A 114,437-nucleotide genomic window follows, 5' to 3' on the forward strand; every position below is an offset into this window, starting at 1 on the left:
CGTCGAACCGCTCCCGCATGCCCTGCTTGACCACGTCCTTGAGGTGGATCACCCCGAGCACCCGGGCCTTGCCGGCGCTCACCTCGCCGACGACGAGGGGCGTGCCGCCGGAGGCGGAGATCCCGTCCACCAGGTGCCCGACGTGCCCGGTCGGATGGCCGCCGTTGTCGCGCACCCACTTCATGACCGAGGTCGCGGCGCCCTTGCGGACCTGCCGCCCGTCCACGTTCACCCCGGACATGCGGGTCTGGGCGGTGAAGGCGATCCACTCCGCGTGGGCCAGCTCACCCGGCCGGCGTTCGCGCAGGTCGTAGGCGTGTTTGGCGTGAATGACGACCGAACGTCCCTCGGGGGTCTCGTCGGCGAGGCTCGCCAGCTGCGCCGCCTCGGCCAGGTCGAGCTCGGAGACGCCCTCGGCCGGCACGAACTGCGACGCCTGCCGGTTGCCCAGGGTGATCGTTCCGGTCTTGTCGAGGAGCAGGGTCGTGACGTCGCCCGCGGCCTCGACCGCCCGCCCGCTCATCGCCAGCACGTTGCGCTGCACCAGGCGGTCCATGCCCGCGATCCCGATGGCCGACAGCAGCGCCCCGATCGTGGTCGGGATCAGGCAGACCAGCAACGACACCAGCACCACCCCGCTCACCCCGTCGGCGCCGAGCGCGGGCGTGTCCGGTACGCCGGGATTTTGGGCCTTGGAGTAGACGGCCAGCGGCTGCATGGTGACGGTGGCGATCAGGAAGATCACCGTGAGCGCGGCCAGCAGGATGTTGAGGGCGATCTCGTTGGGCGTCTTCTGCCGGTCGGCGCCCTCGACCAAGGCGATCATGCGGTCGATGAAGCTCTCCCCCGGCTTCTGCGTGATCCGCACCACGATCCGGTCCGACAGGACCTTCGTGCCGCCCGTGACCGCCGACCGATCCCCGCCCGACTCGCGGATCACCGGCGCGGACTCCCCCGTGATCGCCGACTCGTCCACGCTGGCGATGCCCTCGACCACGTCGCCGTCGCCCGGGATGACCTCTCCGGCCTCGACGACGACGTGGTCGCCCTGTCGCAGCTCCTGGGCGCCGACGACCTCCCACAGGGCGGGGTCGCGCGGGTCCGCCAGCCGCCGGGCCATGGTGTCGCGCTTGGCCGCCCGCAGCGTGGCGGCCTGGGCCTTGCCGCGGCCCTCGGCCACGGCCTCGGCCAGGGTGGCGAACAGCGCGGTCAGCCACAGCCAGACCGCGATCGCCCAGGCGAACGCCGAAGGGGTCGCGACCGCCAGGCCCGTGGTGAGGAACGCGCCGATCTCGACGACGAACATGACCGGGTTGCGCCACAGCGTCGCCGGGTTCAGCTTGCGCACGGCGTCGGGCAGCGACCTCACGAGTTGCCGGGGATCGAGCAGGCCGCCGCCGATCCTGCCGCCTGTGCGGGGTGATGCCGTCGACGACATGGCTAGGAGAGTCCTTCCGCGAGCGGCGCGAGCGCGAGGGCCGGCAGGAACGTGAGGGCGACGAGGACGACCGTGACGCCGGCCACCATCCCGACGAACTGGGGGCGGTGGGTGGGCAGCGTCCCGGCGGAGGCCGGCACGGGCGCCTGCCGGGCCAGCGATCCGGCCAGGGCGAGGATGAAGACGATCGGCAGGAACCGCCCGAAGGCCATGCACAGGCCGAGCGCCACGCACCACCAGGGCGTGCCCGCCGAGATCCCGCCGAAGGCCGAGCCGTTGTTGTTGGCCGCGCTGGTGAACGCGTAGAGGATCTCCGAGAGCCCGTGCGGGCCGCCGTTCAGCATGGCCGCGAGACCCGCCCGGTTGCCCATCGCCGCGGCCGTGCCGGCGAGCACGAGGGCCGGGGTGACCAGGAAGTAGAGCGAGGCCAGCTTGATCTCGCGTGAGCCGATCTTCTTGCCCAGATACTCGGGCGTGCGGCCCACCATGAGACCGGCGACGAAGACGGTGATCACGGCCAGCACGAGGATGCCGTACAGGCCGGAACCGGCACCGCCGGGCGCGACCTCGCCGAGCATCATGTTCAGCATCGTCATCATGCCGCCCAGGGGCGTGAAGGAGTCGTGGGCGGAGTCGACGGCGCCGGTCGAGGTCAGCGTGGTGGCGGTGGCGAACGTCGCGGAGCCGGGCACGCCGAAGCGGATCTCCTTGCCCTCCAGGGCCGCCCCGGCGGCCCGGGGGACCGTCGCGCCGCCGGAGACCTCGAAGACGTTCGTCAGCAGCACGCTCGCCAGGGCGATCACCGCCATGACGGCGATGATCGCGTGTCCCTGCCGCACCTGGCCGACCATGCGGCCGAAGGTGCGCGGCAACGCGACCGGGATCGCCAGGAGCAGGACGATCTGCAGCCAGTTCGTCCATCCCGACGGATTCTCGAAGGGGTGGGCGGAGTTGGCGTTGTAGAAGCCGCCGCCGTTGGTGCCGAGCTCCTTGACGGCCTCCTGGCTCGCCACCGGACCCCCGGTGATCGCCTGGGTGCCGCCGGTCAACGTCGCCACCTCGTGCGGCGACGCGAGGTTCTGCACCACGCCCCCGGCGACCAGGACCAGCGCGGCGACGAACGCGATCGGCAGCAGGACCCGGAACGTGCCGCGCACGAGGTCCACCCAGAAGTTGCCGATGGTGTCGGCCTGCCTGCGGGCGAAGCCCCGCACGAGCGCGACCGCCACGGCCATGCCGACCGCCGCCGACACGAAGTTCTGCACCGCCAGGGCGGCCATCTGCACCAGGTGACCCATGACGGTCTCGCCCGGGTATGACTGCCAGTTGGTGTTCGTCACGAAGCTGACGGCCGTGTTCCAGGCGACGTGGGCGGGGACCGGGGGCCGCCCGAGGCCGAGGACCAGCTTGTCCTGCAGGCGCTGCATGCCGTACACGACCAGCACGGAGACCGCGGAGAAGGCCAGCAGGGCGCGTGCGTAGACCGCCCAGGGCTGCTCGGCGTCCGGCCGCACGCCGACGAGACGGTAGACGAGGCGCTCGGCCGCGCTGTGGCGGGTGCCGGTGTAGACCCGGTACAGGTAGTCGCCCAGCAGCAGGTGGACGACGGCGAGCACCGCGACGACGGACAGCACGAGCACGGCCCCTGCCGCTGCCGCGCCCATCAGAAGCGCTCCGGGAACAACAGGGCCGCGACCATGAAGACCAGCAGCGCCGCGGCCACGCCGAGACCGACGGCGTTGATCACGCTCACAGGCGCTCCACCGCCCTCACGACGAGCCCGAAAATCGTGAACACCGCGATCGTCAGAGCGACGAAGATGACGTCCGCCATCCCCACTCCTCGGTTGTGATTGCGTCCGCCGGACTACGGCGGTCTCAGCACAAGCAAAGTCCGAGATCGGTGGCATTTGGCCGCTCTTGACGGCTTCCATACGGGTTCGAACCGAGTATTGACGGGCTCTGTACGCGGCCCACGCCGGGGGTTTCGGGCGTACCCGTGCCGGAAATCAACGCGGTTCAACCGGCGAGCGGCGCCCCCCGAACATCTGTGTCGGCTTCGGGGAGGGGACGCGGCGTGGGCGAGGTGACCGACCAGATCGTGGAGGTCGTCCTGAAGGCGCTGGCCGGGGGCGTCTTCGTGCTGGCCTTCGCCGCGCTGGCCGAGATGCTGACGCCGAAACGACTCGCCGGGGTGTTCTGCGCCGGCCCCTCTGTGGCCCTGGCCAGCCTCATCGTCACCGCGGGCATCGCCGGCGTTCCCGACGTCCTCGCCTCGGCCCGGGGCATGCAGATCGGCGCGCTCGGTTTCACCCTCTACTGCCTGATCGCCGCTCCCCTGTTGCGCAGGTGGGGCGCCTGGCGGGGGGCGCTGGCCGCGCTCGCCGTCTGGGGCGTCGTCGCGGCCGCCGGCTACACACTGGCGCCGCAGGGCCTGCTCGGCGTCCGGCCCCCTGCGGTCCCCGCTCCGCTTCCCCAGCCGGCGGCCCTGGAGCTCCCCCCGCCACCGGCGCGCCTGTCGTGAGCGCCCGTCGTGACGACGGCCCGGCTCCCGACGGCGGCCGGGTTCCCGACGACGGCCGGAAGGTGCGGCTGCGGCTCAGTGAGCTGAGGCGACCGCCCATGCGCGACTGGGCGGTCCGGTTCGCGTTCGGCGCCGGAGTGTCGGCGCTCGCCGGGATGGTGTCCGTGCTGGCCGGCCCGCGCGCGGGCGGGCTCTTCCTCGCGTTCCCGGCGATCCTGCTGGCGAGCGTCACCCTCGTCGCCAAGGAGGAGGGCGTACGCCAGGCCGGGCAGGACGTGGCGGGGGCGACCTTCGGCACCGTCGGCCTGATCGGCTTCGCCGTCGTCGTGGCGCTCACGGTGACCGACTGGCCGCTGTGGCTGTCCCTCGCGATCGCCACCCTGACCTGGGCGGCCCTCTCCCTGGCCCTGTACGCCGCCGTGGCCCGGCTCCGCCTCTGAGCCCCATCGGCGGCGCCCGGTCACGACGGCGCTCGATCACCCTCCGGCGTTCGCCTCGGCCGCCCGGCGTGCGGCGGCCGGGTCGGCGAGGCCCTCACCGGTCGGCTCGTAGGTGAGCAGGACCACGCCGGAGGAGAACGCCTGCGTGCCGGCGAGCCGCAGCGTGGCGGGGTCCGCGGAACCGTCGTCGAACAGGCGGGCGCCGCGACCGGCGAGTACCGGGTAGACGGCCAGGCGCATCTCGTCGAGGAGGTTCTCCCTCAGCAGCCACCGCACCAGCGCCGCGCTGCCGAAGACGAGGATGTCGCCGTCCACCTCCTTCTTCAGGGCCTCGATCCGGGCCGCGGCGTCCGCGCCGATGATCGTGCTGTTGTTCCAGGTGGCCTCGGTCAGCGTGGTCGACACGACGTACTTCGGCAGGTTGTTCATCGCGTCGGCGTAGCCCACCTCGTCGGTCATCGACGGCCATGAGGCCGCGAAGCCCTCGTAGGTGACCCGTCCGAGGAGCAGTGCGCGCGCCGCGCGGATCTGGTCGAGGCCGGCCTGCATCGAGTCCTCGCCGACGAATCCGAAAGCCCACTCGTGCGGGTTCTCGATGACGCCGTCAAGAGTGGTGAAAACAGACAGAACTATGCGTCCCATGGTTCGTATCCCTCATGTCGAGTGAGATGCGGCGGCGGACGTGCGCCAGTCGCCCGCGGAGAATGCGTGCGCCGCCACCCGCTGCGGAGAAGGGCGGTCACGTCCGCCGCCACGGCCCGCCCCCGCGACGCCGCCCCCGAGCACCTGGGTGCTCCGGCGCCGCCGGGCCGTTGTGCAAGGCCACCGTGGCCCCGCACGCGGGCTCACGTCCACACGTGGGCGGTATCCCGGACGCTTCCGGACGATCTCGGACACCCCGGAGCGTGCATAGGCTGCCGTGGAAGCGCAGGGATCTACGGGACGGAGAGATCGGTGACCGACAGCCGGCCGCAGCCGCGGACCGCCACCACGCCCGCGGAGTTCGTCGCCCTGATGAGGCGCCTCCGGGCGTGGAGCGGATGCAGTTACCGGCAGCTCGAACGCCGCGCCGAAGCCGTGGGCGACGTCCTGCCGCGTGCCACTCTGGCCGACGCGCTCAGTCGCCGGGATCTGCCGCGCGAAGACCTCCTCGCCGCGTTCGTACGGGCCTGCGGGGCGGACGACGACACCGTCGCCGAGTGGGTGGACGCCCGCCGCCGCCTGGCCGTCGCCCGCGAGAAGACCACCCCGCCGCCCGGCGACACGCCTGCCGCGCCCGGGGGCGAAACGCGTGTCGTGGCCTCCGACGAGATGCCGGCGGCGCCGCCTCCCGTGAGCGAGGTCGCCGGACGGAAGGCTCCGGCCCGGAGACTGGTGGCGGGCGCCGCGGCCGCGACCCTGCTCTGCCTGGTCGGAGCCTGGCAGTTCGACCGCTTGTCGACCGGCGAGGCGGCCTCCCCGCCCTCCTCGCCGATCTCGGCCACCCCGGCACCGTCGGGCCTGGCCGCCGGGGCAAGCGGACCGGCGCCGGCCCGCAGGTGGGTCCGCGTGCGGCCGGCCGCCGACCCCTCCCTGTGCCTGACGGCGGGGCGGGCCAGGGACGTCTCGTACGGTCCCGAGGTCGCCGTCCTGGGTCCCTGCGCCACGGCGGTTCCGCCGCGGACCTTCCTCACCGCCGTGGGTGACGGACTGTTCCGCCTTCAATGGGATCACCCCGACCCCGCGAAGGGCGTCGGCTGCCTGACGGTGATCCCGGCGGGCCCCGCGGCGGGCATGCTGGAACCCTGGAGCGACTGCACCGGCGCCCGGCCCAACCAGCGCTTCCGGCTCGAACCGACAGGCGGGGACGGCTACCGCATCCGACCGGCGTCGAGCGGCCGGTGCCTCGCCGTCAACGGGGACGACGGCCGGCTGGGAGCGGAGGCCGTCGAACGGCCCTGCGCCTCCACGGCCGGGCAGACCTTCCTCATCGAGCCCGAATAGCCCGCCGCGCCCCAGCCCTCACGTTTCAGGCTCCCGCGTCAGGCCGTCGTGGGCGCGAGCCGCCCCTGGTGCACACCGGCGAAGAACGTGCGGCCCGCCATCGTCATTGCGGGCTGGAACTCGCTCATCAACCGGGTGCGGTGGGGCGCGTCGGCGAAGCGCGGATCCAGCTGGAACTCGGCGGCCAGCGACCACCAGGTGACCGGCACGACGCCCGACATCGCCATCCGCTGCACCGCCGCGTCGTGCGCCTCCCTGCTGAGGCCGGCCGTGGCGTCCACCACGACGTACGCCTCGTAGCCCTCGCGCAACGCGCCCAGTGCGGTCTGCAGCACGCAGCCGTCGGTGGCGATGCCGCCGATGACCAGCCTGCGGCGGCCGGTGGCGCGCACCGCCTCGGCGAAGGCCGGGTCGAGGAAGGAGTTGAACGCCGTCGTGCGCTCGATCACCGGCCGATCCCCGATGACCTCCAGCAGTTCCGGATAGAGCGGGCCCGAGGGCTTGGACGCCTCGCCGTTGGTCACCACGAGGCCGCTGCCGTACGACGTGGCGGTCTTGGCGAGGCCGACGACGTTGGCGAGGTGCTCGCGCAGGTCGTGCGAGCGCAGCAGGGTGGCGAAACCGACGGCGTAGTCGACCAGGACCACGGTGGTGTCGTCGGGGGAAAGCGGAGCGAGGTTCATCGCGATCACTCCTGGTGTGCGAGGTCTTTAATGACCATGTGGTCAGTAATGTACGCGCGCGTCGCCACTAATGTCCACGTGTACAGTAAGCGGCATGGTGTCTGACGCGTCACAGGCCAATGCCACGGAGCCCACGCCCGCGAGGAAGCGGGTGCGCGACCCCGAGGCACGACGAGCCGCCATCCTCGCCGCGGCACGCTCGGTCTTCGCCGAGCGGGGGTACGCCAAGGCGACCATCAGGGAGATCGCGCAGCGGGCCGGGGTGACCCACGGGCTTGTGGTCATGCACTTCTCGTCCAAGGAGCAGCTCTTCCTCGCCGCCGTGCCGGGGACGCGGGACCTCGCCGACAGCGTCCAGGGAGACGCCGAGGGATTGGCCGGGCGAGTCGCGCACGCCTACGTCGCCCGCATGGAGTCGGCCGACAGCGCCGATCCCTTCATCGCCCTCGTACGCAGCGCCGCCGGTGACCAGGAAGCCGCCAAGGCACTGCTGCGAGCCATGCGCGAGGAGAGCGTCTCCGCCTATCGCACCGTGCTCACCGGCCCGGACGTCGCGCTGCGGGTCGACCTGCTCGGCGCGCACCTCATCGGGGTCACGTTCAGCCGGTACGTCCTGGCCGACGGTCCGATCGCGGCCATGCCGGCCGACGAGCTGACCCGCTACCTCACCATGACGCTCGACGGCATCCTGTTCGGCTCCACCGGAACGGTGCGCTCATCCTCCTGATCGGGCCGGCGCCCCCGATCACCTGCCGCGAGACGCGTGAGGATATGATCCGTCCACTCTTGCGGGCTTTGCGAGGAAAGGGCTGATTTGTCGCTCCACCACACGCCCCCGACCTCTCCTCGCAGGGTGACGGGCGTACGTCGATGACGGACGAGACGCTGGCGCGCCTGCAGTTCGCGACGACGGCCGGCTTCCACTGGCTGTTCGTGATGCTCACCCTCGGCCTCGCCCCGCTGATCGCGGTGATGCACACCCGGCACGCCCTCGGCGGCGCACCGCTCATGGAGCGCATGACCCGGTTCTGGGGCCAGATCTACGTCGTGAACTACGTGCTGGGCATCGTCACCGGCCTGGTCATGGAGTTCCAGTTCGGGCTCGCCTGGAGCGGGCTGGCCGAGTACGCCGGCAACGTCTTCGGCGCCCCGCTCGCACTCGAGACGATCGTCGCCTTCTTCGCCGAGTCCACCTTCCTGGGCATGTGGATCTTCGGCTGGGGGAAGCTGCCCAAGGCGGTGCACGTCACGCTGATCTGGCTGGTCACCCTTACCGCGTACGCCTCGGCGTACTGGATCATGGTGGCCAACGGCTTCCTGCAGCACCCGGTGGGGCACGAGGTGCGCGGCGGCGTCGCCTACCTCACCGACTTCGGCGCCATGCTCACCAACCCCAACGCGATCAACGCGCTGGTGCACGCCGCCACCGCCGCGCTGATGACCGGTGGGGTGTTCGTGGCGGGGGTCAGCTCCTACCACTTCCTCAAGCGCACGGCGGAGCGGGAGTTCTTCCGCACGTCACTGCGGCTCGGCCTGTTCGTGGCCACGCCCGCGGCGTTCGTGGCGCTCTACTACGGGTTCGTGCAGATCCCGACGCTCGTGGACACCCAGCCGATGAAGGCGGCGACCCTGCGGGGCCACGTCGACGACGTCGGCTCCCTGCGGGTCGAGGACGTGCAGGCGCAACTGGCGCAGCGGTTCGGCGCGGGGGACTACCGGCCGCCCGCCTGGATCGCCACCGCCTTCGACGTCATGCAGGGCGTCGGCTATCTGATCTTCCTGCTGGTCGTCGTGGCCCTCGTCCTGCTCTACCGGGACTGGTATCTCCGGTTCCGCCCGGCGGCGTACCTGATGCTGGTCGCGGTTCCCCTGCCCTTCGCCGCCGCGCTCGGCGGATGGCTGCTGCGCGAGGTGGGACGCCAGCCGTGGGCGGTGTACGGCGAGCTCACGACGGCCGCCGCACGGTCGCCCGTCGGCTCGATGACGGCGTCCCTGGTCCTGTTCTGCGGGGTGTTCCTCGCGCTGACGGTCGCCGACCTGGCGCTGATCACCCGGTACGCCCGCCGCGGCCCGGCCGACACCGACCTCGGCGGCTCACCCGGCGACGGGCAGGCGGAGCGGGCCACCGCGTCGCTCGCCCTGTGAAAGAGGAGCCCTCGTGACTCTCGAACTCCTGTGGCCGGCCCTGCTCGGGCTGCTGCTCGCCGGCTACTTCGTCCTGGCCGGTTTCGACTACGGCGTGCAGATGCTCACCCCCCGGCTAGGCCGTGACGACCGCGAGCGGCGGGCGCTGCTCAACGCCTTCGGCCCGTTCTTCCTCGGCAACGAGGTCTGGCTGGTGGCCGCGGCCGGGGTGCTGTTCGGCGCCTTCCCCTTCCTGGAAGGGCGGCTGCTGTCCGGGATGTACTTCCTGTTCGCGGCGATCCTGGCCGGGATCGTCGTCGGCAACACCGCCGTTCAGTTGCGCAGCCGTCACCTGGGCGCCTCGGCACGCCGCCTCTGGGATGGGTTGATCTTCCTGGGCGGGCTGGTGCCCGCCGCGGGGTGGGGGCTCGTGGCCGGCCGCCTCCTCGCCGGGGTGCCGCTGAACGCCCGGAACGCCTTCTCGCTCGGACCGGCCGACCTCCTCCATCCCTTCGTGCTGCTGTGCGGCGCCACGACCACCGCGGTGTTCCTCGCGCACGGGGCATCCTTCCTGGCGTGGCGGACCGACGGCGAGCCGAGCGCGCGGGCGGCGGGGGCCGGTCGTCGGGCCCTGCTCGTGGCGGCCGTGGCGGCGACTGCCGTCCTCGTCACCGGCTTCCTCTCCTCGGCACGGCACGCCCTCGTCAACCCGTGGCCCGCCCTCGTGGCCGGCGCGGCCTTGGTGATCGTGCTCCTCGCGGGGGCGGCTCTGCTGCGCTCGGGCCGCACGGGCCGTGCTTTCGCCGCGACCTCGTGCGCGGCCGCCCTGCCCGTCGTCGCCCTCGGCGCGGGCCTGCACCCCTTCGTACTGGTCTCCTCCACCACCCCCGGCACCGGCCTGCGGCTGACCGAGGCGATGGCGGAGGCGGGCACCCTGCGACTGCTGGCGGGCTTCGCCGCGGTCATGGTGCCGCTGATGCTCCTTTCCCAGGTCTGGAACTGGTGGATGTTCCGCGACCGGGCCGGCCGTACGCCGACGTACCTGTAGCCGCTCCCACCAGCCGAGACCGATTCTTGACGAATGCCGGTCACTAGGATGGGTAGCCCGATGAGACGGTGGGCGGCCGGGACTGCCCGGGGATGGTGGCGCGGTGACCGTCAGTGCTGAGGTGCAGATCACGGATTTGGCGATCAACGATCACGCCTGCCTGACCTTCGGTGAGCCGGAAGAACTGCTCGACCTCACCGCGGCGTTCGTACGGGACGGACTGGCGGGAGGGCTGCGCGTCGTCTGGTTGTGCGAGGAGCCGCAGGGAGCGCTGGCCGAGCTGAACCGCCGCGGGATCGCCGTGCAGTCCGCCACCGCGAGCGGCCGGATGGACGTCGTCGCCTCTCAGGAGGGCCTGCTGTCCGGGCAGGTCTTCACGGTGGATCACGCGATGGGGTGGCTGAGCTCCCAGATGGAGCTGACCTCACACGAGGGCTACTCGGGGCTGCGGGTGGCCCTCGACATGGGCTGGGCGCTGCGGCCGGTCCACGGTGTGGAGCAGCTGCCCGCCTTCGAGGAGAAGATCGCGACGATCCTGTCGGACAGCAGCGTGTCGGTGTTGTGCCAGTACGACCGGGAACGCTTCGACCCGGTCACCCTCGCCTCGGTCTCCCCGTTTCACACCCGGGCGGTCGCCGCGGCCACCTATCACGACGACCCGTTGCTGCGGATCTGCCGCCAGTACGCGCCACCCGGCATCCGGATGGCGGGACAGATCGACCGGGCGGCCGAGGACGCCCTGGCCATGGCGCTGAGCGAGGCGATCAGGACGGACGGCCCCGTCACGATCAACATGGCCGAACTGTCCTTCATCGACCTCTCCTGCACCCGGACGATCATCGACGTGGCACGGAGCCTGGCCCCGGCCCGTACGGTCGTCCTGCGATGCAACCCCGCCATCGTGCCGCGGTTCGTGCTGCTCGGCGCTCAGGGCATTCCCGGGATCAGCCTGGTGACCGCGCATGAGCGATGACGCAACCGACCACGCCGCTCACGTCGCCTCGGGCTCCGGCAGTGGGAAGCGGAACGCCGGAACGCCGGTGCTGATCCTCGACCACTCGTTCGACCGCGGGTCGCTCTACCCCCTGAGGGAGACGCTGCAGGCACACGCCGTCCACGCCGGGCTTCCTCACGGACGGTCCGTGGACCTGGTCCTCACCGTCCACGAGCTCGCCACCAACGCGGTCTTCCACGGATCGGGAACCGGACAGGCGAGGATCTGGCAGCTCGACGGCGTGCTGCGGTGCGAGGTCGGCGACGCCGGCTCGTCCGGGCACGACGCCGCCGGATGGCCGGTCAGGCACGGGCACGGGCTGTGGCTCGCCCGCTACCTGTCGGACCGGTTCACGATCGACTCCGGCCCGGACGGCACCCTCGCCACGGCCGACTTCGCCCTCCCCGGGCCCGCGTCGCGCCGGTCCGCCACTCCACGGCTGCGCCGTCTCGAGTCGCACACCGTCCTGGAGCTGGACGGCGCTCTCGACGAGCAGGCGGCCCCCGAGATCACCGCGGCGGTCGGGGAGCTCGTCTCCGGCACACCGGCGCCGGGGCTGGTGATCGACCTTTCCGCGGTGACCTACTGGGACAGCACCGGCATCACCGCACTGATCGTGGCGCAGCAGCGCGTGTCGGAGACGGCGGCGGGGATGCTGGTCCTGACCGGTCTCGCGGCCGAGTTCGCCGAGCGCCTCGACGCGCTCAGCCCGGTTCCGTTCACGACCCGCGAGACACCCGCCAAGGCGGTCCCCCTGTTTCCGCCCTCCTGAAGCACCCGCATGTGCTGAGATGCCCGATGGGTCGGACGAGACAGTTGATGGGCGTCACAGCTCGATGACGACCTTGACGTCCTCCGGCCCGGCGGTGAAGGCGTCGCGGAACGACTCCAGCGGCACCCTGCGGGTGATCAGCCGGTTCAGCCAGGCGAGATCGGCCTTGGCCAGGGCGTCGGCCGCGGCGGCGTAGTGGGCGAGGTTGGCGTTGACCGAGCCGATGAGCACGTCGTTCTCCAGCACGATCTCGCGGTTGAGGCTGCCCGCGTCGAGCGTGATCCGGCGCCCGGCCGAGGAGACGCCGGTGAGGCAGACGATGCCGTACGGCGCGGTGTTCGCGGCCACGGCGAAGATGACCGGTCCCGCGCCGGTCGCCTCGATGACCACGTCGGGGCGCACCTTCGCGGCGACCTCCCCGGCGTCTTCGCAGTGGTAGACCGCGCCGAGGTCCCGCACGAGGGCCGGTTTGGGGCCCTCCGTGACCCGGTCGAGGACGTGGACCTCCAGCCCGCGCTGCACGCCGAGCAACGCCGCGAGCAGGCCGATCGGCCCGGCGCCGGTGACCAGCGCGGTCTTCGGCGCGAACCAGGCCCGGGCGCCGACCTTCTCCACCTCGTCCCAGGCCTTGGCGACGACGCTGGTGGGTTCGAGGAGCATTCCGACGTCGGCCAGTCCGGGGTCGAGTCTGACGGCGTAGCCGGGCTCGACCACCCAGCTCCGGCTCGCGTATCCGTCCAACTCCTTGATGCCGCGCTCGGTGTAGCGGCCGTTGCGGCACATGTCGAACTGCCCGTGCGCGCAGGCGCCGCACGGCACCGGGTCGGGCCGCCGGACCACTCCGACCACCAGGTCCCCCGGGGCGAAGCCGCTGCCGGAAGGCGCCTGCCGCACCCTGCCCAGCGATTCGTGACCGATGACCAGGCGGTCGCGGCCGGGCGGGGCCCAGCCGTACTCCCCGGCGGCGATCTCCTTGTCGGTGCCGCACACGCCGACGGCGAGACCCTCGACGAGCAGGTCCCCCTCGCCCGGCTCGGGATCGGGGACCTCGGTGACGGCCAGGGAGTCCTTCTGCAGCGGAATGACGGTGAGAGCGCGCATCAGCGCTCACCTCCAATGTGTTCGCGGCCGTGCGCGACGTGCTCAGCCGGCCGGGTGCCGGACAGGTGACGGGCGGCGTTCACGAGCCCGACGTGGCTGAACGCCTGCGGGGTGTTGCCGAGCTGCCGCCCGGTGACGGGGTCGTACTCCTCGCTCAGCAGGCCGAGGTCGTTACGGAGGCTCAGCAGGCGTTCGAACAGCTCGTACGCCTCCCGGTGGCGGCCGATGCCGTACAAGGCGTCGGTGAGCCAGAACGTGCAGGTGACGAACGCCCCCTCGGTGCCGGGAAGGCCGTCCACGTTGCCGTCGGCCTGCGGCTGGTAACGCAGCAGGAACCCGTCGGAGCACAGCTCGCGTCGCACTGCCTCGACGGTGCCGGCCACCCGCGGGTCGTCCCAGGGCAAGAACCCCACCCGGGGGATCAGCAGCAGGGCGGCGTCCAGCCCCTTGGAGCCGTAGAACTGGGTGAACGTGCCCCGCTCGGGATCGTAGCCGCGGTCGCAGACCTCGGCGTGGATCTTGTCGCGGGTGGCGCGCCACCGGTCCACCGGCCCGTCCAGGCCGAAGCGTTCGACGGCCTGCACGGCGCGGTCCAGGCCTGCCCACGCCATGACCTTGGAATGCACGAAGTGGCGGCGGTCACCGCGCACCTCCCACAGCCCGTTGTCAGGGTCGTCCCAGTGGCCTTCCAGGAAGTCCAGCAACGCCCGTTGCAGGTCCCACGCCTGCTCGTCGGCGTGGATGCCGGCCGTCCTGGCCAGGTGCAGCCCGTCGAGGACCTCGCCCCACACGTCGAGCTGGAACTGCCCGGACGCCGCGTTGCCCACCCGCACCGGAGCCGAGCCCTCGTAGCCGCCCAGCCAGTCGAGCCTGTATTCCGGCAGGCGGCGGGTGCCGTCGATGCCGTACATGATCTGCAGGTCGGCCGGGTCTCCCGCCGCGGCCCGCAGCAGCCACTCCCGCCAGGCCCTGGCCTCGGCGACGAAGCCGGTGCCCAGCAGCGCCTGCAGCGTGAACGTCGCGTCGCGCAGCCAGCAGAACCGGTAGTCCCAGTTGCGCGGCCCGCCCGGCTGTTCCGGCAGCGAAGTGGTGACCGCGGCCACGATGCCGCCGGTCGGCGCGTAGGTCAGCGCCTTCAGCACGACCAGCGATCGGCGCACGGCATCCTCCCACCGGCCCTCGTATCGGAAGCCGCGCATCCACGACGTCCAGATCGCCTCCGTGTCGGCGAGGGCCTTCTCCGCGTCAACCGGACGCGGCATGCGCTCGTGCGAGGGCCTATAGGTCAGCACGAACGGCACCCGCTGCCCGGCAACCACCTCGAATTCAGCGTAGGTGGTCATGTCCTCGCCGCGGAGCGGCACCGGTGTCTTCAGCCAGGCGGCGTCCGGCCCGGCGACCGCCGCGAGCCGTCCGTCCTGGTGCCGCACCCAGGGCACGATGTGCCCGTAGTCGAACCGCAGCCGCAGCGCCGACCGCATCGGCACCCGTCCGCTGACGCCTTCCACGACGCGCACCACGTCGGCTGCCTCACCACGTGGCGGCATCGCGTCGATCACGCGTACGGATCCCTCGGGGGTGTCCCACTCCGTCTCCAGGACGAGAGAGTCGCCGCGGTAGCGGCGGCGCGTGCAGAGCCCACCGGCCGCGGGGGCGAGGCGCCAGAACCCCGCCCGCTCGTCGCCCAGCAGGGCGGCGAAACAGGCGGGGGCGTCGAACCGGGGCAGGCACAACCAGTCGATCGACCCGTCGCGCCCCACCAACGCGGCCGTGTGCAGGTCGCCGAGCAGCCCGTAGTCCTCGATCCGCAATGCCACCGCGCCTCCCCCTCCGGGGGTCGATCTCGCGAACAAGGGCCGCGCTACCCGAGCAAACGGAACGTATGCACAGTGCAAAGAACCGTCGTGCAGGCTCCGCGGCCTACCCACCTTTTTGTGGGTACTTGTCGGCCGAGCCTGAGCGGCGTGAAGCTTGGTTCCGGGCGGCCGGAAGGCCGCCGGATTCCAGGGGGAACGGGGGTGACGGCGGTGTGTCAGGAGACAGAAAGGGGCCCTGCCTGCGCATCCCCGGCCGACGTCTCCTGGGCCGGTGTCTCCTGGGCCGGTGTCTCCTGGGCCAGCTTCTCCAGGCGGCGATGTCCCCAGTCGGACAGGGGCGCCAGCGCCTCGGACAGCTCACGGCCGAAATCGGTCAGTGAGTACACGGTCTTCAACGGACGGCCGTCGTGCACCTCACGGTGCACCAGCCCGTCGGCCTCCATCTCCCGGAGCGTCTGAGTCAGCACCTTCTCGGTGAGGCCCGGCAGCCGCCGGACCAGTTCGCCGGGACGACGCGGAGCGGTTTCCAGGAGCCAGAGCAGGATCGTCTTCCACTTGCCGTCGATCACGGCGATCGCGGCGGTGACCCCGCAGACGTTCAGGTCCCTGGCACGGCCACGCGTCATTTTTCCATCCCGTTCAGCGCCATCGCTGTCATGCACGAAGGAGTTGAGACATGAGCCGGCACACCCAACAGTCTGCCGTCACGGTGCTCGGCCTGGGCCCGATGGGCCGGGCCCTGGCCGGTGCCTTCCTGGACGCCGGGGTCCGGACCACGGTCTGGAACCGGACACCGGGCAGAGATCGAGAGTTGGCCGAGCGGGGCGCGTACGGCGCCCCCACGCCGGAAGCGGCGGTCGCCGCGAGCGAGCTGACCGTGATCTGCGTGGTGAACTACGACGCGGCGGACGCCGTCGTGCGGCGCGACGCGGTCGCCGACGCGCTCCGGGGACGCACGCTCGTGAACCTGACCGCCGACACGCCCGACCGTGCCCGGAGCACCGCGACCTGGGCGGCCGAGCACGGCATCGGATATCTCGACGGCGCGATCATGACACCGGCCACCACCATCGGCACGCCGGCCGCGGTGTTCCTGCACAGCGGCCCGGAGGAGCTCTACCGGCGGCACCGGCCGCTGCTGGACGCCCTCGGCGGCACGCACACCCACCTCGGCGAGGAGATCGGCCGGGCGGCTGCCTACGACATCGCGTTGCTCGACGTCTTCTGGACCGCGATGGCGGGCTACGCGCACGCGCTGGCGGTGGCGCGGGCCGAGGGGGTGACCGCGCGGGAGCTGGCGCCGTTCGCCAAGGGCATCGGCGCGATCCTGCCGCCCATCTTCGAGGAGGCGGCGGCGGAAGTGGACAGCGGCGGATTCTCGGGCGAGGGCAACCCGATCACCTCGGCGGCCTCGTCCATGGCCCACATCGTCCACACCTCCGAGGCCCACGGCATCGACGCCAGTGTGATGCGCGCGGCCGAGGGCTGGGCCCGCCGCGTCATCGCACAGGGCCACGGCGCCGACGGGTTCATCCGGATCACCGAGCTCCTCACTCCCCGCGCCCACGGTTGACCTGCCGAGATCGCCGCCGGTCAGGCGTTCTTCGTGACACCGCAGTCCGCGAGATCGGCCTCGACCACAGCGGTGAGCACGGCCGCGGTCGCAGCCGCCAGTTCGCCGAGCTCGGCATCGTGCGGTTCCGCGTCGCGCTCGAAGGCGCGTCTCACGGTGCGGGCGAGCAGGTCGGCTCGCTGCTCCCAGGCGTCGTCGGTGGCCCGGAGGAACCCCTCGAACGTGGCCTGGTAGGCGAAGGCGACCTCGTCGAGGTCGATGTCGTCACGGAGCAGGCCGTGCTCGGCCAGCAGCTCGAAGTACCTCCGGGCCATCGTGGCGTGCCGGTCGTCGAGCCCGGTGGTCAGCTTGCCCACCAGCTCCGCGTCCGCCAGCAGGAACCCGCGCAGCAGCGGGCGCCGGACGATCGCCAAGAAGTAGGCACGGGCGAAACGGTGGAGCAGGCACGTCCGCGGCTCCTCCGCAATAGCCTGCCGTAGCTCGTCGATGGCGAAGCAGACCTCGCGGGTGAAGACCGCGCCGAACAACTGCTCACGGGTCTTCCAGTGCAGGTAGACGGTGCCCTTGCCGATACCGGCCCCGGCGGCCACGTCGTCGATGGTCACCCGGCGGTAGCCGTGGCGCAGCAGCAGGCCGGCGGCCACGTCGAGGATGCGGGTGGCGCGTTCGGCCCGCTCACGAGGGTCACGGAGTCGTTCCATCCGGCCAACCGTATGACCGGATGCGAGGCTTGGTCAATCGATTCCTAGCTGTTGACCAAATTTCAAAATCAGTCATATCGTTGGCGGCGTCACGAAGGAGGACGCCATGAAGAAGACAGTTCTGATCTCCGGAGCCGGCATCGCCGGGACCACGCTGGCCTATTGGCTGGCCCGGAACGGCTTCCAGATCACGGTGGTGGAGCGGGCGGGCGGCCTGCGCACCAGCGGCAGCCCTGTGGACGTCCGCGGCCCGGCGGTGGAGGTGGCCGAACGCATGGGCGTGATGAAGGCCCTGCGCGCCGCGGCGACCACCGCGACCGGGATGAGCTTCGTCAACGACGTGGGCCGCCGGGTGGGCGGGGTGAACACCCGTGCCCTGCAAAGGGCCGCAGGCAGCCGCGAGGTGGAGGTCACCCGCACCGACCTGGCCGGAATCCTGTACGAGGCGAGCCGCGATTCGGCGGAGTACCTGTTCGGGGACAGCATGACCGCGGTCAACCAGAACCGGGACGGCGTGGAGGTCACCTTCGAAAAGGCCGAACCGCGCCGGTTCGACCTCGTGATCGGCGCGGACGGGCTGCACTCGGTGACGCGCCGACTGGCCTTCGGCCCGGAGTCGCGATACGTGCGGCACATGGGGCTGTACGTCGCGACGATGCCGCTGAACGGGCCGGCCGAGGACGAGCGCAATGTGGTCATCCACAACTCACCGGGCCGGATGGTCGCCGTCCACCCGGTGCGCGGGCGTGCCCTGGCCGCGTTCATCTTCCGCGGCCCGGAGATGGAAGGCTTCAACCACCGCGACCTGGACCAGCACAAGCAGATCTTGGCCGGGGCCTACACCGGAGCGGGCTGGCGCGTGCCCGAGCTGCTCGACGCGGCCATGGCCGCGGACGACCTGTGGCTGGACTCGGTCAGCCAGGTGCGCATCGACCGGTGGCACGACGGGCGGGTGGCGCTGCTGGGGGATGCGGCCTCGTCCGTCTCCCTGTTCGGCGACGGCTCCACGCTGGCCATGGCCGGCGCTCACACCCTCGCCCGGGAGCTGGCCGCCGGCCTCGACGGAGCCCTTTCCCGCTACCAGGCCGCCCACCGGGCACTGGTCGACCCCAAGCAGGCCAACGAGGCCGCGGCCGCCACGCTGATGGTTCCCGCCACACGCACCGGCATCACCGCGCGGAATATGGCCTCCCGGCTGTGGCCGGCCGCCGCGGCGGTCGGCTGGGCGCGGAACCTGCTCAGCCCGCGTCAGGCCGACGCGCGAGCAGTCGCCTGACCCGGCTTCCGGCCGTCACGCCCTGGGCATGACGCGGAAGGCGGAGTCCCCGGCCCACGCGCGCCCTCCCGACCGCGGCCGGCACTCGGAAAGCGCCGTCCTGCCGCCCTGGTCGGGAGGTGCGTCTGCTGCGCATGCCGGGGCGCCCGCCACAGCGGGCGCTCCGGTCGTGGTTGTCAGTCGGTGCCGAGCTCCATGGCGGCCTGGTCGAGGAGCTCCTCCTCGGTGGAGGCCTCGCCGCGAGAGGCGATCACCTCGGCCCCACCCTCGGGCATCGCGCCGATCAGCCCGGTCGAGGCCGCCTGGGCGGCTCCGATAAGCGCCGGCTGCTGGCTGCCGACCATGCCGAGCCTGGCGTACTGCTCCAGCTTGGCGCGAGAGTCGGCGATGTCGAGGTTGCGCATCGTCAGCTGCCCGATGCGGTCCACCGGGCCGAAGGCGGAGTCCTCGGTGCGCTCCATGGAGAGCTTGTCCGGGTGGTAGCTGAAAGCCGGTCCGGACGTGTCCAGCACGGAGTAGTCCTCACCGCGCCGCAACCGCAGGGTCACCTGCCCTGTCACCGCCATGCCGACCCAGCGCTGCAGCGACTCGCGCAGCATCAGCGCCTGCGGGTCCAGCCAGCGGCCCTCGTAGAGCAGCCGGCCCAGCCGCCGCCCCTCGATGTGGTAGCTGGCGAGGGTGTCCTCGTTGTGGATCGCGTTGACCAGCCGCTCGTAGGCCGCGTGCAGCAGCGCCATGCCCGGCGCCTCGTAGATGCCCCGGCTCTTGGCCTCGATGATCCGGTTCTCGATCTGGTCGGACATGCCCAGGCCGTGCCGGCCGCCGATGGCGTTGGCCTCCAGCACCAGATCGACGGCGGAGGGGAACTCCTTGCCGTTGATCGTCACTGGACGTCCCTGCTCGAAGCCGATCGTGACGTCCTCGGTGGCAATCTCGACGGCGGGGTCCCAGAAACGCACGCCCATGATGGGATCGACGATCTCGATGCCCGTGTCGAGGTGCTCAAGAGACTTGGCCTCGTGCGTCGCGCCCCAGATGTTCGCGTCGGTGGAGTAGGCCTTCTCCACGCTGTCCCGGTAGGGCAGCCCGTGGGCGAGCAGCCACTCGGACATCTCCTTGCGCCCGCCGAGCTCGTTGACGAAGTCGGCGTCCAGCCACGGCTTGTAGATCCGCAGGGAGGGGTTGGCGAGCAGACCGTAGCGGTAGAACCGCTCGATGTCGTTGCCCTTGAAGGTGGAGCCGTCTCCCCAGATCTGCACGCCGTCCTCGAGCATCGCGCGCACCAGCAGGGTGCCGGTGACGGCTCGCCCGAGCGGGGTGGTGTTGAAGTATGTGCGGCCGCCGGACCTGATGTGGAACGCCCCGCAGGCAAGGGCCGCGAGCCCCTCCTCGACCAGGGCCGCCCGGCAGTCGACCAGCCGGGAGATCTCCGCGCCGTACGCGGTGGCACGCCCCGGCACCGAGGCGATGTCAGGTTCGTCGTACTGGCCGATTTCGGCGGTGTAGGTGCACGGCACTGCACCCTTCTCCCGCATCCACGCGACCGCTACCGAAGTGTCGAGGCCGCCGGAGAAGGCGATCCCGACACGCTCGCCGACAGGCAGAGAAGTGAGCACCTTGGACACGAGTAGAATATATACACCGGAATGCATGATCATGCAATCCCGTGCGGCACGAATGTCGTCATCGGCGAACCGTCCGGGCGCGAGCGCCGATCACCGGGGAAAGGCGTAGACCTCCTCGCTCACGAGCCTGGCCGCGCCGATGACGCCGGCCTGCGGGCCGAGGTCGCTCATCATGATCGGTAGATTCCTGGTGGCGAGGGGCAGTGAGCGGCGGTAGATCGCGCCGCGGATCTCGGCGAGCAGGACGTGACCCAGCAGCGTGAGCCCACCGCCCAGCACGATGAGGCTCGGGTTGAAGAACGACACCAGGCCCGCGAGCACCTCGCCCATGCGCCGTCCGCCGTCGCGCACCAACTGGACGGACGTCGCGTCACCCGCGGCGACCGCCTCGCCCACCTGCGCGGCGGTCAGCGTGCCGTCGCGTGCGAGGAGTTCCCCGAGCAGGGGCGAGCGCCCGGACCGGGCCGCGGCGAGCGCGTCGCGAGCCAGCGCGTCGCCGCCGAAGGACGCCTCCAGGCATCCCGTGTTGCCGCAGGCGCAGATCTCGCCGGAATCGGCGACCGGTATGTGCCCGATATCCCCCGCGCACCCGTCCATGCCGCGATAGAGCTCACCCCTGGCCACGATTCCGCAGCCGATGCCCGTGCCGACCTTGACGAACAGGAAGTTCTCGGCGGTGCCGGCCGCACCGGCGTGTTGTTCGCCCAGGGCCATTACATTGACATCGTTGTCCAGTACGACCGGACAATCGAACTGCCTGCCGAAGACATCGCGGACCGGATAACCGTCCCACCCCGGCATGATCGGTGGCGAGACCGGGATACCGCGTGAGAAGTCCACCGGGCCGGGCATGCCGATGCCGGCTCCCATCGGCCGGTCCACTCCCAATTTCAGGAGCAGCCGGCGGCTCTGTTCCATGGCGAGTTCGAGCACGGGCTCGGGACCCTGGCGTACGTCGCATTCGGTCCGTTCGAATGCGAGGACGCGCAGCCTGCCGTCGGTGACCGCGGCGGACACCGAGGTCGCGCCGATCGCGACGCCGACGAACCGGACCCGGCCGGCCAGGTCGATGACGGTCGACCGGCGCCCTCCACGAGACGCGGCCGGCCCGATTTCCTCGACGAGTTGAAGCGCCGTAAGCCGGCCGAGTTCCGATCCGATCGTCGTACGTGACACTTCGAAGTGTTCCGACAGCTGAATGCGAGATTGCGGACCGGCGTCACGCAATCGCGTAAGTATTTTGGCCTGGAGCCGTGTTTCGGCTCGTCCTGGCACCGAAGTCTCCACCGCCCAAGTTTCTCACCGGGTGGTGCCTGAGCGGTCATCCGCGCACAGTCCGGCGTCGGCCGGAATTTCGTCGCGCCCACTCATCGGAGAAGGTTTTGTGAGGAAGTCCGGCCGGATCCGGAGACCCGCCCGGCAATGAAACTTTCATCGACAACTCGGCCGAACTCCGCGGCCCGCGGAAGACAGGGAAGGGCTGTGCCGGGTGCGTCTACCAACCGGCCTCGCCGCGTCCGGAGAGGACGGGGAAACGGTCGACGACGCCGTCCGGCCCCGGCTTCGGCCCTGGCCGGCCGTCCCGTCCACGCGGCCCGCCGTGCAGAGCCGGCGCCTCCACCGCACCCGCATGGCGCCTGCCGGCGACCACGTGCACGACCGGCGGAGTAGTCTCCGCCTCTTCGAACAAGGACTCCGTGTCGGCGCGGGACTCGTTGGTCGCGACGAGGCAGGCGGCCACGGCCACGATCAGCACTGCCGCCGTCAAGGGACGGCGGCGCGGCGGCGCGGTCAGCAGGTGGTTGACCCGGGGGAGCACGTCGCCGTGGCCGAAGGCGAGGGCGGCGAGGCCCGCCCGCCGCTGACGCTCCCCGCCGGCCAGCGCCGCCTTGACGATGGCGCGGGCCGCGACCTTCCGATCGCCCACTTCCTCGGCCGCCCGCTCGTCGGCCCAGCGCTCGGTGGTGTACTCCACCGCCCTCGGCAGGGACGCCAGCAGCGGGTTCAGCGCGGCGGCCACCGCGGCCACCGTCCGGTAGAGGTGATGGCGGTGGCGGAGATGAGCGCGCTCGTGGGCGAGCAGGACCCTTCGCTCCTCCGCACCGAGGGCACGCAGAATCCCGGTCGTCACCACGACACGGCCGGGATCGCCGAAGCCTCCTGGCACCGCGTACGCGTGCGGAACCGGATCGTCGACGACCACCAGGCCGCCGGATGCGGCGGACGCGCGGCGGCAGGTCCGCGACACGCGCCGCAACGCGAGAGCCTGCCGCGCCGCGGTCCTGACCGCCAGAGCCCCGACAACCGCGAGCGCCAGCAGCGCGAGCTGCGCGGCCGGCCGCGGCACCGGGTCGAGCGCCTCGAACAGCCCCACGGACCAGTCGCCGAAGGACGCGACCAGCGGCACCTGACCCAGATAGGTGCTGGCCAGGAAGACGAGTGCGAGGACCGAGCTGGCCGCGCACGCCGCGCCGGCCCCGACCAGGAGCCGAGTGGCGGTGGCCGGCGCGAGCCGGCGCCCGAATCGCGGAATCGCGAGACCCAGCAGCGCCGACACGACGAACGGCAGGTAGACGATGATCCGCATATCAGTCGTCCATCTCCCGGAGCAACCGCTGCAGGATCTGCTCGTCGTCCGCGCTGAGCCGTGACACGAACTGGGCGAGCACCGCCGCTCTGTCGCTTCTGCGGGCGAGCAGCTCGTTCATCGCCTCTGCGGTGTGCGACGCCTCGTCCACCGCGGGGGCGTAGACGAACCCTCGGCCCGAGCGCTGCCGGGTGGCCAGGCCCTTGCGCTCCAGGCGCGCGAGCGTGGTCATGATCGTGGTGTACGCCAGGGAGCCGCCGAGCTCGGCCTGCACCTCAGCCGGGCTCACGGGCGCCGTCCTCGACCACAACACCGCGAGCACCTCGTCCTCCAGCATGCCCGCCGGACGTCTGTCGCCATGTCCCGTGTCGGTCAACCCGACCTCCCTGAGCACGAATTACTATCACAGTAGTAGCTACTATCAAGCTAGTAGGTCGAGGCTACCCCGCGAAAGCGGAACGCACAGGAAGCAGGGCCGATGACATCAAGGCACGCCGAGGTGGAGCAGGTCTGGCCGCGAGACGGAAGAGTCCTGGTGATCGGCCGCATCGTCGGCACGGCTCCCACTCCGCCGGCGCGGACGACCGCGATCCTCACCCTCACCAACCGGGACCGCCCCGATCTCGTGCTGAACTGCCCGGCGACGGTGGACGGCGGTCGGTTCCAGGCGGCCTTCGCTGTCGAACTGGTCGTCTCGGCCGTGGCAACCCGCCGGATCGACGGCCGTCAGGTCTGGGACCTCCATCTCCGGCTACCCGGCGAGCCGGAGCCGCTTCGGCTGGGGCGCCACCTGGACGACATCCCGGACAAGAAGACGGTCATGACCTTCCCGGCGCAGACGGGCGAGGCCCGGGCGGGCGCCGTCAGCGTCAAGCCGTACTACACGGTGATGCAGAACCTGTCGCTGATCTCCAGGCCGGTCCAGGCATGAAGCTCCGCTACCTCATCATGAACGCCTACGGGGTCGGCGGCACCATCCGCACCGTGATCAACCAGGCCAACGTCATGGCCGCCGCCGACCACGACGTGGAACTGGTCAGCGTCTTCCAGACCAGGGACCGGCCCAGGTTCTCCCTCGATCCCCGGGTCCGCCTGCGCTCCCTGGCGGACCTGCGGGGCCCGCGCCGGCGGCATCCCGTCCGCGAGTGGCTCCGGCGCCGGCCGAGCCTGCTGGTGCCTCCTTCCGAGGTGCGCTACGCCGCCTTCAACCGGCTGAGCGACCAGAAGATCGTGAGATATCTGCGGTCGCTCGACGGCGGCGTCCTGGTCACCACCCGCCCCGCACTCAACCTGCTCTCCGCCCGCTACGCCCCGCGGAATGTCGTACGGGTTGCCCAGGAACACATGTATCTGCGCTCCCACAAGCCCGAACTCGTCGCCGAGATCGCCCGCTGGTACCCGCGGCTGGACGCCGTGGTCAGCCTCACCGACGCCGACCTGGCCGAGTACGCGGCGCTGCTCGACGGCTCGCGGACCCGTCTGGCGACCATCCCCAACGGCCTGACGCCCGCCGAACGGGCTCCCGCCGCGCTCGACGGCAGGATCATCGTGGCCGCGGGGCGACTCACCCGCCAGAAGGGGTTCGACCTGCTGATCAAGGCGTTCGCCGAGGTCGTCGCCGAACACCCCGACTGGCGACTGCGCATCTACGGCGACGGCAGGGAGCACGGCAGCCTACGGCGTCTGATCCACCGCCTGCATCTCTACAACCACGCCTTCCTGATGGGCGGCACGACCACGCTCGAGCAGGAACTGGCCAAGGGGGCGATGTTCGTCCTCAGCTCACGATACGAGGGCTTCGGCATGGTGCTCATCGAGGCGATGGCCCACGGGCTGCCCGTCGTGAGCTTCGACTGCCCCCACGGGCCCGCGGACATCGTCGCCCACGGCCGGGACGGGCTGCTGGTTCCTCCCGAAGACGCCGGCGCGCTCGCCGCCGCCATGAAGGCGCTGATCGGCGACCCGTCGCTACGGCACGCGCTGGGCGACGCGGCCAGGACGTCGGTCATGCGGTACGACATGGACGGGATACGTCAGGCGTGGGAACGGTTGTTCGCCGAGCTGCTCACCGGAGCGGCCAGAGTCGGGTAGGCGCCGGCTCAGGGGTCCTCCCGGCGATCCTCTCGGCGGCGTACCGTGATCGCGAGCAGCACCGGGCCGTCACGCCGCGTGCCGCAGCCCGGCTTCCCGTCGTCGCCCAGCGCGCAGGTGCCGCAGCCGCCGCTCGGGCAGGCGGCCGCGATGTCGTCGGACGACAGGCGCCCTTTGCGGACCCAGTACTCGACCATCGCGTCGACCTCGTCACGGCCGAGGCCCAGCCGCCGGGCGATGTCGTCCAGGCTGACCCCGCCGCGGGCGGCGGTGATCTCTTCGAGGACCCTGCGCAGCGCACTCATAGGAACAGGCTCCCTACGCGGAAGACCGCCACCGCGAGCAGCCAGGCCAGCGTGAGCTGCATCCCGATGCCGAACAGGGTCAGCCGCCCGCCGATCTCCACGCGTTGGGCGGCCACGGTCGTCATGCACGGTGTGTAGGCGAGCAGGAACACCAGGAACGCCAGCACCGCCGGCACCGGGTGGCCGTGCGAGGTCTGCTCGATCGTGGCCCGCAGGGCGCCGCCGAGCCCGCCCGGCTGGTGCCCGTCGGCCGGCTCGCCCATGCTGTACGTCTGGGCCATCGTGGAGACGACGGCCTCCTTCGCCACGAATCCGGTGATCAGGGCGGCCGAGGCATGCCAGTCGCCGAACCCGGACGGGGCGAAGGCGGGGGCGACGGCGTGCGAGGCGGCGCCGAAGACGCTGTGCTCGATCGGAGTGCGGCCGAACGACCCCTGGCCGCCGAACGGGATCGACGACAGCAGCCACACGAGCGTGACCGTGGCCACGATGATCCCGCTCGCCGTCTTCAGGAACGCCTGCAGCTTCACCCACGACTGCGCCCCGATCACCCGTACGGCGGGCAGCCGGTAGGGCGGGAGGTCGAGGACGAGCGGCTCCTCCGCCATGCCGCGGAACAGGGTGCCGCGCAGCAGCAGGCCCATCCCGATGACCAGGGCGATCGACAGCACGTACATCGCGAAGACGACCGTGCCCGCGGCGCTGCCGAAGAACGCGGTCGCCACGAGCACGTACACCGTGAGCCGGGCACTGCAGGTCACGAACGGGATCAGCAGTCCGGTCAGCAGGCGGTGCCGCCGGTCGGACAGGATGCGGGTGCCGGCCAGGGCGGGCACGTTGCAGCCGAAACCGACGATCAACGGCAGGAACGCGCGGCCGGGCAGGCCGATGACCCGCATGAGCCGGTCGACGACGAACGCCGCCCGCGCCAGATAGCCGGAGTCCTCGAGCACGGACAGCAGCACGAACATGATGGCCATCAGCGGGACGAACGAGAGCACCTGCCCGACGCCCGCGATGAGGCCGTTGAGCACCAGGCCGCGGATCGCGCCGCCCGCCCCCAGCGCGTCGAGCAGGCGGCCCGCGCCGGTGGAGACCGGGCCGTCCACGAGTCCCTGGAAACCGGCCATGAGCGGCGCGGCGGCCTTCGTGGTGAGCGCGAACACCGCCCACATGACCGCGAGGAAGATCGGCGGCCCGGACCACCGGGAGGTCAGCACCCGGTCGACGCGGTCCGACCAGGTGGCCCGCCCGGCCCCGCGGCGGGTCACGACCTCCGCGATCACCTCGTGCACCCACGCGTACCGCTGCTCGGCGACCAGCAGCTCCGGGTCGTCCGGCTCGTCGTCGCCGGCCGGCTCGCCGCCGGACAGCGCGGCGCCGGCGGCCCGTGCCGCGGCCGCGGTCTCCTCCGGTACGCCGGGCACGTCCTCCCCGGTGAGCAGCGCGATCGACAGCCAGCGCGCCGGGTAGCGTACGGCGGTCTCGGCGGGCACCTCGGCGGTGATCGACGCCAGCGCGGCCTCCATGTCCTCGCCCAGGACGGGCAGGGCCGGTCTGCGGGGAGCGGCCAGTGCCCTCGCGACGACACGGTCGAACTCGGCCACGCCCTCACCCCGGCGCGGCACGAGGGGTACGACGGGGGCGCCGATCAGCTCGGACAGCCGCCCGGCGTCGACGCGGATGCCCCGGCTCTCGGCGATGTCGACCATGGTGAGTGCGACGACCAGCGGCACGCCCGTCTCCATGACCTGGGCGAGCAGGTAGAGGTTGCGTGCGAGGTTCGCGGCGTCGACGGTGATGACCACGAGGTCGGGGCGGCCCCCCATGCCCCGGTCGACGAGCAGGTCCCTGGTCAGCGCCTCGTCGGGCGAGCCCGGCACCAGGCTGTAGGTGCCCGGCAGGTCGATGAGGGTGATCTCGCCGTTGGGTGAGCGCCAGGTGCCCTGCGCCACGCTCACCGTCTTGCCGGGCCAGTTGCCGATCCGCTGCCGCGCCCCGGTCAGCATGTTGAACAACGTGGACTTGCCCACGTTGGGATTGCCGACGAGGGCGACCCGCGGATCACCGGCGTTGACGCCGCCCGGGACGTCGTCGTCGCAGCAGGGCTTGGTGAGGAGGGCCTTGGCGACCGGTCCCTTGGCGACCGGTCCCTTGGCGACCGGTCCCTTGGTGATCGGCCGCTCACTCATCGGCCGGCTCCACCACCAGCGTCGCCGCCGTCAGGGCGTCGACGGCCACCCGGCCGTCGCCCAGGGCCAGGACGAGGCCGCCGTGCATGCCCCGTCCCAGCACCGAGAGCGACGCGCCCGGCACGAACCCCAGCTCGGCCAGCCGTCTGCGATGCCGCCGGTCGCCGGTCACGCGGCGCAGCCGCATAACGGCGCCTCTCGCGAAGTCACCCGGTCTCATAGGCACCTCCCGACTCAGCGTACCTAAGGTTAGGTTTACCTAAGATCGGTGGGGCGCGCCAGTCCCGCCGGGTCAGCCGTCGGCGGATTCGGAGAGGGAGCGCCACTCCCGCCAGGTGTCCAGGCGTTCGGTGTAGACCCGCTCCGCGATCGGCAGGCAGTAACTCCCCAGGAACAGGCGCAGCGGGGGCCGTTCCGCGTCCACGACCGCGAGGACCGCCTCGGCCGTGACCTCGGGGTCGATCGGGACCCTGCCCGCCGCGGCGGCGCGGCGGGCCTCCCGGACGGGCTCGTACGCGCGGAGCGGCTCGGCGTGGACGGCCGACGATCCGCTCCAGTCGGTGCCGTACGGGCCGGGCTCGATGATCGTCACCTTGATCCCGTGCGGGGCGACCTCCTGTGCGAGCGACTCGCTGAACGCCTCCAGGCCCCACTTCGACGCGTTGTAGAGCCCGAGCATGGGGAACGCGGCGACGCCGCCGATGCTCGACACCTGCAGGATGTGGCCCCGGCCGCGCTCCCGCATCCCGGGCAGCACGGCCTGGGTGACCCAGAGCGCGCCGAGCAGGTTCGTCTCCAGCTGTTCTCTCGCCTGGGCCTCGGTGATCTCCTCCACCGCTCCGAAAAGGCCGTACCCGGCGTTGTTGACGGCGACGTCGATCCCGCCGAAGCGTTCGGTCGCCCGGGCCGCCGCGGCGAAGGCGGCCTCCCGGTCGGTGACGTCGAGCGTCAGCGGGAGGACCGAGTCACCGAACTCGTCGGTGAGCGGCTTCAGCGCGGAAACGTCGCGGGCCGTCGCGACGACCAGGTCGCCCCGCCGCAGCGCCGCCCGCGTCCACACGTGCCCGAAGCCGCGGGATGCTCCCGTGATGAACCAGGTAAGTGTGTGTTCGGTACTCATACCGGTCACTCTGCCCGGCGCGGGACGGCACAGCCATCACCGTGACAGGGTCACCATCGCCCACGGGCCCTGCGTACAGTGGCGGGTGACATGCCCGGCAACAACGCTCTCGGCAGCTTCCTCAAGGCCCGCCGCGCGCTCGTACGCCCGGAGGACGTCGGGCTGCGTTCGTCCGGGCGGCGCCGGGTCGCGGGGCTGCGCCGCGACGAACTTGCCGCGCTCGCGGGCGTCAGCCTCGCCTACCTGACGCGGCTCGAGCAGGGCCGCGACCGCAACCCCTCCGAGCAGGTGCTCGACGCGCTCGGTGCCGCCCTGCGCCTCGACGCCGACCTCACGGCCCACCTGCACGCCCTGGCCCGCGACGCGCCGAGACGGAACGGCGGCCGGCCCCGCCGGCCGCGGGAGCGACCGGCCCCGGGGACGCGGCTCCTCCTCGACGCGTGGGTGGACACGCCTGCCTACCTGCGAGGACGGCGGTTCGACGTGCTGGCGGCCAACGCGACGGCGATCGCCCTGGCGCCCATGTATCGGCCCGGCCGCAACCTCGTCCGAGACGTCTTCCTCGACCCCGGCGCGCGGGCCCTGTTCCCCAGGTGGGACACCGTCGCGGCCGACTCGGTCGCCGCGCTGCGGGCCGTGGCCGGCACCGACCTCGACGACCCGGCCCTGCGCGAGCTGGTCGAGGAGCTGTCGGCGGCCTCCGAGGACTTCCGCCGCCTGTGGGAACGCCACGACGTCCGCCCGACGCGCGACGAGACGAAGGAGTTCGCCCATCCCGTCGTCGGGCCGCTCGTCCTGCGGCGTCACAGCCTGACGGTCGGCGGGACGGACGGTCAGGTCGTCATCGCCTACCAGGCCGAGCCCGGAACGCCCTCGGCCGCCGCCCTCGCCAGGCTCACGGCCCCCGCGCGTCACACGGGCCAGCCGCCCCGCTTGCGCGGCGACCTGAGCGGCACGGCGGCCGACAGCGGGGAGGCCGCGTCGGGAGACAGGGCGTCGAGGACGAGCGCGAGGTAGCGCCGCCAGCCGTCGCTGCCGGGATCCATCGTCCACAGCACGCCCATCAGCATGACCATGATCCTGGGCAGGTCGTCGGGGACGAGGTCGGCACGGATGAGACCGGCCTGCTGCCCGCGCCGGGCCAGCAGGGTCAGCGACTCGATGAACGTGCTGCTGGCCTCCGCGGTGATGGCGCCGGAGTTCCGGGCGGCGGCCAGGGTGTTGAGTTCACGGGCCGCCGTGGACATCGCCGCCTCGAGCACGGCTGTCAGACCGCGCCGGGGGTCGTCGTCGCCGAGCGCCCGTTCGATGGCGGGGGCGATGTCCTCGGCGAAGCTCTGGTCGAGGGCCGCCCGGACCAGGCCCGCCTTGTCCGGGAAGTGGCGATAGAGCGTCGCGATGCCGACCCCGGCGCGGCGGGCGATGTCTTCGAGCAGCGCGTCGGGGCCCTGCTCGGCCCATACCTCCCGGGCCGCGCGCACAATCCTGCCGGAGTTGCGTGCGGCGTCGGCGCGCAGCCGCCGTGAGGTCTCGGTGGTCACCTCGACAGGATAACCAACCGATAGGCGACTATCGATTAGCTCCGCACGCTCGTCAGAGCTCGTCCCAGGTGACAAGCATGTGCTCGGGCCCTCGGGTGGACAACCCCGTCTTCCACGCGACGTCGTCCTCGGGGCCGGCGAAGCGGAGTCCCGGCAGCCGTGTGAGCAGCGTACGCAGGGCGACCTGTAGCTCCATCCGGGCGAGCGGGGCGCCGAGGCAGTGGTGCGCCCCGTGCCCGAACCCCACGTGCGAGGCCTGCTGACGGTCGAACGCGAGTTCGTCGGGGTTCGTGTAGACCGACTCGTCGCGGTTGGCCGACACCAGGCTCACGACCACCGGCTCTCCGGCGCGCACCGTGACGCCGCCCAGCTCGACGTCCTCCAGCGCGTAGCGGGCGATGGAAGCGCCGTTCCCGAGCGGGACGAAGCGCATCAGCTCCTCGACCGCCCTGGGTATCAGGTCGAGGTCCGCGCGCAGCGCCGCGAGCTGCTCGGGGTGGGTGAGCAGCACGTAGACGAAGTTCGGGATCTGCGTGGCCGTGGTCTCGTGACCGGCGACCAGCAGCGCCTCGGCCAGCGACAGCATCTCCTCCTCCGACAGCCGCTCCTCGTTGTCGCGGGCCGCGACGAGCGCGCTGAGCAGGTCGTCCTTCGGGGTCTGCCGGCGCTCGGCGATCAGACCGGCCATGTACTCCCGTAGCAGGCCCATGCAGCGCACCACCTGATCGGGGGTGAACCGCGTGGTGGACAGGAGCGCGTCCGACCAGGTCCGGAAGTCGACCCGGTCCTCGACGGGAACGCCCAGCAACTCGCAGATGACCGTGATCGGCAGCGGCAGCCCGAAGTCCTCGACGAGGTCGGCCGGGGCGCCCTTGGCCAGCATCGCGCCGACGAGTTCGTCGGCGATCTCCTGGGTCCGTGGCCGCAGCAGCTCGATCCGCCGTACGGTGAACGCCTTCGACACCAGCCTGCGCAGTCTGCTGTGCTCGGGCGGGTCGAAACTGAGGATGCTGCCGGGGCGGGACTGGTGGGGCCGCATCCGCGGCTCGTCGCGGCCGATCGCCGCGGCCCGGCTGAACCGCGCGTCGCCGAGCACGACCTTGACGTCCTCATAGCGGGTCGCGAGCCACGCGGGTTCACCGTAGGGCAGCCGGACCCGGCACAGCGGTTCCTCCTGCCGCAGCCGGGAGAAAAGGGGGTCCACCTCCAGCCGGTCCACCTGGCCGAAGGGGAAGGTCCGGGGTTCGACAGTGGTCATGATGCCTCCAGAGCGGATCGTCGTTCACCACGAGCCGTCGAGTCGCCACTTGATAGTCAACTATCACATGACTCGTGTAAAGAGATCAACGCAACCGAGAGCAAAATCTCACTTGAGGCGATGTGACCGCAGGAGGACCGGAAATCCCGCCCTATCGGGCGTCGAGGTCGCCGTCGTGGACGGTGGCGATGTCCGCCAGCCCGGAGATGGTCAGGACGGGAGTGAGCAGCGGGTTGGCGATGAGGGTGATGTGGTCGGCGTGGGCGAACAGGACGCTCAGGCCCGCACTGTCGAGGTATTCGACGGAGGTCAGGTCGAGGACGACGGGCCCCGGGGTGCTCTCGAGAGCGGCCTCGAGGGCGGCGGTGTTGCTCATGTCGATCTCACCGGCCGCGGTCAGGAGAGCGGCGCCGTCCGGGCGAACCCCAGGAGTGAGGGTCAGGGGCGTGGTCATCAGGCGATCCTCATCTGCATGTCGACGGTGGTCCCGTACGGGCCGGGGGTGATGGTGACCTGCTGCATCATGGCGCGCATGAGCGCGACACCGCGGCCGCGGTGGGCGTTGGCCTCGGGCTCGGGGGACTTCCAGCGGCCGGTGTCGGCGACGGTGAGGCGCAGGTTGTCGACCGACGCCTCGGCCCGCAGGCGGACGATGTCGCCGGGGGTGTGCCGGTGGCCGTGTTCGATGGCGTTCGCGCACGCCTCACCGGCGGCGACCAGGATGTTCTGGACGATCTGGGCCGGTAGGTCACACTGGCCGAGCCAGCTCCGCAGCGCCTTGCGGACGGGCGCCAGCTGGGACGACTCGGCGGGGAAGGTCATCTCCAGCGGGGCCGGGTGCCGGTAGAGGAGCAGAGCGACGTCATCGTCGTAGCCGCCTGCGGGCGCCAGGCGGATCATCACCTGAGTGGCGAGGTCGTCGACGGCGACGTTCCTGCCGTCCTGTACGGCCTGGCTGGCCTGGTCGATGCCCGAATACAGCGGACGGCGGCGGCGTTCGACCAGGCCGTCCGTGTACAGCATGAGCGTGGCACGCGCGGGGATGATCGTCTCGCTCTCCGGACGGGTCGCGCCCGGGCGTACGGCCAGGGGGACGGAACGCCCGCCGTCGAGCAGGCCCGTGCTGCCGTCGGGGAGGGCGAGGATTCCCGGCGGATGTCCGGCACTGGAGTAGGACAGGCGCCCGGTTTCCGGGTCGAGGACGGCGCAGAAGACGGTGGTGCACCTGGCGCCGGGAACGCCGGCCGCGAACTGATCCAGGGCCATGAGCACGCGGGCCGGGCTGTCGTCCTGCAGCAGCAGCGCGCGGCAGGCGCTGCGCAGCTGTCCCATGACGGCGGCGGCCTCCACCCCGCGCCCGACGCAGTCGCCGACCACGATGCCGATGCGTCCGCCGGGCAGTGCGATGGTGTCGTACCAGTCGCCGCCGACCTCCAGGGGCCTGGTGGCGGGCTCGTAGCGTACGGCGAACCCTTCGGGAAGCTGGGCGGGGCCGAGGATGGCACGCTGCAGCGCGATGGCGGTCTCGCGTTGCTGGTCGATCTGGTGGGCGCGCACCAGCCCCTGGGCGAGACGCCCGGCCAGCAGCGACAGCAGCACCTGGTCCTCGCCGGTGAAAGGCCGGTGGTCGCCCAGGTCGACCCACAGGGCCAGCTGGCCCTCGGGGTGCTCAAGCAGGATGCCGACCCCGTCGCGGTCGGCGACCGGGGTGAGCAGCGGCCGCCGCAGCAGATCGGTGAGCGCCCGGCGGCGATCGCCCGGCAGCCCGTGCCAGTCCACCGATTCGCCGGCGGCGGTCAGGGTCGGTTCCTCGCCGTGGTCGAAGACGGCGGCCAGAACCGACCGGGCGCGCCACAGACTCCGCAGCTCCCGCAGGGCGCCGGTCAGCGCGTCGGAGAGGCTCCCGGCCTGGGACAGGCTGGTGCTCAGCGAGGCGAGGGCGCTCTCGCGCTGGATGGCGTAGTGCTCGGCGGTGACGTCGCGGAAGGTGCCGACGACGACATGCCGCCCGGTGTCGGGATCCTGCGCCTGGTTGAAGGTGACGCTCACCCACAGCCGGTGCCCGTCACGGTGGGTGACCGGGATGGTGTAGCTGCCCTGGCCCGGGCCGAGAAGGCCGCTGAAGGCGTCGGCGACCTGCTGGTGGGCAGCGGGATCGGTGGCGGCGTCCGGCCACCACGGATGGATCGGCGTGTAGGGGAGGTCCTCGGGGCCGTAGCCGAGGATGTCGGTGAAGGCGCTGTTGATCTCGACGACGGCGCCCTGCTCGTCGCAGACGAAGAACGCCTCCTGCAGCGAGTCCACCAGCGCGCTGCGCCAGCGCGCCTGGTGCTGGCGCAGCCGCGCCATGTCCATGTTCGCCCTCACCCGCGCGAGCAGCTCCGCGGCGGCGAAGGGCTTGACGAGGTAGTCGTCGGCTCCGGCCTGCAGGCCCTCGATGGACGCCTCCTGACCCGCCCTGGCCGACAGCAGCACCACGGGCACGGCGGCGGTGCGTGGGTCGGACCGCAGCGCCGCGACCAGGGACAGGCCGTCCAGGCGCGGCATCATCACGTCGCTGACCACGAGGTCGGGGGCGTCCGCGCGGACGGCGTCCAGCGCCTCCATCCCGTCGCCTGCGGTGCTGACGACGTAGCCGGCGCCCTGGAGGAGACGGACGAGATACTCGCGCATGTCGGCGTTGTCGTCGGCGACCAGCACACGCGCCGGGGCGGTCGAGCCGTCATGGGACGGCATCCGCATCGTGTCCCCGGTGGGCTCGCCGGTGTCGTCCACGGGCAGCCAGCGCAGCGCCTCTTCGACGTATGGATCCGCGGTGGTGGCGCCTGCGCCGGTGCCGGCCGTCGTGATCGCCTCGGCGGGCAGGTGCGCGGAGCCGTACGGCAGGCGGATGGTGAAGCGGGTGCCCGCGCCCTCGGCGCTGTCGGCGCTGATGGTGCCGCCGTGCAGGCCGACCAGCTCCTGCACGAGGGCCAGCCCGATGCCGCTGCCCTCGTTGGACCTCGATCGCGCGTTCTCGATGCGGTGGAACCGCTCGAACAGCCGCGGCACCTCCTCGGCCGGGACGCCGATGCCCGTGTCGATGACGGTCACCACCGCGTGGTCGTCCTCCCTGCGCGCGGTGACGCCGATCGCGCCCTCGAAGGTGAACTTCAGCGCGTTGCTGAGCAGGTTGAGCATCACCTTCTCCCACATGCCGCGGTCGATGTAGACCGGCTCGTCCATGGGAGGGCAGTCGACCCGGAAGTCCAGGCCCGCCTTGTCGACGGCGGAGCGGAAGAGGCTGGCCAGCTCGGCGGTGACCGCGGCCAGGTCGACCGGCTCGTAGCTGGCCTGCATCCGGCCGGCCTCGATGCGGGAGAAGTCCAGCAGGGTGTTGACCAGCTTGCCCAGCCGCAACCCGTTGCGGCGGATGACCTCGAGCTCCTCGCGCACCTGCGCGTCGGCTCCCTGCAGGCGGCCGCGCAGTTCCTCCACCGGCCCCATGATCAGCGTCAGCGGTGTGCGGAACTCGTGACTGATGTTGGAGAAGAAGACGGTCTTCGCGCGGTCGAGCTCGGCCAGCTCCTCCGCCCGCCGCTGCTGGGCCTGGTAGCTGCGGGCGCTCGCGACGCCCGCCGCGACATGCCCCGCGGCCAGCTCGATGAACCCGCGGTACGCCTCGTCCAGGGGGCGGTATCGGTTCAGCGCGGCCACCACGAACCCGTACGGCGCACTGCCCTGCTGGAGCAGCGGCACCACCAGCGCCTGCGTGGGCGGCTCCGGCCAGCCTCCGGCCGGGAGACCGGCGAACGGGGCCCGATCGAGTGAGGCAGGGTCGAGTGGGGCAGGGTCGAGTGAGGCAGGGTCGAGTGGGGCAGGGTCGAGTGGGGCAGGGTCGAGTGAGGCAGGGTCGAGCGGCACGATCACCGACTCTCCCCGGGCCAGCGCCGTCGCGGGCCACACCGCGTCCGGGGCGTCGGCCGGCAGCGTGAGAGGGGCGGCCGGGTGCCCGGCGGAAATTCCGGTCACCCCTGCCAGTCGTGCCCCGCCGCCGTCCTGGAACAGGTAGGTCAAGGTGAACGGAAGGTCGTGCGGGTTGCGGCCGAGCTGCCGGCAGGCGAAAGCCAGCATCTCCTGCTCGGTGCGGACCACACTGGGATCGGAGCCGAGATCCCGCAGGGTCGCCATGCGCCGCTCGCCGATGACCCGCTCGGTCTCCTCGCTGACGACGCACAACATGCCGACCACGGTGCCGGAGTCGTCCCGGAGGGGGCTGTAGGAGAACGTGTGGTAGCTCTCCTCCGGATAGCCGGCCCGCTCCAGGAACAGCAGCAGCGCCTCGTCCCAGGTCGCCTTCCCCGTGGCCAGGACGGTGTCGATCCGCGGGCCGATGTCGTCCCAGATCTCCGCCCAGACCTCGCTGGCGGGCCGGCCCAGCGCCCACGGATATTTCCGGCCCAGGGTGTCACGGCGGTAGGCGGCGTTGCAGAAGAAGGTCAGCTCCGGCCCCCACGCCATCCACATGGAGAACCGGGACGACAGCAGGATGCTCACCGCCGTCTGCAGGCTCTGCGGCCACTCCTCCGGCGGCCCGAGCGGGGTCGCCCGCCAGTCCACCAACGCCAGATCCCGGCCGACCTCGTCTTCGGCGGCGAACACCCCGGCTCCGGCCGCTGTCGGCGGCCCCTGCTCAGCGTCCTCACAGCGCGCCACTTGACACCCTTTCGTTCACGCCGAGCCCAGCCCACCCACGCCGGACTCCGTACCGTGCCGTTGCCACACGGCGGGCCCCGTTGAGCTGTGGGGGAAGGTCGGTGACACGTGCGCAGCAGGATACTCCCGCCAGTCGAACCCGGATGAACCGTACGAAGTGCGCGTCAGGGCCTATTCGTGTGACCTTGCGTCGGATGGCGCGATCACCCTGGTGAAGGGCGGCACCGCCTGGAGGTGACCGGTGAGATGGGGTGCGGCCTGCGGGTTCTACCCTGAGGCAGGGGCCGTCCTGGCGGTGTTCCCCCGTGCCGCTGTGACGGATTTCGTCCGTCCGGGCTCACGCGGTGCTGTCGGCCGTGGTTCGTCACCATGCGCCGACGAGACCCCGGCATGTGGAGAGCGGAACAGTGAAAGGATTGCGAGGGTGACGGCAAGAACCAGTGACATCGAGAAGGCGGCCGGTGTGCTGCGCGCCGGAGGTTTGGTGGCCTTCCCGACCGAAACCGTCTACGGTCTGGGCGCCAACGCCGAGGACCCCGCCGCCGTCGCGCGCGTCTTCCAGGTGAAGGGGCGCCCGCCCTCCCACCCGCTGATCGTCCACATCTGCGGCGCGGAGCACCTGGGCGACTGGGTCGAGGACGTGCCCGCGGCGGCGCGCCTGCTGGCCGAACGCTTCTGGCCGGGGCCACTCACCCTGGTCCTGCGGCGTGGTCGCCGGGTGTCCCTCGAAGCGACCGGTGGCCTTGAGACGGTGGCCGTGCGCGTGCCCGATCACCCTGTCGCGCTCGCGCTGCTGTCGGCCTTCGGCGGAGGTGTCGCGGCCCCGTCCGCCAACCGCTTCGGCTCGGTCAGCCCCACGACGGCGGACCACGTCCGGGCGGAGCTTGGTGACGCCGTCGACTTCGTGCTGGACGGCGGCTCCTGCGAGGTCGGCGTCGAGTCCACCATCGTCGACGCCACGGGCGACACTCCGAGCGTCCTTCGGCCCGGCGGGGTGACGCGCGAGGACCTCGAGGCGGTGCTGGGACGCCCGCTCGCGGTTCACTCCACGAGCCGCGTCCGGGTGCCGGGCCAGCATCCGTCACACTACGCGCCGCGTGCGCGGGTCGTCCTCGTCGAGCCCGAGAAGGTCGTCGCCGAAGCGGAGCTCGCGCAGGAGCTAGGGCACCAGGTGGGCGTCTTTCTTCCCCCCTCCTTCGCGGGCGCCCAGGTGAAGGCGCACGCCGTGGTGGCGGTCCCCGATTCGATGGCCGCCTACGCGCGCGGGCTGTACGGGTTCCTGCGCGAGCTCGACCAGCGGGGGTGCGACCTCATCGTCGCCTCCTTGCCGGTGGAGGAGGGGCTGGGACTCGCGATCGCCAACCGGCTGCGCCGCGCCGCGGGGCCCCGGCCCTCCGAGTGACCAGCGACTCTCCTCACTGATCGCAGTTCCCCACGGCCGGGACCAAGCCTCCCGACAGCGTTCACGACGGCGTATGGCACAGCCGGAGGGGAGAAGAACCATGACGATCGACCAGATGTGTGCCTGAGGACAGCGTCCGCCGGGTGTGGACGGCGATCGCCCTGCACACCACCCCAGGCATCCCCGAGTTCATGGAACCGGAGGTGGCGCTGGTCACCGCGGGTGTGGAGTACGACGTGCTCGGCATCGGCTATCACGATCTCGACGACGCCCAGCGGGCCGAGATCACCGCCCTGCATCCCCGGCCGGGTTTCAAGGAGGCGATCCTGCGGGCGTTCACCGAGGGCGTCGCGCCCAAGCCGGGGACCACGTTCGGCAACGTCAAGGCCGACGTTCTCGAGCGCTACGTGCCCGGCTACCGACGGGGGAACTTCGTCGACACGATCCTCGGCTCCCCCTGGCCGGAGTAGGTCACCGTGAGTCGTGGTCGAGGACGATGCGGAGCTTGCAAGGCGTGCCACACGTGTGTGCTGACGATGTGTGGTGAGAGGAAGAGCTGATCGGCGACCTCGCGGCGCACAGGGCGCCGCGAGCGCGGCCCTCCCCGGCGGACCGCACTTGTCCCCCGCACGAGCTACCGGCGAATGTCCACCGTGAGGTGACGATCCCGGACCGCCGGATCCGTAGCGTTACGACGCAGCCACGGCGCTCCGTCGCTTTCCCGCTACACCGCCGTGCGCATCACCCCGGCGTCGACTCCCTCATCGGAGGACCTCATGCTCCCCAAGATCAAGACATCCGTTGTGGCCGCGCTGTGCTGCACCGTGCTCGGCGCGGGGGTCGCCGGCTGCGACGGCGAATCGCTGGAGCACTGGGACCCCCTCGCCCCCGCCACCCGCACAGCCGATGCCGCCCCGATCTCCGGGACCAAGAAGATCGACGTCGCGGGCCGGTCGGTGAACGTGTCCTGTTCGGGAGACCCGGAGAAAGGCAGGCCGGTCATCATCCTGATGCACGGGGGAGGCGATGGGCTGGACAAGCTGGCCGCCATCCAGAAGACGCTGAGCAAGAAGAACCGGGTCTGTTCCTACGACCGGCTCGGCGCGGGCGCGAGCGACAAGCCGGACGGTCCGCAGAGCTTCTCCAGCACCGGGAAGATCCTGACCGGGGTGCTCGACCGCGTCGCAGGTGACAGCCCGGTCGTCCTGGCCGGGCACTCGCTGGGCGGACTGATCGCCGCCAGGTACGCCCCCGACCACCAGGACAGGGTCAAGGGGCTGGTCCTGATGGACGCCACCCCACCCACCATGGCGGACGACATCACGAAGGCGATCCCCAAGTCCGCCACCGGCCCGGCGGCCGAGTTGCGCGCACAGAACCTCGCGATGTTCCAGGGCGAGAACCCGGAGAAACTCGTCATCACCGACGGCAAGGTCCGTTCCGCCGGGGACATCCCGGTGGAGGTGATCCAGCACGGGAAGCAGTACCTCGCGGCCGTCCCCACGTATGGGCCGCGCCTGGAGCAGGCGTGGGCCGAGGGCCAGCGCAAGTGGCTCGCGCTGTCCAGCGGCAGCAAGCTGAGCACGGCCAAGAACAGCGGCCACTACATCTACGTCGACCAGCCCGATGTCGCCGTCCAGGCCATCGAACGCGTCACCGCACAGGCCGCACGTCAAGCTCATGGTGAGTGACCACAGGTCCAGGATCAGTGGCCAGTGCGTCACGTTCTGCCTGGCAGCCCTCGTCGTCTCCATCGTGCCCGGCAGCCGGCTGACGTCGGCGAGGAGCATTCCCGGGACGAGCGGAAACGCCGACTGCCGAGGTCCGCTGCGAAGCGAACGAAGTCAGCCGGCGTTCACCTGCGCCCGATGTCCTGACCGGTCGCGATTCCGGCAGAAGCGCCGCTCACAGCCGGAAGCTCACCCCGTCGAGCCCGGACGATCGCCGGCTCACCCTGCCGAACCCGTGTAGCTGTACGTCGCGTTGCCGTGAACGGTGATACGCGACCACGGCTTCATGCTGGCATAGCATCCGTACTTCGCCACGCAGTACTCCAGATGGCGTTGCAGATGCGACCATGCCGATGTTGTCCCGACCCCGCCTGCTTGGTTGACCTGCAGCTCTCGCATGTAAACAATGCTCTGAGCATCGCTCAGGTAGTCGTAGCGATTCTGCCAGGAGGTCACCCGGGAGCCGTCGCGGCAGTAGACGACCCGGTGATGCCATACGTATATGGTCGACCCGAGCAGGCTCCGCTTGCGGAACCAGACGTCCGCGTACGCACCGCAAATGGCGTGCGTGCTCGCGTCGTCGTTCGTGGACGTACTGGACTCGTCGGGTTTCGTGGGGTCCGGGACCTGCGCGGCGATCTCCGGATCGGATTTGAGCAACTCCAGATCCTCGTTCGTGTAGGTCCCGTCCGCGACTCGGGCGAGCGCATCCGCGATCGGGTCGCCCTGCGCCGCGGCAGCGGGAGGGCCGCTGAGGAGCACGGCCAGTCCCAGCGCGGCGGCCGCACTCGAACGAAGAGCGCGGCGTGCGGATCCAGCCCTTTTGTGGAATCGTGGCTCGGCTGACATTTCGGTCCTTTCTCGGAGGGTTTTGGAATATCTCATTCCGTAGACCCGGCAGCAGGGCGCGTATTGAGCTCCGTCCGAGGCCTGGCTCAACTGTCCCGGCGGCTTGAGAAAGCGCCAATGAGGGGACCCGAAACAGGTCCGGGAATCTTGGCTGTGTGTCTTTCCGACGTAGAGTCGTGCCATGACTCAACGACGTGTGGTCGTGCTCGGGTACCACGCGGCGGAGTTGCTGGACATCTCATGCGTGACGTCCAGCCTGATAATGGCGAACCTGCACGGCGCCGTGCCGCTCTACGACGTGTGCCTGGCCACCCCGTCAGGCCTGCCCATCACGTGCGCGAGCGGGTTGACGCTGCAGGGGCAGCAGGCCCTCGAGCACGTCACCGGACCGCTGGACACACTCGTGGTGTCGGGGGGAATCGGGCACGAAGACGCCGCGGCCAGCCAAGTGATCGTCGGCCACGTCCGCCGCCTGGCCCGGGAGAGTCGCCGCGTCGCCTCGGTGTGCACGGGCGCGGCGGTGCTGGCCGCGGCCGGCCTGCTCGCCGGGCGTCGGGCCACCACCCACTGGAAGTACGGGTACGTACTCGCCACCCGTCACCCGGAAATCACCGTCGACGCCGAGCCGATCTTCATCCGCGACGGCAACGTCGCCACGGCCGCCGGGGTCACGAGCGCCCTCGACCTCACCCTCGCCTTCATCGAAGAGGATCACGGGGCCCCGCTCGCCCGGGAGGTGGCCCGCTACCTGGTGGCCTACCTGCAGCGACCCGGCAACCAGGCGCAGATGAGCATGTTCACAGAAAGCCCGCCGCCCAGCGACAGCCTGGTCAAGCGCGTCGTCGACCACATCACGGGCCACCTGGACGGCGACCTGACCACGGCCTCCCTGGCGGCCGACGCGGGCGTGAGCGAGCGGCATCTCACCCGCCTGTTCCTCAGGCACCTGGGTCAGAGCCCGGGCCGCTTCGTACGCCGGGCCCGCACCGAGGCCGCCGCCCATCTCCTCGTGTCCACATCCCTGCCCATGGCCGCCATCGCGTCCCGTTGCGGCTTCGGCACGACTGAAAGCCTCCGTCAGAACTTCCTCAATCGATACGGCATCCCGCCCTCGCGCTACCGCCTGACCAAGACCATGCGGTAGCCGCGAAGGGCAGGCTGCTGACCAGCCCTGCATCTGCCGAAAGGTGGCCGGCCAGGAGGATCTCCTCGGTCCGGCGATGTCGCGACCCGGACTCGGGGACGAAATCCCCACCCTTGCGCTAGTTGTACGCCATCCTTCGCCCCGTATCGTCCCCATCAGTGATCCCATCTGTGTGAGAAGGGACCGGCATGTCCGACGATGCGGTGCGACGCGTTTTCCGATCAGTCGATTCGTTCGATCCTGAGGAGTTTGGGCGACTGCTGGCCGAGGATGCCACGCTGGTGTTCGGCAATGCCGAGCCGCTTGCGGGACGTGGGGCCATCGTCGCCGGTCTCCGGGACTTCTACTCCACCATCGGCGGCCTGCGGCACCGGGTCGTCCGGAACTGGCGGTTGGATGCCGACATCATCGCCGAGACCGAGGTGACCTACCGGAGGCTTGATGGCAAGGACGCAAGCGCCGTAGCCGTATCGATCTGGCGCACCCGCGACGACGGCCTGATCTCGGACTACCGCATATTCGTCGATCTCGCCCCCGTCTACGCGACTTAGTGCTCCAGTGACACCTGGGCGGCCATACATCCACCGCCCACACATTTGCTCGTGGCGCGGACCGAGAAGGTTCGATGCCGAGTGCGGCTCCGGCGAGCCGTGGCTCGCCGGAGCCCTCCTTCACCTTCAGGGCAGCCTCTCGCCCCCATGCGCAAGGGCTATCTGAAGGTCACCCAGCGGCGCCGAGTCAGTCGTCGCACTCGCAACCGTCGCAGCAGCAATCGGCACATCGGCAGCTACCGGACTGACTGCCGCTGCACTGACAGCTTCCGGCGCTGTGTACGGTCATGGCACTGGCGGGACTGGCGTAGGTGAGAGCGCCCAGACAGACAGCACTGCCGGCCAGAGCGGTGCTGGCCGCGATGCCGGCGATAGTGTTACGGAGTACAAGCATCTCATTGTCTCCTTGATGGATTACCGAGAATTAGATGCGCACCGAAATGCCACTCGTAGACGTGAAGTGACCACTCCAGACGACTTATTGATTACCTCTCCGAAAATCCACAAACGGACATTCCGGCTATTTAGTAATCAATTGAACCTACTATTATTCTTAGTGGGCCTGTCCTGGCTCGGGTCGCTTTACGAGGGAGAGGAACCGTCGCCAGACACAAGGGGCGCTACTATCGGCGATAGAAGGTATCGACCCTGGAGGACACGATGGCGGCCCGGGGACCAGTAGCGGCGCTTCTCCGCGCGATGCTGCTGATGATCCTCGTGACAGGCGTGGCCGCCATGCACACGCTCGGGCATGAGCACGATGGCCCCGGCGCGATGTCGATGTCAGCGGCCATGACGACGCATACGGCCGACGTCGGGCTTGCTACCCCGCATCACAGTTCCTCCGGCAGCGACTCGTCCACGCACAACGCCGGCTCCCACTCGCCGTTCGATCCGAGCACGGTGTGTCTTGCGATCCTGTCGGCTCTGGGCCTGGCCTTGGGACTGCCGCTGTTCCTGACCCGTATGGGAGCGGAGGAAGCGGCCAGGCCCGGCCGGCTGTCGATCGGCCGATTCTCCGTTCCCGACCTGCCGCCGTTATCCGTCGTCCTCACGCGTGTGGTGGTGCTTCGGAACTGATGGATGCCACGCGGGTGCCCGGCACCCCGCGTTTCCGGCGTCATCCATCGGCACGACCCACGTGAGGTTTCGCATGTCTTCGTTCGATCGGCGTTCCTTCCTGCGCGGCGGCCTGCTGGTCGCCGCCGGCGCCGCTGTTTCCGCCTGCAGTGGCACGGCGGTGAGCACGGCCGGCGTCCCGGCCTTCGTCGGGCCCTCGGCCGAGCAGGTGCGGGCCGCGGAAGCGGCACGCCACCCCGGCGCGGTCCGTGACGTCGTCCTGACCGCTCAGCGAGCACTGGTGGACCTGGGCGGGAAGGTGGTCGACACCTGGTCCTACGACGGCCGCGTTCCCGGTGCTCAGATCCGCGTCAAAGCGGGGGAGGTCGTCAGGGCCCGGATGGTCAACCGGCTTCCGGCCGACACCAGCGTGCACTGGCATGGCCTGGCTCTGCGCAACGACGCCGACGGCGTCCCCGGCGTCACGCAGCCGCCCATCGGGGCCGGTGCGGAGTTCACCTATGAATTCACCGCGCCCACCCCCGGGACCTACTGGTTCCACCCGCACTCCGGCCCGCAGCTCGACCGCGGTCTGTACGCGCCGCTGATCGTCGAGGATCCCCACGAGCCGCTGTCGACACCGCCTTCCGCGTCGCGCTCGGCGGCCATCGGATGAGCGTCACCCACACCGACGGCTTCCCCATCCAACCTGCGCCGACCGACGCGCTGCTGATCGGCATGGGGGAGCGCTACGACGTGCTGGTGACCCTCAAGGACGGCGTGTTCCCGCTGGTCGCCGCCGCCGAGGGTAAGAACGGCGCCGCCCGCGCGCTGGTCCGAACCTCCACAACGGGCCGGGCTCCTGACATCGACGTGCGGCCGCGAGAGCTGAAGGGCGGGATCCTCCGCTATGACGAGCTCCGTCCCGCGCAGAGTGTGAGGTTGCCGTCGAAGGCCGTCGACCGGACCATCCGATTGGAGCTGACCGGCAGCATGATGGCCTACGACTGGGCCATCAACGGCAAGCCGTACGACCCGAAGACCGTCCTCCCCGTCCGCGCCGGGGAACGGGTCCGGCTGCAGTTCGTCAACCGGTCCCTGATGTGGCATCCCATGCACCTGCACGGCCACACCTTCGCCCTGACCGCCAGCGGGATCCGCAAGGACACCGCCATTGTGCTGCCGAACAGCACTGTCGAGGCGGACTTCGACGCCGACAATCCCGGCTTGTGGATGATCCACTGCCACAACGTCTACCACGCCGAGGTCGGCATGATGACCACCCTCGGCTACCTCCAGGCCTGATCATCTGGGGTGGCGCGTATCCGCCCTTGCCCAGCATCGTGACCATCGACGGCCGGCGATCTCTCAGGTGCCCGCTGCGGCGGTGGTCTCACGCAGAGCACGGGTGAGGGCGGGCAGCGCCACGGCCAGAGCGGAGCGTTCGGCGCCCGAAAGCCTCGTGAGCACCTGGCCGTGACGCTCGTGCAGGTGCGTTGACATTCGTGCCACGACTGCACGACCGGCGTCACTCAGCATGAGGCGGTAGTAGCGACGGTTGGCCTGATCGCGTTCCCGGACGAGCCAGCCCTTGCGCTCCAGCCCCGCGATAAGGCGGCTGACGCTGCTCTTCTCCAGGCGTAGACGGTCGGCGATGTGCTGCTGCGGCACCGGGCCGGTGTGCCAGATCTCCAGGAGGGCCAGTCCTTCGGAGAGAGTCATCGTCAGATCCGGCACCAGTGCGTCGCCCCGCTGAAGGCCCATCTCGATGACGAGCTCCATCAGGAGCGCTTCGAGGCCGTCGGGCGTCGGTTCCTGCTGCACAGATCCTCCACAGTTGCAAGATACAACTCTGCTCGCTACCCTCTCTTAAGAGTTGCATCATACAACTTTCACGAGGGGGTGGGACCGTGGCAGTTACGCAGATACCGCAGGACATGCGGGATCGCTGCACGTCGTGCCCACGTCGGCCGACCTCGAGCCGGGAGTCGCCATGGTTGCCCTGCCCGCCCCCGTGATTGAGCCGCGCCAACCCGTACCTGGCTGTTGGACTTATCCGCTGCGCTTGGGTTCGTCGTGCAGCCTTCAAATCCCCTTCCGGAGGTCCCTCGTGAGCCATCCCGTCTCTGCTCACCATCCGCATGCCGTGCAGGCACATCCCGAGACCCCACCTGACCGGCGCCGCTGGGCGGCCCTCGCGTTGGTGTGCCTGGCCCAGTTCATGCTGATCCTCGACGTCACCGTCGTGAACGTCGCGCTGCCCAGCATGAGCGCCGACCTTCACTTGGACCGCGAAACGCTCACGTGGGTGGTCACCGCCTACACCCTCTGCTTCGGAGGGCTGATGCTGCTGGGCGGCCGGCTCGCGGACGGGCTCGGCGCGCGACGGACCCTGCTGGCCGGTCTCGCCGTCTTCACCCTCGCGTCGCTTGGAACGGGCCTGGCCCCAAGCGGATCCGTGCTGATCGCCGGTCGTGTCGCGCAGGGAGTCGGAGCGGCCCTGCTCTCGCCGGCGGCGCTGTCCATCGTCACGACCGCCTTCCACGGCGCTGAGCGCAACAAAGCGCTGGGCGTCTGGGCCGCTCTGGGCGGCATCGGATCGGCGGCGGGAGTCATCCTGGGCGGCGCGATCACGGCCGGCCCCGGCTGGGAATGGGTGTTCTTCATCAACGTCCCTGTCGGCGTCGTGGTGCTGGTCGCCCTGCCGTTCACCGTCCCGGCCCCAGCACGCCAGGCTCAGCGGGGTCGGATCGATCTACTCGGGGCGCCGCTGGTCACCGGGGCGACCGCCTCCCTCATCTACGGCCTGGTCAAAGCGGGCGACGCCGGCTGGGGCGGGACGGCGACGCTCGTGGCACTGATCGCCGCCCTGGCGCTGTACGCCGGGTTCGCCATCGTGGAAGGGCGGGTTCGTGCGCCGCTCATGGACGTTCGCATGCTCTCCCGGCGTCCCGTCCTCGCGGGTGCCTTCCTCATGCTGGTCGCCAGCGCGTTGCTGATCGGATTCTTCTTCCTCGGTTCCGTCTACCTTCAGCACGCCCGCGGTTACACCGCCCTCGGCACCGGCCTCATGTTCCTGCCCGTCGCGGTGGCCACCGGAATCGGTGCGCACGTCGGCAGTCGTCTCGTCGGGCGCACAGGCAGCCGTCCGATCGCCGCCGCGGGGTTGGCGCTCGCCGCCGCCGGTTCCTGGCTGCTCACCGGCCTGTCTGCGGAGGCCGACGTCTGGGCGGTCCTGGTCCCCGGTTTCGCCGTGGCAGCCGCCGGCCTCGGCGCCGTGTTCGTCGCAGCCACCACCTCCGCACTCGGCTACATCTCTCATCAGGAGGCCGGCCTTGCATCCGGCGTGGTCAACACGTTCCACGAGGTCGGCGGGTCGGTCGGCGTCGCCGTCGTCTCCACCGTCGCGGCCGGCGGTATCGAGACCGGCACGATCACCGGCTTCGGAACGGCCTTCACGGTGTGCGCCGTCAGCGCCGCCCTCGGCGCCCTCGTCGCCCTGACTCTGGTCCCAGGCGGCAGACCACAGCACGTCGCGGGGCCGCACGCACACTGAGGGACCCGGACTTCAGGCTCCCCGCCTGTTGACTCCGACGTTGCCGGCCATGCTTCGGCCGCTATCCCCCGCACAGTGAAATCGGCCGGCAGGGCGCACTAAGCCGTCCCTCACAACCCTGCATCTACTATCGACGATAGGACTTTGGCTGACTCGCAGGTGCTGGAGATGACGCGGTGGTGAATGAGCTGGGTGCGTGGGATAGCGGTAAGGACCGGAGCACGGCGGTTCTCGACGTCAGCGGACTGCACTGGGCCACGGAGCAGAACATCGTCGCCTCGCGGCTGGGCCGACGGCCGGGTGTTCTGGAGGTCGAGGTCAATCCGGTGGCCCAAACGGCCACAGTGGTGTTCGACCCCTCTCGAACGTCCCTGGCTGAGTTGCGAGACTGGATCCGCGAATGCGGATACCACTGTGCCGGCCAGTCTGTTCCCTCCCATATTTGTGACCCCATGGCTGAGCCTGATCCACCCGCATCAGGTGGGACGAGCACTTCTGCCATCGACGACGTCGCCAAGCGGGTCGCGAGTCCGGGGCGCGATCACGCGACCATGGCCGGGCACGGCGCACACATGCACGCAGGCATGGGCGAATCCACGGCGTCGGGACACGAGGCGATTGCGCATGGCGGATACGTGAAGCACGGCTCCGCAGGTCACGCCGAGGCGGCGATGTCCCCGCACGAGATGATGGGCCACGGCGGGCACGCCGGCATGTCGATGGCGGCGATGGTGGCCGACATGCGCAACCGCTTCCTTGTCGCACTGCTGTTCTCGATCCCGATCCTGATGTGGTCGCCGATCGGCACCGAGGTGTTCGGCCTGCACGTCCCGGTTCCGTTCGGGCTGCGGCAAGACGTGTGGGCGCTGCTGCTCAGCCTCCCCGTGATCTTCTACTCCTGCTGGATCTTCTTCGACGGGGCCGTGCGGGCCCTGCGGGCGCGCACGCTCGACATGATGGTGCTGGTCGCCGTCGCGGTCGGAGCGGGCTGGCTCTATTCGGTGGTCGTGACGCTGACCGGCGGCGGTGAGGTCTTCTACGAGGCGGCCACCGTGCTGGCGGCCTTCGTGCTGCTGGGGCACTGGTTCGAGATGCGGGCCCGAGGCGGGGCCAACGACGCCATCCGTACTCTGCTCGATCTGGCGCCCCCGATGGCGATGGTCGTGCGCGACGGGACGCCGGTCGAAGTACCCACGGCCGAGGTGGTCGCCGGTGACCTGCTGCTGGTCCGTCCTGGAGCCAAGATTCCGGTCGACGGAGCCGTCGAGGAGGGCGAGAGCGAGGTCGACGAGTCCATGGTCACCGGCGAGAGCCTGCCGGTGCACAAGGAACCGGGCTCGGCCGTGGTCGGGGCGACGATCAACCGCAACGGCACCCTGCGCGTGCGGGCGACCAAGGTGGGCGCCGAAACCGCCCTCGCACAGATCGTGAAGCTCGTGCAGCAGGCGCAGAACTCCAAGGCGCCGGGCCAGCGGCTGGCCGACCGGGCCGCGTTCTGGCTGGTCCTCGTCGCGCTGATCGGCGGCGCGCTCACCTTCGCCGTATGGTTCCTGCTGGCCGGACGGCCGTTCGGAGTGGCGATCCTGTTCGCCATCACCGTCGTGGTCATCACCTGCCCGGACGCGCTCGGTCTCGCCACGCCCACGGCGATCATGGTGGGTACGGGTCTCGGTGCGAAGCGCGGCGTGCTGTTCAAGAACGCGATGGCTCTGGAGACCTCTGCACGCGTCCAGGTCGTGGTGCTGGACAAGACCGGCACGCTGACCAAGGGCGAGCCGGAGGTCACCGAAGTGATCGCGGATGGCGTGCCGGGGGATGAGCTGCTGCGGTTGGTGGCCGCGGTGGAGCGGGAGTCGGAGCATCCCTTGGCCCAGGCCGTCGTCCGGTACGCCGACGAGCAAGGTCTGGACGCCGTACGAGCGGAGCGGTTCGAAAACATACCCGGCCACGGTGCCGTCGCCCAGGTGGCAGGACGCCGGGTGATGGTGGGCAACCGGAGACTGCTCGACCGTGAGGGCATCGCGCTGGGCGAACTGACACCGCAGCGCGACCAAGTTGCCTCAGGAGGTCGCACGGCCGTACTCGTGGCGATCGACGGCAGAGCGGCCGGAGTGATCGGGATCGCCGACGCTCCCCGGGAGACCTCCGCGGCGGCGGTGTCCGCGCTGCACGACCTCGGCGTCGAGGTGGTCATGCTCACCGGGGACAACGCCGCCACCGCTGAGCGGATCGCACGCGCTCTGGGCATCGATACCGTGATCGCCGAAGTGCGGCCCGGGGACAAGGCGGCAAAGATCGCCGAACTGCAGGCCGACGGACGTACGGTGGCGATGGTCGGCGACGGCGTCAACGACGCCCCCGCACTCGCCCAGGCCGACCTCGGCATCGCGATCGGCGCGGGCACCGATGTGGCGATCGAGACCGCCGACCTCGTGCTGATGCGGTCCGATCCGCTGGACGTGCCGACCGCCCTGCGGATCGGCCGCGGAACGGTGCGCAAGATGCGGCAGAACCTGGGCTGGGCGATCGGCTACAACACCTTGGCCCTGCCCATCGCTGCGGGTGTGTTCGAACCCGCCCTCGGCCTGGTGCTGCGCCCCGAGATCGCGGCGCTGTCGATGTCAGGCTCCAGCTTCATCGTGGCCATGAACGCCCTCGCGCTCAAGGGACTCAGGCTGCCCGCCGTGCAAGAGCGCAGTCACTGACGCGATTGGGAAGGTCATGGCATGTCCGCCGAAGACGCTCAGCAAGGAAGCGGCAGCATCATCACGCCCAGGGTCACCAGTACGGCGGGGACGCCGACCGCGGCGGCGACGGCGAACCACGACAGGGATCTGACGTGAGGCAGCCGTGGGGGCGTGTCTGGAGAGGTCAACCGGGCGATTCTCAGCCTGGCGATGTGCGTGGTGGCGGGGTTGACGGCCAGGGCACCCACTGAGCACGACGCGACTGAGAGCTTCTGTAGCGCACCGATGAGCGGAGCCCTTCCATGGTGATGCGCCGCGTGGTCGTCGGCGGCCAGTTCCAGCAGGCCGGGCAGGGTGGTGTGCGCGAGCCGTAGCGTGCCGAGCCAGGGAACCGCGGCGCGCAGTGCGTCGGCCAGCATCAGGACCAGGTGGTGCCGCTGCCGCAGGTGCGCGCGCTCGTGGGCCAGCACCGCCTCCATCTCGGCCGGGCCGAGCCGGTCGAGTGCGCCTGTGGTCACGACGATGGGCCGTTCTCGCGCCGGCAGGCAGTAGATCATCGGCATGGGGTGCTCGAGCACGCGGACGTCCGGTGTCCCGGCGAGATCCCCCGCGACCACGTCGAGCATCTGCCGGTGCTCGCGGCGTTCCCGAACGGTCCGGACCACTCTGGGCACGGCCAGGCTAAGGGACGTGATCCCCGCCGCGAGAAGCAGAACTGTCCCGAGTGCCGCCGCCGGGGATATGGCATGGCCGTCCTTCGGCAGGCAGTCGGCAAGCCAGTCGACGAGCCGGTGACCGGGAGTGGAGGGCCAGACGAGTGCGATAGCGGTCAGCCCGGTCAGGGCCAACATGGTGCCGGTGAGGGCGGCGGTCCACAGTGCTACGGCGGTGCCGGGCAACCCTGCCGACCATCGCGCGCGCAGCAGCATGGGGCCCGCGAGGTGCCCGAGCAGGAACACGCATCCGGCCAAGGCGATGATTGCGGCGATCATTCCCAGTTCTCACCTTCTCGCGCCTGGGATTCGAGGAACGGGTGGGCGACGACCACCGTCGCCCACCCGCCGGGAGTCCTACCGCAGGAGCTTCTTCATGGTGGCGATCTCCGCGGACTGGCTGGTGATGATGGAGTCGGCCATCTGCTTGGCCGGTTCGTAGACGCCGGCTCCCTGCTCCTCCTTGGCCATGGTGACGGCGCCCTCATGGTGCTGGATCATCATCGTCAGGAACGCCTTGTCGAATGCGGCGCCCTTGAGGCCTTCGAGCTTCTTCATGTCCTCGCCGGACATCATGCCGGGCATGCCGTGGTCCATATGGTCCATCGGCATGCCGTCCTCGCCGGGGGCCTGAACGCCCCAGCTTCGGAGCCAGCCGGTCATCGTCTGGATCTCGGGATCCTGGGCGGCCTCGATCTGCTTGGCCAGCTCCTTGACCTTGCTGCTGCCGGCGCGATCCTCGGCCAGCTTCGCCATCTCAAGGGCCTGGCGGTGGTGCGGGATCATCATCTGCGCGAACCAGATGTCCCGGTCGTTGTGGTCCGCGGCCGGGCTGGTGGCAGGAGCCGGTGATTCGGCAGGCATCGCGGACATCGACGACGTGGCGGACATGTCGTGGGCCGCGGTGTCCGTGGAGCCGCAGGCACTGACGAGCAGACCGGCTCCGAGCAGGACGGCGGGAATGGCAAGTCGCTTCATGGATGAACACTCTCCGTGTGTAGGTGCAGGCAGGTCGCTGAAGCTCGACGGCGAGGCAGGCCGTCGAGCGCGCCTTCTACACCCGGATCACACAGAGTTGCGCGAGGGTCGGCCCTCTGGGACGGGCGGTGGGCCCGCGGGGGAGGAACGACTGCAGGAACAGCCGGATCGGCGGGGCACCGAAGCGGCCTGCACCCACTATGACGAGGAGAAGTAGTAGGACCGACCCGGCCAGGAGGAGGGCGAGACAGACCTGGCCGCCGCCGTGACCCTGGTGGGGAGAGCTGGGTTCGTCACCGTGCCGGTCGTGGGGCCCCGCCATCGGCATCGCCGAGTGATCGCTTTCAGCGGAGTGCAGGGCCAGGACGCTAGGAGTGGGAAGAGGTCCAGGTGAGGGCTGCAGCCCGTGCATGGCGAGCAGGCCGCACAGGACGGCGGCGAGCAGGAGCAGTCCGCTCAAGGAAGCGAGCCTGCGCGCCACACCGTCCGTAGTCACAGTGGACACATTACCCATGGATCCAGGCCCTTCCCGCATCACCTGGCAATGCCTTCCTAAGCACTCACTACTACCCGCACTAGTGACCGTGATGGCCTCCGGCGATGACCGAGACCGGAGGCAAAAGAAGCGAGCGATGGTGCCGTCTGGAGGACAGGAGATCGGGAGACATCCGATAGCGCGATTGCCACGTACGCCTTGAACCACCACCTCGCTCTGCAGCGGGCTCGGCCATGTGGCGGCAGGTCGACGGTTGTGGGGCAAAACAGGGATACTGTGATCGTCAGCGCCGGAGGAGACACCGCGGATCCCGTCGCGGCATCCCGAGGGCAGTGGTTGATCGACTGTCACTGCCTACGACAGGAGTCCGGAGTTGGTGACCGCTTTGTCGCGTCAGGCCTGATCTACTACCTTACCTAGGAAGGACGAAGGCGGAGGAGACGTGCGCGAGTTCGGCAAGCTCGAGGCAGCGGTGATGGACCGCGTCTGGGCTCTCGGCCGGCCCGTGTCCGTACGCGAGGTGCTCACCGAGCTCCAGAAGAGCCGCGACATCGCCTACACCACGGTGATGACGGTGATGGACACCCTGCACGGCAAGGGCTGGCTACGCCGCCGGTTGGAGGGCCGCGCCTACAGTTACGAGGCTGTGGCCTCGCGCGAGGCGTACACGGCTCGTCTGATGCGCGGAGCGCTGGCGACGAGCAACAACCAGGCGGCGGCGTTCGTCCACTTCCTCGCCGAGCTCACCCCTACGGAGGCGGAGGCGCTTCGGCAGGCGTTGAAGATCGTGCCCCCGAGCTGACCTCCGCCCACCCAACAGGTTCCGGTTCGATTCAGCGCACTCAGACAGGGACATGCGGCCGCGCTTCCCGCCCGATCCTCTCCGTCACCATTTCTTGGAAGTGCGCGCATGAGGTGAAGTCCTCATGGTCGCAGTCCAGCGCACATCGGATGAGCTCCAGCGAGGCCTCCGCCTGGGCGATGCGCCGCCTCAAATCGTTCTCGAGACGCCGCAGAATGACACGCCGTTCCGCCGGTTCCCTGGCTGCGATCATCTCCCGGATGTCGTCGAGCCCGAACCCGGCTTCCTTCGCCCGCAGGATGACCGCGATTCGGTAGAGATCATCGGGACCGTACCGGCGGCGGTCGCCTCCGATCCGCGCCGGCTCCAGCAGGCCGACGGACTCCCAGTGGCGTAGGACGTGCGTGGCCAGGCCGAAGTGTTCCGCCACCTGTCCGATGCTCATCGCCGGAGGGTTCGAGTTTGCCTTCATGTCGACATTAAGTCGCATGGTGGGGCACATGTACAACGACGAGATACCCCCTGTGCCAGCCGAAGATGTCAACCCGCTCATCCGGCTGCTCGACGCGGCCGACGCATCCCCCGGCGCGCTCGACCGGGAGCAGGCCGACATGTGGATCGCCGAGCAGGCTACGCGGGCCAAGGCGGGGCGGCTCTTCCTTGAGATACCGCTGTTCCTCGCCTCGGCAGGCCGACCCTGACGAGAACGGCTACCGGTGACGTTCAAGAGACCAGCCGTGCGCCGCCCATGAAGGGGCGCGTCCTGATGCTGACGATCTTCACCACGTCTCCCGTCTGCGGGGCGTGGACCATCATGCCGTCGCCGACGTACATGCCGTTGTGGTGAAGGTCGGAATAGAAGAAGACGATGTCCCCTACCTGAAGCTGGTCCATGCTGGGAACTCGTGTCCCCAGCTGCCATTGGGCTCCCGTGTAGTGGGGCAGGTTGATCCCGACCTTCGAGTACGCCCACAACATCAGGCCTGAACAGTCGAAGCTGTTCGGGTCGGCGGCTCCCCACACCGGTGCCATCTAGCAGAGCCAGCGGACAGCTGAGCGGCGCGACAAGAAGACTCGAACGACTCCACCCCAAGCCTTCCCCATCCACCTGTCGGGACCGCAGCTAATGCCCCTTCCGTCAACTCCAAAGGGAGGGGGCAGTGCCGATGCGTGTCGCATGCGTAGGCCAAACCACCGGTCAGGTAGTCCTCCAGGACGGCAGCGATCGGCGGGACGAGCGGGGTAAGCGCGGCGTAGTCACACGGGTATCGAGCGAGGAACCGGACGCCGGAGTGCACAGCAATCATGGGGACTGCCCACTGGGACAGCGGGGCAGTCCGAACCAGGGCGGACCCGCGATGTCCGGCCGGGTACCTTCTTGGGGCTGGTGATCGAAGGCTTTACCCTTGGGCGGTTCGAAGACCTGTCGAGGGTCGTGGCCGGAATGCGGTGGGAGTGGGCGGATGAGCGGCGCGGGTGAGTTCGTCGTTCCGGCGGTGGTCGAAACTCCGGTGCGTGCGCCCGAGCCGACCGGGCGGGTGGGGCGGTGGCTGCTGGAGCACCGGGTCCAGCCGGTCGGGCCGGAGACGGCCGAAGGGCACGCCAAGCCTCAGACCTGGTGGAAGGTGATGTGCTTAACGGGGGTGGACTACTTCTCCACGCTGGCCTACCTGCCCGGTATCGCTGCGCTGGCGGCCGGTGCGCTGTCCCCGCTGGCCACGCTGCTCATCGTGGCGCTGACGCTGCTGGGCATGCTACCGATGTATCGGCGCGTGGCCAGGGAAAGCCCGCACGGTCAGGGCTCGGTGGCGATGCTGGAGCGGCTACTGCCGTTCTGGCGAGGCAAGCTGTTCGTGCTGGTCCTGCTGGGGTTCGTGGCCACGTCGTGGATCATCACGATCACGCTGTCGGCGGCCGACGCGTCCGTGCACGTGATGGAGAACCCGTTCTTCCCGAGCTTTCTGCACGGCCACGAGGTCGTGCTGACCGTGGTGCTGCTGGCGGTGCTCGGCGGGGTGTTCCTGCTCGGCTTCAGTGAGGCGGTCGGCGTGGCCATCCCACTGGTGGCGCTGTTCCTGCTGCTGAACGCCGTCGTCGTCGCCGTCGGGATCGCCAGGGTGGTGGCCGAGCCCGAGGCGCTGTCGCGATGGACGGACGAGCTGCTGAGTGGGGGCGGCGGCTTCACCGGGCTCCTCGGCCCGGCCGTGCTGGCCTTTCCGCTGCTGGTGCTCGGCCTGTCCGGGTTCGAGACGGGGGTCAGCATGATGCCGCTGGTGGCCGCGGAGGGCAAGGATGCCGAGCAGCGGCTTACCGCGCGCGTCCACAACACCCGCAAGCTGCTCACCGCGGCAGCGCTCATCATGAGCGTCTACTTGATCGCCACCAGCTTTGTGACCACAGTCCTCATCCCGGCCGAGCAGTTCCGCTCGGGCGGGCAGGCCAACGGCCGCGCGATGGCCTACCTAGCCCACGAATACCTGGGTGAGACCTTCGGCACCGCCTACGACATCAGCACCATCCTCATCTTGTGGTTCGCCGGCGCCTCCGCGATGGCCGGGCTGATCAACATCGTGCCGCGTTACCTGCCCGGCTACGGCATGGCACCCGAATGGGGGCGGGCCGTACGCCCAGTCGTCGTTGTCTACACGCTCATCTGCATCGTGCTCACCATCGCCTTCGACGCCGACGTCGACGCCCAAGCCGGCGCGTACGCGACCGGCATCTTGGCGATGATGGTCTCCGGTGCGGTCGCGGTCACCATCTCCGCCATCGGCAAGCGGCAGCGCCCGGCCGCCTTCGGCTTCACCGTGCTGACCTTGATGCTGCTGTACGCGTTGGTGGAGAACATCCGGGAGAAGCCGGACGGCATCGCCATCTCCGCTCTGTTCATCCTGGCCATCATCGCCATCTCTCTGGTGTCGCGGATCTCACGCACCACCGAGTTGCGCGCCGACCGAATCGAGTTCGATGAGGCCGCCCGCCGCTTCGTCACCGATTCGATCGCCCACGACGGCGCGCTGAACCTCATCGCCAACCGCCGCCAGAGCGGAGATACGGCCGAGTACGCCGCCAAGGAGAGCGAGCAGCGCGGCATGAACCCCGTCCCGGGAGCAGCCGACGTGCTGTTCCTGGAGATCGACGTCATCGACCCGTCGGAGTTCAGCAACGTGCTGCAGGTCCATGGTGTCCAGGTCGACGGCCACCGGGTGCTGCGCGCGGCCAGCCCCGCTGCCCCCAACGCCATCGCCGCGATCCTGCTCGCCCTACGTGACGTCACCGGCGTGCGACCGCACTGCTACTTCGAATGGTCGGAGGGCAACCCACTCACGCATCTGTTCCGTTATCTCCTGCTCGGCCGGGGAGACACACCGCCGGTCGTCCGGGAGATCATCCGCAAAAGCGAACCCCAGCCCGCCCGCCGCCCAGGCATCCATGTCGGCGGGTGAGTGAACGGCTGTAGGGCCGGGTTTCGTCGCGGCGACCGCCGTCCAGCCAGCGGGGGTGAGCCCTATCTTTTGCTCGGGACGAACCAAGCGTCGTCGTTGTCAGCCCTCCACGAACCACCCGTTGAAGAGTCCGCCCACGCATTGGGCCCGATCGAGGCCGGTGACGCGACCGCCCCCGGTAAGGCACACGGCCCCTGGGATGGAGGCGCGTGCAGCGCTGGCCGCCGGGTGAGTTCGATGATGGTGCCGCCGAGGACTATGTGCGGGCTGTGGAATGGATCAGGTCTGACTCCTGGGCGTGCCCGCGTTGCAGGGCTGGGTGCCGGGATTGCGGTAGAGGGCCAGCAGGCAGCGGCCGAGCGCCTGCTGGCCGAACGCGTTGGGGTGCATGGCCTCCTGCTGGTGTCCCTGGCTGATCTTCGCGCCGGCGGTGCCGTACCGTACCCATTCCATCGTGTCGCCCAGTTTGGCGGCGTCGTCCAGCGGGCCGGCTTGGCTTGTGCCCTGCTCGCACAACGCGTGGCCCTCCACGGCGCCCAGCATGCTCAGGAACTCCGCACCGGTCGCAGTGGCGACCCGTCGCAGCATGGCGTCGATCGCGGGTGCCAGGGTGTCGTGCATCAGGTCGAAGTCGGCGTCCCACAGCGGGCAGCCGCCCACGAGCGTACGCTTGGTGGCCTTGCCGCCGCCGCCCTCGCCGTAGCGCACCCGGGCCGAGGAGGGCACCGGAGAGGGATAGGACTGCAGGATCAGCCGGTATCCGGCGGAACGGGCCGACGCCTGGCTCATCACCTGGCGGATCTTCTGAACCGCCAGGGTCACCTGCTGCTCCACCGCCGGTAGCGCAGCGAGAAACCGATCGCCCTCGCCCGTTGAGGCGCAGGAGCGCTTGTCGCCCGCCATGTACATCGCGGCGCAGCGGCGCAGCATTCCGGACAAGTTCAGGTCGTTGCCGCCGATCGACAGCACGACCACCTTGACCTGCCGGGTGGCGGCAACCTGCGCAAGCAGTTCGGCTTGAGAGGCGGTGTTCTCCTTGAACGCCTCGTCGATGACGTGCCGGGTCTCCGCCCCTGAACAGGCCAGGTTGACCGGGGTGAGCCCGGCCTGGCCCAGCCCGGTGATCTCGGCCACGTCGGAGCGGTAACGTCCGGTGCCCTCTCCGTGCACGGCCGTGCCGTCATACACCCGCTGGGGGTCGTAGTAACAGATCAAACGCTTGCGATAAGCGGCCCGGTCGGTTCCGCCGCGGGTGCAGCCCGCAGCGGCGGACACCGTACTGTTGCCCCACCACCGGCCTGCCTCGCCGGAGATGAAGCTGTCCCCCAAGGACACCGCCACCTGCTCGTCTGCCTGGGCCTGGGCGGGTGCGGGAACGGCCAGGGCCGTGGCGCTCAGCGCCAGGATTGCCAGAACCCGACCGGCATGCCCGGCACGGCGCACGTGGCGGGGGCGGCGGGGGACGGCGGGAACGCTGCGGGGATGCTGCGGGACGGTAGCGCTCACTGCTGTTCCTTTCACGGTGCGTAGGAGACGCCTTTTGAGCCGCCCTTCGGGGTGTGGAAGAACGGAAACGTATGCCTGACCTCGGTGTTCGGGGGAATGCGGGCACATTCGTGACCGCACCCTGGAAGGCCACGAGTCCGCGCGCAGCCGCGGCAAGACCATCGGCGGCGCCGCCGTCACTGACGACGCCACGCTCCCCATGGCCTTGCACTTGCGCGCGCAGAACCTCAGCCTGGGCGACTGCTCGGGAGGGCGAGATGAACGACAAGACGGCGGCCTGCTCGACGACGTTGTCTCTCGGCTGGAGAAGAGCATCGTCGGCCGCGACTGCCCCGCCATCGTCGTCCTGGACGGGGATCGCAGGCTCGTGCTCAGCGACTATGACGATCTGCGCGACGATGCGACGGCCGCCGCATTTGAAACACGAGCCGCCGCCAAGGCCCACGAGATCGACGCGACGCGGTGGGTGCTCGCCGTACCGCAGGTGTGGGTGTTGATCCCGCCGAGCACCGTGGCCATGCGCGCTGTGTCGAACCATCCCCTGCACGAAGGCGAGCAGGAAGCCATCACCTGGATGAGCTGTGACAAGGACGACGGCGTCGACTGCGGCCGCGTCCCCTGCGCCCGGCGCCCCAATGGAGAGCCGATCTTCGGTGATCCAGAGGTGTTTACAGTGGGCGTCCGCCCCCACGACACCACGCCAGGCTTCGCCCTGCTTCAGGCCTATGTTGAGGGATAAGTCGAGCGGCTCTGTCTCGGCGGGCCAGGAAGGTGTGGGCGAGAGCTCGCACGTGATCGACCACGACGCCCAGCGTCGGGACGCGAGGGATGAAAGTTTCATGACATCTCACCACAACGGTGCGAACGCATCGCGTTAAGAGCCCAGGCGGGGTGCCGACGGCACCCCGGGCGTCCGAGAGATGTGATCCACATGCTTGACGCCGGAACCTTCGTTGAATTGACTCCGACTACCGTTGACCGTCGAATCGATTCGGCAGCCCTTAAATGTTAGCGCTAACATCAAAACTAGCAAGGCCTGCCGCATTGGTGCCGTCCGGTCATGATTCCTGTTGAGAGAAGAAGGCATGATGCTTTCCGGGTACCTGAGAAGGTCGCTCGCGGCCGGGGCGAGCGCGTTGCTCGCCACCGCCTGCCTGATCGGCGGTGGTACGGCCCAGGCCGCGACGTCGCAGCCGTGTGACATCTACGCCGCGGGCGGTACGCCGTGTGTCGCGGCGCACAGCACCACGCGTGCCCTGTACGCGGCCTACAATGGCCCGCTCTACCAAGTCAGGCGCTCGTCCGACAACACCACCCGCGACATCGGCGTTCTGAGCGCGGGCGGTGTCGTCAACGCCGCCACGCAGGACTCTTTCTGTGCTGGCACGACCTGTGTGATCACGATCATCTACGACCAGTCCGGCCGCAACAACCGCCTCACCCAGGCGCCGCCCGGCTACTGGAAGGGCCCTGCCCCTGGCGGATACGACAACCTCGCCGACGCGACCGCGGCCCCGATCACCATCGGCGGCCAGAAGGCGTACGGTGTCCGCGTGGAGCCCGGCACCGGCTACCGCAACAACAACACCAACGGTGTGGCGACCGGCGACCAGTCCGAGGGCATCTACGCCGTCGTCGACGGCACGCACTACAACCAGTGGTGTTGCTTCGACTACGGCAACGCGCAGACGGACGGCCAGGCCGACTCTCCCGCCATCATGGAGACCGTCTACTTCGGCGCCAACAAGCAGTGGGGCTACGGGGACGGAGCCGGGCCCTGGATCATGGCCGACCTGGAGTGGGGACTCTTCTCCGGGGTGAACGCGGGCTACAACAACCTCGCGCCGATCAACCACCGTTTCGTCACGGCCATGGTCAAGGGCGAGCCGAACCACTGGGCGATCCGGGGCGGGAACGCTCAGTCGGGCGGCCTGACGAACTACTTCGACGGACGGCGCCCCAACGGCTACAACCCGATGAAGAAGGAAGGCGCCATCCTGCTCGGCATCGGCGGCGACAACAGCGTCTCCGGCCGCGGCACCTTCTTCGAGGGCGTGTTGACCTCCGGCTATCCGAGCGCCGCCACCGAGGACGCCGTACAGGCCAACATCGCCGCCGCAGGCTACGCGCCGGCGGGCGGCGGCAACCCGCAGCAGGGCGTCCAAATCGTGGGCGGCCAGTCCGGCCGGTGCGTCGACGTGCCGAACTCCAGCACCACCAACGGCACCCAGGTGCAGATCTGGGACTGCGGGAGCGGCACCAACCAGCGGTTCACCTACACCTCGGGCAAGCAGTTGCAGGTGTACGGCAACAAGTGCCTGGACGCCTACGGGCAGGGCACCGCTAACGGCACTCAGGTGATCATCTGGGACTGCAACGGCCAGGCCAACCAGCAGTGGAACGTCAACTCCAACGGCACTATCACCGGCGTGCAGTCAGGGCTGTGCCTGGACGCCAACGCGGCCGGTACCGCCAACGGCACGAAACTTATCCTGTGGTCCTGCAACGGACAGGCCAACCAGCGGTGGTCCCTGCGCAGCTGATTCTGACCATCTGGTTCGACGCATGAGGGCGATCGGGTGAAACGCCTTGGGCGGAGGTCCGGACACTGGATGGCCACGGCTCCCCGGACCGGGCTTCTGCCCTCAGGCGCGACGCTGTCGTATGCGGCGTCGATGCCAGACCGCCCATAAATCGTCACTGACCTCCCACGGCTTCAGCCGCGCCATGTCTGCCCTCCCGCGATCGCTACAGGGAGAGATCAATGCAGAAAGAGCTCGGCGTCGACCTCGCTGATGACGCCCTTGGCGACGGCGTCCAGGAGGACGAGGTCCGGGTGCCCCCAAGGGACGGCAGGGGGTGAGGATTCCTGGAACGGAAAGCGCCGGGCCGCTCCGGCCTCCGCGTTCTCCCGGGCGCGCTCGCCGGCCCGCTTGGCCGCGGCGCACATCTTGGGGAAGACGCTCGGGGTGGCGAGGTCCACCGTACGGATCGCCTCGATGAACGCGGTCAGGACCTCGGTGTCGATGTCTTCCGGGTCTCCGGCAACGTAGCCGCGGCAGATCCTGCCGCTGATGCCGCGCAGTGCCGGTACGGCAACGCCGACGGTGCTCACCATCCACTGCGGCCCGTCCTGCCGGGCCCGCGTCACCAGCAACCGCCAGACCGCGTCGCGGGCGGCGTTCGAGCAGGAGGGGTGGATCAGCACATCCCGCAGCTCGATCAGTGACATTGGCCGGCGGGGGAGGCCGTGCCCGACGTCCCTGCCGTCGATGGCGAGGCTGCTGGGCACGCAGGCGAGCATTTGGAAGGCGCGCTCGGCGATGTCCAGGGGTGACCGGTCCTGGATTGGCGCCGGAGCCGTGCCAGCTCGTCAAGCAGCGCTTCTACTGGTTCGACCTCGACGCCATCCGCGAGCAGTACACCGGCGACCGCTCCCTGTCCCGCCGGGCACGACGCGGCGGAATCAAGGCCAACGCCATCCAGACGACCTGGCCGCCGACCGGCATGCCGGAGTCAGCCGGTGCATCGCACGGCACCGCCAGCCGCCCGAACGGCCGTGCCACTGACGCGGCCAACCCGGACGGCCGCAACCCCGGCGACGTCTGGACCATCTCGACCAGGCCCTACCGTGGCGCCCACTTCGCCCCGTTCCCGATCGACATCCCGCTCCGCGCCATTGCCGCCGGCTGCCGCCCCGGCGGCACCGTCCTGGACCCCTTGTCCGGAGCGGCAACAACCGCCCTTGCCGCCCGGCAACTCGACCGGCAGTTCATCGGCATCGAACTCAACGCGGACTACTGCAAGCTCGCGGTAGCGCGGATCCGTGAGGCATCGGCAGGAGGCATCGGATGAAGGACATCACCCTCCGGGACCTTCAGGACCTGCCACCCACGCTGGACCTCATGACCGCCGCCCGCATCCTCGGCATCGGCCGCACCAAGGCCTACGAGCTGGCTAAGAAGAACGAGTTCCCCGTTCAGACCATCCGCATAGGTGACCTCTACCGGATCTCTACGCCAGACCTGCTGAAACTTCTTGGCGGTGACATCCGGTGAAAATGCCGAGGCCGGATTCCACTCTGGCCTGGAGTCGCGCTCACCGGGCTCTCCAGCTCGTTCACGGTCGCGTTCATCGAGGCGTCCGCCGCTTGCAACGCCACGTCCGCCGACCTTCCCGCGCCCAGGCCTCGTCAGTGCGCCACGCCCGTCTTGAGTCCCCCTCGGGCGCGGGGCAGAGGCGTTGGCGGCTCCCGTCAGCATCACTCGCCGATCGCGGCGGCGCCTACGAGTTGAGCAGCTCGGCCCGTTGTCTCGGCTCGAGTCCGAGTGAATCAGCTGCACCGCCGTCGCCCCGCGTCGCCGACAGACCCAGGAACGGTGAGATCACTCGCGGGACCGCGCTGCTGGAGGGCACAGACGACGAGATCAAGACCAAAGCGCACAAGCGGCTCATGCTGTGACTCGCTGGTGAGGTGCTGTCAGAGGCGGCCCGGCGCTTGAAGGCCATGATCTCCTGGAGCTTCGCCGAGGCGGCGATCAGGGGAGAGTGCGTGGTCATCACCACCTGCACGCGCCCGGCGAAAGTGCCGGGCGCAGCCGACTCGGCGGACAGTGCTGACGTTACCGCAGCCTCCCGCAGGTACTCCAACAGCAGCGTCTGCAACTGCGGATGCAGGTGCGCCTCCGGCTCCTCCACCAGAAAAACGGTCAGGTCCTGGTCGCGGGCGGCACGCAACTCGGCGAGCACGGTGGCGATGAAGAGCAGGTTGGCGTAACCGAGGCCGAAGTCGGCGATATTCACCGGCCGGGTCGGGTCGTCTTTCGGGTGCTCCGGGTCGGCGACAGCGCCTCTGACTCGGCGTAGGGCCACCTAGCCCCTTCATCACTTACTCCGCCTGGCCGGACCGCGCGGAGGTCCGTTCACAGCGCAAGGATAACCCGTCCGCCCGCGACGGCATTTGTACCTCCTCATCAAGGATCCATCAGCGGCCGGACCGGCCTGGGGATGTGCTGGGACGCGTGGCCGTCGCCGTACGCCGAATCCGCTCTGAAAGATTCAGGAAAGTTTGCCTGGAAAGTTTCTCTGCTTGCGGGCGTTTCAGATCGGCGTCGACGACAAAGGCGGTGGTCATAGGGGCAGCAGACCAGTCGGTGAGAGGGCGAGGCCGCCCGCATAGGCTGACGGTGCCGAGGGCGGGTGGACCGAGACGCGCCTCATCTCTAGTTTATATTTCTAGCTGATTAGGTAGAAAGTTTCTGTTCTGAGATGGTTCGACGGGTCGGGCGAACCGCTCCTCATCAAGGGAGAGTCCATGGTGCGCACGAGGCCCAGTACGCGCCGATCGTCTCCATATACCTGTCCACATACCTGGTCGTCCGATGCCGGTTCAGCAAGGAAGTACTGATCTGCGCCGTCAAGGTCGACATCGAGGGAGAGCGATCGTGAAACCGCCTAGCTTACGAAAAGTCCGCCTGCGGATCGGCGCGGTCCTCGCCACGCTGACCGCGCTTGTGCCGACGGGGATGAGCTCGTCTTCAGCGAGTTAGAGGACATGTGGGGCATGGATTTCATCCTCGGTGTCGAACGGGTGGCCCGTGAGCAACGCGTCGGAGTCATGCTGACGGAGTTCGAGCCGCGGCACGATCCGGTCGGACATCCGATCGGCGACACACTGGCCCGTCGCCCGGCCTGCGTCGTCACGGTCGCCCAACTCTCGCAGGAACAGCGTGACGAGTTGCAGGCCAGGGACATCCCGTTCGTGGTCTTCGACCCCACCACCGAACTGCCGGACGACGTCCCGTATGTCGGCGCCACCAACTGGGCGGGCGGCCGGTCGGCCCCCCGACATCTGATCGAACTGGGACACCATCGCATTGCCGTGATCGCCCGGCCACGACCGGATTCTGTGCTGCCGGGCCAGACTGGACGGCTACCGCACGGCCCTGGAAGTCGCGGGCCTTCAGTGGACACCGACCTCGTCGTACATGCCGAGCTGACCAGACATGACGGACGAGTGGCCGCGCTCCGCCTGCTGCGCGCCCGGAACGACCCACGGCGATCTTTGAAGCCGGTGCCGTGTCGCCCACGTTCGTGGGTGGCGTCGCCGTCGCCGATGTCCTCCTCGCTGCCTTCGTCACCGCGCTGATCGCTACAACGACATGATCGCCCTCGGCCTGATCAGCTACATGACCGGGCGCGGCGTCCGCGCGCCAGGGAAACGCACGTCTTCACACCGCTGATCCGCTGGGATCAGCCCCTTTCGAGAGGAGGTGATCGGCTACCGGTCGTGATGCGAGTCGCTCAGCACTCCATGCCCTCCCACAACAAGGAATCCCCGTGAAGATCAAACCTCTGGCGAAGCTACTTATCAGCACACTGCTTGCCGTTGGCGTTGGCGTCGGGACGACCGCCCTGGTGACGCCGGAGTACGGCGCGATTGCGGCGACCGGCCCGGCCGGCAACGACTCGGCCGGCCTGGCAGCCGGCGGCTGCGTCGCCGATCCCACGCTGCCGGGCGCCACGAAGAGTTCTCTCTACACCGTCACGGCGGACGGCTCCCCGCTGTTCGTCGAGAAGATGACTAAGTTCGCTCCCGAGATGCAGGTGCACTACGCGCACTGCTCGATGGCGGCAGCGGGCACCGCCAGGTTCTCCGTCACCGTCGCCCAAAGCTTCAACTCGTACACCGTCAGCCCCAAGAGCCGGAAGCTGGCGGTCACCAGAAGCGGCAACACCATCACCTTTGACAGCGGCCCGAACTATTTGGTCGTCCAGTTCGACTCCGCAGAGCTGCTGTTCATCCTCATTGACGCACCCGAGTCCGATACGCCGCACCTGGGGGACGCCAACGTCAAGAGCCTGGCTGACTACGGGGTCGACAACACCGGGGGGACACTCGTCACGGCCAAGATCCAAAGTGCCATCAACGCCGCGTCAGGAGCGACCCGCAATATCCTGTACGTGCCGGCGGGCAAGTACCTGGTCGGCGAGCTCTGGCTGAAAAGCAACATGACGTTGTATCTGGCCGCCGGTGCGGTCCTCTACGGCTCGAACAACAAGGCGGACTTCAACACCGGCAGCGGCGGGGTGAACATCGAGGGCATGCAGCACGCCTCCCTGCGGGTGTACCAGGTCAGCAACGCGAAGCTGCTGGGCCGCGGTGTCATCGACGGTAACGGGAAGTCGCTGCGGGCGCAGGGCCTGAATCTGGCGTTGCTGAAGATCGAGCAGAGCTCGAACATCCAGGTCGACGGCCCGATTGTCCGTGACTCCAGCTACTGGAACACGCTCATCTACCGCAGCGACAAGGTCACCATCAAGAACTACAAGCTGATCAACTGTCGGCCCACGACGGGTTACAACAACACCGACGGTGTGGATTTCGACGAGTCGACCAACGGCCTGTTGTCCAACGCCTTCCTCTACACCGGTGACGACAACATGGCGACCAAGAACGAGGACACCACCGCCGGTGCGATCGACACCAAGAACGTCGTCCACGAGCATGTCGTCTGCTACAGCAATTCTGGCTGCGCGAAGATCGGGACCAAGACGGAAGGGCGGTCGATGGACGGGGTCGCGTTCCGTGACATCGACGTGGTGAAGGCGGGACGCTCCATGGTGATCGACGCGGTCGACACGGCCGTTGTTTCGAACACCCGGTGGGAGAACATCAGGGTGGAGAACACCGACAGCCTGATCGACCTGCAGGAGGACCGGCCGCCTTCCTGGCGGACCGTGAAGAACACCGCGACGATCCGCGACGCCTACTTCACCAACGTCTCCTCCGACGTGAAGAAGGTCGTCAACCTGCACGGTCGTTCGTCGACCGTGAACATCAACGGCGTACATTTCACCAACTTCACCGTCCAGGGCAAACCCGTCACCAGTTCGACCGACGCGGACGCGAGCTGGAACATCAACCCCTACGTCTCCAACATCACCTTCTCCACGGCCCCGACCGCCTCGCCCTCGCCCTCGCCCTCGCCGACCCCCTCGCCCTCGCCCTCGCCCACCGCCACGCCCTCGCCCACCGCCACGCCCTCGCCGACCGCCACGCCCTCGCCGAGCCCCACGCCGTCGCCGAGCCAGTCCGGCGCCTGCGAGGTGGGCTACACGATGAACTCCTGGAACGACGGGTTCACCGCCAGCATCCACATCACCAACCGTGGCACATCAACGATCAACGGTTGGACCTTGGCGTTCACACTTCCTGGCGGGCAGACCATCACCAACGGCTGGAACGCCACCTACACCGGCTCCAGCGGTCAGATCTCCGCGCGCAACGTCTCGTACAACGAGACGCTGGCAGCAGGCGGATCCACCGACATCGGCTTCCAGGCCACCCATACCGGCAATACCGGCAAGCCTGACCAGTTCGCCCTGAACGGCGTCAGCTGCGCCATCTCCTAACGGGAACGTCGGGTCACTGGTGGGACCTCGGCCTGCCCTGCGGCAGGCCGAGGTCTCACCGGCTCACCACGCAAGCTCCGGCCTACAGCCCTTGGTTGACGGCAGAATGCCGATAAACGTCCGGGGGAACTCCCCCGGGGGAGTCCGAGCGGCGCCGTCCGGCAGTAGTTCACCCGCGTACTGCTGGTGAGCGCGGCAGATGGTCGAGTCGATGCTGAAGGTCCACTCCACCTGGCCGACCGAGTCGTCCTTGACTTGCATCTCCTCCAGCAGGCGGGCCCAAGTTCCGTCAGAGGCCCAGCGCTTGAACCGCTCGTAACAGGTCTGCCACGGCCCATACCGTTCGGGGATGTCCCACTTCCTCTTCTGCCGAGATCCGTGCGCCAATCCGCCCATGGCATGGGGCGAGCCTTTGACCGTCGCCCAGCCGCGGGGCTGATGAGCCGCTGCCTCGACGCCTGCGAACCGTTCGACCCGTCGCAACACGGGGGCCACGCGCCGTTCGGGCCGGGATCTTGGCGGGAGATCCCTCATCACCACACCTACGGGGCCCCCCGACGTGACAACTTGTCCAGGTCGCGCACGCAGAAACCGTGGTGTTGCCATTCCTCGTTGAGCACAGTGCCGAGGCATTGCCGCACGCGCCGGCCCTTGGCATACGGGGGCCATCTGTCGTCGTCCGGCACCGGGGCGGGCTTTGCGAGCTGCTCGGGTGTGACCTCGGCCAGCCACGCCTCAATCTCCGACGCCTGCCGATCGCGTACGGCTAGCACTTCGTCGAGACGCGGCCGGGCGGACCTGTCCAGCCCCAGCCCCTCCTGATCCGGCACGAACGGAGATGCCAGTCCCATCGCCGTGAACGGCTCGGTCAGCCCGAGTATGCAGCGCCGAAACCACGAGTCGTGCACAAAGACGAGATGACGCAGAGTCTCGACCATCGACCACTCGCCGTCGACGCCGAGATCCTCACTGCCCTCGGCCATCGACCCGGCCCGCTCGGTAGTCGTCGCCCACGCCTTCCGCAGCTGTCGCCAGGCCTCTCGCAGGTCGGCCGGTTCATCGGAACGGATCAGCAGCCGCACCGGGTGCCGGCGGTCGAGCTCCGCCTCGACGTACGACATCACCTCCACGCCGTTGACCACCAGGTTGGTGACCAAACCGTCGATCTCGACGTCCTGCATGACCACACCGACCAGCCGCGCCCTACTCAGGTCGCACTCGCGGAACTCCGCGCCCGTGAGGTCTTCGTCGTTGAAGCGTCGCATGCGGACAGACTAAGCCGCACCGCACGCACACAGACGAATAGGCCATCGCCCGGCGGGCTCGTGGACGGACCGGTTCTGACGGTGGAAGAGGCCGCCCGCCGGCAACCGGTCGTACTCCTCGGCGTCGTGCGGGAGGCGTTGGAGATCCAGCGGGACGGCCAGAAGATCCTCCGCGACGAGGCGGGGAAGGGCTGGACGGACACCGGGCTCGTCTTCACCACCAGATCGGGCAAGCCGATCGAGCCGCGCAACCTCGCCCGGATCGCGGAGACGCACAAGCTCCGGCCGATCCGCGTGCACGACCTCCGGCACACCGCCGCGTCCTTGCTCAAGAAGCTCGGCGTCGCTCCGCGTGACGCGATGGAAATCCTCGGGCACAGCCGGATCTCGGTGACGATGAAGATCTACACGTACGGGGACGGCGAGAGCCGCGAGAATGCCCTCAAGAGGGTGACGGGACTATTCGAGTGAGTCTGTTGCAGTACCCGTTGCAGCAAAATGCCCCGGAGCTTGATCGCTTCGGGGCGTTTATCGAGGTGGGGCTACCAGGACTTGAACCTGGGACCTCTTCCTTATCAGGGAAGCGCTCTAACCGACTGAGCTATAGCCCCGCACCGCGCAACGAACGTTACCGCATCCCGTTTCCGGTGGCGAATCCGTCGTTCCGAACGAGGAAAAGCTTACCGTGTCCGGGCCGTGGTCGTGCCATCGAGGCGCATCCGTACGGCGGGCCGCTCGTGTGGGCGGCCTGCCGTACCGGTAGGGTCACTCGGCTTCGCTGAAGGTGACTTCGACACCGCCCACGAGGTCCGCGGAGATGTTGTAGATCACTGCGCCGAGGGTGGACAGCGCGGTGATGAGCACGACGTTCAGCGCGCCCAGCAGGGCCGCGTACCCGAGGATGCGGACCGGCTCGAACCAGCTCGCGATGTCGATGGTGCCGGCCCCGGCGCCACCGGCACCGCTGGTGAGCTGGTTGACGGTGTCGGTGATCGAGGAGAAGACGCCGAGCGCCGACAGCACGCCGTACAGCACGGCGACGGCCACGAACAGCACGACGAAGCACACCAGCGACACGACGAAGCTGAACTTCATCGCCGACCACGGCTCGATCCTGCGCAGGACCAGGTGGGCCTTGCGCGGCGGGCGCACGCCGAGCTTCTTGTCCTTGTCCTTCTTGGAGGACTCGGCTCGGTCTCCGGCAGGGCCGAAGTTCAGGCCGCGTACGGAGCCGCCGTCCGCCGAGGGACGACCGTTGTCCACAGACGGACGGCCGTTGTCCACAGGGGGTGTGGACGTACCGAGGCCGGCGGGCCGGGGGTACTGCGCGGTCGCTCCGCCGCCGTCGGACCTGCCGTTGTCGGACGCGCCGTCCGTGGCCGTCTGCCGCTTCCATGGCTGGTCGCCGGCCGAGGTCCGGATGCGCATGGTGTCGTCGGCCTTCGCCTTGTCGGCGGCGGTCACGTCATCTCCTTCGGAAGCCACCTTGGCGACGCTACCGCCATCGTGCGCCCGCGCGGTAACGCCGTTCGAAGACGACGCCGGGCGGGCGCCCGTGGGTCTCTGCTTGCCGCCGGGTGTCCGCGGCCCACCGGTGTCGCTCATGCCACGCCCTCACCTGGTGCGCATTCGCGGATGACGATTCGCTCGCTCATGCCTCGCCTCCTGCCCCGTTCTCCTCGGTCTCCAACGACTCGGCGTTGCGAGCGAGGGCCACAACGCTGTCACCCTCGGCCAGGTTCATCAAGCGGACGCCCATGGTCTGGCGGCCCGACTGCTTGATCTCGCCGGCGCTGGTACGGATCACCCCGCCGGCAGAGGTGATCGCGAAGACCTCGTCCTCGGGACGCACCATGACGGCTCCGACCAGCTTGCCACGAGCGCTGACGATCTTGGCCGTCAGTACGCCCTTGCCGCCCCGGCCCTGGACCGGGTACTGGTCGGCGGGTGTCCGCTTCGCATACCCACCCTCGGTCGCGATCAACACGTCATCGCCGTCGCTCATGACGTTCATCGCGAGAAGTTCGTCACCGTCGATGAACCGCATGCCGATCACACCGCTGGTGGCACGGCCCATCGGGCGCAGCGCCTCGTCCGAGGCGGTGAACCTGATCGACTGCGCGTTCTTGGACACGAGCAGCAGGTCATCACCCTCGGAGACGAGACGGGCGGCGATCACCTCGTCATCCTCGCGCAGATTGATCGCGATCAGGCCACCGGATCGCGGCGAATCGTATTCGGAAAGCCGCGTCTTCTTCACCAGACCGCTGCGGGTCGCCAGCACCAGGTAGGGCGCCACGTTGTAGTCCCGCAGGTCGAGGATCTCCATCACGTGCTCGTCGGGCTGCATGGCGAGCAGGTTGGCCAGGTGCTGGCCGCGGGCATCCCGGCCCGAGTCGGGCAGCTCGTACGCCTTGAAGCGGTAGACCCGGCCCTTGTTGGTGAAGGCCAGCAGCCAGTGGTGCGTCGTGGTGACGAAGAAGTGCTCCACGATGTCGTCCTGGCGGAGCTGCGCGCCCCTGACCCCCTTGCCGCCGCGTCGCTGCGCCCGGTAGAGGTCGGTGCTCGTCCGCTTGGCGTAGCCGCCGCGCGTGATCGTGACGACCACGTCCTCCTCGGCGATCAGGTCCTCGATGGACATGTCGCCCTCGTAGGCGATGATCTCGGTCTTGCGTTCGTCGCCATACCTGGCGACGATCTCGCCGAGCTCCTCCGACACGAGCCGGCGCTGCCGAGGCTCGGAGGCCAGGATGTCCTGGTAGTCGGCGATCTGCGCCATCAGGCCGTCGTACTCATCCTGGATCTGCTGCCGCTCCAGCGCGGCCAGCTTGCGCAGCTGCATGTCCAGGATGGCCTGCGCCTGGACCTGGTCGATGTCCAGCAGCGTCATCAGGCCGCCCTGCGCCTCGGCCGCCGACGGCGACCGCCTGATCAGGGCGATGACGTCGTCGAGCCGGTCGAGCGCCTTGAGCAGGCCGCGCAGGATGTGGGCCCGTTCCTCCGCCTTGCGCAGCAGGAACCGGGTCCGCCGGACCACGACCTCGATCTGGTGGGTGATGTAATGCCGGACGAACTGGTCGAGCCGGAGCGTCCGCGGCACCCCGTCCACCAGCGCGATCATGTTCGCGCCGAACGTGGTCTGGAGCTGGGTGTGCTTGTAGAGGTTGTTCAGCACGACCTTCGCGACGGCGTCGCGCTTGAGCACGATCACCAGCCGCTGGCCGGTACGCGAGGAGGTCTCGTCGCGGACGTCGGCGATGCCGGTGACCTTGCCGTCCCTGACCAGCTCGGCGATCGTGAGCGCCAGGTTGTCCGGGTTCACCTGGTAGGGCAGGGCCGTGACCACCAGGCACTGCCGTCCCTTGGGGTCCTCCTCGACCTCGACCACGGCCCGCATGATGATCGAGCCGCGGCCGGTGCGGTAGGCGTCCTCGATGCCGCGGCGGCCGACGATCAGCGCGCCGGTCGGGAAGTCGGGACCCTTGACCCGCGCGAGCACCCCGTCGAGCAGCTCCTCGTCGGACGCCTCGGGGTTGTCGAGCGCCCACATGACGGCGCTGCCGACCTCGCGGAGGTTGTGCGGCGGGATGTTGGTCGCCATGCCGACCGCGATGCCGGCCGACCCGTTGACCAGCAGGTTCGGGAACCGCGACGGGAGGACGACCGGCTCCTGCGACCGCCCGTCGTAGTTGGGCTGGAAGTCGACGGTCTCCTTGTCGATGTCCCGGAGCATCTCCATGGCGATCGGCGCGAGACGGCACTCGGTGTACCGCATCGCCGCGGCCGGGTCGTTGCCCGGCGAGCCGAAGTTGCCCTGCCCGTCGACGAGCGGGTAGCGCAGCGACCACGGCTGCGCGAGCCGTACGACGGTGTCGTAGATCGACGTGTCGCCGTGGGGGTGATAGGAGCCCATGACGTCGCCGACGACCCTGGAGCACTTGAAGTAGCCGCGGTCGGGCCGGTAGCCGCCGTCGAACATCGCGTACAGCACGCGGCGGTGCACGGGCTTGAGGCCGTCGCGGACGTCCGGCAGCGCGCGGGACACGATGACGGACATCGCGTAGTCCATGTAGCTGCGCTGCATCTCGGCCTGGATGTCGACCGGCTCGATCCGATCGGCGGGGGGCCCAGGCGGCGTGTTCACTTCCGTCACGAAAAGTCCTTCTGGTTATCCGCGCCGCTCAGACGTCAAGGAAGCGGACGTCACGGGCATTGGTGATGATGAAGTTCCTGCGGGCCTCGACGTCCTCGCCCATCAGCACGCTGAACAGGTCGTCGGCCTGGGCGGCGTCGTCGAGGGTGACCTGCCGGAGCACGCGGGTGTCGGGGTTCATCGTGGTCTCCCACAGCTGGGAGGCGTTCATCTCGCCCAGACCCTTGAACCGCTGCACGCCGTCGTGGAGCCGGGGGTCGCGCCGGCCGCGGCCGACGCCCTCCTCGAGGATCGCGTCCCGTTCCCGGTCCGAGTACGCGTACGACGCGTCCTCGCCCTTGCGGTCCCACTTGATCTTGTAGAGCGGCGGCTGGGACAGGTAGACGTGACCCGCCTCGATCAGCGGCCGCATGAAGCGGAACAGCAGCGTCAGCAGCAGCGTGGTGATGTGCTGGCCGTCCACGTCGGCGTCCGCCATGAGGATCAGCTTGTGGTAGCGCAGCTTGGCGATGTCGAACTCGTCGTGCACACCGGTGCCGAGGGCCGTGATGAGCGCCTGGACCTCGTTGTTCTTGAGGACCTTGTCGATCCGGGCCTTCTCGACGTTCAGGATCTTGCCGCGGAGCGGGAGGATCGCCTGGAACTTGGGGTCGCGCCCGCCCTTGGCCGAGCCGCCGGCCGAGTCGCCCTCGACGATGAACAGCTCGCACTTCTCCGGCTCCGACCACTGGCAGTCGGCCAGCTTGCCCGGCAGGCCGCTGCCGCTTTCCAGCAGCGACTTGCGGCGGGTGAGGTCGCGCGCCTGGCGGGCCGCGATGCGGGCCCTGGAGGCCTGCAGCGACTTGTTGATGATCTCCTTGGCCTCGCCCGGGTTGCGCTCGAACCAGTCGCGCAGGTGGTCGTTGCAGGCCTTCTGGACGAACGACTTCGCCTCGGTGTTGCCCAGCTTGGTCTTGGTCTGGCCCTCGAACTGCGGGTCGGCCAGCTTCACCGAGATGATCGCGGCGAGCCCCTCGCGGACGTCGTCGCCGCTGAGGTTGTCGTCCTTGCCCTCCTTGAGGAACTTCTGCTCGCGCGCGTACCGGTTGACGATGGTCGTCAGCGCGGCGCGGAAGCCCTCCTCGTGGGTGCCGCCCTCGGCGGTGTTGATCGTGTTGGCGAAGGTGTAGACCGACTCGCTGTAGGAGGCGTTCCACTGCATGGCGATCTCGACCGAGATGCCGTCGCCGTGCTCCTCGAAGTCGATGACCGAGTTGTGGATCGGGTCCTTCTTCGAGTTCAGATGGGTGACGAAGTCGGACAGGCCGCCCTCGTAGTGGTAGGTGACCACCTTGGACGCGCCGTCGATGATGTGGTCGGGCCGCTCGTCGGTCAGCTTGATCATGAGGCCCTTGTTGAGGAAGGCCATCTCCTGGAATCGGCGCGCCAGCGTCTCGAAGTTCCAGGCGGTCGTCTCGAAGATGTCCGAGTCGGGCCAGAAGCTGATCGTCGTGCCGTGCTCGTCGGTCGGCTCGCCCTTCTCCAGCGGGGCCGTCGGCTTGGCCGTCACGTACTTCTGCCGCCACACGTGGCCGTCGGTGCGGACCTCGACCTCCAGGCGCGTCGACAGCGCGTTGACGACCGAGGCGCCCACGCCGTGCAGGCCGCCCGAGACGGCGTACGACTTGCTGTCGAACTTGCCGCCGGCGTGCAGCACGGTGAAGACGACCTCGACGGCGGGCCTGCCCTCGGCGGCGACGATGCCCACGGGAATGCCGCGTCCGTGGTCCATCACGCGCACGCCGCCGTCGGCGAGCAGGGTGACCTCGATCAGGTCGTTGTAGCCGGCCAACGCCTCGTCGACCGCGTTGTCGACGATCTCGTAGACGAGGTGGTGCAGCCCGCGCTCACCGGTGGAACCGATGTACATGCCGGGGCGCTTGCGGACCGCTTCCAGCCCTTCGAGAACGGTGATAGAGCTAGCGTCGTAGGACAAGTGCGAAATCCTCCTGCCGCGGACACGCGGCGGGCGACACCGTGGATTGGCTGCCCCTGCCGTGCCCGTCACCGTCGTGAGTGCCCCGATGCGCACACCCAGGGGAAATCGGCCCATGGGACCGGGGTGACGCAAACCGGACGTGTCCTTGAGTCCGTTTACATTCTACCGGTCCGGCGGACATCAGGTGGCATTCACGGGGGCTGTGATGCCCTGTCGCTTGACGATCATGTTTCCGAGCACCCCCTACACGGAACGGGGGTCGGAGCCGCAGACGCGATTTTGGGCCGGTTCGGGCTCTCCTCGGGCCGGTTTTCAGATCGTCGCGCGCCGGCGCGGGCCACGGACGGCGCTCGCCGCCTCGCTCTCAGCCGTATGTATCGCCCGGCCCACGGCTCCCGCGTACGCGCAGGCCGCCCTCGGGGCGGTGACCCACGCCGGGGCCGTGCACCTTGACGCGGGTAACGACGCCGTCGCCGAGCTCCTCGTTCAACCGCCTGACCAGGGTGGACGCGAGCAGCCGGACCTGGGTCGCCCAGGCGGTCGAGTCGGCGGCGACCACCACCTCGCCGTCCTCGAAGGTCTCCGGCCTGGTGTGGGCGGCCAGCTCGGGGCCGACGATCTCCGCCCAGCGGCCGAACACCCCGCCCACCGCGACCGGCTGCTCCCATCCCCGGGCGGCGAGCAGGTCGCGGATCGCCCGGCCGAACGGCAGCGGGTCGCCGGCGTCCCGTCGTTGGGCGCCCGAGCCGGAGCGGCGGCGCGGCTCGGTGCGCGGGAGCTGCCCCCGTTTCAGCGCGTCGGACTTCGCCTGGGCCAGCTTCTCCCGCGCCGCCGCGGCACCCCGCGCGGCCGCGCCCCGCGGGGACTGTCCACCGCCTGTGGATATCTCATCGGACACGGGTCACGCTCCCTTCCACCACGTCGAACCGGGCGCCGGCCAGCTCGGGCGGCACGTCGTCCGGCACCGCCGCCGTGATGAGCACCTGCTCGGCCGGGGCGACGATCTCGGTGAGCCGCCTGCGCCGCTGACCGTCCAGCTCCGCGAAGACGTCGTCCAGGATCAGCACGGGGTCGCCGCCGTCGGCTCTCAGCAGGTCATAGGCGGCCAGCCGCAACGCGAGGGCGAACGACCACGACTCGCCGTGGCTCGCGTAGCCCCGGGCCGGCAGCTCGCCCAGCCGCAGCAGCAGGTCGTCGCGGTGCGGGCCGACGAGGGTCACGCCGCGTTCGAGCTCCGCCTGACGAGCCTCCGCGAGACCCGTCCGCAGGTGTTCGGCCAGTAGTTCCCGGTTTGTCCCCAGGGTGGGGATATCTGTGGATAACCCCGACGGCCGGTATTCGAGATCGGCGAGTCCCGACGACGGGGCGAGAGTGGCGTACGCCTTCGCCACGAGCGGACGCAGCGCGTCCACAAGGCGCAGCCGCGCCGCCAGCAGTTCCGCGCCGTGGCGCACCAGGTGGGAGTCCCAGACCTCGAGCGTGCTCAGGACGTCTCCCGCGCCGGCGGCGGCGAAGGCCGCGTCGTCCTCCTGCCTGCGGCCGCCGCGCCGCCGTCCCACCCGCGTCGCCGCGGCGGTACGCAGGAGCGCGTTGCGCTGCTTGAGCACGCGCTCGTAGTCGGCGCGCACGCCCGCGAACCTGGGGACGCGGGCGACGAGCAGGTCGTCCATGAAACGGCGGCGCTCGGACGGGTCGCCCTTGACCAGTGCGAGGTCCTCCGGGGCGAACAGCACGGTCCGCAGCAGGCCGAGGGCGTCGCGCGGCCGGGGGACGGGCGAGCGGTTCACCCTGGCGCGGTTGGCCCGGCCCGGGTTGATCTCGATCTCGATCAGCGCGCGGCGGTCGTCCCTGACCACCGCGGCGCGCACGATCGCCCGCTGCGCGCCGTGCCGTACGAGCGGCGCGTCGGTGGCCACGCGGTGGCTCGAATGGGTCGCGATGTAGCCGAGCGCCTCGACCAGGTTGGTCTTGCCCTGCCCGTTCGGCCCGACGAACGCCGTCGCCCCCGGTTCCAGCACGAGTTCGACCTCCGGGTAGGACCGGAAGTCGGTGAGGGACAGGCTCGCCACGTGCACCCCGCCAGGCTAGTGCCGGTGCCCGGCCTTCGTGTCCCGGCCACGATGCGCTGTGGAGAAACGGCGCACTGTGGAGAAGCGAGTGGGTGCGGGATGGTTCGTCCACAGCCTGTGGAAGATCGGCGCCGCCGGGCCGCGAACCCGGCCAACCCCGGAATTCACACCCTTGTGGACGAACCGAAGGCCTGCGGCGCGGAGTTCGCCCGGCCGCAGCACATGGACGACGAGGTCCGACCGCGCGTCAGCCCTCGGCCTCCACCGGCGGGGTGACGTCGGCGCCGGGGGCGTCGGCGCCCTTGCCGGTCTGGCCCTCGGCCGAGGCGACCGCGTGCCCGCCGAACTGGTTGCGCAGCGCCGCGACCATTTTCATCGCCGGGGAGTCGGCCTGGCGCGAGGCGAAGCGGGCGTACAGCGCGGCCGTGATGGCCGGCAGGGGCACGGCGTGGTCCACGGCGGCCTGGACCGTCCACCGGCCCTCGCCGGAGTCCTCCGCGTAGCCCTTGAGCTCGGCGAGGTCGGGGTCCTCCTCCAGCGCCCGCACCAGCAGGTCGAGCAGCCAGGACCGGATGACCGTGCCGTGCCGCCAGCTTTTGAACGTCTCGGGGACGTTGGTGACGGCGTCGCTGGCCTCCAGCAGCTCCCAGCCCTCGGCGAAGGCCTGCATCATGCCGTACTCGATGCCGTTGTGGACCATCTTCGCGAAGTGGCCGGCGCCCACGCTGCCCGCGTGGACGAAGCCGTCCTCGCCCTCCGGCTTGAGCGTCTCGAAGATCGGCATGAGCCGGCGGACGTGCTCCTCGTCGCCGCCGGTCATCAGGGCGTAGCCGTACTCCAGACCCCAGACGCCGCCGCTGACGCCCACGTCGACGAAGCCGATGCCGTGGGTGCGGAGGTCGGCCGCGTGACGCTGGTCGTCCAGATAGTGCGAGTTGCCGCCGTCGATGACGATGTCACCGTCCGACAGCAGGTCGCGCAGGTGCTCGACGGTGCTCCGCGTCGGCGCCCCGGCGGGGACCATGACCCAGACCGCGCGCGGCGCCTGAAGCCTCTCGACGAGATCCTTCAGGCTGCCGACGTCGCTGATGGAGGGATCGCGGTCGTAGCCGACGACCTCGTGGCCGCCGCGCCGCAGCCGCTCGGCCATGTTCCCGCCCATCTTGCCGAGCCCGATCATGCCGATCTGCATCTGAGCCACCCCTCCACATCTGCGTCGTCCACCGAGGCACGCGTACCCATGCATCAGGGGTCCATGCCCGCAGGAGATCGTACGCCCGGGGTGCTCGGGCCGCGTCAGCTGGACAGGCGGATGGGCATGATGAGGTAGCGGTAGTCCTCGCTCCCCCCGTCGTCCACAGGCTTGCCCCCGGTGAGGATGGCGGGCTTGGTCGGCGTGGTGAACTGGAGCCGCGCGACGTCGGAGTCGATCGCCCCGAGGCCCTCCAGCAGGAACTGGTGGTTGAAGGCGATGTTGATCTCGTCGCCGTCGAACTCGACCGGCAGCGCCTCCACGGCCTGCGCCTCGTCGCCGCTGCCGGCCTCCAGGACGACCTCTCCGCCGCGGAAGGCCAGCCGCACGGGGGTGTTGCGCTCGGCGACGAGCGCGACGCGCTTGACGGCCTCGACGAACGAGGCTGTGGACAGGTCGGCGCGCGCGGAGAACTCGGTGGGCAGCAGCGAGCGGTACTTGGGGAACTCGGGGTCGAGCAGCCGGGTCGTCGTCCGCCGTCCGGAGCTGGAGAACCCGATCATGCCCTCGCCGGTGCCGCCGGCCGAGCTCAGCGCGATCTCGACCTCCGCGCCGGTGCCGCCCAGCGCCTTGGCCGTGTCCGCCAGCGTACGGCCGGGGATCATCGCCACGGCCTGGAAGTCGGGCTGCTCGGGCTGCCACTTCAGCTCGCGTACGGCGAGGCGGTAGCGGTCGGTGGCGGCGAGGGTCACGGTGTCGCCCTCGATCTCCATCCGTACGCCGGTGAGCATCGGGAGGGTGTCGTCCTTGCCCGCGGCGACGGCCACCTGGCCGACGGCGGAGGCGAACACGTCACTGCCGACCCGTCCGGCGGCGGGCGGCATGGCCGGGAGGGAGGGGTAGTCCTCCACAGGCATGGTGAGAAGTGTGAACCGGGCGCTGCCGCAGGTGACGACGGCCTTGGCTCCGTCCACAACCAGTTCGACCGGCTGTGCGGGGAGCGCGCGGGTGATCTCGGCGAGGAGCTTGCCCGAGACGAGCACCACGCCCGGCTCTCCGGTCTGCAGGTCGAGGGTCACCTCGGCGGAGACCTCGTAGTCGAAGCCGGAGAGCTTCAACCGCTGCTCGTCGGTCACCTCCAGCCGCATGCCGGCGAGCACCGGCACCGAGGGACGGGCCGGAAGGCTCCGTGCCGTCCACGCCACGGCCTCGGCGAGCACGTCGCGATCGATCCGGAACATCACGTGGATCAGCCTCCTGGGTGTCGCTGCTTCGTCAAGTCTTCACTCTCCCGCACCTGTGTGCCTCCAGAACCCCTTCTATGGTTCTTGAGTTCCTTAGAGAGAGAGATACAAGTCGTCTCATTAGGCAGTGTGGATATGTGGATGTCGAGCATTTTCGCAGCTCAGCGGAGCTGATTCATCCACTGCCGGTGTGGGGGACACGTGGACGGACCCCCTGTGGACTGTGGGTGGCCCCGCTGTCCCCACACCCGTTCCCCAGGCGGAGGGCCCTCTGTCCACGAGTAATCCACGAGGTTTCCACCGGTTGTCCACGGGGTAAAAGGGACAGCTGAGCTGTGTGTGACGAGTACGCACAGGGCGTCCCCAACTCGTCCACGGGTATTCCCCAAGCCATCCCCAGGTTCTCCCCAAAGTTGTCCCCAAGTGGGGACGGCGCCTTGGCGGGCCGGAGAGGGTGGAGGTAACGCACGGAGCCGCCGCCGAGGGCGGCATTTTTGATCCACAGAGTTATCCACAGCTGTGTACTAAGCGTTGCGTGCGCGCTGCTTGATCCGTGTCGTCAGCTCGTTGACCTGGTTGTACATCGAGCGCCGCTCGGCCATGAGCGACCGGATTTTACGCTCCGCGTGCATCACGGTCGTGTGGTCGCGCCCGCCGAACTGCTGGCCGATCTTGGGCAGGGACAGGTCGGTCAGCTCGCGGGCCAGGTACATGGCGATCTGGCGGGCGGTGACCAGGGCACGCGAGCGTGAGCTTCCACACAGGTCGTCGAGGGAGACACCGAAGTACTCGGCGGTTGTGGACATGATGAGGGAGATGGTGATCTCCGGGCTCGCGTCCTCGCTGATGAGGTCCTTGAGGACGATCTCGGCGAGCTGGATGTCCACAGACTGCCGGTTGAGGCTGGCGAACGCGGTGACCCGGATCAGTGCGCCCTCGAGCTCCCGGATGTTGGTCGCGATGCGGCTGGCGATGTACTCCAGCACGTCGGGCGGCGCGGCCAGGCCCTCCTGGATCGCCTTCTTGCGCAGGATCGCGATGCGGGTCTCCAGCTCGGGCGGCTGGACATCGGTGATCAGCCCCCACTCGAACCGGTTGCGCAGCCGGTCCTCCAGCGTCACGAGCTGCTTCGGCGCCCGGTCGCTGGAGATGACGATCTGCTTGCTGGCGTTGTGGAGGGTGTTGAAGGTGTGGAAGAACTCCTCCTGTGTCTGCTCCTTGCCCTCGAGGAACTGGATGTCGTCCACGAGGAGGATGTCCACAGCCCGGAAGCGGGAGCGGAACCCGTCGGCCTTGTGGTCGCGGATGGAGTTGATGAAGTCGTTGGTGAACTCCTCGGAGCTCACGTACCGCACCCGGGCGCCGTCGTACAGGCTCTGCGCGTAGTGGCCGATCGCGTGCAGCAGGTGGGTCTTCCCTAGTCCCGAGTCGCCGTAGATGAACAGCGGGTTGTACGCCTTGGCGGGGGCCTCGGCGACCGCGACGGCGGCGGCGTGCGCGAAGCGGTTGCTGGCGCCGATGACGAACGTCTCGAACGTGTACTTGGCGTTCAGCCTGGCCGGCTCGCCGGAGGTGCGGCCGCCGCGGGCGTCCCAGCGGTTCTGCCCGGGGCCGCCGGGCACAGGACCGGACACGGGGCCCGGCACCGGCTCGGGCTTGGGCGCGGCGGGCGGCTCGGGGGAGTAGCCGCCGGGCCGCTGCTGGTGGTCCGGAGGGGACATGTGCTGCGGCGGCTGTGGATACTGCTGGCCCTGTGGATAGTGCGGCCCGTGCGGCTCGGCGTCGCGCCGGATCGGGCCGTCCTCGGCTAAGGGGAAGCGCGGAGCCTGGGGACGGGGCTGTGGATAATCTGTGGACGGCGCCTGTGGACGATGGTCGGCCGGCGGCGCCACGGCGGGGTCCGAGGCGGTCGTCAGGCCGGCGCCGGGATCCACCATCACGGCGATCCGCACGGGCCGGCCGAGCTCCTGCGACAACGCGTGCACGATCAGCGGGCGCAGCCTTACCTCGATGACCTCCTTGGCGAAGTCGTTGGGGGCCGCCAGGAGAATCGTGTCGTTGATGAGTCCGGAGGGCTGCGTCATCTGGAGGAACGCCCGCTGCTGCCCCGAGACGCCCTCGTCGAGCAGGGTCCTGAGCGCCCGAGCCCATACAGCGTTGAGATCGACGCCTTCCATGGCTCGGCCCCTCCTCTCGTTACGCGGCCCCGCTCGCCCGCCGCGATCCGTGTCGTTTCTCAGTCCTGTACGCCTCGCCGCACCGGCCCTCGTCCGGCTGCCATCCACATATGATCCACATGATGTGCACAGCCCGTGCATCCTCCCCGGGCACATTCACGCTGGTGGGGGGAAGGGCCGGACGGCCGACGGTAGCGGTGTGCGCAACCTGCGTTCAAGGCGTTGTCCACAGCCTAACGGGCCATGGTCGCTCGCCGTACTCGCTTGGCGTCACGGGTGCCGGTTTGACCTGACGTACGGTGGGCCCGTAACGTATCCCGGTCGGCTAATCACGCGACGGCTATTTCGCATGCCCGCGCATATGACGAGCCGTGACCATGGAATGTACCGCGCCCGCGGAACGCCGCGGACGTACCTGAAGCCTGGAGCCCACCCGTGAGCAAGCGTACTTACCAGCCGAACAACCGTCGCCGCGCGAAGACCCACGGCTTCCGGCTGCGCATGCGCACCCGGGCCGGCCGCGCCATCCTGGCCGCGCGCCGCCGCAAGGGCCGCGCCGAGCTGACGGTCTGACGATCAGACGCCGCCCGCCCGTGCCGAGCGGAGCGGGCGGCCATACGTCGAGGAAGGCCCGGTGCTGCCGTCCGCGTCCCGCATGCGGCGGGGTGACGAGTTCGCCGACGCGATTCGCCGTGGGCGGCGCGCCGGGCGTCCCACCCTGGTCGCACACCTGAACCTGCGTGATGCCGACGAGCCACCGCTGGTCGGCTTCGTCGTGAGCAAGGCGGTCGGTGGCGCCGTGGTGCGGAACCAGGTCAGGCGCAGGTTGAGACACCTCGTGCGGAGCCGCCTGCCACTGCTGCCGAGAGGTAGCCTTCTGGTGGTACGCGCCAATCCACCGGCCGCGTCCGCGCGCAGCGAGCACCTGGCCGCCGAACTCGACGTCGCGCTGAGTCGTTTACTCCGGCGGCGCGGGTCCGATTCCCGGACCCCGACGGATGGACGGTCATGACAGCGCAGCAACCGACCCCGGCCGTGGTGCCCGGGGAGGCCGATCGGCCCGCGACCGGGCCGGTCGCCCGCGTGCTGCTCGCGATCATCCGGTTCTACCGCGCCTTCATCAGCCCGATGCTGGGGCCGAGGTGCCGGTTCGAGCCGTCCTGCAGTGCCTATGGTCTGGAAGCCGTCGCCGTTCATGGAGCGGCGCGCGGGGTATGGCTGACCGTCAGGCGTATCGGACGGTGTCACCCGTTCCACCCCGGAGGTTTCGACCCGGTGCCCCCACGCCGAGTCCGGTCTCACGACGAAACGCAAGGGAGCTAGCTCGGTGGAGCTGCCATTCCTGAACTGGCTGTACACGGCCGTGGCACAGGTGATCACCTGGATCCACGCCGGGTACAGCACTTTCATCCCCTCCAGCAGCGGTCTCAACTGGGCGCTGACCATCATCACGCTGACCGTGCTGATGCGTCTGCTGATCTTCCCGCTCTTCATGAAGCAGATGCGCTCGTCGCGCAAGATGCAGGAGCTGGCGCCCAAGGTCCAGGAGCTGCGCAAGAAGTACAAGAACGACAAGCAGCGCATGAACCAGGAGGTCATGCGGCTGTACCAGGAGGGCGGCGCCAACCCACTCGGGGGCTGCCTCCCGATCGTCGCGCAGTTCCCGATCTTCATCTCGATGTTCACCGTGCTGCGGGCCATCGCCGAGGACCGGGTCGCGTTCGGAATGGACAAGGCGCTCGTGGACAGCGCGCGCGCCGCGCACGTCATCGGCGCGCCGCTGGCGGCGAAGTTCTTCGACAGCTCCGAGGTCATCCAGAGTCTCGGCGCCCAGCCGCTGATGACGAAGATCGTGCTCGCCTGCTTCGTGGCCGTCAGCTCGTGCACCACGTTCCTCACCGTCCGGCAGAGCGTGAAGCGCTCGATGGCGCAGATGCCGGACAACCCCATGGCGCAGCAGCAGAAGCTCCTCATGTACATCTCGCCGCTGTTCGCCGTCTTCAGCCTGAACTTCCAGCTCGGTCTGATCCTCTACTGGGTGACCACCAACCTGTGGACGCTCGGCCAGCAGCACTGGTTCTACAGCCGTCACCCGATGCCGGTCGTGGACGAGAAGGGCAACGTCACCACTCCCGAGCCGACGAACGGCATCTTCACCAAGCTGGTGGGAAAGCCCAAGGCGGCGGCGCAGCCTGAGCCCGAACCCGCCCCCAAGATCGTCCGTCAGCAGCCGGCGCGCCAGCCTCGCAGCAAGCGCACCGGCAGCAAGAAGTCGTAGGAGAAGGAGAGTCCGGACGTGACCGAAGCTGAGGAGACCCTCAAGCCTGCTCCCGACGTCGAAGCCCTGGAACAGGAGGGCGAGATCGCGGCGGACTACCTGGAGGGCCTGCTCGACATCGCCGACCTCGACGGCGACATCGACATGGACGTCGAGGGGGACCGTGCGGTGGTCTCGATCGTGGGCGTCAAGGGCGACGAGCTCGTGGGCCCCGGCGGGGAGGTGCTGGAGGCGCTGCAGGAGCTGACGCGCCTGGCCGTGCATCGCCAGACGGGGGAGCGTTCGCGACTCATGCTCGACGTGGGCGGCTATCGGGAGCGCCGCCGGGCCGAGCTCACCAAGGTGGGCGCCGCGGCGGCCGACGACGTCAAGCGCACCGGCGAGCCGAAGCCGCTCAAGCCGATGACGCCGTTCGAGCGCAAGATCGTTCACGACGCGGTCGCCGCTGCGGGCCTGCGCAGCGAGTCCGAGGGTGAGGAACCCCGCCGCTTCGTGGTGGTCCTGCCCGCCTGACCGCTTTTCACAGTTCCGACGCGGGGAAGCCGCCGGTCCCACATCCGGGACCGGCGGCTTTTCCGTCCTGTACGTCCCTTCCTCGCCCTGCCCCTTCGGCCGGCATCGCACGGTCGGCGGCCGCCGGATGTACGGCTCGCCGTCGCCGAGGGGAAAGGACGGTTACCCTTGGCCGAGAGCGTTCCTGGATGAGTGAGTGATGACGGAGAGCAACGAGCTGCCCGAGGCGCCCCCGGTGGCCCGGGAGATTTTCACCGGTGAGGCGTTGGAGCGGGCCCGGGTGTTCGCCGAGTTGCTCGCCGGGCCGGGCGTGGTGCGGGGACTGCTGGGGCCGCGCGAGGTGCCCCGCATCTGGGACCGGCACCTGCTGAACTGCGCGGTCGTGGAGGAGGCGGTCCCGCCGGATTCGACTCTGATCGACATCGGCTCGGGCGCCGGCCTGCCCGGCCTCGTGCTCGCGATCGTCCGCCCCGATGTGACGGTGACCCTGCTGGAGCCGCTGCTGCGCCGCACCGTGTTCCTGTCCGAGTGCGTCGAGACGCTCAAGCTCGACAACGTGGAGGTGCTGCGCGGGCGGGCCGAGGAACTCGCCCACAAGCGTGTCTTCGACGTGGCGACGGCGCGGGCGGTCGCGCCGCTCGACCGGCTGCTGTCGTGGTCGATGCCGCTGCTGCACGAGGGCGGGGAGTTGCTCGCGATGAAGGGGGAGCGGGCACAGGAGGAACTGGACGCGGCTCGCCCCCAGTTGGAGTCGTATGGCGTGAGGCACGTCGAGCTGGTCACGGTGGGTCGCGGTAAGGTCGAGCCGCCCGCGACCCTCGTTCGCGTCGTCGCCGGACGGTCTCCGCGAACGGACACGCGGAGGCGACGAAAGAGGTGAGCCGGTGGCGGATGCCGGATCAGGCGGTGTGACAGCGGGTCTGGGTTGGCCGGAGACTCGGCTCCCCCTACGCTGGGAGATCGCGACAGCAGGCCGGTCCTCCGGGGTGGGCTGGCCTCGTCCCCCTGTCTCGCCGGTCGAAAGGACGACGACCGTGTCCCAGACCCCCCTTAACCCTGGCGATTCGCCGCTGGTACGAGAGGCACTGAGTTCTGTGGTTTCACGTGAAACAGCCGCCACGCCCCCGCAGGCGGCTGCGCCTTCCGTCGGTTACTCGACGCGCGACGAGGGGGCCTGGCCCCGGCCTACCCGGTGTCGCGTGATGACGGTGGCCAACCAGAAGGGCGGCGTGGGGAAGACCACCACGGCCGTCAACCTCGCGGCCGCGCTGTCCATGCACGATCAGCGCGTTCTCGTGGTCGATCTCGACCCGCAGGGCAACGCGTCCACGGCGTTGGCGACGGAACACCGGTCGGGGATGCCGTCGGTGTACCAGGTCCTCGTGGACGACATGCCGCTGTCGCAGATCGTGAATCCGGTCCCCGACATGCCCAATCTGTACTGCGCTCCGGCCACGCTCGACCTCGCGGGAGCGGAGATCGAGCTGGTTCCGATGGTCGGCCGGGAGACCCGTCTGCGGCGGGCGCTCGCCTCGTTCGACGCGATGGAGTTCGACTACATCCTCATCGACTGCCCGCCGTCGCTGGGCCTGCTGACCGTGAACGCCATGGCGGCGGCCCAGGAGGTGCTGATTCCCATCCAGTGCGAGTACTACGCCCTGGAGGGGCTCACCCAGCTCATGCAGAATGTGGAACTGGTCCGCGCGCACCTCAACCAGACGCTGGCGGTCTCGACCATCCTGCTCACGATGTACGACGGTCGGACCCGCCTCGCCTCCCAGGTGGCCGAAGAGGTGCGCTCCCACTTCGGCGACACCGTGCTCGACGCCGTCATCCCCCGGAGCGTCCGCGTCTCCGAGGCGCCCAGCTACGGCCAGTCGGTCATGACGTACGACCCGGGCTCGAGCGGGGCACTGGCCTACATGGGCGCTGCTCGCGAGATCGCCTATCGGGCGGCGGCCCTCGCCGGCGCCTGACACAGCGGGGCGGCGCTCCCGACTGCGCCGTGCCGCCGTGCCGCCGTGCCGCCGTGCGCCGTGCCGCCGTGCGCCGTGCCGCCGTGCGCCGTGCCGCCGTGCGCCGTGCGGACGGCGCGAGAGACGGCGTCCGGACGAGGACGTGCCGGAAGGCGTCACTGGCACCCGGCGCAGGTGATGGCGCCGGGGCGTCACACCTTCAGGGACGCCATGGCCTGGGACGTTCGGCTGGGGCCCGTTGGTCTTCACGGCTATTGGGGACGTCACTGCGCTGGGCAGAAGCTCCGGTCCTCGCGAAGCCCGCTCCGCTGGGCCTTCGCTGCGGTCCTCGCTCCCGCCCGCTCCGCTCCTTACGCACGGCCACGCGCCGGGGGTCTGGCGGTGGGATTGTGCACGGCTGGATGCGCAGAGACTCATGGCAGGGCTTCGCAGCGGTACTCTCTCCTGGTGTGTGCGTGCCGGTGCCCAGTGACCCCGAGTCGCTGGGCACCCGCCTTCTGTGCGGGTATGAAGGAGCAGCGGTGAGCCAGCAGCGTCGGGGACTGGGCAAGGGTCTTGGGGCTCTGATCCCCACGGGACCGATCGTCGATCCGGCGTCCGTGGCGAGCGCTCCGGCCGGTCCGCCGTCGGCCGCGTCGGGGACGAACGGGGTGGGCCTGCGTCCGGTGGAGGGCGCCTACTTCCAGGAGATCGAGGTCGACTCCATCTCCCGGAACCCACGGCAGCCGCGGGAGGTGTTCGACGAGGACCGGCTCGACGAGCTCGCGGCGTCCATCAAGGAGGTCGGCCTGCTGCAGCCGGTCGTCGTCCGCGCCGTGGAGGACGACCGCTTCGAGCTCATCATGGGGGAGCGGAGGTGGCGCGCCTCGCAGATCGCCGGTCTGGACCGCATCCCCGCGATCGTCCGGAGCACCCAGGACGACGAGATGCTCCGTGAGGCGCTCATCGAGAACCTCCAGCGCGAGCAGCTGAACGCGCTGGAAGAGGCGGCGGCCTACCAGCAGCTTCTGGACGACTTCGGGGCCACCCACGAGGTGCTCGCCAGGAAGGTCGGACGGTCGCGCTCGCACATCAGCAACACCCTGCGATTGCTGAACCTTCCTCCCGAGGTGCAGCGCCGGGTGGCGGCCGGGGTCATCAGCGCCGGGCACGCGCGGGCGCTGCTGGCGCTGAACGACCCCGCCGCCCAGGAGCGGCTGGCGACGCGGATCGTGGCCGAAGGGCTGTCGGTCCGGACCGTAGAGGAGATCGTGGCTCTGGGCGAGGCGACCGCGGGGCCGGCTCCGCGCAAGCCCCGGGCGAAGAAGCCGACAGCCCCGGCGCTGCGCGACCTGGCGGATCGGCTCTCGGACCACTTCGAGACGAAGGTGAAGGTCGATCTCGGCAGCCGGAAGGGGCGCATCGTGGTCGAGTTCTCCACGATCGACGACCTGGAGCGCATCATCGACACGATGGCGCCGGATGCCGCCCACGCGATGCGAAGCAGGGGCATCACGGCGGAGTAACCGCAGAGACCGTGGTGGCACCCGCGATCGGCCGCAGGTTTCACGTGAAACATCGCACCCACGGCCTCCTCTCCTCGTTGGGGTGCTGGGGCCGATTTGGCATCCCGCTGCGGTCTAGTTCGCATTCGATTCGCTCGACGGCAGCTGCATGAACGCCACCGGCCGCTTGGAGGGGTCGGATGCGACCAGGTCGATACCCCGGCCTACGCGTTCGTCGGTTCCGCCAGCCGGAGGTCGCAGGCGCCCGGCACTCACGCAGTTGCCGGGGAGGGGGCCGGCGGCCCGGCCGGGTGGGGGTCTGCTGGTTCTGTGTCTGCTGGTTCTAGGGGTGAGCCGCCACGGGCGGAGCCACGGTGATCGGACCCCGCCTCCGTCATCTCCCGCCTCTCTGGAAAAGCCACGCGGACGCGCCGGCGCACTGAGGGAGCCCCGCCACAGCGGCTACAGAAGCGGGGGCGTGCCAGTCGTCAGGTGCCCCTGGTGCGCTGCGTACCAACGATCGCCGGGATCGAGGGAGCGGAGCGGAAGGGAGCGAGGACCGCAGCGAAGGCCCAGCGGAGCGGGCTTCGCGAGGACCGGAGGTTCCTTCCGGCGCAGTGACCGTACCGGCTAAGGTTCGTGACACCCCGCTCGGCCCCCGGAACCCCTGGAAGCATCGGTCTCGGGGCGTGAAACAGCCCCTCCAGGCGAGCTTGGAGCGGCTGTTTCACGTGAAACCGGGGTGGGATCAGCCTCGGATTGCGGCGAGCTCCAGGAGTCCCTTGCACAGCGTGCCGAGATCGCGGCCTGCCGCCTCCGCCGCCATGGGCAGCAGAGAGGTCTCCGTCATGCCGGGTGCCACGTTCACTTCGAGGAAGTACGGCTTGCCGTCGGCGTCGACGATGAGGTCGGTACGGGAGATGTCTCGCAGGCCGAGCGCGGTGTGGGCGGCGACCGCCATGCCCGCACACGCCTCGGTGGCCTCCGGGGAGAGCCGGGCCGGTGCGAAGAACTCCGTCTGCCCGGCCGTGTAGCGGGCCGCGTAGTCGTACACGCCTCGGTCGGGCACGATCTCCACCGGTGGCAGGGCGACCGGCCCGTCGCCGAGATCCACCACGGAGACCGCGACCTCGACGCCCTGGACGTACCGCTCGATGAGCGCGGTGTCGCCGTAGGCGAAGCAACCGACCATCGCGGCGGGCAACTCCTCCGCTGTGCGCACCATGGAGGCGCCCAGCGCGGAGCCGCCGCGTGAGGGCTTGACGAAGAGCGGCAGGCCGAGCCGATCGATGATGCGGGCGAGCACGGCCGTGGCACCGAGATCGTGGAACGTCTCCTTGGGCAGCGCCACCGAGTCGGGCGTGTTCAGTCCCCAGGAGCGGACGACCGCCTTCGCCGTGGGCTTGTCGAAGGCGACCCGGCAGGCGTCCGGCGTCGCCCCGACGTAGGGCACGTCGAGAAGTTCAAGCACCGAGCGGATGGCGCCGTCCTCTCCGGCGCCGCCGTGCAGGGTGACGAAGACCGCGTCCGGCGGGTCCGCCAGCACGGCGGGCACGAGGGTGGCGTCGGCGTCGCGCGTCTCCACGTCCACACCGGCCGCCCGCAGCACCTCCGCGACGCGGCGTCCCGAGCGGATGGAGACCTCACGCTCGTAGGAGAGCCCTCCCGCGAGGATGAGCACGTGGCCCAGATCGCTCATGGCGCCTCACCGCCGATGTGCTCCACCACGGCGCCGGCTGCGGTCCAGTGGTGATCTGTCTCGCCTGGCCCGGGTCGCGTCCCCCTCCACGGACGCGCAGGGGGCGATCCTTGGGTCATCGTTCGCTCGCTCACGAAGAGGGCCTTTCTCGCCTCGAGAAGTCAGTACGGCCAGCCTGAACAGGCTAGTGCCCCGCCCGCGCCGCCGCGCCGCCGCGTCGTGTCTCAGACAAGGTCGTACTTGTGCCGGAGCCGCCCATGAGCGGTGCCATGGGCGGCTCCTCCGTCGCTGGGGCAGCGGCCGTACCGTGTCTAGGCGAGATCCGGGCCGGGAGTGTCGACGCCGGCGCGCCCCGGCGTGGATCCCGTGCCGAACGTGTCCCGCAGCCTGAGCTCCTGCTCGATCACACCGGCCAGGCGGCGCACGCCCTCCTTGATGCGGTCCGGCTCCGGGTAGCAGAACGACAGACGCATGTTCCGCGCGCCGCCGCCGTCGGAGTAGAAGCCGGTGCCCGGCACGAACGCGACCCGCTCGGCGACCGCACGGGGGAGGATCGCCTTGGAGTTGAGCCCCTCGGGAAGGGTCATCCAGACGAAGAACCCGCCTGCGGGGCGGGTCCACGTGCAGCCGGGCGGCATGAGCACATCGAGCGCGCCCAGGAGCGCGTCACGCCGCTCGCGGTACAGCTCACGGAACGACTTGATCTGCTCGCGCCACGGCTGGGTGGCGAGGTACTGGCCGACGGCGAGCTGGGTGAAGGACGAGTGCGACAGCACCGCCGACTCCATCGCCAGGACCAGCTTGTCGCGTACGGCATGTGGAGCGAGGGCCCAGCCGACGCGGAAGCCGGGGGCGAGGGTCTTGGAGAACGAGCCGAGGTAGACGACGCCCTCGGAGTCGTCGGCCCGCAGGGCCCGCATCGGTTCCCCGTCGAACCCGAGCAGGCCGTACGGGTTGTCCTCCACCACGAGGACGCCGGCGCGGCGGCAGATCTCCAGCACCTGGCGGCGGCGCACCTCGTTCATCGTCACGCCGGCGGGGTTCTGGAAGTTGGGGATCGTGTAGAGGAACTTGATCCGGTTGCCGGCCGCCTGGAGCGCGTAGATGGTCTGCGCGAGCGCCTCGGGGATGAGGCCCTGGTCGTCCATTGCGACGTGCACGACCTTGGCCTGGTAGGCGCTGAACGTTCCGAGCGCCCCGACGTACGAGGGTCCCTCGGCGAGCACGACGTCGCCGGGGTCGATGAAGATCCGGGTGATCAGGTCGAGCGCCTGCTGCGAGCCCACCGTGACGACCACGTCGTCGGCGTTCGCCTCGATGCCCTCCATGCGCATGACCTCGCAGATCTGCTCGCGCAGGGCGGGGTCGCCCTGCCCGGAGCCGTACTGCAGGGCGACGGAGCCGCGCGAGGTGACCAGGTCGGCGACGAGCTCGCTGACGAGGTCGAGGGGGAGCGCGTTGACGTACGGCATGCCGCCGGCGAGCGAGACCACCTCGGGCCTCGACGCGACGGCGAAGAGAGCTCGGATCTCGGAGGCGACCATCCCGGCAGCGCGGGCGGCGTACCTGTCGACGTAGGCGTCAATTCGCGACCCATGGGTCGCGTGCGTCCGACCGTGATCTAGCTCTTGTGCCACGGTCCACCTCCGATCACGTAGCCGAGAAATCCAGAGTACGGTAACGCGCCACTCCGATCACAACAGGGTATTGACCATCAAGGGCCCCTTTTCTTGCATTCCCGCACCACTGGTTTCGGTCCGGCCAACCCCTTTAATGGTCGCCGGCGGTCGTTGTGGCGCTCCCGCTCCCGCCCTTCCGCTGAGTTACGATGCGAGCTGGAGACGCCGTATTCGCGCGCTTTTCTGGCAGGACTCCTGACGGGGATTGGGGCATCACGTGTCGCGTCGGCTGGTCAATGTCACCCTCGACAATCTCGATGACCTGCCGCGGCGGTGCCGGCGGTGCGTGTTCTGGGAGCTTGACCCCGTCAGCGGCGAGCGCGCCGTGGAGGCGGGCGACCCGGCCCTGGAGAAGGAGGCGTGGATCTCCGCGACCCTCCTCGAATGGGGGAGCTGCGGGAAGATCGCCTACGTCGACGGCGTGGCGGCCGGGTTCGTGCTCTACGCCCCGCCGTTGTACGTCCCGCGCTCGGTGGCGTTCCCGACCTCCCCGGTCAGCTCGGACGCCGTGCTGCTGATGACCGCGCACATCGTGCCGGAGTTCACCGGCGGAGGGCTGGGCCGGATGCTCGTGCAGGGCGTCGCCAAGGACCTGACCCGCCGCGGCGTACGGGCGATCGAGGCGTTCGGCGACCTGAAGTGGGAGCAGCCGGGCGGCTGCGTGCTGCCCGCCGACTATCTGCTGTCGGTCGGGTTCAAGACCGTGCGCCCGCATCTGCGCTTCCCCCGGCTCCGGCTGGAGCTCAAGACGGCCGTGTCGTGGCGTGAGGACGTCGAGGTGGCGCTGGAGCGCCTGCTGGGGTCGATGTCCCCCGAGCGGGCCCTGCGGCCCGTCTGAGGGGGCTTCCAGCCGTCCCACACGGCACCGGAGAACGCGGGAGCCCCCCGCGCCGCACGCACGGGGGGCTCTTCGGATGGTGCCGGCGGAAAACCGCGTCAGATGACGCCGTCGAGCTCGCGCAGCAGCATGGCCTTCGGCTTGGCGCCGATGATCTGCTTGACGACCTCGCCACCCTTGTAGACGTTCATCGTCGGAATCTGGAGCACACCGTAGTCCCGCGGAGTGACCGGGTTCTCGTCGATGTTCAGCTTGACGATGGTCAGCTTGTCGGCGTTCTCGGCGGCGATCTCCTCGAGGATCGGCCCGACCTGACGGCACGGACCGCACCACTCGGCCCAGAAGTCGACCAGAACCGGCTTGTCGCTCTTGAGGACCTCGGCCTCGAAGCTCGCGTCCGTCACGCTCTTGATCGCGCCCACGGTATCTCTCCCCTTGCATGAGTGGTGTGGCGGTGCAGACAACCGCGGGGACAGTCCCCGCATTCCCGATGTCGGGACTCAGGCGTTCAGCGTCAGCCAGCGCTCGGCGTCCAGCGCCGCCGCACATCCGGTCCCGGCGGCCGTGATCGCCTGACGATAGGTGTGGTCGACGACGTCCCCGGCCGCGAACACCCCGTCGATGTTCGTCCGCGTCGACGGCGCATCGACCTCGATGTACCCCTGGTCGTCCAGGTCGACCTGGCCCTTGAGCAGGTCGGTGCGCGGCTCGTGCCCGATCGCGATGAACAGGCCGCCCACCGGCAGGTCGGACTCCTCGCCGGTCTTGACGTTGCGCACCCGCACGCCGGAGATCCGCTCCTCGCCGAGCACGTCGGCGATCTCGCTGTCCCAGACGAAGCGGATCTTCTCGTTCGCGAACGCCCGGTCCTGCATGATCTTGCTGGCGCGCAGCGAGTCGCGGCGGTGGATCACCGTCACCGTCTTCGCGAACCGGGTCAGGAAGATCGCCTCCTCCATCGCCGTGTCGCCGCCGCCGACCACCACGATGTCCTGGTCGCGGAAGAAGAACCCGTCACAGGTGGCGCACCACGACACGCCCCGCCCCGACAGCCGCTTCTCGTTCTCCAGCCCGAGCTCGCGGTAGCGCGACCCGGTGGCCAGGATCACGGCCTTGGCGTAGTAGGTGTCGGTGTAGGTCTTGACGACCTTCGGGTTCGCCTCGAGGTCGACCTCGACCACGTCGTCGGCCACCAGTTCGGCGCCGAACCGCTCGGCCTGCTTGCGGAAGTTGTCCATGAGGTCCGGGCCCATGATGCCGTCGGGGAACCCGGGGAAGTTCTCCACATCGGTCGTGTTCATCAACGCCCCGCCGGCGGTGACCGACCCCTCGAAGACGAGCGGCTTGAGGTCCGCGCGCGCGGTGTAGACGGCGGCCGTGTAGCCGGCCGGCCCCGACCCGATGATGATCACGTTACGAACGTCGCTCAACGGACCCGCCTTCTTCGCTCCCGGTTGATGTGCAGTGCCGTCAACAGATCCTAGGCCCCGGTCATTCCCGTACCGGTCCCGCGATACGGCGAAGCCCCCCGGAGGTCGCGGGGGGCTTCGTCACTGCTGATGGTACGGCTCGCGCCGCGTGGTCACTTCCAGGAGGCCAGAACCTCGGGCCGCAGCTTGTGGCACTCCGAGTCCACCACGACCACCCGGACGGCGTTGCTGCTCTTGTCCTCCCAGAACGCCATGATCGTGGCCTCGTTGCCGTTGTAGAGGGCCTTGTCGACGCCGATCGGCGTGCGGTCGAGCTGGTTCGAGAACCGCTTGACGCAGGTGTCGAGATCCTCGTCGTCGTTGGTGCCCGAGCCGGGCGCCACGCCGAAGTACCCCAGCAGCGGCCCGCGCAGCTCCCGGCTGGTGTAGTTGTAGCCGCTGGCGTACGTCGAGTAGGTCCGCGTCTGGACCTTGGCCGGGCTCTGGCCGGGATCGCCTTGGCTCACCACCTGCTGGGACGGCGAGTCGCCGAACGAGAGCAGGCCGGTGGCGACACCGCCGCTCCCGATCACGACGGCCGCCGCCGCGGCGACCGCGGCCGGCAGCGCCCACGTGCGCCGCCTGGACGCCTTACGGCCCGCCGTACGCGTTCCGGATCGGCGCCTGGCCGGCACGATCGTCCCGTCGTCGGCGACGACGCCCAGCGGAGCCGCAGTCGCGGCCACCGGCGCCGGCTCGCGCTCCGGCTCCGCGTGCGTCTCCACAGCGGTTTCCGCGGTGGTTCCCACCGGGGTCGCGACCGAAGGCTCAACCGTCTCCCACGGAACGCTGTCCCATGGAGCGTCGTCCCACGGGGCGATCTCCTGTGGAGCGCTGTCCCATGGGGCGTCCCGTAGGACGCGGTCCCAGTCCGGAGCCTCGGCGGCCAGCGCCTGGTCGATGCGCCTGGCGACGCCCAGAGGCATCGCCGGCACCGGCATCGCCGCCAGGACCTCGCGAACCGCGGCCAGGTCGGCGAGGCTCTCCCCGCAGGGGTCGCAGACCGCGAGATGCTCGCGGACCCGCCGGGCCGTCGTGTCGTCTAGGAGACCCTCCGCCAGCTCGGCGAGAACCTCCAGGTCGTAGTGCGTGTCACCCGTCACGAAGTTCTGCTCCCTTCCCGGATGAGACGCGAGTGAGGTCAGATCGGTTCCGCAGATGCGAAAGAATCGGGGCAAGTTTGGCGCGGCCTCGTGCGCAGCGGCTCTTCACGGTGCCCGGCGGGACGCCCAGCACCGCCGCCGCGTCGTCCACCGCGTACCCCATCATGTCGACCAGCACGAGGGCCGCCCTCTGGTCGGGCGGCAGCAGCTTGAGCGCCGCCGTGACCTCCAGGGAGACCTCGCGCTCGCCCGCCTGGTCGGTGGCCGGGACCTCACGCTCCACGGCCTCGATGAGCTCGTCGTCGGCCACCGGGCGCACCGATTTGCGGCGCATGCGGTCGAGGCAGGCGTTCACCACGATGCGGTGGAGCCACGTCGTGACCGCCGCCTCGCCGCGGAAGCTGCCCGCCTTCCGGTACGCCGAGACGAACGCGTCCTGGACCGCGTCGGCGGCCTCGTCGGGATCGCCGAGCGTACGCAGGGCGACCGCCCACATCCGGTCGCGGTGCCTCCTGACGATCTCGCTGAACGCGTGAGGGTCGCCGCCGAGGTGGCGGGCCAGCAGATCGGCATCGGACATCGCGCGTCGCGCGTGCTCAGCCGTCGGGGGATTGTCTGGTGGGGAATTCACAAGTCCCTGCTATGCCGATCCGGGGGAATGCACCGTTACGTCGTAGATAGTGCCACGATACTGCCCGTTGTAGGGGGGAAGCCTGGTGAACCAGATCAAAACGTACTGACCTGTAGTGGCCTTTTCCGGGGTGAGCGTCACCGAACCCGACGCGCCCTTCTTTTCCGCCACCGTCTTGAGCGAGGACAGCTCCGCCGCGTCGCCCACCTTGAGCTGCACGGTCGTGCCGCCAGCGTTGCCCAGGGAAACGACCACGTCGGCGACGGGGACCGGCTTGCCCATGTCGAGGAGGAGCCCGACGCCGTCCTTGAGCCGTCCCAGGTCGGCGGTGCTGTAGCTGTCGGTGTGCCAGTCGGTGGACGGCTTGCCGTCGATGGCGAGCGGGGCGATCTCCGGCTTCTCCGCGCGGTCGGTACCGAGGGGATCGAACCCGGTCGCGCTCACCGGCTTGACGGTGACCGGCTTGCGGGAGGGAGAGGGAGACGCAGCGGAATCCGACTGGGCCACGCCCCTCGGGGTGTTGCCGAGGTTCTTGCCCACGGTCCAGGCGCCCACGCCGACGGCCGCCATCACGAGCAGGACGATGACGGTCAGCAGGACCTTGCTCGCGGCGCCGGTCTGCGGGCGCGGCGGCGGAGGAGGAGGGACCATCGTCATCTGGTGCGCCAGATGAGACGGCATGCGGGGCGGCATGGTGGACATGCCGAATCCGTCCGGCGCCTCGCTGCGCAGGTTCAGCGCGGGCGGCGCGGTGGTGACCGGCGCCGGCGCGGGGCGGGGCACCTCGGCGAGCGCCTCGGCCACGTCGGCCGGGGTGGCCAGCGGCGGCTGCCCCCGCCGCGACTCCTGCAGCAGCGCGCGGCAGGTGATGGCGTCCAGGTAGCCGGGGACTCCGGCGGTGACCTGCCGGGGCGTGCAGATCTTGCCGTCGTCCAGGGGCGCGGCGGGCAGCCCGCAGTCGGAGTCGCCGGGCCAGTGGCCGGTCAGCGCCGCGTAGAGCAGGCGGCCCAGCCCCTCGGCGTCCTCCCGGGCGGGCTCCTCGCTGCTCAGGTCGAGGATCGCGGCGTCGACGGCGAGGCCGAGGAGCTTGACCGTGCCGCCGCTCGTCCAGACCAGGCGGCCGGGGGTCAGGTGCAGGTGGGTGAGCCCGGCCGCGTGCGCGTGCGCCAGGGCCTCGGCGGCCTCGGCGACCAGGGCCGCGCCCCGCTCGGGCTCGACGGGCCCGCTCTCCAGCAGGTCGAGGAGCGAGTCTCCGCTGACCCACTCGCTTACGACGTACGCCGTGCCGTCCTCGTCGGCCGCGTCGAAGACCTGGGTGAGGCGGGGGTCGGTCAGGCGGCTCGCCAGGCGGGCGGCGGTGACCACCTCCTCGACCCGGGGAAAGTCGGGCGCGAACGTGTGGACCGCGACCGGGCGGGCGAGGATCTCGTCCAGAGCCTTCCACAGGGTCGCGCCGCCGGATTCGTGGACCCTGTCCTCCAGGCGGAACCGATCCGCCAGCCGGGTCCCCGGTTCGACCGTGGACATGCTCATGCGGCCGCCCCGCTCCGCGGCCCGTCGGCATGCATCAGCCGATGCCGGGTGGTTCCGCCCACGCCTTCCCGCTTCCGCTCGCCGGTCCGAAACTCCAGATCCCGCCCCTAAGACCTCCTGCCTGCCGTGGTCGCCGAGCGGAGCACCGCCGGGTCGGCGAGACCCCGGAGACGAGCATCCGCGGGGCCGGAACAGGCCCGCGCGGCGCCGCCGCCGCAGGTCCTCCTCCGCCTCGCGGTCGCCCGCCCGGCCGAAATCCATCGGTAGGGCAAGTTCTGCGGGACGTTCCCTGGGTGTGTCTCAACACTCCCTGGCGCACCATGCTAGTGCCGTGCCGCTTGTGCCCGCCTTCCCGATCGAAGACGTCCGAATCGGACTTTCGGGTTACCTTCCAGTTGCCGGTTGTTCTTGAGGACTCTTACCGTCCTACCCGGCTTGCGACAAGTCCAATGATGGAACGGACCTCGGGCACCCGCAGCCGGTGCGCGGCCAGCATGTACAACAGCAGCCCGGCGCCGCCGCCCACCACGAGCACCACGGCCGAGGTGACCGGGGTGATCGAGGTGACCTCCCTGGCCAGCCACAGGACCGCCAGCGCCAGCGCGGCGGCGGGGATCGCCGCCGCGTACATCCGGCCCAGGCCGGCGGTGATCTCCCGGCCGCCGAGCCCGCCGATCTTACGGCTCGCCAGCACCCACGCGACCCCGGTCAGCGCGACGTACGTGATCAGGTAGGCGAACGCCAGTCCGATGACGATGTACCGGTCGGGGAGCGTGAAGTAGGCGACCAGGCTGAGCGACGCGTTGATGACCACGTTCACCGCGGCCATGATCGCGGGGGTGCGGGTGTCGCCGAAGCTGTAGAAGATCCGCAGCAGGAGCTGGAAGATCGAGAACGGTACGAGTGCGACGCCGAACACCTGCAGGACATGGCCGATGTAGATCGCGTTGGCCGTCGTCATGTGGCCCCACGAGAAGATCAGCGTGGTGACCGCCGGGCCGAGCACCATCAGCAGCAGCCCCGCCGGGACGATGACGGAGGAGACCAGCCGCACCCCGGAGGAGAACTCCCCGCGGGCCGTGGCGAAGTCCCCGTCCGCGACGAGTCTGCTCATCCTGGGCAGCATCGCCGTGATCACCGACACCGCGATGATCCCGTACGGGAGCTGGAAGAGCTGGAACGCGTACGCCCACGCGCTGTTGCCGGCACCCGGCGCCCGGTCGCCCGCGCCGGTGGCGAGCTTGGTGGTGACCCAGAACCCGATCTGGTTGATGCCGACGAAGGCGAACGTCCACACGGCGGTCCTGGCCGCCTCCCCGAGTCCGGTGTTGCGCACTCCGAACCGCGGGCGGAACCGGAACCCGACCCGGTGCAGCGCGACGATCAGGACCAGCGCCTGGGCCACGATGCCGGCGGTGGTGCCGAGCCCGAGCAGCATGAGGTCGCGCTCGCTCACCTTGGCGATGTCGGACGTCCCGACGGCGTAGTAGGCGGCCAGGACTCCCATGACCACGATGTTGTTGAGCACCGGCGCCCACATGGGTGCGGCGAACCTGTCCCGCGTGTTGAGGATCGCCCCGGCCAGCGATCCGATCCCGAAGAACGCGATCTGCGGGAGCAGGAACCTGGCCAGTGTGGTGGCCACCGCCACCTTGTCGTCGGACCAGTTCGAGGCGGTGTAGAGCTCCATGATCGGCCGGGCCAGCAGCACGCCGATCACCGCGACGGCCGTCAGGACCACCACGGCCAGCGTCATCAGCCGCTGCTCGAACGCCTGGCCTCCGTCGGGGTCCCGCTTCTGCGCCCGCACGATCACCGGCACGACCACGGCGCTGAGGACGCCCTGGAGCAGCAGGTCGAGCAGGATGTAGGGGATCTGGTAGGCCGCGTTGTAGGCGTCGCCGAGGGCGACGGTGCCGATGGCCGCGGCGAGCATCGCCGTGCGGACGAAGCCGGTGAGCCGCGAGACCATCGTCCCGGCCGCCATGATCGCGCTGGCCCGCAGCATCCTGCTCATGGTTGTCCTTCGGTTCACGGCGGCCGGAATCGGGTGGCCGCCTTCCTCCAGTGGTCCCAGACTTCAGGGTGGTCCAGATTACGGCGACCCAGACTACGGCGACTGGGTGCGCTCGGCCGGGACGGCTCCCTGCCGGTCGCCGGGCGGGCCCTCCCCGTCGTTCGGCCCCTCGAACGGGAACGCCTTGCGCGACCTGCGGCGCAGGATGCGCATCACCACGGCGGCCAGCATGATGACAACGGCCGCCCCCACGATGACGAGGGCGATCCCGGTGTAGCCCGTCGCGCGCACCACGACGCGGACCGCACTGCCGTACTTCTCATCACCGTCGGTCAGCAGCTGCACCACGATGCTCGCGTCGCCGCCCTCGTTGCGTACGATCACCGGCACGTTCACGAGCTGGCTGCGGCCCGCGAGGATCTTGGTGGTGGGGGTCGTGTAGACGCCCGTGTCCCAGTCGATGGCCAGCCGGGCCTTGTTGCCCGAGGTGACCCGGATCTTGATCTCGATGTCCTTGTCCAGGTTGTTGGCCACGCTGACCGGGACCTGGCCGTTGCTTCCCGCGACCGCGCGCGGGGTGTCGAGCACGGACACGTCGTCGATGCGCTCGTCGATCGCCTTCCGCACCTGCCCGGCGAAGGACAGCGCCCGCTTGCCGTCGCTCCGCCAGGAGGCGGAGGCAAGCCGGAGTATGGCCGTGTGGAAGACGTCCGTGTGCTCCTCGGTGACGGTGGCCACGGCGTCGGCCTTGCGCTCCAGCTTGCGTACGGTCGCGAGGTAGGAGCGGCTCAGTTCGGCCTGGCGGTCGTGCTCGGAGTACGTGATGTCGGCGCGCGGCACCCCGGCCCTGCCGTGCTTGATCGAGTCGAGCGAGGTCATGCGCAGCCAGGGGGCGCTGGAGGCGGCCTGCAGGAGGCTGGAGACGAACGCCGGGTCGGGGGTCCACAGGTGCGACTCGGGGGCCGCGATCACCGTGCGCGAGGCCCTCTTCGCCGTCGTGCCCTGCCCGGTCTGGCCCGTCTGTCCGAACTGGCCGTTCTGCTGGGTCTGCTGCTCGAAGGCGATCATCGCGGTCTCGGCGAGGAACCGCTGCCGCGCGAGCATCGCGGCGCCGGGGCCGGACACGTTCCCGCCGAGGACCTCGCTGAGCGTGGGGTCGGCCAGCAGCGCGGTGAGCGGGTTGTCCGCGACGGTGTCGAGCCTGGCCGCCGCGTCGGGAGTGGTCTGCGCGGACGGGGGAACGACCTGTCCGTTCTGCGTCGCGTCCTGTCCTGTGTTCTGCGCCGCGGCCCGCGGCGGCAGCGCGTCTCCCGACAGCAGCACGGACGTCACGCCCGACATCGCCAGTTCGTCCACCGCGTCGCGGTCGAGCTTTCCGCCGGCCGGCCAGGCGGTGGTGCCGTGGATCTCCCGGCCGAGCAGTTCGGTCGCGAGCGTCGCCCCGCGCTGGATGGACGCCGCGGCCTGCTTGTCGAGGCCGTGGTGGACCAGCGCGGCCACGTCCGGGTCGGCGTACGCCGTGGCGACGACGGTCTTGTCCGTCAGCGCGCTGCGCAGGCCGTTCAGCCACTGGCCCGCGGCCGGGTCGGCGTTCTTGCGCGTGCCGCGCACGCTCCTGGTGCCGGAGGACAGGACGCGGACGTCGTCCAGCAGGGCGGGGTCCACGAACCAGGTCACCCCGTCGCCGGTGTCCTGCGCCGTCTGGAGCAGCGACGCCAGGCGACCGGAGGTGAGCGAGGCGGACAGGTCGTCGTCCATGAACGTCGCGTCGTCGGCGCGGTGGGGCCGGTCCACGATCGGCAGGGCCACGGCCAGCTTGACCTTGGGGATCTGCTCGCCCTTGGGGGCGTACGTCAGGAAGGTCCGCTCGATCCCGAGCCGCTGCCCGGTCGCGGCGTCGGTCACCTCGATCTCGAAGGGATAGACCCCGGGCCGGGGCATGCCCAGCTCCCCGGGGGTCACGGTGAACCGGAAGGGGAGCTTTCCCGACTGGTCGAGCGCCGTGGCCTGGACCCTGGTGTTCCAGTTGGTGGTGGCGTACCCCTGCTCCGACAGGTAGGCCGCCATCTCGGCGCGGGAGGCGAACGGCCTGTCCCGGGAGTAACGGACGGCGACCCGGACGGATGACCCCGCCGTGCCGGAGACGGTCCCCGAGACCGTGATGGGGGCGGTGGCGACGCGCACGACCTCCGGCGTGATCTCGCTGACGAGGAGCGGATCTGCCGGAGCCGCGGCCGCGACACGACCCGGAGGAGGCGCTGCGGCAGCCGTACCGGCCATGCCCGCGGGGGAGGCGAGCAGGGCGGTCAGCAATGTCAGCAGCGCGGCCTTACGGATCATGTGCCGGCCGGCGGTGAGGTACGGCGCACGTCCAGAATGCTATTGGCTACGCGGTCCGCATAGGACTCACGAGGCTCGCGAGACCCCTTCTGTGGGTGGTGGTCAGATCGACGGGCTTGGCCGCCACCAGGTCGAACAGGTGGATGGCACGCACTCGCAACGCGGTGCGGCGCTCGCCGGTCGCGGTGTGGACGACCTCGTCGGGATCGATGCGCTCCATCAGGCGCTGGTCCACCAGGACGGTCAGATCGTCGGGCAGCAGCAGCGGGCAGACCAGGCCGTGCGCGTAATCGGTCGCGGAGTTCACGGTGAAGGCGGACGCGGGGGTTACCCTGTGGGCGCGCAGGACGGCGCCCACCGCCGCCGGCCCGGGACAGGAGTTCACCGCGCTCACCACGGCCACCTCGTGTGTCCGCCCGCGCGCCGACACCTCGAACAGCGACACGCACAGGCACGTCTCGGGAGTGACCCCCAGCACCTCGGGAAGCTCGTCCGAGCATGTCAACGGGCGCGGAAGACGTACGATCTCATGGTGGATCTGGTGGGCGAGGAGCCAGCGGTGAATCGCGAGAGCGTCTTTCATCTCGTGTGCTCCTTGCGTCGTCCAGCGCCCCCGAACCGTCCGTGGCCTGGTGATCGCTAGGTGTGTCTCCCCTGGGTGACACCCGACCACCTGGGCCATCGGGGGAGAGTTTCTGTTCCGTGACCGAAGGACCTACCCAGCCTTGTCCGTTTCAAATCTGAGCGACAGCCAGCAGCGCGCCGTGAACGAACTGTTCCGCCGGATCGCCCCTGTCGCCGACGAGCTCGGTGAGCTGTTCTCGGCCCGGGGGCACGAGCTGGCCCTGGTCGGCGGTTCCGTCCGCGACGTCCTCCTCGGCCGCGCGAGCAAGGACATCGACCTGACCACGGACGCCCGCCCCGAGCGGGTACTGGAGATCGTCAAGGACTGGGCGGACGCCGTCTGGACGATCGGGATCGACTTCGGCACGGTCGGCGTGCGCAAGGGCGGCTGGCTGCTGGAGATCACCACCTACCGCAGCGAGTCGTACGACCCCGCCTCGCGCAAGCCCGAGGTGATGTACGGCGACTCGCTCGACGGCGACCTCGCCCGGCGCGACTTCGCGGTCAACGCCATGGCCGTCCGCCTGCCCGGCCACGAGTTCGTCGACCCGTACGGCGGGCTGCCGGACCTCGCCGCCAAGACGCTGCGGACGCCGGGCAGGCCCGAGCAGTCGTTCGACGACGACCCGCTGCGGATGTTGCGGGCGGCCAGGTTCGCGGGCCAGCTCGGGTTCACCGTGGCCCCCGAGGTCGTCGAGGCCATGACCGCGATGTCCGGCCGCATCGAGATCGTCTCGGCCGAGCGCATCCGCGAAGAGCTCGACAAGCTGATCCTCGGCGCGCACCCGAGGGCCGGGCTGGCGCTGCTGGTGGAGACCGGGCTCGCCGCCCACGTCCTGCCCGAGCTGCCCAAGCTGCGGCTGGAGATCGACGAGCACCACCGGCACAAGGACGTCTACGAGCACACGCTGATCGTGCTCGAGCAGGCCATCGGGCTGGAGACGGCCGGCCCCGACCGGGTGCTGCGGTGGGCGGCCCTGCTGCACGACATCGGCAAGCCGAAGACGCGGCGCAACGAGCCCGGCGGCCGGGTGTCGTTCCACCACCACGAGGTCGTCGGGGCGCAGATGGCCAAGAAGCGGCTCACCGAGCTCAAGTTTCCCAAGGACGTGGTGTCGGACGTGTCCAAGCTCGTGGAGCTGCATCTGCGCTTCCACGGCTACGGGACGGGGGAGTGGACCGACAGCGCCGTGCGCCGCTACGTCCGCGACGGGGGACACCTCCTCGAACGCCTGCACAAGCTGACCAGGGCCGACTGCACCACCCGCAACAAGCGCAAGGCGCAGGCCCTGTCGCGCACCTACGACCAGCTGGAGGAGCGCATCGCCCGGCTGGCCGACGAGGAGGAGCTGGCCAAGATCCGGCCCGAGCTGGACGGCAACGAGATCCAGGAGATCCTCGGCGTGCCGCCGGGACCGGTCGTCGGCAGGGCCTACAAGCACATGCTGGAGATCCGCATGGACCAGGGCATGATCGGCAAGGACGCCGCGCGGCAGGCCCTGCTCGCCTGGGCTCACGACAACGGGATCCTGGCGTAGGTGGACGCCGGGGAGGTTCTCCGGCTCGATCGGGAGCACGTCTGGCACCCGTACACGGCCGTGCCGTCGGGGGTGCCCGTGCACGTCGTCCGCCGGGCGGGCGGTGTGCGGATCACGCTCGGCGACGGCCGTGAGCTGATCGACGGCATGGCCTCCTGGTGGGCGGCCATCCACGGCCACAACCACCCGCGGCTCAACCAGGCCGCGCGCGACCAGATCGACGACATGGCGCACGTCATGTTCGGCGGCCTGACCCACGAGCCCGCCGTACGGCTCGCGCACCGGCTGGCCGGGATGACCGGGCTCGACCGCGTCTTCCTCGCCGACTCGGGCTCGGTGGCGGTCGAGGTCGCGATCAAGATGGCGGTCCAGTACAGCGGGCGCTCGACCCTGCTGACCGTGCGGGGCGGCTACCACGGCGACACGTTCGCCGCGATGTCGGTCTGCGACCCGGTCAACGGCATGCACCACCTGTTCACCGGGATGCTCCCGCGGCACGTCTTCGCGCCGATGCCGCCGCACGACTACGGCCGCCGCCCGGTCCCGGCTCCGGTCTCGATGACGCAGGCCGGTCCCGACGAGGCGTATCTGGCGGAGCTGACCGCGGCCGTCGAGGCCCACGCGGACCGGCTCGCCGCGATCATCGTGGAGCCCGTCGTGCAGGGCGCCGGCGGCATGCGGTTCTCCCACCCGGCCTACCTGCGGCGGCTGCGCGACCTGGCCGACGAGCACGGCGTCCTGCTGATCGCCGACGAGATCGCCACCGGCTTCGGCCGTACGGGGGAGATGTTCGGCTGCGACCACGCCGGGATCAGGCCGGACATCATGTGCGTGGGCAAGGCGCTCACCGGCGGTTACATGACGCTGGCCGCCACGCTGTGCACCGCGCGGGTGGCAGACCGCATCGGCGTGCTGATGCACGGCCCGACCTACATGGGCAACCCGCTCGCCTGCGCCGTGGCCGGCGCCTCGCTCGACCTGCTCGCCGAGCGGCCCTGGCGGGAGGAGGTCGCGCGCATCGAGGCCGCCCTGTTCGACGGCCTCGCCCCGGCCGCGGGCGCCCCCGGCGTACGGGACGTACGGGTGCTGGGTGCGATCGGAGTGATCGAGACCGACCAGCCCGTCGATGTCGCGAAAATTCAGGACATCGTGATGGAGCATGGCGTGTGGCTGCGGCCCTTCGGCCGCCTGATCTACACGATGCCGCCGTACGCCTGCACGCCCGAGGACGTCGCCCGCATCACCGGTGCCATGGTCGCCGCCACGGCGGCGCTCTGAGTCAGCCGGCGGACGTCAGTCGGCGGCGGGGACCGGCGGCCTGCGTACGGCGGAGGGCAGGATCAGCCGGTAGACCACCGCGCCGAGCAGGTAGCCGACGCCGATCACGGCGAGCGCGAGATAGGACTTGCCGTCGGCCGGCAGCAGCGCCGCCGCCAGCACCGCGCCGAGGACCGTCATGCCGTTGAAGAGCATGTCGTACACGGAGAAGGCGCGGCCGAGATAGGCGTCCTCGACGTCGCGCTGCACGACGGTGTCCGCGCAGATCTTCACGCTCTGTCCCGCGACGCCGATCACCAGCCCGGCGGCGAAGAACGCCCACTCCTGGAACGTCGCGCACAGCGCGAACTCCAGGACTCCGCAGGTCACGAGCATCATCGGGACCCAGACCTCGATGCGGATCCGCTCGGTGGCCCACGGGGTGACCACCACCGCGGCGAAGCTCCCCACGCCGACGGCGCCCAGCACGAGCGCGATGCCCTTCAGCGCGTCGTCGGCGTCGGTGGTGAAGTGGTAGCGGTAGAGCATCACCACGGCCGCCGTCGAGATGCCGAACATCAGGCGGTGCGTCGCGATGCCGCCGAGGGCCGCCGAGGCCGAACGCCGGTGCGCGATGTGCCGCGCGCCGTCCGCCAGCCCGGCGAGCACGTGCCGTACGGCCTCGCGGGCCTGCGGGCGGTCCGGGTCGTACGCGGGGCCGAGCAGGGAGCGCTCCATCGTCCGCGCGATCAGCGCGCTCAGGCCGAAGACGAGGCCGGAGCAGACCAGCAGCACGGCCACGCCCTTGTCGTCCGATCCGGCGACCATGCGGAGCACGACGCCGGCGCCCGCCCCGACGAACGTCATCACCGTGCCCGAAGTGGGCGTGACCGCGTTGGCCATCATGAGGTGCTCGGACGGCACGACGTGCGGCAGCGCCGCGCTGAGGGCCGACAGGAAGAAGCGGTTGACCGCGAGGACGCCGAGCGCCGCCGCGTAGAAGACGGCGTCGGAGGCCCCCGCCGCGACGAGGCAGGCGGCCAGCACCAGCAGCACCCCTCGCACGACCGGCGCGATGACGAGGATCTGCCGCCTCGACCAGCGGTCGATGAACACCCCGACGAAGGGGCCGAGGACGCTGTAGGGCAGGAGCAGCACCGCGAGGCCCGCCGCGATGGCGGTCGCGCTGGCCTGCCGTTCCGGGCTGAAGAACGCGTAGCCGCCGACGGCGAGCTGGAAGATCCCGTCCGAGAACTGCGAGACGAGCCGCGTGGCGAAAAGCCGCCGGAAGTTTCGGCCCCGCAGGACCACTCGCAGATCGGAGACGTAGGACACGGCGACAGCCTACGCGGGCGATCACGTGCGAGCATCAGGATCAACCCTGATAAAGCCCCCTACGTCTCCCTCGCGTCAAGGTGATCACGTACTCTCGCAGAGTGACTTCACAGGAACATGTCGTGCTGCTCGACGGCGAGGGCAACTCGATCGGCACCGCTCCCAAGTCCACCGTCCACGGCGCCGACACGCCACTGCATCTGGCGTTCTCCAGCTACGTCTTCGACCACCGGGGGCGTGTGCTGCTGTCGCGGCGCGCGGGCTCGAAGCTGACCTGGCCCGACGCGTGGACCAACAGCTGCTGCGGGCACCCGCTGCCGGGCGAGTCGCTGTCGTCGGCGGTGATCCGCCGCCTCGGGTTCGAGCTGGGCCTGGCCGTCGAGTCCGTCGACCTGATCCTGCCGGGCTTCTCCTACCGGGCCGTGATGGACAACGGCACGGTGGAGAACGAGCTGTGCCCGGTCTACCGGGCCGTGGTGACCGAAGAGGCCGCGCCCAACGCCGAGGAGGTGGGCGAGGTCCGGTGGGAGCCCTGGACGTCCTTCGCCGCCGAGGTGATGAGCGGGGAGCTGGACATCTCGCCCTGGGCCCGGAAGCAGGTGCCCCAGCTCGTCGCGCTCGGGCCGGACCCGCTGGCCTGGCCGGTGGCCGACGCCGCCGCCCTGCCGCCGGCCGCGCGCCCGCTCGCCTCGAACCACTGAGGTATACCGGGCCGGGACATGGGACCGCCCCGGTCCGATCGAGCGGAACCGGGGCGGGACACGCGGTGGACGGCGGACGTCAGCGCTCGACCTCGCCGCGGATGAACTTCGCGACGGCCTCGCGGGCGTCGTCGTCGGAGTACTGCTCCGGCGGCGACTTCATGAAGTAGGACGAGGGCGACAGCAGCGGGCCGCCGATGCCCCGGTCGAGAGCGATCTTGGCCGCGCGGACCGCGTCGATGATGATGCCGGCCGAGTTGGGCGAGTCCCAGACCTCGAGCTTGTACTCCAGGTTGAGCGGGGTGTCGCCGAACGACCTGCCCTCGAGGCGGACGTAGGCCCACTTGCGGTCGTCCAGCCACGGCACGTGGTCGGACGGGCCGATGTGGACGTCGGCCTTGGCCATCTCGTGCGGGATCTGCGACGTGACCGACTGGGTCTTGGAGATCTTCTTGGACTGGAGGCGGGTGCGCTCCAGCATGTTCATGAAGTCCATGTTGCCGCCGAAGTTGAGCTGGTAGGTGCGCAGCAGCTCGACCCCGCGGTCCTCGAACAGCTTGGCCAGCACCCGGTGCGTGATCGTGGCGCCGACCTGCGACTTGATGTCGTCGCCCACGATCGGGACGCCGGCCTCGGTGAACTTCGCGGCCCACTCGGGGTCGGAGGCGATGAAGACCGGCAGCGCGTTGACGAAGGCCACCTTGGCGTCGATCGCGCACTGCGCGTAGAAGCGGTCGGCCTCCTCCGAGCCCACCGGGAGGTAGGACACCAGGACGTCGACCCGGGCGTCCTTCAGCGCCTGGACGACGTCGACCGGCTGCTCGTCCGACTCCTCGATGATCTCGCGGTAGTACGTGCCCAGCCCGTCGAAGGTCGGGCCGCGCTGCACGGTGACGCCGAGCGGCGGCACGTCGCAGATCTTGATCGTGTTGTTCTCCGAGGCGACGATGGCCTCCGACAGGTCGCGGCCGACCTTCTTGGCGTCCACGTCGAATGCCGCGACGAACTCCACGTCACCGACGTGGTAGTCGCCGAACCGCACGTGCATGAGGCCCGGCACACGGGTGCCCGGATCCGCGTCCTTGTAGTAGTGGACGCCCTGCACCAGCGATGAGGCGCAGTTGCCCACACCGACGATGGCTACGCGCACCGAACCCATAGCACTCGCTCCTTTACCTATCTGCCTCGGGCGTGTCCGCCCTCTGGGTCTCTTCCTGTACGGCTTGCGCGGGATCCGGGGGGTGATCCCCCTCGCCGGGAGCCGAACGGCTCCGCCGTTCCGAGTCGATCAGCTCGTTCAGCCAGCGGACCTCGCGCTCGACCGACTCCAGCCCGTGGCGCTGGAGCTCAAGCGTGTAGCTGTCCAGCCGCTCTCTCGTCCGGGCGAGAGCCTCACGGACGCGGTCGAGGCGTTCTTCCAGGCGGCTGCGGCGGCCCTCCAGGATCCGGAGCCGCACCTCCGCCTCCGTGTGGCGGAAGAAGGCGAAGTGGATGCCGAAGCTTTCGTCCTCCCAGGAGGACGGGCCCGACTGACTGAGCAGCTCCTGCAACCGCTCCTTACCCTCCGCCGTGATCTTGTAGACGATCTTCGACCTGCGGCCGAGGACCGTGTCCTCAGGGGGCTCCTCCTCGGCGATGAGGCCCTCGTTGAGCAGACCCCTGAGGCAGGGATACAGCGAGCCGTAGGAGAACGCACGGAACATGCCGAGCAGCGTGTTGAGCCGTTTGCGCAGCTCGTATCCGTGCAAGGGCGTTTCGTGTAGCGATCCCAGGACGGCGAGCTCCAGCACACCTCCACGAGAGCCCGTCACTGGAACCACCTCCTGTGTCCGACCGATGTATCGACTCGATACATCCGCAGGATACGTCGGGGTGTCATATATGGCAACGGGTCAACGGTTGGGCAAGATTTGGCAAAGGGTCGTAATCTGGCCCGTATGTGGTCACAGCGGTCGGTCGTGGACTACGGCCTCGCTAAGCGGGCGGCCGTACAGTCCGTCCGCTCCGGCCGCATGCGGGCGCGGGACGTGTGTGACGCCCACCCATACCTGCTGCGCGCGGCTCGGTTCCACGGAGAGCCGACGAGTCGCACATGCCCCATATGTGAACGAAGGAACGTGACCAACGTCACATACGTATATGGGGATGAACTAGGACGAGTGGCCGGCCAGGCAAAAGGGGTGGCCGAGCTCACCGAGATGGCCCGGGAATACCGCGAATTCCGGGTCTACGTGGTGGAGGTCTGCCAAGGTTGTTCCTGGAACCACCTGGCGGTGTCGTTCGTCCTCGGAACAGCCGATCCCCCGGGCCCTTCTCTGTAGGGCGACCTCCACCTCCAGGAGGCCAGCCCGCCGGCCTGCCGGCCGACGTCGATCAATTCCCCGAACCACCTGACGAGGACGCGTGACTTACAGCAGCTACGGACCGGAGCCGACCGGCCGTCCCGAGGACGCCTCGGGCTCCGGTGGATCAGCCCGCCCTGGGCGCCGCCGTCGCTCGCACCGGGAATCCGACGAGTACGGCGAGTATGGCGAGCCCGCTCCGCCGCGACAGCCCGGCAGGGAGCGTGCCCCACAGCCGCCCCGGGCCGCCCGGCAGGGAGGACCCGAGCAGCGCCGCAGGGAGGCGGCCGCCTTCGAGGACACGGCGGCGATGAACGCGGTGCCCCCGAATACGCCCCCGAGTGCGCCGCAGAGCCCGTCGCAGCGACCGGCACAGGGACCGCAGCAGGGACTACAGCAGGGGTCCCGGGGACCGGCGGGCGGCGGACGTCCGCCGGCGGGCCGTGACCCGCGCTACGCCGCCGGTTCCGGCGGCCCGGCCGGTCAAGGCGGTCCCGGCGGTCCCGGCCGGCCCGGCGTTCCCGGCGGGGACGAGCGCACCCAGGCGATGAGCATGCCGACGGGCGGCTCGCGCCGCGACGCCCGCGGGGAGGCGGACGGGCAGAGCACCGAGGCGATCCAGGCCGGCGGCCGCCGCCGCAGGTCCCCGGGCCGGGGTGGCCGCGGTCCCGGAGGCCCCGGCGGCCCGGGTGGCCCGGAAGGTCCCGGCGGGCGCGGCCCCCGGGATCCACGCGACTTCGACGAGGACGACGAGAAGCCGCGCCGTACGGGCTGGAAGCGCTTCCTTCCGAGCTGGAAGATCCTCGTGGCGGCCTTCACCGTGCTGGCCGCCGGCACCTTCGGCATGATCGCGGTGGCCTACGCCAACACCCCGCTGCCGGCGGCGACGCAGGCGGAGGCCGTGGCCCAGGGCAGCGCCATCTACTACAACGACGGCAAGACGCTGATCGCCAAGGTGGGCACTCCGCGCGTCATCCTGACCGACATCAACAAGGTGCCGAAGCACGTCCAGGACGCCGTCATCGCGATCGAGAACGACACCTTCTGGTCGGACAGCGGCATCTCGATTTCCGGCATGGTGCGGTCGGTCTACATGACCGCGACCGGTCAGCAGCTCCAGGGCGCGTCGACCATCACCCAGCAGATGGCCCGCAACTACTACGACGGCCTCAGCCAGGAAGTGTCGATCAAGCGCAAGATCAAGGAGATCTTCGTCGCGGTCAAGCTCGACAAGTCGATGAAGAAGGATCAGATCCTGCTGCAGTACCTCAACACCGTGCCCTTCGGCCGTGCCTGGGGCATCGAGGCCGCCGCGCAGGCGTACTTCAAGAAGCACGTTGAACAGCTCACGCCGGAGCAGGGCGCCTATCTCGCCGCGCGCATCCAGACGCCGGCCCTGGACGCCGACTCTCCGCGGTTGCAGGGCCGGTTCAAGGACGTCGTCAACGCCATGGCGCGGCTCGATCCCGCCAAGTACGGCAATCTGCCGAACACGGCCAAGTTCCCCAAGACCGTCCCCGCGCGCAACAGCAACGACCTCGGCGGCCTCAAGGGCTACATGGTCACCCAGGTCATGAACGAGCTCGAGTCGCGCATGCACCTGTCCGCCGACCAGGTCAGGAGCGGCGGCTACAAGATCGTCTCGACCTTCGACAAGAAGCTGATGCAGGCCGCCAAGAAGGCGGTCCTCGCCACCACCTCCAGCATGTCGAAGGAGTTCCACGCGGGCCTCGCCGCAGTCGACCCCAAGACGGGGCGGGTGGTCGCCTTCTACGGCGGCAACGACTACCTCAAGGACCCCTGGAACGAGCCGTTCCAGTCCAGGAAGCAGGCCGCCTCCGCGTTCAAGCCGTACGTGCTGGCCGCCTGGCTGGACGCCGGATACAGCTTGAACAGCTACCTGCCCGGCAACCAGACCGTGCCCAAGGAGCTTCCGGGCTTCGAGAAGGGCATCACCAACGGCCACTCGGTCCCGAACTCCATCAACGCGATCTACGCGACCGCACACTCGATCAACACGGCGTTCGCCTCGATGGCGTACAAGCTGGACGAGGCGAACGGCACGGTCGGGCAGCTCAGCGCGGTGAAGCAGATCGCCGAGGAGGCGGGGCTCAGCAAGGAGAGCCTCGACAAGGACGTCGAGGACCACAAGTACCAGTTCTCCATCGGCAGCGCGGGGGTCACCCCGGTCGAGCAGGCCGCGGGGTACTCGATCTTCGCCAACGAGGGCAAGCACATCGATTACCACGTGATCAAGGAGGTCCGGAAGGACAAGGAGGTCGTCTTCGCCGAGCGACGCGACGTCAAGCAGGTGATCACGCCGGAGGCGGCGGCCGACTCCGTGGCGGCCATGGAGGAAGTCCTCAAGTCGGGTACGGCGGCGGGCAAGGGCATCGGCCGCCCGGCCGCGGGCAAGACCGGCACCAACAACAACGAGAAGGAAGCCTGGTTCGTCGGCTTCACCCCGCAGTTGTCGGTCGCGGTCGGTATGTACCGCGAGCAGTGCGTGACCAAGGGCGGCAAGATCGTCCAGCCGCTGTACTCCAACTGCCCGGTCACTCCCGGTGGCAAGGAGAGCAAGAAGTACGGCCCCAACAACCCGTACACCCACGTGAGCGAGGTGTCGCTGGGCTTCGAGGGCGCCGGCCCGCCCACCACGATCTGGCGGACGTTCATGACGGAGGCTCTCGCCGGCAAGCCCGTCGAGCAGTTCCCGCCGAAGGCCGGACTGGGCACCCCGGAGAACCTCGTGCCGAGCCCGACGCCGTCGCCCAGTCCGGAACCGGACAACGGCGGGTTCCCGACCGACTTCCCGACCGACTTCCCCGACGACGGCGGCTGCTACGACGGCGGCCCGGGATGCGACAACGGCGGCGGAAACGGCAGGGGCTTCGGCGACGACCCGGGCCAGGGCGGCCAGGACGGCGGCCCCGGGGGCGGCGACGTCCCGTTGAACATCAACCAGGACCCCGCCGGGGCTCCGGCCGCCATGCCGTCGGGGGGCGGCAACGGCAAGAGCGGCAGCGGCGCCTGATCCGCGATCCGGTGTCCTGAAGGGCCCGCGGCGACTCCCGCCGCGGGCCCTTTCGGTGCGCGGAGTCGCCAAGCCGAGGCGTTGAATGGTGCAATACCGAGCATGACGACCCGGACCACGAACGACTCCGCCCCGCTGCCCGGGGTCGCCGCGCGGGCGGTGCCGTACCTGCCTCTCGGGCTTCTCGCGGGGCTCGGCGCCGTTCTCGCGTATCTGTGGAAGTATCCCTGCCGGTTCGGCGGAGCCTGGAACGGCGGTGTCGGGCAGTTCACGAACTTCTGCTACACCGACATCTATCCGCTGTTCTGGGCCGAGAAGCTCAACGAGGGCAAGGTCCCGTACGTCGACTACCCGGTCGAATACCCGGTGGGCATCGGCGGGATCATGGAGTTCGCCCGCAGGCTCGCGCACGGCGACGGGGTCGTGTTCTACGACGTCACCGTGGTCCTGATGGGGATCGCGCTGGTCGCGGGCGTGCTGCTGACGGCGGCGCTGGCCGGCCCGGCCCGCCGCTGGGACGCCCTCTGGTACGCGATCGGCCCGGCCGTCATCCTCTGCGCGTACATCAACTGGGACCTGGCCGCGGGGGCCCTCGCGCTCGGCGGCCTGCTGGCCTGGGCCCGCCACCGGCCGTGGCTCGCGGGCGTGCTGCTGGCGCTGGCCGTGGCCACCAAGTTCTACCCGCTGATGTTCTTCGGCGCGTTGTTCCTGCTCACGGTGCGTACGGCGAAGTGGATGCCGTTCCTCAAGACCGTCGCCGCGGCCGCGGCCGCGTGGCTGCTGGTGAACGTGCCGATCATGATGGTCAACTTCGAGGGCTGGAAGAAGTTCTACGCGTTCAGCAGCGAGCGCGGCGCCGACTGGGGCGGGCTGTGGTTCTTCTTCCAGAAGACCCAGTGGTTCGGCATGGAAAGGCCCGGTTTCCTGGCCTTTCTCGGCGACTCCGAGAAGCTGAACACCATGGCCATGGCCGCGCTGGCGGTGCTGCTGCTGGGCGTCGCCGTGCTGGCGCTCGCCGCGCCGCGCCGGCCACGCCTGATGCAGCTCTGCTTCCTCGCCCTGGCCGCCTTCATGATCACCAACAAGGTGTGGTCGCCGCAGTATGTCCTGTGGCTGGTGCCGTTCGCGGTGCTGGCCAGGCCGAGGTGGGGCGCGCTGGCCGCCTGGCAGGTCGCCGAGTGCTGGTACTTCTTCTCGATCTGGCTCTACCTGGTCAGCCAGTATCCCGACCACGCAGGGGAGGGCATCGGCGACGACCCCTACTTCCTGTCGGTCTGGGCCCGGGCGCTGACCATCGTCGTCCTCATGGCACTCGTCGTCCGCGACATCCTGCGTCCCGAGCACGACGTCGTACGCCAGGGGGAGGCCGACGACCCGTCGGGCGGGGTGTTCGACCACGCCGAGGACCGTCTCGTGCTGCGCCGTTCGCTCCTCGCGCGGGGCGCGCGGCAGCAGCCGGAGACGGCGTGAGCGCGTGAAAGTTACATCGGATTTCGCGCCCGTCGCGGCGCGGCCATGAGCCGTCCGAGCGGAGGCATCGCGTAGCGTCGCGTGAGAGTGTGCGCGACGAACGGGGGATACGCGATGCGCCGGAGGCCACCATGGCTCCTGCTGCTGGTGTGGGCCGCGACCAGGGGAATCCTCCTCCTCGTCGCGACCCAGGCCGTCCCGACCGGGCACGGCGAGTCGTTCAGGAACGACGTCACCCTCTACCGCGACTGGTCCGACGTCCTGGCGGAGGGGGAGTTCCCTGCGGGTGACGAGAAGTGGCAGTATCCGCCGTTCGCGGCGCTGCCGCTGCTCGCCCCACGCCTGCTGCCGCTGGGCTACCACGTCGCCTTCTACCTGCTGGCGGTGCTGTGCGACCTCGCGATCCTGCTCCTGCTGTTGCGGTTCTCGGCCCCCCGCCGCGGCGGCGGCCGTACGGGCCCGTGGGCGTGGACCGTGGGCGCGGCCCTGCTCGGCCCGGTGCTCGTCTCCCGGTATGACGTCATGGTCACGCTCGTGGCGGTGCTCGCGCTGACGGCGTCGGCCAACCCGGCGGTGCGCGGGTCGCTCATCGGCGTCGGGCTCCTCGTGAAGGTGTGGCCGGTCGCGCTGCTCGCCGGCCTGCGGCGGTGGCGCGAACTGCTGACAGCGTCGGGGCTCACGCTCGTCGTCGCGGTGGCGGGGTGCGGCGCGGCCGCCCTGATCCTGCCGCACGCGCTGGACTTCCTGACCGCGCAGGAGGAGCGGGGGCTGCAGATCGAGTCGCTGGCCGCCACGCCGTTTGCGCTCGCCCGGGCCCTCGGCTGGTGGGGCGGCTACACCACTTACCAGCACGGCGCGATGGAGGCCGTCGGCGGCGGTGTGGGCGTCGCGACGATGCTGAGCCTGGCCGCCACGCCCGTGGCGCTGGCGCTGGTCGGCCTGTGGTGGCTGCGCGCGGCCCCCAGCCCGCGGTCGTACTACGACGCCGCCCTCACCACCGTGCTCTTCCTGGTCGCCACCAGCCGGGTGCTGTCACCGCAGTACCTCGTGTGGGTGATCGGCATCGCCGCCGTCATCCTGTCGGTGCGGCGCGACCGGCCGGGCCCGACGCAGCGGCCGGCCGCCCTGCTCGTCATGGTGGCCGCCCTGCTGACGGGGATCATGTATCCCTGGGTGGAGCAGGACTACAGCTGGACGGGCGCCCTGCCGGGGACGATCGTGCTGGTCCTGCGCAACCTCGTCTTCCTGGCCGCCGCCGTCACGTCGTACGTGCAGTTGTGGCGTGCCACGCGCAGGCCCAGGCGGGTGAGGGAGGAGCACGACGTGCAGGCGGCCGTACCCGCTTCCTGAGGGTTTCAATCCGCAGAGTTATCCACAGGGTGTGGACGAGCGTCTACAGGTGCTTGCGCAGGAACGCGATGTCGTCGGCCTGGCCCTCGAACGGCGTCTCGACCACGATCGGCGCCCCCGCCGCGCGGCAGACCTCCAGGATCGACTCGGGGTCGATCTGCCCGCTGCCGAGGTTGGCGTGGCGGTCGGCCCCGGAGTCGAACGCGTCCCTCGAGTCGTTGCAGTGCACGAGGTCGATGCGGCCCGTGATCGCCTTCACCCGCTCCACGAGCCCGGCGAGCTCCTCGCCGCCCGCGTGGAAGTGACAGGTGTCCAGGCAGAAGCCGACGACCGAGGGGTCCGGCGCCCCCGCCGTCACCGCGTCCCACAGCCGGGCGATGCGCTCCAGCTTGCGCGCCATCGCGTTGCCGCCGCCGGCCGTGTTCTCGATCAGCACGGGGATCGGGCAGTCGGTGCGCTCGAAGACCTTGCGCCAGTTGTCGAAGCCGGTCTGCGGGTCGTCGCCGGCGTTGACGTGCCCGCCGTGGACGATCAGGCCCTTGGCGCCGATGGCCGCCGCCGCCTTGAGGTGCGAGTCGAGCAGCTTGCGGCTCGGGATGCGGATGCGGTTGTTCGCGGTGGCCACGTTGATGACGTACGGCGCGTGCACGTAGACGTCCACGTCCGAGGCGCGCAGGGCGTCGGCGGTGGCGGGTGTCGCCGGGCCCTTCCAGCCCTGGGGGTCGCCGAGGAAGAACTGCACCACGTCGGCGTCGCGGGCCGCCGCGTGCGCCAGCGGGTCGTCCTGGTCGACGTGCGCTCCGATCCGCAGGCGGGAGCCGCTGTGGCTGTCCATGCCGTTCCTCCACCGTTGCGTGCGTGTCAAGGGGCTGCCGGACGCGGAGGGCGAACCCTATGCGCTCTCCAAGAGCGTTTCAAGAGGACACGCTGTTTCAAAAGTGCGAACCAGGGCAGTCGCGTGTCGCGCGCCCCCGTAACCCGCGCGCGATACTACTTCGTCGTCAAGGAGACGAGCATGAGATATCGCTTAGGCAGCTTTATCCTTCTCATCTACATCCTCGTCGGTCTCTACGTGGCCTGGCTCCACCACTACATCACCCCCACCCTCCTCAAGCAGGTCGCCCAGGCTCTGATCGCGGTCTTCCTGTGGTTCCTCGTGCTGCTCGGCGTGGATCTGCACATCGGCGGCTGATCGGCGACGCCTCGACCGCCCGGGCCTCGGTTGCGTGGGCTTCGGTTGCGTGGGCTTCAGTTGCGCAGGGTGAATCCGCGGGGGAAGAAGCCCCCGTGCGCGATGCCCAGCGCGGCGCCGACGAACGACCCCACGATCCCCACGATGATCAGTGCCCGCTGTCTGGTGGTCGACGAGACGAACTGGGCGTACAGGCCGCCCCAGAACCCGATCGCGCCCACCCATGACGCGATCATGTGGGCCATCACGATGAAGCCCGTGACGAACGCCACCAGGCCGCACACCAGCGTCGCGATCGTCATCGCGTTCTCCCGCGGGTGCGGCCTGCCGTCCGTGTTCAGCGTGAGGTGAACGGGGTGCCTTCTCTTGCGGCCGATGGCGAGTCGCATCGCGCCTACCCCCTCTCCGACCTCCAGTTTCACTCTCCGGGCCGGGTATGGCCAAGTGGCTGGTAGCCTTATTCGACTGCGTCTGATAAAGGCCGGGGGGCATGGCCGCCCGGCGCGAAGCGCAGGGTCCTCCTGTCACGGCAAGGCGTCGTGACCGCAAGAGTCCAGAGGAGGTTGGATCACACATGCGTCGCTACGAGATGATGGTCATTCTCGACCCGTCCCTCGACGAGCGCACCGTGCAGCCGTCGCTCGACCAGTTCCTCACCGTCGTCCGCAACGACGGCGGCACCGTGGAGAAGGTCGACGTTTGGGGCCGTCGCCGCCTGTCCTACGACATCGCGAA

Annotated in this window: 106 protein-coding genes, 1 tRNA gene and 2 pseudogenes (2 of these 109 only partly in view); 52 read left to right on the forward strand and 57 right to left on the reverse strand. The window is 69.8% G+C overall.

The features are described 5' to 3' along the window. The 3 genes in view from kdpB to FH610_RS16770 are tightly spaced (at most 2 nt apart) and all read right to left on the reverse strand, a layout consistent with a single transcriptional unit that may run on beyond the window. On the reverse strand, positions 1-1,438 hold the 5' portion of the coding sequence (gene kdpB / locus FH610_RS16760; protein WP_139575403.1) for a potassium-transporting ATPase subunit KdpB. 677 nt of this gene lie to the left of the window's left edge; 1,438 of the gene's 2,115 nt are visible here — the first part of the coding sequence; it begins with the start codon at positions 1,436-1,438; its stop codon lies off the left edge, out of view. 2 nt (positions 1,439-1,440) lie between these two features. Next, complete coding sequence (kdpA, locus tag FH610_RS16765; protein ID WP_139575404.1) at positions 1,441-3,102, reverse strand: potassium-transporting ATPase subunit KdpA; 1,662 nt, start codon at positions 3,100-3,102, stop codon at positions 1,441-1,443. Continuing rightward, on the reverse strand, positions 3,102-3,191 hold the full coding sequence (locus tag FH610_RS16770; RefSeq protein ID WP_051762707.1) for a potassium-transporting ATPase subunit F: 90 nt from the start codon (positions 3,189-3,191) through the stop codon (positions 3,102-3,104). Before FH610_RS16770 ends, kdpA begins: the two co-directional genes overlap by 1 nt. A 323-nt stretch (positions 3,192-3,514) precedes the next feature. Between FH610_RS16770 and FH610_RS16780 the strand changes: the two genes are divergently transcribed. Further along, positions 3,515-3,961, forward strand: a complete 447-nt coding sequence (locus FH610_RS16780) for a DUF3147 family protein (RefSeq protein ID WP_161628017.1) — start codon at positions 3,515-3,517, stop codon at positions 3,959-3,961. After that, positions 3,958-4,401 (forward strand): DUF3147 family protein, encoded by a 444-nt coding sequence (locus FH610_RS16785; protein ID WP_139575406.1) that lies wholly within the window; start codon positions 3,958-3,960, stop codon positions 4,399-4,401. Before FH610_RS16780 ends, FH610_RS16785 begins: the two co-directional genes overlap by 4 nt. Before the next feature lie 36 nt (positions 4,402-4,437). Here FH610_RS16785 and FH610_RS16790 read toward each other — a convergent pair whose 3' ends face one another. After that, a complete protein-coding gene (locus FH610_RS16790) occupies positions 4,438-5,043 on the reverse strand; it encodes a dihydrofolate reductase family protein (RefSeq protein ID WP_139575407.1) in 606 nt (201 codons plus the stop codon). 312 nt (positions 5,044-5,355) lie between these two features. On the opposite strand from FH610_RS16790, the gene FH610_RS16795 reads away from it, so the two are divergent. Beyond that, positions 5,356-6,384: an RICIN domain-containing protein gene (locus FH610_RS16795; protein WP_139575408.1), complete on the forward strand. Its 1,029-nt coding sequence runs from the start codon at positions 5,356-5,358 to the stop codon at positions 6,382-6,384. 38 nt (positions 6,385-6,422) lie between these two features. Here the strand turns inward: FH610_RS16795 and FH610_RS16800 are convergent, their stop codons facing one another. Further along, entirely contained in the window at positions 6,423-7,067 is a 645-nt protein-coding gene (locus FH610_RS16800; RefSeq protein ID WP_139575409.1) for an isochorismatase family protein, read from the reverse strand. Between the two features lie 94 nt (positions 7,068-7,161). Between FH610_RS16800 and FH610_RS16805 the strand changes: the two genes are divergently transcribed. From FH610_RS16805 to FH610_RS16825, 5 genes are all read left to right on the forward strand, one after another. Then, positions 7,162-7,794 carry a TetR/AcrR family transcriptional regulator gene (locus FH610_RS16805; RefSeq protein WP_139575410.1) on the forward strand — a complete coding sequence of 211 codons (633 nt, stop codon included), beginning with the start codon at positions 7,162-7,164 and terminating at the stop codon, positions 7,792-7,794. 143 nt (positions 7,795-7,937) lie between these two features. Further along, on the forward strand, positions 7,938-9,212 hold the full coding sequence (locus FH610_RS16810; protein WP_139575411.1) for a cytochrome ubiquinol oxidase subunit I: 1,275 nt from the start codon (positions 7,938-7,940) through the stop codon (positions 9,210-9,212). Between the two features lie 13 nt (positions 9,213-9,225). Then, positions 9,226-10,239: a cytochrome d ubiquinol oxidase subunit II gene (gene cydB / locus FH610_RS16815; protein ID WP_139575412.1), complete on the forward strand. Its 1,014-nt coding sequence runs from the start codon at positions 9,226-9,228 to the stop codon at positions 10,237-10,239. Between the two features lie 103 nt (positions 10,240-10,342). Further along, entirely contained in the window at positions 10,343-11,212 is an 870-nt protein-coding gene (locus FH610_RS16820) for an MEDS domain-containing protein (RefSeq protein WP_161628018.1), read from the forward strand. Next, on the forward strand, positions 11,202-12,005 hold the full coding sequence (locus tag FH610_RS16825) for an STAS domain-containing protein (RefSeq protein ID WP_139575414.1): 804 nt from the start codon (positions 11,202-11,204) through the stop codon (positions 12,003-12,005). Before FH610_RS16820 ends, FH610_RS16825 begins: the two co-directional genes overlap by 11 nt. A gap of 54 nt (positions 12,006-12,059) precedes the next feature. Here FH610_RS16825 and FH610_RS16830 read toward each other — a convergent pair whose 3' ends face one another. The 3 genes from FH610_RS16830 to FH610_RS16840 all read right to left on the reverse strand — a co-directional run bounded on the left by FH610_RS16830 (position 12,060) and on the right by FH610_RS16840 (position 15,549). Then, complete coding sequence (locus tag FH610_RS16830; RefSeq protein ID WP_139575415.1) at positions 12,060-13,106, reverse strand: glucose 1-dehydrogenase; 1,047 nt, start codon at positions 13,104-13,106, stop codon at positions 12,060-12,062. Further along, positions 13,106-14,923, reverse strand: a complete 1,818-nt coding sequence (locus tag FH610_RS16835) for a glycoside hydrolase family 15 protein (protein ID WP_139575416.1) — start codon at positions 14,921-14,923, stop codon at positions 13,106-13,108. Before FH610_RS16835 ends, FH610_RS16830 begins: the two co-directional genes overlap by 1 nt. A gap of 215 nt (positions 14,924-15,138) precedes the next feature. After that, positions 15,139-15,549: a winged helix-turn-helix transcriptional regulator gene (locus tag FH610_RS16840; RefSeq protein WP_240809014.1), complete on the reverse strand. Its 411-nt coding sequence runs from the start codon at positions 15,547-15,549 to the stop codon at positions 15,139-15,141. 50 nt (positions 15,550-15,599) lie between these two features. On the opposite strand from FH610_RS16840, the gene FH610_RS16845 reads away from it, so the two are divergent. Next, positions 15,600-16,496 (forward strand): NAD(P)-dependent oxidoreductase, encoded by an 897-nt coding sequence (locus FH610_RS16845; RefSeq protein ID WP_139575417.1) that lies wholly within the window; start codon positions 15,600-15,602, stop codon positions 16,494-16,496. Positions 16,497-16,516: 20 nt separating this feature from the next. Here FH610_RS16845 and FH610_RS16850 read toward each other — a convergent pair whose 3' ends face one another. Continuing rightward, positions 16,517-17,197: a TetR/AcrR family transcriptional regulator gene (locus tag FH610_RS16850; protein WP_139575418.1), complete on the reverse strand. Its 681-nt coding sequence runs from the start codon at positions 17,195-17,197 to the stop codon at positions 16,517-16,519. 106 nt (positions 17,198-17,303) lie between these two features. On the opposite strand from FH610_RS16850, the gene FH610_RS16855 reads away from it, so the two are divergent. Continuing rightward, entirely contained in the window at positions 17,304-18,473 is a 1,170-nt protein-coding gene (locus FH610_RS16855; protein ID WP_139575419.1) for an FAD-dependent monooxygenase, read from the forward strand. 176 nt (positions 18,474-18,649) lie between these two features. On the opposite strand, the gene argG is transcribed toward FH610_RS16855, so the two are convergent. The 4 genes from argG to FH610_RS16875 all read right to left on the reverse strand — a co-directional run bounded on the left by argG (position 18,650) and on the right by FH610_RS16875 (position 23,061). Beyond that, positions 18,650-20,098, reverse strand: a complete 1,449-nt coding sequence (gene argG, locus FH610_RS16860) for an argininosuccinate synthase (RefSeq protein ID WP_139575420.1) — start codon at positions 20,096-20,098, stop codon at positions 18,650-18,652. Between the two features lie 90 nt (positions 20,099-20,188). Next, a complete protein-coding gene (locus FH610_RS16865; RefSeq protein WP_240809015.1) occupies positions 20,189-21,325 on the reverse strand; it encodes an ROK family protein in 1,137 nt (378 codons plus the stop codon). 268 nt (positions 21,326-21,593) lie between these two features. Further along, on the reverse strand, positions 21,594-22,685 hold the full coding sequence (locus FH610_RS16870; RefSeq protein WP_139575422.1) for a M56 family metallopeptidase: 1,092 nt from the start codon (positions 22,683-22,685) through the stop codon (positions 21,594-21,596). A gap of 1 nt (position 22,686) precedes the next feature. Beyond that, positions 22,687-23,061, reverse strand: coding sequence for a BlaI/MecI/CopY family transcriptional regulator (locus tag FH610_RS16875; protein WP_240809016.1), 375 nt, complete (start codon positions 23,059-23,061; stop codon positions 22,687-22,689). Positions 23,062-23,163: 102 nt separating this feature from the next. Here FH610_RS16875 and FH610_RS16880 point away from each other — a divergent pair, with 102 nt between their 5' ends. Continuing rightward, a complete protein-coding gene (locus tag FH610_RS16880) occupies positions 23,164-23,616 on the forward strand; it encodes a hypothetical protein (protein ID WP_139575423.1) in 453 nt (150 codons plus the stop codon). Beyond that, positions 23,613-24,776 (forward strand): glycosyltransferase family 4 protein, encoded by a 1,164-nt coding sequence (locus FH610_RS16885; protein ID WP_139575424.1) that lies wholly within the window; start codon positions 23,613-23,615, stop codon positions 24,774-24,776. Before FH610_RS16880 ends, FH610_RS16885 begins: the two co-directional genes overlap by 4 nt. Positions 24,777-24,784: 8 nt before the next feature. On the opposite strand, the gene FH610_RS16890 is transcribed toward FH610_RS16885, so the two are convergent. From FH610_RS16890 to FH610_RS16905, 4 genes are all read right to left on the reverse strand, one after another. Continuing rightward, positions 24,785-25,081 (reverse strand): FeoC-like transcriptional regulator, encoded by a 297-nt coding sequence (locus FH610_RS16890; RefSeq protein WP_139575425.1) that lies wholly within the window; start codon positions 25,079-25,081, stop codon positions 24,785-24,787. Further along, positions 25,078-27,273 (reverse strand): ferrous iron transport protein B, encoded by a 2,196-nt coding sequence (gene feoB, locus FH610_RS16895; RefSeq protein WP_139575426.1) that lies wholly within the window; start codon positions 27,271-27,273, stop codon positions 25,078-25,080. The genes FH610_RS16890 and feoB overlap by 4 nt, the downstream gene beginning before the upstream one ends. Then, the gene (locus FH610_RS16900) at positions 27,266-27,460 is read right to left on the reverse strand and encodes a FeoA family protein (RefSeq protein WP_205825832.1); all 195 of its coding nucleotides are present in this window, start codon (positions 27,458-27,460) and stop codon (positions 27,266-27,268) included. Before FH610_RS16900 ends, feoB begins: the two co-directional genes overlap by 8 nt. A gap of 105 nt (positions 27,461-27,565) precedes the next feature. Then, complete coding sequence (locus tag FH610_RS16905) at positions 27,566-28,393, reverse strand: SDR family NAD(P)-dependent oxidoreductase (protein ID WP_139575428.1); 828 nt, start codon at positions 28,391-28,393, stop codon at positions 27,566-27,568. A 90-nt stretch (positions 28,394-28,483) separates the two neighbouring features. Between FH610_RS16905 and FH610_RS16910 the strand changes: the two genes are divergently transcribed. After that, positions 28,484-29,410, forward strand: coding sequence for a helix-turn-helix domain-containing protein (locus tag FH610_RS16910; RefSeq protein ID WP_139575429.1), 927 nt, complete (start codon positions 28,484-28,486; stop codon positions 29,408-29,410). Here the strand turns inward: FH610_RS16910 and FH610_RS16915 are convergent. The 4 genes from FH610_RS16915 to FH610_RS16930 form a co-directional block, all read right to left on the reverse strand. After that, complete coding sequence (locus FH610_RS16915; protein WP_240809017.1) at positions 29,305-29,934, reverse strand: TetR/AcrR family transcriptional regulator; 630 nt, start codon at positions 29,932-29,934, stop codon at positions 29,305-29,307. The genes FH610_RS16910 and FH610_RS16915 overlap by 106 nt on opposite strands. A gap of 52 nt (positions 29,935-29,986) precedes the next feature. Next, on the reverse strand, positions 29,987-31,192 hold the full coding sequence (locus FH610_RS16920; protein ID WP_139575430.1) for a cytochrome P450: 1,206 nt from the start codon (positions 31,190-31,192) through the stop codon (positions 29,987-29,989). Between the two features lie 151 nt (positions 31,193-31,343). Next, positions 31,344-31,646, reverse strand: a complete 303-nt coding sequence (locus FH610_RS16925; RefSeq protein WP_139575431.1) for an STAS domain-containing protein — start codon at positions 31,644-31,646, stop codon at positions 31,344-31,346. After that, positions 31,646-35,887 (reverse strand): SpoIIE family protein phosphatase, encoded by a 4,242-nt coding sequence (locus tag FH610_RS16930; protein WP_139575432.1) that lies wholly within the window; start codon positions 35,885-35,887, stop codon positions 31,646-31,648. The genes FH610_RS16925 and FH610_RS16930 overlap by 1 nt, the downstream gene beginning before the upstream one ends. A gap of 424 nt (positions 35,888-36,311) precedes the next feature. Here FH610_RS16930 and FH610_RS16935 point away from each other — a divergent pair, with 424 nt between their 5' ends. The 3 genes from FH610_RS16935 to FH610_RS16945 all read left to right on the forward strand — a co-directional run bounded on the left by FH610_RS16935 (position 36,312) and on the right by FH610_RS16945 (position 38,980). Beyond that, positions 36,312-37,289, forward strand: a complete 978-nt coding sequence (locus tag FH610_RS16935) for an L-threonylcarbamoyladenylate synthase (protein WP_139575433.1) — start codon at positions 36,312-36,314, stop codon at positions 37,287-37,289. 119 nt (positions 37,290-37,408) lie between these two features. After that, the gene (locus FH610_RS16940) at positions 37,409-37,759 is read left to right on the forward strand and encodes a hypothetical protein (RefSeq protein WP_205825833.1); all 351 of its coding nucleotides are present in this window, start codon (positions 37,409-37,411) and stop codon (positions 37,757-37,759) included. Positions 37,760-38,065: 306 nt separating this feature from the next. Next, a complete protein-coding gene (locus FH610_RS16945) occupies positions 38,066-38,980 on the forward strand; it encodes an alpha/beta fold hydrolase (protein WP_139575434.1) in 915 nt (304 codons plus the stop codon). Between the two features lie 258 nt (positions 38,981-39,238). Here FH610_RS16945 and FH610_RS16950 read toward each other — a convergent pair whose 3' ends face one another. Next, positions 39,239-39,781, reverse strand: coding sequence for a hypothetical protein (locus FH610_RS16950; RefSeq protein WP_139575435.1), 543 nt, complete (start codon positions 39,779-39,781; stop codon positions 39,239-39,241). A 268-nt stretch (positions 39,782-40,049) separates the two neighbouring features. Between FH610_RS16950 and FH610_RS16955 the strand changes: the two genes are divergently transcribed. The 5 genes from FH610_RS16955 to FH610_RS45220 all read left to right on the forward strand — a co-directional run bounded on the left by FH610_RS16955 (position 40,050) and on the right by FH610_RS45220 (position 43,927). Further along, on the forward strand, positions 40,050-41,012 hold the full coding sequence (locus FH610_RS16955) for a GlxA family transcriptional regulator (protein ID WP_139575436.1): 963 nt from the start codon (positions 40,050-40,052) through the stop codon (positions 41,010-41,012). Between the two features lie 188 nt (positions 41,013-41,200). After that, entirely contained in the window at positions 41,201-41,563 is a 363-nt protein-coding gene (locus tag FH610_RS16960; RefSeq protein WP_139575437.1) for a nuclear transport factor 2 family protein, read from the forward strand. A gap of 699 nt (positions 41,564-42,262) precedes the next feature. Continuing rightward, positions 42,263-42,643: a DUF6153 family protein gene (locus tag FH610_RS16965; protein WP_139575438.1), complete on the forward strand. Its 381-nt coding sequence runs from the start codon at positions 42,263-42,265 to the stop codon at positions 42,641-42,643. A 73-nt stretch (positions 42,644-42,716) separates the two neighbouring features. Further along, positions 42,717-43,298 carry a multicopper oxidase domain-containing protein gene (locus FH610_RS45215; protein ID WP_276607678.1) on the forward strand — a complete coding sequence of 194 codons (582 nt, stop codon included), beginning with the start codon at positions 42,717-42,719 and terminating at the stop codon, positions 43,296-43,298. Continuing rightward, complete coding sequence (locus FH610_RS45220; RefSeq protein ID WP_276607679.1) at positions 43,295-43,927, forward strand: multicopper oxidase domain-containing protein; 633 nt, start codon at positions 43,295-43,297, stop codon at positions 43,925-43,927. The genes FH610_RS45215 and FH610_RS45220 overlap by 4 nt, the downstream gene beginning before the upstream one ends. A 63-nt stretch (positions 43,928-43,990) precedes the next feature. On the opposite strand, the gene FH610_RS16975 is transcribed toward FH610_RS45220, so the two are convergent. Then, positions 43,991-44,446, reverse strand: a complete 456-nt coding sequence (locus FH610_RS16975; protein ID WP_139575439.1) for a MarR family winged helix-turn-helix transcriptional regulator — start codon at positions 44,444-44,446, stop codon at positions 43,991-43,993. Between the two features lie 322 nt (positions 44,447-44,768). Here FH610_RS16975 and FH610_RS16980 point away from each other — a divergent pair, with 322 nt between their 5' ends. From FH610_RS16980 to FH610_RS16985, 3 genes and pseudogenes are all read left to right on the forward strand, one after another. After that, positions 44,769-46,178, forward strand: a complete 1,410-nt coding sequence (locus FH610_RS16980) for an MFS transporter (RefSeq protein WP_240809018.1) — start codon at positions 44,769-44,771, stop codon at positions 46,176-46,178. Between the two features lie 179 nt (positions 46,179-46,357). After that, positions 46,358-46,579: pseudogene (locus FH610_RS44465) on the forward strand (cation transporter); the annotation flags it as partial. 234 nt (positions 46,580-46,813) lie between these two features. Next, the gene (locus tag FH610_RS16985) at positions 46,814-48,883 is read left to right on the forward strand and encodes a copper-translocating P-type ATPase (protein WP_240809042.1); all 2,070 of its coding nucleotides are present in this window, start codon (positions 46,814-46,816) and stop codon (positions 48,881-48,883) included. 38 nt (positions 48,884-48,921) lie between these two features. Here the strand turns inward: FH610_RS16985 and FH610_RS16990 are convergent, their stop codons facing one another. The 3 genes from FH610_RS16990 to FH610_RS17000 all read right to left on the reverse strand — a co-directional run bounded on the left by FH610_RS16990 (position 48,922) and on the right by FH610_RS17000 (position 51,016). Continuing rightward, a complete protein-coding gene (locus FH610_RS16990; protein WP_139575442.1) occupies positions 48,922-49,857 on the reverse strand; it encodes a M56 family metallopeptidase in 936 nt (311 codons plus the stop codon). 78 nt (positions 49,858-49,935) lie between these two features. Continuing rightward, positions 49,936-50,556 (reverse strand): DUF305 domain-containing protein, encoded by a 621-nt coding sequence (locus FH610_RS16995; protein ID WP_139575443.1) that lies wholly within the window; start codon positions 50,554-50,556, stop codon positions 49,936-49,938. Between the two features lie 76 nt (positions 50,557-50,632). Beyond that, positions 50,633-51,016, reverse strand: a complete 384-nt coding sequence (locus tag FH610_RS17000; RefSeq protein ID WP_139575444.1) for a DUF6153 family protein — start codon at positions 51,014-51,016, stop codon at positions 50,633-50,635. Between the two features lie 478 nt (positions 51,017-51,494). On the opposite strand from FH610_RS17000, the gene FH610_RS17005 reads away from it, so the two are divergent. After that, positions 51,495-51,854 carry a BlaI/MecI/CopY family transcriptional regulator gene (locus tag FH610_RS17005; protein WP_139575445.1) on the forward strand — a complete coding sequence of 120 codons (360 nt, stop codon included), beginning with the start codon at positions 51,495-51,497 and terminating at the stop codon, positions 51,852-51,854. Between the two features lie 40 nt (positions 51,855-51,894). Here the strand turns inward: FH610_RS17005 and FH610_RS17010 are convergent, their stop codons facing one another. Further along, positions 51,895-52,344 (reverse strand): MerR family transcriptional regulator, encoded by a 450-nt coding sequence (locus FH610_RS17010; RefSeq protein WP_240809019.1) that lies wholly within the window; start codon positions 52,342-52,344, stop codon positions 51,895-51,897. 10 nt (positions 52,345-52,354) lie between these two features. On the opposite strand from FH610_RS17010, the gene FH610_RS17015 reads away from it, so the two are divergent. After that, a complete protein-coding gene (locus FH610_RS17015) occupies positions 52,355-52,555 on the forward strand; it encodes a methyltransferase domain-containing protein (protein ID WP_139575446.1) in 201 nt (66 codons plus the stop codon). Positions 52,556-52,577: 22 nt separating this feature from the next. Here the strand turns inward: FH610_RS17015 and FH610_RS17020 are convergent, their stop codons facing one another. Then, complete coding sequence (locus FH610_RS17020; protein ID WP_139575447.1) at positions 52,578-52,886, reverse strand: C40 family peptidase; 309 nt, start codon at positions 52,884-52,886, stop codon at positions 52,578-52,580. A 431-nt stretch (positions 52,887-53,317) separates the two neighbouring features. Here FH610_RS17020 and FH610_RS17025 point away from each other — a divergent pair, with 431 nt between their 5' ends. Beyond that, a complete protein-coding gene (locus tag FH610_RS17025; RefSeq protein ID WP_139575448.1) occupies positions 53,318-55,300 on the forward strand; it encodes an APC family permease in 1,983 nt (660 codons plus the stop codon). Positions 55,301-55,579: 279 nt separating this feature from the next. Here the strand turns inward: FH610_RS17025 and FH610_RS17030 are convergent, their stop codons facing one another. Then, positions 55,580-56,806: a GDSL-type esterase/lipase family protein gene (locus tag FH610_RS17030; protein WP_161628019.1), complete on the reverse strand. Its 1,227-nt coding sequence runs from the start codon at positions 56,804-56,806 to the stop codon at positions 55,580-55,582. A gap of 199 nt (positions 56,807-57,005) precedes the next feature. On the opposite strand from FH610_RS17030, the gene FH610_RS17040 reads away from it, so the two are divergent. Next, entirely contained in the window at positions 57,006-57,545 is a 540-nt protein-coding gene (locus FH610_RS17040; RefSeq protein ID WP_205825834.1) for a hypothetical protein, read from the forward strand. A 346-nt stretch (positions 57,546-57,891) separates the two neighbouring features. After that, positions 57,892-59,349 (forward strand): arabinofuranosidase catalytic domain-containing protein, encoded by a 1,458-nt coding sequence (locus tag FH610_RS44470; protein ID WP_139575450.1) that lies wholly within the window; start codon positions 57,892-57,894, stop codon positions 59,347-59,349. A 218-nt stretch (positions 59,350-59,567) separates the two neighbouring features. Here FH610_RS44470 and FH610_RS17050 read toward each other — a convergent pair whose 3' ends face one another. Next, a complete protein-coding gene (locus FH610_RS17050; RefSeq protein ID WP_161628020.1) occupies positions 59,568-60,098 on the reverse strand; it encodes a hypothetical protein in 531 nt (176 codons plus the stop codon). A gap of 41 nt (positions 60,099-60,139) precedes the next feature. Between FH610_RS17050 and FH610_RS17055 the strand changes: the two genes are divergently transcribed. Then, positions 60,140-60,661 (forward strand): DNA-methyltransferase, encoded by a 522-nt coding sequence (locus FH610_RS17055; RefSeq protein ID WP_161628021.1) that lies wholly within the window; start codon positions 60,140-60,142, stop codon positions 60,659-60,661. After that, entirely contained in the window at positions 60,658-60,864 is a 207-nt protein-coding gene (locus tag FH610_RS17060) for a helix-turn-helix domain-containing protein (RefSeq protein ID WP_139575453.1), read from the forward strand. The genes FH610_RS17055 and FH610_RS17060 overlap by 4 nt, the downstream gene beginning before the upstream one ends. 226 nt (positions 60,865-61,090) lie before the next feature. On the opposite strand, the gene FH610_RS43685 is transcribed toward FH610_RS17060, so the two are convergent. Further along, positions 61,091-61,609, reverse strand: a complete 519-nt coding sequence (locus tag FH610_RS43685) for an ATP-dependent nuclease (protein ID WP_205825835.1) — start codon at positions 61,607-61,609, stop codon at positions 61,091-61,093. Between the two features lie 739 nt (positions 61,610-62,348). Here FH610_RS43685 and FH610_RS17070 point away from each other — a divergent pair. Both FH610_RS17070 and FH610_RS43690 read left to right on the forward strand, forming a co-directional pair. Then, positions 62,349-62,954, forward strand: a pseudogene (locus FH610_RS17070) (type 1 periplasmic-binding domain-containing protein); the annotation flags it as partial. A gap of 191 nt (positions 62,955-63,145) precedes the next feature. Further along, the gene (locus FH610_RS43690; protein WP_139575454.1) at positions 63,146-65,221 is read left to right on the forward strand and encodes a cellulose binding domain-containing protein; all 2,076 of its coding nucleotides are present in this window, start codon (positions 63,146-63,148) and stop codon (positions 65,219-65,221) included. Between the two features lie 63 nt (positions 65,222-65,284). Here FH610_RS43690 and FH610_RS45650 read toward each other — a convergent pair whose 3' ends face one another. Together FH610_RS45650 and FH610_RS17085 are read right to left on the reverse strand one after the other, a co-directional pair. Then, the gene (locus FH610_RS45650; protein ID WP_420813713.1) at positions 65,285-65,854 is read right to left on the reverse strand and encodes a transposase; all 570 of its coding nucleotides are present in this window, start codon (positions 65,852-65,854) and stop codon (positions 65,285-65,287) included. Beyond that, complete coding sequence (locus FH610_RS17085) at positions 65,764-66,486, reverse strand: DinB family protein (protein ID WP_139575455.1); 723 nt, start codon at positions 66,484-66,486, stop codon at positions 65,764-65,766. The genes FH610_RS45650 and FH610_RS17085 overlap by 91 nt, the downstream gene beginning before the upstream one ends. A 60-nt stretch (positions 66,487-66,546) precedes the next feature. Here FH610_RS17085 and FH610_RS17090 point away from each other — a divergent pair, with 60 nt between their 5' ends. Beyond that, entirely contained in the window at positions 66,547-66,957 is a 411-nt protein-coding gene (locus FH610_RS17090) for a tyrosine-type recombinase/integrase (RefSeq protein ID WP_139575456.1), read from the forward strand. A 66-nt stretch (positions 66,958-67,023) separates the two neighbouring features. Here FH610_RS17090 and FH610_RS17095 read toward each other — a convergent pair. From FH610_RS17095 to dnaA, 9 genes are all read right to left on the reverse strand, one after another. After that, positions 67,024-67,097 (reverse strand) — tRNA-Ile (locus tag FH610_RS17095). A gap of 154 nt (positions 67,098-67,251) precedes the next feature. Further along, a complete protein-coding gene (locus FH610_RS44480; protein WP_240809020.1) occupies positions 67,252-67,950 on the reverse strand; it encodes a DUF3566 domain-containing protein in 699 nt (232 codons plus the stop codon). A 187-nt stretch (positions 67,951-68,137) separates the two neighbouring features. After that, on the reverse strand, positions 68,138-70,639 hold the full coding sequence (gene gyrA / locus FH610_RS17105) for a DNA gyrase subunit A (RefSeq protein WP_139575457.1): 2,502 nt from the start codon (positions 70,637-70,639) through the stop codon (positions 68,138-68,140). A 28-nt stretch (positions 70,640-70,667) separates the two neighbouring features. Beyond that, complete coding sequence (gyrB, locus tag FH610_RS17110; RefSeq protein WP_139575458.1) at positions 70,668-72,614, reverse strand: DNA topoisomerase (ATP-hydrolyzing) subunit B; 1,947 nt, start codon at positions 72,612-72,614, stop codon at positions 70,668-70,670. A 367-nt stretch (positions 72,615-72,981) separates the two neighbouring features. Next, on the reverse strand, positions 72,982-73,515 hold the full coding sequence (locus FH610_RS17115) for a DciA family protein (protein WP_420813714.1): 534 nt from the start codon (positions 73,513-73,515) through the stop codon (positions 72,982-72,984). Next, complete coding sequence (recF, locus tag FH610_RS17120) at positions 73,505-74,692, reverse strand: DNA replication/repair protein RecF (protein ID WP_139575459.1); 1,188 nt, start codon at positions 74,690-74,692, stop codon at positions 73,505-73,507. The genes FH610_RS17115 and recF overlap by 11 nt, the downstream gene beginning before the upstream one ends. A gap of 241 nt (positions 74,693-74,933) precedes the next feature. Continuing rightward, the gene (gene gnd / locus FH610_RS17125; RefSeq protein WP_139575700.1) at positions 74,934-75,878 is read right to left on the reverse strand and encodes a phosphogluconate dehydrogenase (NAD(+)-dependent, decarboxylating); all 945 of its coding nucleotides are present in this window, start codon (positions 75,876-75,878) and stop codon (positions 74,934-74,936) included. Between the two features lie 104 nt (positions 75,879-75,982). Beyond that, the gene (gene dnaN / locus FH610_RS17130; RefSeq protein WP_139575460.1) at positions 75,983-77,122 is read right to left on the reverse strand and encodes a DNA polymerase III subunit beta; all 1,140 of its coding nucleotides are present in this window, start codon (positions 77,120-77,122) and stop codon (positions 75,983-75,985) included. Positions 77,123-77,646: 524 nt separating this feature from the next. Then, positions 77,647-79,299, reverse strand: a complete 1,653-nt coding sequence (gene dnaA, locus FH610_RS17135) for a chromosomal replication initiator protein DnaA (protein WP_139575461.1) — start codon at positions 79,297-79,299, stop codon at positions 77,647-77,649. Between the two features lie 435 nt (positions 79,300-79,734). On the opposite strand from dnaA, the gene rpmH reads away from it, so the two are divergent. The 8 genes from rpmH (at position 79,735) to FH610_RS17175 (ending at position 85,571) form a co-directional block, all read left to right on the forward strand. Continuing rightward, positions 79,735-79,872, forward strand: a complete 138-nt coding sequence (rpmH, locus tag FH610_RS17140) for a 50S ribosomal protein L34 (protein WP_015772801.1) — start codon at positions 79,735-79,737, stop codon at positions 79,870-79,872. 61 nt (positions 79,873-79,933) lie between these two features. Further along, positions 79,934-80,311 (forward strand): ribonuclease P protein component, encoded by a 378-nt coding sequence (gene rnpA / locus FH610_RS17145; protein ID WP_079314209.1) that lies wholly within the window; start codon positions 79,934-79,936, stop codon positions 80,309-80,311. Continuing rightward, positions 80,308-80,622 (forward strand): membrane protein insertion efficiency factor YidD, encoded by a 315-nt coding sequence (yidD, locus tag FH610_RS17150; RefSeq protein ID WP_079314210.1) that lies wholly within the window; start codon positions 80,308-80,310, stop codon positions 80,620-80,622. Before rnpA ends, yidD begins: the two co-directional genes overlap by 4 nt. A gap of 4 nt (positions 80,623-80,626) precedes the next feature. Next, the gene (gene yidC / locus FH610_RS17155) at positions 80,627-81,577 is read left to right on the forward strand and encodes a membrane protein insertase YidC (protein ID WP_139575462.1); all 951 of its coding nucleotides are present in this window, start codon (positions 80,627-80,629) and stop codon (positions 81,575-81,577) included. Positions 81,578-81,595: 18 nt separating this feature from the next. Further along, the gene (locus FH610_RS17160) at positions 81,596-82,090 is read left to right on the forward strand and encodes a Jag family protein (RefSeq protein WP_139575463.1); all 495 of its coding nucleotides are present in this window, start codon (positions 81,596-81,598) and stop codon (positions 82,088-82,090) included. A 199-nt stretch (positions 82,091-82,289) separates the two neighbouring features. Further along, positions 82,290-82,970, forward strand: a complete 681-nt coding sequence (rsmG, locus tag FH610_RS17165; protein ID WP_139575464.1) for a 16S rRNA (guanine(527)-N(7))-methyltransferase RsmG — start codon at positions 82,290-82,292, stop codon at positions 82,968-82,970. Between the two features lie 322 nt (positions 82,971-83,292). After that, entirely contained in the window at positions 83,293-84,066 is a 774-nt protein-coding gene (locus tag FH610_RS17170) for a ParA family protein (protein WP_205825859.1), read from the forward strand. 521 nt (positions 84,067-84,587) lie between these two features. Continuing rightward, positions 84,588-85,571, forward strand: coding sequence for a ParB/RepB/Spo0J family partition protein (locus tag FH610_RS17175; RefSeq protein WP_139575466.1), 984 nt, complete (start codon positions 84,588-84,590; stop codon positions 85,569-85,571). Positions 85,572-86,298: 727 nt separating this feature from the next. Here FH610_RS17175 and FH610_RS17180 read toward each other — a convergent pair. Then, positions 86,299-87,249 carry a D-alanine--D-alanine ligase family protein gene (locus FH610_RS17180; RefSeq protein WP_139575467.1) on the reverse strand — a complete coding sequence of 317 codons (951 nt, stop codon included), beginning with the start codon at positions 87,247-87,249 and terminating at the stop codon, positions 86,299-86,301. A 311-nt stretch (positions 87,250-87,560) separates the two neighbouring features. Continuing rightward, a complete protein-coding gene (locus FH610_RS17185; RefSeq protein WP_139575701.1) occupies positions 87,561-88,793 on the reverse strand; it encodes an aminotransferase-like domain-containing protein in 1,233 nt (410 codons plus the stop codon). A 421-nt stretch (positions 88,794-89,214) separates the two neighbouring features. Here FH610_RS17185 and FH610_RS17190 point away from each other — a divergent pair, with 421 nt between their 5' ends. Then, positions 89,215-89,766, forward strand: coding sequence for a GNAT family N-acetyltransferase (locus tag FH610_RS17190; RefSeq protein WP_240809021.1), 552 nt, complete (start codon positions 89,215-89,217; stop codon positions 89,764-89,766). A 98-nt stretch (positions 89,767-89,864) separates the two neighbouring features. On the opposite strand, the gene trxA is transcribed toward FH610_RS17190, so the two are convergent. From trxA to FH610_RS17235, 8 genes are all read right to left on the reverse strand, one after another. After that, the gene (gene trxA, locus FH610_RS17195) at positions 89,865-90,188 is read right to left on the reverse strand and encodes a thioredoxin (RefSeq protein ID WP_030508599.1); all 324 of its coding nucleotides are present in this window, start codon (positions 90,186-90,188) and stop codon (positions 89,865-89,867) included. 78 nt (positions 90,189-90,266) lie between these two features. Then, entirely contained in the window at positions 90,267-91,196 is a 930-nt protein-coding gene (gene trxB / locus FH610_RS17200) for a thioredoxin-disulfide reductase (RefSeq protein WP_139575469.1), read from the reverse strand. Between the two features lie 152 nt (positions 91,197-91,348). Beyond that, positions 91,349-92,338: an anti-sigma factor family protein gene (locus tag FH610_RS17205; protein ID WP_161628022.1), complete on the reverse strand. Its 990-nt coding sequence runs from the start codon at positions 92,336-92,338 to the stop codon at positions 91,349-91,351. Beyond that, a complete protein-coding gene (gene sigM / locus FH610_RS17210) occupies positions 92,328-92,918 on the reverse strand; it encodes an RNA polymerase sigma factor SigM (RefSeq protein ID WP_139575471.1) in 591 nt (196 codons plus the stop codon). The genes FH610_RS17205 and sigM overlap by 11 nt, the downstream gene beginning before the upstream one ends. Before the next feature lie 60 nt (positions 92,919-92,978). Next, positions 92,979-94,502: a protein kinase family protein gene (locus FH610_RS17215; protein ID WP_139575472.1), complete on the reverse strand. Its 1,524-nt coding sequence runs from the start codon at positions 94,500-94,502 to the stop codon at positions 92,979-92,981. A 418-nt stretch (positions 94,503-94,920) separates the two neighbouring features. Continuing rightward, positions 94,921-96,519, reverse strand: coding sequence for a murein biosynthesis integral membrane protein MurJ (gene murJ, locus FH610_RS17225; RefSeq protein ID WP_139575474.1), 1,599 nt, complete (start codon positions 96,517-96,519; stop codon positions 94,921-94,923). Between the two features lie 93 nt (positions 96,520-96,612). Beyond that, positions 96,613-98,859, reverse strand: a complete 2,247-nt coding sequence (locus FH610_RS17230; RefSeq protein ID WP_139575475.1) for a hypothetical protein — start codon at positions 98,857-98,859, stop codon at positions 96,613-96,615. 46 nt (positions 98,860-98,905) lie between these two features. Beyond that, on the reverse strand, positions 98,906-99,442 hold the full coding sequence (locus FH610_RS17235; RefSeq protein ID WP_139575476.1) for an aminoacyl-tRNA deacylase: 537 nt from the start codon (positions 99,440-99,442) through the stop codon (positions 98,906-98,908). A 142-nt stretch (positions 99,443-99,584) separates the two neighbouring features. On the opposite strand from FH610_RS17235, the gene FH610_RS17240 reads away from it, so the two are divergent. Together FH610_RS17240 and FH610_RS17245 are read left to right on the forward strand one after the other, a co-directional pair. After that, positions 99,585-101,021, forward strand: coding sequence for a CCA tRNA nucleotidyltransferase (locus tag FH610_RS17240; RefSeq protein ID WP_139575477.1), 1,437 nt, complete (start codon positions 99,585-99,587; stop codon positions 101,019-101,021). Next, positions 101,022-102,299, forward strand: a complete 1,278-nt coding sequence (locus tag FH610_RS17245) for an adenosylmethionine--8-amino-7-oxononanoate transaminase (RefSeq protein ID WP_139575478.1) — start codon at positions 101,022-101,024, stop codon at positions 102,297-102,299. 15 nt (positions 102,300-102,314) lie between these two features. Here FH610_RS17245 and FH610_RS17250 read toward each other — a convergent pair whose 3' ends face one another. Continuing rightward, the gene (locus FH610_RS17250) at positions 102,315-103,613 is read right to left on the reverse strand and encodes an MFS transporter (RefSeq protein ID WP_139575479.1); all 1,299 of its coding nucleotides are present in this window, start codon (positions 103,611-103,613) and stop codon (positions 102,315-102,317) included. A gap of 101 nt (positions 103,614-103,714) precedes the next feature. Between FH610_RS17250 and idi the strand changes: the two genes are divergently transcribed. After that, complete coding sequence (gene idi / locus FH610_RS17255) at positions 103,715-104,314, forward strand: isopentenyl-diphosphate Delta-isomerase (protein WP_139575480.1); 600 nt, start codon at positions 103,715-103,717, stop codon at positions 104,312-104,314. 79 nt (positions 104,315-104,393) lie between these two features. On the opposite strand, the gene FH610_RS17260 is transcribed toward idi, so the two are convergent. Both FH610_RS17260 and FH610_RS17265 read right to left on the reverse strand, forming a co-directional pair. Further along, entirely contained in the window at positions 104,394-105,473 is a 1,080-nt protein-coding gene (locus tag FH610_RS17260) for an inositol-3-phosphate synthase (protein ID WP_139575481.1), read from the reverse strand. Positions 105,474-105,486: 13 nt separating this feature from the next. Further along, the gene (locus FH610_RS17265) at positions 105,487-106,125 is read right to left on the reverse strand and encodes a PadR family transcriptional regulator (RefSeq protein ID WP_030508612.1); all 639 of its coding nucleotides are present in this window, start codon (positions 106,123-106,125) and stop codon (positions 105,487-105,489) included. 126 nt (positions 106,126-106,251) lie between these two features. Here FH610_RS17265 and FH610_RS17270 point away from each other — a divergent pair, with 126 nt between their 5' ends. The 4 genes from FH610_RS17270 (at position 106,252) to FH610_RS17285 (ending at position 112,510) form a co-directional block, all read left to right on the forward strand. Beyond that, complete coding sequence (locus tag FH610_RS17270) at positions 106,252-106,635, forward strand: DUF5318 family protein (protein WP_139575482.1); 384 nt, start codon at positions 106,252-106,254, stop codon at positions 106,633-106,635. 82 nt (positions 106,636-106,717) lie between these two features. After that, positions 106,718-109,690, forward strand: a complete 2,973-nt coding sequence (locus FH610_RS17275; protein WP_139575483.1) for a transglycosylase domain-containing protein — start codon at positions 106,718-106,720, stop codon at positions 109,688-109,690. A gap of 102 nt (positions 109,691-109,792) precedes the next feature. Further along, positions 109,793-111,160 carry a glycosyltransferase family 87 protein gene (locus tag FH610_RS17280; protein ID WP_139575484.1) on the forward strand — a complete coding sequence of 456 codons (1,368 nt, stop codon included), beginning with the start codon at positions 109,793-109,795 and terminating at the stop codon, positions 111,158-111,160. Positions 111,161-111,274: 114 nt separating this feature from the next. Further along, positions 111,275-112,510, forward strand: coding sequence for a glycosyltransferase 87 family protein (locus FH610_RS17285; protein ID WP_139575485.1), 1,236 nt, complete (start codon positions 111,275-111,277; stop codon positions 112,508-112,510). A 43-nt stretch (positions 112,511-112,553) separates the two neighbouring features. On the opposite strand, the gene FH610_RS17290 is transcribed toward FH610_RS17285, so the two are convergent. Beyond that, positions 112,554-113,345 (reverse strand): deoxyribonuclease IV, encoded by a 792-nt coding sequence (locus FH610_RS17290; RefSeq protein ID WP_240809022.1) that lies wholly within the window; start codon positions 113,343-113,345, stop codon positions 112,554-112,556. 180 nt (positions 113,346-113,525) lie between these two features. Here FH610_RS17290 and FH610_RS43290 point away from each other — a divergent pair, with 180 nt between their 5' ends. Then, entirely contained in the window at positions 113,526-113,702 is a 177-nt protein-coding gene (locus FH610_RS43290; RefSeq protein WP_167530482.1) for a hypothetical protein, read from the forward strand. A 56-nt stretch (positions 113,703-113,758) separates the two neighbouring features. Here FH610_RS43290 and FH610_RS17295 read toward each other — a convergent pair whose 3' ends face one another. Beyond that, a complete protein-coding gene (locus tag FH610_RS17295) occupies positions 113,759-114,091 on the reverse strand; it encodes a hypothetical protein (protein ID WP_139575486.1) in 333 nt (110 codons plus the stop codon). Positions 114,092-114,276: 185 nt separating this feature from the next. Here FH610_RS17295 and rpsF point away from each other — a divergent pair, with 185 nt between their 5' ends. After that, positions 114,277-114,437: the 5' portion of a 30S ribosomal protein S6 gene (rpsF, locus tag FH610_RS17300; protein WP_030508619.1), read on the forward strand. It continues 130 nt past the right edge of the window; only the first 161 of its 291 coding nucleotides appear in the window; its start codon is at positions 114,277-114,279; the stop codon falls past the right edge of the window.

The sequence above is a fragment of the Microbispora catharanthi genome (assembly GCF_006334915.2).
Lineage (GTDB): Bacteria > Actinomycetota > Actinomycetes > Streptosporangiales > Streptosporangiaceae > Microbispora > Microbispora catharanthi.

What these genes read in the sequence shown, in the direction of transcription:
- FH610_RS16945 (WP_139575434.1), top strand. Translation starts at nt 38,066, where the DNA reads ATGCTCCCCAAGATCAAGACATCCGTTGTGGCCGCGCTGTGCTGCACC.
- FH610_RS17215 (WP_139575472.1), bottom strand. Translation starts at nt 94,502, where the DNA reads ATGAGCATGTCCACGGTCGAACCGGGGACCCGGCTGGCGGATCGGTTC.
- FH610_RS16905 (WP_139575428.1), bottom strand. Translation starts at nt 28,393, where the DNA reads ATGAGTACCGAACACACACTTACCTGGTTCATCACGGGAGCATCCCGC.
- FH610_RS17285 (WP_139575485.1), top strand. Translation starts at nt 111,275, where the DNA reads ATGCGCCGGAGGCCACCATGGCTCCTGCTGCTGGTGTGGGCCGCGACC.
- FH610_RS16880 (WP_139575423.1), top strand. Translation starts at nt 23,164, where the DNA reads ATGACATCAAGGCACGCCGAGGTGGAGCAGGTCTGGCCGCGAGACGGA.
- FH610_RS17230 (WP_139575475.1), bottom strand. Translation starts at nt 98,859, where the DNA reads ATGATCCGTAAGGCCGCGCTGCTGACATTGCTGACCGCCCTGCTCGCC.
- FH610_RS17260 (WP_139575481.1), bottom strand. Translation starts at nt 105,473, where the DNA reads ATGGGTTCGGTGCGCGTAGCCATCGTCGGTGTGGGCAACTGCGCCTCA.
- FH610_RS17170 (WP_205825859.1), top strand. Translation starts at nt 83,293, where the DNA reads ATGACGGTGGCCAACCAGAAGGGCGGCGTGGGGAAGACCACCACGGCC.
- FH610_RS16925 (WP_139575431.1), bottom strand. Translation starts at nt 31,646, where the DNA reads ATGACCACGCCCCTGACCCTCACTCCTGGGGTTCGCCCGGACGGCGCC.
- FH610_RS16840 (WP_240809014.1), bottom strand. Translation starts at nt 15,549, where the DNA reads ATGACGCGTGGCCGTGCCAGGGACCTGAACGTCTGCGGGGTCACCGCC.
- FH610_RS17280 (WP_139575484.1), top strand. Translation starts at nt 109,793, where the DNA reads ATGACGACCCGGACCACGAACGACTCCGCCCCGCTGCCCGGGGTCGCC.
- murJ (WP_139575474.1), bottom strand. Translation starts at nt 96,519, where the DNA reads ATGAGCAGGATGCTGCGGGCCAGCGCGATCATGGCGGCCGGGACGATG.
- FH610_RS16885 (WP_139575424.1), top strand. Translation starts at nt 23,613, where the DNA reads ATGAAGCTCCGCTACCTCATCATGAACGCCTACGGGGTCGGCGGCACC.
- FH610_RS17290 (WP_240809022.1), bottom strand. Translation starts at nt 113,345, where the DNA reads ATGGACAGCCACAGCGGCTCCCGCCTGCGGATCGGAGCGCACGTCGAC.
- FH610_RS16825 (WP_139575414.1), top strand. Translation starts at nt 11,202, where the DNA reads ATGAGCGATGACGCAACCGACCACGCCGCTCACGTCGCCTCGGGCTCC.
- FH610_RS43290 (WP_167530482.1), top strand. Translation starts at nt 113,526, where the DNA reads ATGAGATATCGCTTAGGCAGCTTTATCCTTCTCATCTACATCCTCGTC.
- FH610_RS16870 (WP_139575422.1), bottom strand. Translation starts at nt 22,685, where the DNA reads ATGCGGATCATCGTCTACCTGCCGTTCGTCGTGTCGGCGCTGCTGGGT.
- FH610_RS16920 (WP_139575430.1), bottom strand. Translation starts at nt 31,192, where the DNA reads ATGACCACTGTCGAACCCCGGACCTTCCCCTTCGGCCAGGTGGACCGG.
- FH610_RS16790 (WP_139575407.1), bottom strand. Translation starts at nt 5,043, where the DNA reads ATGGGACGCATAGTTCTGTCTGTTTTCACCACTCTTGACGGCGTCATC.
- kdpA (WP_139575404.1), bottom strand. Translation starts at nt 3,102, where the DNA reads ATGGGCGCGGCAGCGGCAGGGGCCGTGCTCGTGCTGTCCGTCGTCGCG.
- FH610_RS45215 (WP_276607678.1), top strand. Translation starts at nt 42,717, where the DNA reads ATGTCTTCGTTCGATCGGCGTTCCTTCCTGCGCGGCGGCCTGCTGGTC.
- gnd (WP_139575700.1), bottom strand. Translation starts at nt 75,878, where the DNA reads ATGCAGATCGGCATGATCGGGCTCGGCAAGATGGGCGGGAACATGGCC.
- FH610_RS17025 (WP_139575448.1), top strand. Translation starts at nt 53,318, where the DNA reads ATGAGCGGCGCGGGTGAGTTCGTCGTTCCGGCGGTGGTCGAAACTCCG.
- FH610_RS17015 (WP_139575446.1), top strand. Translation starts at nt 52,355, where the DNA reads ATGTACAACGACGAGATACCCCCTGTGCCAGCCGAAGATGTCAACCCG.
- FH610_RS17235 (WP_139575476.1), bottom strand. Translation starts at nt 99,442, where the DNA reads ATGAAAGACGCTCTCGCGATTCACCGCTGGCTCCTCGCCCACCAGATC.
- FH610_RS17020 (WP_139575447.1), bottom strand. Translation starts at nt 52,886, where the DNA reads ATGGCACCGGTGTGGGGAGCCGCCGACCCGAACAGCTTCGACTGTTCA.
- FH610_RS17060 (WP_139575453.1), top strand. Translation starts at nt 60,658, where the DNA reads ATGAAGGACATCACCCTCCGGGACCTTCAGGACCTGCCACCCACGCTG.
- FH610_RS17270 (WP_139575482.1), top strand. Translation starts at nt 106,252, where the DNA reads ATGTGGTCACAGCGGTCGGTCGTGGACTACGGCCTCGCTAAGCGGGCG.
- FH610_RS16910 (WP_139575429.1), top strand. Translation starts at nt 28,484, where the DNA reads ATGCCCGGCAACAACGCTCTCGGCAGCTTCCTCAAGGCCCGCCGCGCG.
- FH610_RS16845 (WP_139575417.1), top strand. Translation starts at nt 15,600, where the DNA reads ATGAGCCGGCACACCCAACAGTCTGCCGTCACGGTGCTCGGCCTGGGC.
- FH610_RS16890 (WP_139575425.1), bottom strand. Translation starts at nt 25,081, where the DNA reads ATGAGTGCGCTGCGCAGGGTCCTCGAAGAGATCACCGCCGCCCGCGGC.
- FH610_RS17085 (WP_139575455.1), bottom strand. Translation starts at nt 66,486, where the DNA reads ATGCGACGCTTCAACGACGAAGACCTCACGGGCGCGGAGTTCCGCGAG.
- FH610_RS16805 (WP_139575410.1), top strand. Translation starts at nt 7,162, where the DNA reads ATGGTGTCTGACGCGTCACAGGCCAATGCCACGGAGCCCACGCCCGCG.
- FH610_RS16965 (WP_139575438.1), top strand. Translation starts at nt 42,263, where the DNA reads ATGCTGCTGATGATCCTCGTGACAGGCGTGGCCGCCATGCACACGCTC.
- FH610_RS17180 (WP_139575467.1), bottom strand. Translation starts at nt 87,249, where the DNA reads ATGAGCGATCTGGGCCACGTGCTCATCCTCGCGGGAGGGCTCTCCTAC.
- FH610_RS16995 (WP_139575443.1), bottom strand. Translation starts at nt 50,556, where the DNA reads ATGAAGCGACTTGCCATTCCCGCCGTCCTGCTCGGAGCCGGTCTGCTC.
- FH610_RS16855 (WP_139575419.1), top strand. Translation starts at nt 17,304, where the DNA reads ATGAAGAAGACAGTTCTGATCTCCGGAGCCGGCATCGCCGGGACCACG.
- FH610_RS16990 (WP_139575442.1), bottom strand. Translation starts at nt 49,857, where the DNA reads ATGATCGCCGCAATCATCGCCTTGGCCGGATGCGTGTTCCTGCTCGGG.
- yidD (WP_079314210.1), top strand. Translation starts at nt 80,308, where the DNA reads ATGACAGCGCAGCAACCGACCCCGGCCGTGGTGCCCGGGGAGGCCGAT.
- sigM (WP_139575471.1), bottom strand. Translation starts at nt 92,918, where the DNA reads ATGTCCGATGCCGATCTGCTGGCCCGCCACCTCGGCGGCGACCCTCAC.
- FH610_RS16955 (WP_139575436.1), top strand. Translation starts at nt 40,050, where the DNA reads ATGACTCAACGACGTGTGGTCGTGCTCGGGTACCACGCGGCGGAGTTG.
- FH610_RS45220 (WP_276607679.1), top strand. Translation starts at nt 43,295, where the DNA reads ATGAGCGTCACCCACACCGACGGCTTCCCCATCCAACCTGCGCCGACC.
- rsmG (WP_139575464.1), top strand. Translation starts at nt 82,290, where the DNA reads ATGACGGAGAGCAACGAGCTGCCCGAGGCGCCCCCGGTGGCCCGGGAG.
- FH610_RS16850 (WP_139575418.1), bottom strand. Translation starts at nt 17,197, where the DNA reads ATGGAACGACTCCGTGACCCTCGTGAGCGGGCCGAACGCGCCACCCGC.
- FH610_RS16810 (WP_139575411.1), top strand. Translation starts at nt 7,938, where the DNA reads ATGACGGACGAGACGCTGGCGCGCCTGCAGTTCGCGACGACGGCCGGC.
- FH610_RS17295 (WP_139575486.1), bottom strand. Translation starts at nt 114,091, where the DNA reads ATGCGACTCGCCATCGGCCGCAAGAGAAGGCACCCCGTTCACCTCACG.
- feoB (WP_139575426.1), bottom strand. Translation starts at nt 27,273, where the DNA reads ATGAGTGAGCGGCCGATCACCAAGGGACCGGTCGCCAAGGGACCGGTC.
- FH610_RS17040 (WP_205825834.1), top strand. Translation starts at nt 57,006, where the DNA reads ATGGCCTTGCACTTGCGCGCGCAGAACCTCAGCCTGGGCGACTGCTCG.
- FH610_RS16960 (WP_139575437.1), top strand. Translation starts at nt 41,201, where the DNA reads ATGTCCGACGATGCGGTGCGACGCGTTTTCCGATCAGTCGATTCGTTC.
- FH610_RS16800 (WP_139575409.1), bottom strand. Translation starts at nt 7,067, where the DNA reads ATGAACCTCGCTCCGCTTTCCCCCGACGACACCACCGTGGTCCTGGTC.
- FH610_RS16830 (WP_139575415.1), bottom strand. Translation starts at nt 13,106, where the DNA reads ATGCGCGCTCTCACCGTCATTCCGCTGCAGAAGGACTCCCTGGCCGTC.
- FH610_RS17010 (WP_240809019.1), bottom strand. Translation starts at nt 52,344, where the DNA reads ATGCGACTTAATGTCGACATGAAGGCAAACTCGAACCCTCCGGCGATG.
- FH610_RS44470 (WP_139575450.1), top strand. Translation starts at nt 57,892, where the DNA reads ATGATGCTTTCCGGGTACCTGAGAAGGTCGCTCGCGGCCGGGGCGAGC.
- dnaA (WP_139575461.1), bottom strand. Translation starts at nt 79,299, where the DNA reads ATGGAAGGCGTCGATCTCAACGCTGTATGGGCTCGGGCGCTCAGGACC.
- FH610_RS16900 (WP_205825832.1), bottom strand. Translation starts at nt 27,460, where the DNA reads ATGCGGCTGCGCCGCGTGACCGGCGACCGGCGGCATCGCAGACGGCTG.
- FH610_RS45650 (WP_420813713.1), bottom strand. Translation starts at nt 65,854, where the DNA reads ATGCCTCGGCACTGTGCTCAACGAGGAATGGCAACACCACGGTTTCTG.
- FH610_RS17185 (WP_139575701.1), bottom strand. Translation starts at nt 88,793, where the DNA reads ATGGTCGCCTCCGAGATCCGAGCTCTCTTCGCCGTCGCGTCGAGGCCC.